This window comes from Scytonema sp. NUACC21 (genome assembly GCF_054684315.1).
In genome coordinates this window covers 1-115,343 of record NZ_BAAFZH010000089.1, presented here as the reverse complement: position 1 = coordinate 115,343, position 115,343 = coordinate 1, and the positions used below count along the sequence as shown (strand labels likewise).

Below are 115,343 nucleotides of genomic sequence, written 5' to 3'. Positions count from 1 at the left end.
AGAGTTGTGGGAATTTGCTTGTTGTGAAGGTACTAGCAGGGTTTGTGATGGGTTTGGTCAATTGTTGGTGGGCAGTGAGTGCCCTACCTACGTCTTTAGGTAATCTTCAGGTGGGAAGGGAATAGCAAAGTTTGGGATTGGCTCACCAGTTTAAAGTAAACCTTTGATTCTACGAAACTCAATCACAACCTCTTTAATATCGCGTAACTCGCCCTCAACTAGGTCATTTAATCGACGCATTTCATCAGCTGAGATTTGTCCGACAAGTTGAGCGATCGCTTTCCTTAACTCCGGATGCTTTTGCAGTGTTTCCTTCCGCACTATGGGAGTTGCTTCATAAGGTGGAAAATACAGCTTATCATCCTTGAGTACTGCCAAACCCAAGCGAGAAATTTGGCCATCAGTAGAATTGCCATTCACCATATCCACTTGCTTTTGCACTAGCGATCGATATATCAATCCCAAATCCATAATGCGAGGAGATTGGGCAAAGCGTAAACCATAGGTTTTAGCCAATCCAGGAAAACCATCTTCCCGTTCCATAAATTCATAACCAAAACCACCGCGCCATTGAGGTGTATATTGAGCGGCTTCAGAGAGCGTGTGAATATTGTAACGTTTGGCATCTTCACCGCGTATAGCCATCGCAAAAGTGTTTTCAAATCCCAAGGATTCCATCACTTCCAAATTGAACTGTTGACCATAAGCTTGTTTTAGTCGTTGAAAAAGAATTTTTGGATCGCTAATAGATTTTTGTTTCAAAATAGCAGTAAAAGCCACACCTGTATATTCAACATAAGCATCTATTTTGCCAGCAGTAATTGCTTGATGAGTGACAAAAGTACTGGTAAAGCGACGACGCTCAACTTTTAAATTAGTTTTTGCTTCGATTTGCTGTGCTAAAAGTTCGCTTAAAATATCTTGTTCGGTAAAACCTTTGGAAGCCACCACAATATCGGCTCCATTACCGCCACTACTGTTGTGATTACAACTAGCAATGCTCATTACCAAAACAAAAGTGACAAGGAGAAATGCAAAAAATCTTTTCATTTATCGCTTATGACTAAAAAAGAATAAAAGGATAAGAAATAGGTCGATATATGGGTATAATCCACCTAAATCTATTGATAAGCTTTACTTTATACTTTATCCTTCATACTTCATCCTTCATAATTTATCCTTCATACTTGTAATTGTTAATTTTTTTTCCAACCAACCAATAGCAGAATCAGCCAATAAAGCAATAATTGCAGCAGGAATAGCACCAGCTAGAATTAACTGATTATTGACCACTGCAATTCCACGAAAAATTAACTCTCCCAACCCACCAGCACCAATGGCTGCGGCAATTGTTGCAATTCCAATGGCTATCACTGTTGCCACGCGCACTCCTGCTAAAATCACACTTAATGCTAGGGGAATTTCTACTTGTAATAACAGTTCTCTATCCTTCATCCCCATTCCTCGCCCCGCCTCGATTATAGCTGGGTCGATATTAGTAATACCAGTGTAGGTGTTACGGATTATGGGTAATAGGGAATAAAAACTTAAGGCAACAATAGCAGGGTTTTGTCCTATTCCACCAATTACAGGTACAGGGATGAGCAACCCAAACAACGCTAGACTAGGAATGGTTTGTAAAATATTTGCGATGCCAAGAACTGGTTTGCGGAAATTTTTGTATCGGGTAATTAATATTCCAAGTGGAATACCCACAAGGGTAGCAATGCCAATAGAAATTCCTACTAATACCAAGTGTTGCAGAGTGCTTTCTAGAATCTCTGTTGCATATTTTATCAAAAAAAAGTCGCTGAAATTCATATAAAATTTGACCGCTCGCCCAAACTGTCTGATTATTTATACTGAGGGATACTTTAAAGTCTGCAAAAATGCAAGAGCTTCCGAGTGTTTAGATTGCAAAAATTCTTGAGGTGTACCCAAGACAACCAATTTTCCCCCATGCATTAACCCAATTCTCGATGCTAAAACAAATGCTTCTTGGATATCGTGAGTCACAAACACAACTGTTTTTCCTAATTCTTTCTGCAAACGCTTAAATTCTTGTTGTAATTCTAACCGCGTAATGGGATCTAACGCACCAAAGGGTTCATCCATCAATAACACTGGTGGGTCTGCTGCTAGCGCCCTTGCGACTCCAACTCGTTGCTTTTGTCCGCCAGAAAGTTGGTGTGGGTATCTTTGAGCAAATTGCTCGGGTTCTAATCCAACTAAATGCAATAATTCATAGACTCTTGTTTTTATTTGTTTTGGCTTCCAGCCTTCTAAAGTGGGAACTAAACCTATATTGCGTTCGACAGTAAAATGGGGAAACAAGCCAGTTTCTTGAATAACATAACCAATTTTTCTTCGGAGTTTAATTTCATCCCATCGTTCTGTAGAAATGCCATCGAATAACACCTCTCCTTGTGTAGGTGTTAAAAGACGATTAATTAATTTGATGGTGGTTGTTTTGCCACTGCCACTGCGCCCTAGCAATATCAGTGCTTCTCCCCAATTAATGGTAAGATTAAGGTCTGATACAAGAGATCGCTTGTTATGGCTGAGGGTGACATTGCGGAATTCGACAGCGATTTGTTTATCCTGCAGCATTTTGGGTGATTTGCAAGCTGGTTTCTAAGACATTATGCGCTGTTTTTGCCACAAGTGTTAGTTTTTCAACAAGGCATAAGGTATAAAATATACCGAAAGAAAGAACACGAGTTTATTAAATTTTGTAAAAATCATAAGCAAAGCATCACAATACTCAAATCATTCTCAGGTGTATCGTGTCTAACAGCAGTGGAGACCAAAAAACATCTATGAGTACAGATATCTGGAAGAGTGTAGACCCTGAAAAAATAAAGCAGAGAATTGACAAAATTACTGCCAAACTTGAGGCAGTTATACGTAAGTATACTTCTTAAGCAAGTTTTAACAGCAGCGATCGCCATTTGCTGTACAGTTACCAATGACTGAATAATTAGCAAATGTAAAAAATATGCTATGGATAAAACTGACCTTCCATACAAAAAACGAGGCTGTTGACTGGGTTTGTACATTGCTAACAGCAACTCGTTATATAGACGACATTTATGTCACAAATTATACAGATGTAGATATCAGTTCTTCAGACCGAAGCGATGTATCACAACCCCAATGGGCATTTACTATTCATCTATATGTAGCTCACGATACTAATGCATATGAACGTATAGAAGAAATTGCTAATTCCCTCTTATCCTTACAACGTGCTGGGCTATGCACCCCTATTGAGGAAACTGTAGTAGAGAACAAACCTCAACTAGGAGGGCTGAACCCTGTTGCAAACCGTATTGGGCAACGCTTCGTTATCCTGAATCCCGATATACCCTATGAATCTAAGGCAGTAGATGAAATTGTCTTAAGGCTCAAGTCCAGTCTTGCCTTTGGCAGTGGACTACATCCAACAACTATTCTTAGCCTGCGGTTACTTGAACGCCATGTAGCCCCCAGCATGAACGTTCTAGATCTCGGTTCTGGTTCGGGAATTTTAAGTGTTGCAATGGCGAAGCTTGGGGCACAAGTCTTAGCAGTAGATAATGACAGTATTGCCGTACAGTCAACCCAGGATGCTGTAAATCTTAATGGGGTGGAGCCACAGGTAACAGTTATGAGAGGGAGTCTGGGGCGTGGCAGTGACTTAGGGCATTGGATGGGCATAGGCACGATTGACAACGTGCCAACTATCAAAGATACAGAAACCTTTGACCTCATCGCTGCGAATATCCTAGGACGTATGCATATTACCCTTGCCCCTGATTTTCGGCAGGCTTTGCGTCGAGATGGTGTACACTCGGGTCTTCTCATTGCATCAGGTTTTGACACCGATTATGAAGACATCATTACTACAACCTTTACAGAAGCTGGATTTGAAGCTGTCGATCGCGAATCCTTCGATGAATGGGTTGCAGTTGCTTATCAGATAAAGGATGAAGGATGAAGGATGAAGGATAAAGGATGTCTAATTGTTTCGTCAGTCATGGTTAATGTTTTCCTACAATTATTGTGTTTTAAGACCTAACTCAAACATTGCTGATTGTTGTGACAGCATCCCATAAGTTGCTCAAACTTTAAGAGTGGTTACAGTACGAATTCAAGGGGACGCAGAGTTTTTCCCCAAACCATACAACCAACCAAAGTTGCAATCTACTAAGTTGTCAAGAAAACCACTATTCTCATTTTTCTGGCTTTATCTGTTCGCTACAAACAGATGGATCTCATAAAGTAGGTCTACCAGAACAAAAGAACTTTATTGAGCTTGTCTCAATTTTTTGTTAGTTTTTTGTGTCTTTACTTTTTTGATTCCTATAGCAAGACTAACATACATTTATTGCATTTACTAATTTTTAAAATTATTTACTTCTTTTTCAAAGTTTCGTCTTTAAAACTTAATTTACATCCTGAATTTCAGGGTCTTCAAAACTTTTAAGCACAAATAATGATTAATAAAATACTGGATAATTAATATTTTGAAGGAAAATTTTCAGAAGATTTTTTAAAGTTTTTGGTGAATATCATTCGCTACTACATAAATGAAGTTTACCTGCACGAACTTGTAGATTTTAACCATTTTCTTGCGGGTTTTGCTTGTATAGTTCCCAATTCTATTCGCCTTAGTTAAGTCAGAATTGATACTCTACAAGCATTCTCTAAAGGGGGTCACCGTTCCATTGTCCTTTTCTGGCACGGCGATGCCAACTATGGGAGATTTTGACTGTCACAACAGCAAATAACTTGTTCTGGGTAAACAGGAAACAATCGACCTGATACACAAAACCAGAGATGCGATTTGTTATTGGTTGGCATTTAGGGGGGGCTTGCTGGTTGCTTTGAGCCCTGCCATTTCTATATTGCTACTATTGGTATTTTTAGGCGCTCAAAAATCTTGGTGTCGAACAGCGCAAGATGCGGGGTTAAATAAATAACTATGAGCCGTGACACTAGGTTCAGCAGCAACTAATGTAATGTCACCCTTTGCATCCACTCTCCAACTTTGTGCTTCCACAATTTGAGGAGGGAGAGTGGGGGGAAAGGTGGACAAGGGAGCAACTTCTACCAAATCTTTCTCTTCTGTGCCCACTCCTCTGGCATTGTCTCCAGAAAGGCTTATCCAATTTGCAACTACCGCATCACCCGTGAGGGGTTCTGCAGGACTGGGTGATATTCCTCCACGCCCTGTCGCAACAAATGAACTCGTTGTTTGTCGTCCACCTGGGGTGCAACCTGTGGCAATAAGTTGTGAAGCATCAACTAAATTTGCAGGCAATGGTACCAATTCCCCATAAGGATCGACATCCGGTGTATTGACAGCCACAACACCATTTAAGGAAGGGTTTGTTTGGGAAATTGCAGTGATATCACTTGTCAGCAATCTTCCAGGATCTAATAGAGCTGGATTTGTCGTTTTCAATAGTCTTGAAAGTTCATTACGACTAACAGGTGCAAGCCCAAAGATGCTAGAAGCTCTAATATTGACTGTCCCTCCATTACCTGTAAAAGCGTTAGCAGTGATATCGCTATTTTCAAAAGGCAGAGCAACTATAAAGCCATTGGGAATATTAATAGTTATGTTGCCACCATTGCCGCCCGTAAGCGCAGTACCCGCACTGGCGGAAATTTGACTGTTCCGACGCATCAGTAATAATTTCCGCAGCCTTAGGTCTATATTGCCACCATTGACAGATCTTGCTTCACCTTTAATAGCACCTCGGTTGTCTAAAGAAATAGAACTAGCCTCCACATTTATACTACCTGCTCCACCTAATTCTGTACTGTTGGTGTTGCTAGGAGTTGAAGAGACAGAAATGGTAGAGCGATCGCGCACCGTCAAAGCTTCTTCTATTTGCAGATTAATATTACCACCTACACCAATTCCTCTGGTTTCACTGCTGAGTTGGCTGTTATTTTCCAACACAACTGAATTGGCAGACAACGCTATTTCTCCACCTTTACCACTGCCGGATGTAGCAGTTATAATAATACTATTGTTTAACGAAGCATTGTTCGCATCAATATTAATTTCGCCCGCATTGCCACTGCCCAAAGCCTCGCTACCAATTCCCGCATTTTCCATCACCAAAGAGTTGGCAGTCAAAAATAATTTTCCAGCATTCCCTTGAGCTTCCGTGTTTAAACCAATTCCTCCTGCATTTCTTAAAACAATGGAATCCACGTTGAGAATAATGGTTCCTGCATCTCCCGTGCCTCTGGTAACACTTCCCAAACCACTGATTGCACCAGGGATATTATTATCAAACACAACAGATTGAGCCGTGATATTAATTTGTCCGGCATTCCCCGAGGAATTTTGCACTGTACTGGTGCTGATACTGGTTTCATTTCTGAGTAAAAGGGAGTTGGCTTTTAGCGTAATTTCTCCAGATATCCCTCTACCACCAGTTTCGCTACTAACAAGGGAATTATTGATAAAAGAAACAGTATCTGCGGTGATATTAATGCGTCCGGCATTCCCCGTGTTGTTGATAGACTGCAGAGTTTCTCCTCTAAGCACGCCAGTATCACTAACTATGGAACTTCTTTCCATAACAAATGAGCCTGTTTCAATAGTAATGACTCCCGCATTACCGTCCCCCGTTGTCCTGCTATTGATGTTGCTGCCATTGTTTAATGTTAAAGAGCCAGCTTTGATATTAATTCGTCCTGCTTGTCCGCTGCTAGAGGTTCCCGTGTTAATACCGCTCCTCTGCAAAAATGCTCTGCCGGAAATATTAATGTTAATTTCTCCAGCATTACCAGATCCTTTGCTATCATTGCCAATTCCTGAATCTATCATTTCTAAAGAATTAGCAGTTAAGTTAAGTTGACCTGCATTTCCTTCTCCTTCTGTATTAATGCCCATTCCGGACTGGTTTCTTATTGCTACAGAATCAGCATTGATAGTGACTTGTCCGGCATTACCCTTGCCACGAGTCAAGCTACCCAAACCCGTACTGATATCGTTTCTAAAAAAAGGAATGTCATTTTCCAGCACCAAGGATTGGGTTGTGATATCAATACTTCCGGCGTTACCTGTATTGTTTGATAATGTATTCGTTGTGATGTTACTGTTATTTCTCAACGCCAGAGAATTACTAACCTTAAATGTCATTTCCCCTGCTTTTCCCTCACCACCTGTATCGCTGGTAATGGAACTGTTTTCCAGAGTAATATCATCAGCAGAAATCTGAATGCGTCCGGCATTTCCTCTGTTATTTATGGCATTCCCACTATTATTTCTATCGATTCCCGTATCATTACCCATTCCACTATTTTCCATACGGAATGAGCCTGTTTTGATAGTAATGTCTCCCCCATTACCACCTGTTACTGTACCGCTATTAAAACCACTATTTCTGATAAAGAGTTTGTCAGTTGTGATAGTAATTGCGCCTGCATTCCCTTTACTGTTGATATCACCTTGAGCACTTGTTAGGATTCCAGCTCTATCTAACGATAAAACTGATTTCGCGCTCATTGTGACCGCACCAGCGTTGCCATCACTATAAGTTCTGCTGCTGATATTTCCTTTTTCTAACTCAATTGAATCGGCATTTATTTTGACTTCTCCAGCATTACCTCTTGCAAAGGCATTACTGGAGATAGCACCCTCATTGACTAAAAGAGAATTGACGTTAATGTTAATACCTGTACCATTGCCATTTCCAAAGGAGTTGCTGTTAATGCCTCCTCCGTTTAAGGTTAATGAGTTAGCATTGATGGAAATTAATGCTGCATCGCCATTCCCAGAAGTCTCGCTGTTGATACCAGAATTGTTTGTTGATATAGAAGATGCTGCGATCGCGATAGGTTCTGCTGCGATCGCACTGACATTGTTGTTGTTAATGGCATAATTTTCCAATGAGACAGAACCTGTGGCTGTTAAGGTGAACCCTCCCCCTTGAGTGTCAATTTTGCCATTGGTCAGGTTCACATTCCCACTACTAGAAGTGTTGCTATTTGCACGCAATGACACATTCAAGCGGTCTTGGTTTGACGTAATGCTAAGATTTTTTAAGCTAATGTCGCTAGCACTCATGGTTATGGGTTCTGGAGCGATCGCACTGGTATTATTGCTGCTAATTGCAAGGTTTTCAATTGAGACAGAACCCCCTGCTGTTGCAGTGAAAGCTCCTCCACCTGTCTCAATTGAACCACCACTGAGGCTAACATTTCCAACACCAGAAGCATCACTATCTGCTTGCAGCACTAAGTTAAGACGACCATTATTCGATGCAATCCCAAAGCCTTTCAAAAGAATATCGTTAGCTGCTTGCAAAGTTAAAGTCGCCGTACCCGGAGTTGTCTTGGCAATGCCAAAACCCTCTGCCGTAATATTTCCAGATTGAGTTCCCGTGTTGCCTGTGGTGATGGTAACATTTGTTCCGGCATTGAGTTGCGCTTCAATATCTGGGATAAACACAACGGCACTATCACCATTGGGTGTGAAAACTCTAGGATCTCCATCACTCAATGAGCCGTTGGTGGTTGCACCGGAGTAGTTAAGAGTCACATCGCGGGGATCTAGCAACCAAGTGCCTCCTAAACCATTGGAAGCACTAGCATCAACGCGAATTCCCGCAACATCAAGAAAATAATTGCCTGATGTTTCAATTAAACCGCCATTACCTGCAAGTTGTCCCCCCTTAGCACTGAGGCTTCCATAAACACGAGAAGATTCCTTGCCCCAAATGGTAATTTGACCGCCATTACCTGTAGTTAAAGCATCCGCTGTTATAGAGGCTTGCGGGCTGATATATGCCGCACTGGCTTGAGGCACAGTTCCCAACCCTAAATAGTCACCTCCCACCAGCACCCGACCCCCACCTGCATCCCCAGATGCATCAAGGTTCGAGTTGTCAAACAGCCCCACTCTCGCACCCAAAATTTGCACTTTGCCGCCAATTTGCCCACTCTCAGTATTGGAAGCATCAATTTTACCCGTAATGATGGCAGTGTTATTTGTGTTTCCGCCAGTACCTGTTTGTTGGTATTCCAAGCTGAGAATTTCTCCTGCTTTCCCCAAAGAAGCCTGGGCATTTGATGCAGCGGCTACCGTTACTTGTCCCCCAGGAGCAAATATTTTTCCATTATGAGTCACACTGCTGCCAATCAAAGTCAAATTTTGACCCGATTTCACAGTTAAGTTACTAGCATTGTTCGTAATACTGGATTGATTGCTACCAAATTGTAAACCGATAGGAACGCTAATCGTCAGTAATGGAGAAGATTGGCTGGGGTTTGTACTAAAGAAATTACCATCAGCAAATTTTAAGAGGGGAGCTGTTGTAGCAATGAAGGAACCTCCAATATTCAGCGAAGCATTGGAACCAAAAATAATTCCGTTGGAATTGAGTAGAAACAGATTAGCATTCCCATTAGCGCGGATTAAGCCATCAATGTTTGAAATCGATCCACCTGTTATGCGGCTGATAATATTCTGAATATCCAGAGCATTATTAAAGTATGCTGTACTGCCAGTTGGTACAGAAAAGGCTTCAAAACTATGAAACAAGTTACTTCCTGCTGTCGTTCCACCTTCAATAATGCTGGTACTATCAACTGTTGTTACACGAGAATTATTGGGTAGTGTGGAATCGGGGATAATTTGAGCCAAACCTCGATTTGTACCAGACAGAGAGATATATACAAGACCTATTGCTACCCACAAGGTTTTTAAGTAGCTCCAATAAATGCTCATCACCCACTTTCACCCCCTCTTTCCTCAGCCATATTTTGCTGTACTTACTTGTAGTAATAGTAAACCACATTATTTCTTCTATCCAAAGGATGGTTTTAAGGTACATAACACTGTAAATATCTATACAAACTGTGTTTGCGATCGCGCAAGAAGTAGTTTTGACCTTTTTATCGTCAACTTTGATTTATTTTTAGCTCTCATTAGATAGATGTTCGTCAAAAACAAAGTTTGCTACTTTTCGGAAGACTAACATAGGTAAGTTATGCAGAAAACCTTTAATGATAACCCATACTTATCGCAAGAATATAGTCAGCTGATTGAAGAATATAAAAAGTATCGTCGGTACTACAACCAATGTTCGCGACTTTGTACAGTCATCAGAACCTGTGAAAGGCAAAATATGAAAGTAGCTTTGATGTATGAAAAAGCACTAAAAGCACACATAAATGCTAAAAAATCATACATCAAAGCAGTTGGGTTATATCGACAGTTACTTTTGAATTGGTTGAATGACGCAAAAAACTGATTTGTACTACTCCAAGAAATTTGGAGTACCACTGCCACCATTACGACCAACAGCAGGTACTTCTAGCAGGGTATCCGTTGCTTTTCCAGTACCGTCGTTGATAACAGAACTAGTATCACCAGGATGTCCATTAGAAACAAATAGTTGTGGGTGGTCGAAGGGCGCTTTGTCTAGAAGCACGCGTTCATCAGTGAGCGCTGTCAAGAAAGCTACTAACTCATCTTTTTCGGCTTCTGTTAGCCCTAAGGGGGCGAGAGCACTCTGCGGGCGAAAATCTCCACCGCGATTGTAGAATTCTACAACTTGCTTCAGAGTCAACTGACCGCCGTTGTGGAAGAAAGGAGCGGTGAGTGCCACATTACGCAGTCCGGGCGTTTTAAAGTTTCCGTCCGCACTGACTGAGCTATTTGAGGAAACAGTGAGATTCGGAGTTTCACCAAGAAGCGGCAGGAATTTACCTTGCTGAGCAAGTCGTGTCTCAGAAAGGGGGTTATCAAACGGGTCGTTACCACCTACACCCAAGTCTTCTAGAGTGGGTCGGACGCCAAGATTGAAGAACCCATTGTCAAAGAATATTTGGTTGTTTGATATGTTGATGGACGCAATTCGTTGTTTGCTCGTGTTGCTAACTGAAGCGTTAGTAAGTTCTGCTCCACTGTGGCAGCCGATACACCGAGCTTTGCCCTCGAATAGCGCTTTCCCCCGCTGCTGCTGTTCGGTGAGGGCAATTGTGTTTCCTTCCAAAAAGCGATCGAGGGGCGTATCGTTGGAAATGAGTGTAGATTCATACATCTGAACCGCTAGCCCGAAGAACAGCGGAAAGTTGTACTCCATCAACGTGTACTCGTTAGTTTCTAAAGAACGATCTGGCTTTTTAACAAAAGTCCGTTCACCCTTAGCATCAACTTGGATCGCACGATTGGACTTCCACCACTCTGACTTGAAAGCATCTTCAATCAACTGCTCGTAGGTAGCCGTCTTTAGACCGGTTTGAGGCCATCTGCTGTCGCTACCTAAAACACTGTCCTCTTGATGCACAAGCTGCTTACTAAGTGGACGAAGGGGAAGTAGCTTCTTACCAAGTTTTCTCGGAAGCTTTTTACCCTTAGAAACACTTTTAGATTTCTTCTCAACTTCCCCAAACTTATCGCCGATTTCCTCAAAAGTACGACCCTCAGCGGACATCTCAAAGGAACTGAGTGGCGGACCCACAGCTTGGGAAGCTAAAGACGAATTCTTGAGGCTAACTTTGACGAATTCTAATTTACTTGGGTTGTCTGCCTTGACAACAAAGGCATTGGGGTCTCTTAAGCCAAAAGGATTTACGCCGTTGAAAATATCCTGCGCCCTACCATCCCAGAAGTTGCGGAAGTTGAACACCGCATTAATTACGGTTGGCGTGTTACGCGGTTCGACTCGGCGAACTTCCGTACCTCCCACGTTAAATACCGGATCGTCTTTTAGATTGACTTTGTCTTGAGGATTGCCTGGTATGACATCAACGAATTCGGTATTGAACACCCCTTGGGAGGCGGTGACATCGTTACGGTCAGACACAACAGTTGTTGGGTCATCAGGATTTGATAACTTGTGGAATGGATAATCTTCTGGTTTGAGCTGGTAGTTTGGTGAACCACCGACTTGGAAAGTAGTATCGGGATTGGGATTCACCAAAAGACCGGGATTTATCTGATTTTTGGATCTGTTATCGGCTCCTGCATGGAAGTGACAGCTAGCACAGGACAGCAAACCATCGCTTCCGACCTGCATATCCCAGAAAAAGGCTTTTCCTAACTTAATTGCAGCTGTTTTGTTGTTAATGAAGTCTCCAAGGTTATCGGGTTCCGGAACTGACACGGTCTTGAGGGAAGCGAGAGGCGGCGGACCCGCAATCTGACCCGATACAGTATGTCCGCTTACGACTGCTGCAACAACTATGACAGCAATTGCTGTCCCTTTTGAATACCTTGACAACAGTCTGTTACGGTTGACAGGATTAACTTTCTGACCTGAGGAGGTAAGCAGTAAGTAAATCAGTATGCTTGTAAAAAGCAGTACTAGAATCGCAACTGGTAGTATGCCCATAATGGCAAATTTCTCCCAATGCAGTAAAAATACGATTACTAAGACCTTTTGCAGTTCAAAAAGCTCCTAAATCTAAACACTATGTAAAAACCCTTAAGACTTCTTTATGAAGTTATAATGTATTCTCCGTATTCTCCCATCTGTGTGGCACGGATTAGTAAAGCTTCCTTAAGGCAATCTCATCAAGTATGCCTCTATCCATGTTTGTGTTTTTATCTCACTCTTTCGGATGAATCTATAGGGTGAAGCGTTAACGCGATCGCTTCTTGTAGTATGCTTGTAGTTTGGATTTGCTAGATGGTGTATACTCATGATGGCAAAATTTGAGTACAGCAAAGTTACAAGTCAGGAGGACGCTCAAAAACTAGGTGATATCATTGCCCAGTGTTTTATAAGTCCTCGGGAAAACACCAGTTTTTACTTTGACCGTATTGGCTTAGAGAACTTCCGCCTGATTCGTCGCAATCACCACATTGCTGGTGGGCTTGCTGCTATCCCCATGAGTCAATGGTGGGGAGGTTCTCGCGTACCTATCATAGGACTGGCTGCTGTGGGTATTGCACCTGAACATCGCGGCGATGGGTCTGCGATCGCACTACTACAGCATACCCTAAAAGAACTCCATGCCAACGGAGTTCCCATTTCTGTCCTTTATCCTGCAACTCAGCGTCTTTATCGAAAAGCGGGGTATGAACAGGGGGGTACTTATTGTATTTGGGAAATTCCTACCCAGAGTATTCAAGTCAAAGAACAACCGCTTCCCGTATTATCAGTTTCACCGGATAGTGAAGCATTTGGTACACTTTATCAACAGAAGGCAAAACTCAACAACGGGCACTTAGACAGACATCCAGCCATTTGGCAGCAGCTCGTAAAACCTGAGGAACAAGAAGCTATTTACGCATATATTATCGGTTCGACAGAGCGACCCCAAGGCTACATCATCTTTAGCCAGCACCAAAACCAAGATGGTTCTTTCATAAGAGCCAGAGATTGGGCAATTCTCACACCCGCAGCAGGACAAAGTTTTTGGAGCTTGCTTGCCAATCACCGCTCTCAAATCAAATATATACGGTGGAGAGGAGCTGCGATCGACTCCCTCACCCTACCCTTACCAGAGCAAACAGCCAAGCAAAAGTCCTCCATGCTTTGGATGTTACGCATAGTAGATGTCGTTAAGGCGCTAGAAAAGCGGGGTTACTCAAGTGCAACTCAAGCAGAACTGCACCTCGAAATTAAAGATGATTTGATTCCAGAAAACAATGGTAAATTTGTTCTGTCTGTTGCCAACGGACGCGGTGAAGTGACAAGTGGCGGGAAAGGCGAGATGAAGCTAAACATCAGAGGATTAGCGCCCCTCTACACTGGCTTGTTTACATCCTATCAATTGCAACAAGCAGGACAATTGGATGCTACAGAAACAGCCTTGTTGTCTGCAACTCAAATCTTTGCCGGTGCATCCCCTTGGATGGCTGATTTCTTTTAATATTTTGTCCTTTGTCAATAGTCATTTGTCCTTTGATTAAGCTAAAGCAACCGCACAGAAGGTGTACATCCATATAATTCCCTGGAAGAGCTAATTATTTTCTACAGGGATTTGCTTTATCTACCTATTGTTTATTTGTGATGCGATCGCGCCACACAGACAAGGAGTACACGCGATCGCATATCGCTGAATGTTTTGAGTGCTCAGTCTATTGATGGTTTGGCGTTACCTTCGGTGTTTGCTGTTCAGTTGGTAGTTTTTGCTTAAGATTCAAACACTCTCGTGCATCTGGGGAAAATAGAGCGAGAGGTAAAAACAGTGCATTTGTAATACTTGATGTAGTATGCGGAGTTAGATTACTACCTCTTAACTAAAATGCATACTACCTCTGGTCGCTGGCGTTTGGGGCTAGCATTATCACTGTTGACGGTTTTCTTATGGGGAATTTTACCTGTTGCCTTAGCCCAAAAACAGTTGTTACAATCTTTATCTTCTCCTAGCATCATGCTGATTATTTACGGAGGATGTGCTTTATTATTCACTCCATTTGCTAACACAAAAACAATTTTTACACTCAATTTTTGGCATTTTGCTATTCTCCTGTTTTGTGCCCTCAATACTCTTATTGCTTATGGTGCTTTTGCTGAATCTCTAGAACATTGGGAAGCATCAAGAGTCAGTGCGGTATTGGCTTTGGCTCCCATTGTGACTTTAATAGCAGTTTGGGTTGTATCAGTCATAACACCAAAATCGATCGCTACAGAACATTTGACCTTTATAGGAATAGTAGGAGCAGTTTTAGTGGTATTAGGTTCGGTTACAATAGCTCTAGGAAAATCCCGATAAATAGCCATCAGTTATCAGTTATCTGGGGAGAAAAATGAAAATTGATAACTGGTAACTAAATAGGAATTATGTTATTTTTTATTTATTAAAAGGCATGGTTAGCGAACGCTATCCTACTGGTTTGTTGAAAGGTGGGTGTTTTTACCTACCTTTATTACTTTTTGTCGTGTGTCCTTTGTCCTTTGTGCTTAACAAATGACTCTTGACAATTGACTAAGTAAGGGTTCAATGCCTTGCACCCCTACCTATGTACTTCATTTACCTGAACAATGCTGTATTTACTTCCAGGGTGACCGCGTAACTACCACTGCATCACGCCTCGTCAAACACCATCTCCTTGCACAGTTAAAAAACAATGAACAACCTATTGGGTCATTGGACTAGCGCCCTGAGAAGAAATTCACTACCGCTGGTTCTGTCAGTTTTGCTACCAACACTTGGGTTAGGTAATTCTGCCTTTGGTGCTGAGCGAATTTATGGGTCTTATTCAGCTTTTGAGCGATCGGTGTCCGTCAAAGCATTAGAAGAGTACGCTAAAAAAGGTGTCATCGATCGAGACTTGGAAGTTTATACAAAGTATCTAAAAAAAGAACAACTCCAGCAGTTGCAGCGAGTTTTACTTAGTCGTATAAAAGTCAGTCATGTCGCCATTTCCCAATTTCTCTACACTTCACAAGGAGAATTTTTACTTTACCGTTTGGGAGAAATCATTAGAACTGAATCCCGACAACCAAAAGCAGGGCTGCACGCATTACGTTCGGCGTTGATTCTGGCGGCGGCTGAACCAGAAGGCTTAACTTTATTAAACATACTGCGTAAATATCCCAGTCCCACTATGCATATCAATTTGGGACGTACCTTGGCAATGGCAGCAGAGTTGGAAAAATTGGTCAATGAAACCAATCGCGCAGTCGCGGCTGTCAAGCAAAAATCAAATATAGAGGCTGCTAGCACAAGACCCTCTTTTGACATCTCTGTTGGACAAGATTTCAGACGAAAAGGACCCTATGGATGGCAAAAACAAACACTAAAGTTTTTCGACGCGGTTCGCAATCGATTCTTACTAACTGATGTTTACCTTCCTAAGAATCAAAGTCGGGTTCCTGTTATCGTTGTTTCTCACGGTTTGGGTTCAGACAGTAGTAACTTTGAATATTTAGCCACTCACCTTGCTTCTCACGGTTTTGCTGTTGCGGTTCCCATTCATCCCGGTAGTGATACCAAGCAATTGCGATCGCTTCTCAATGGTAGAACAAGTGAAGTTGCACAACCGGATGAATTTAGAAACCGACCTCTGGATGTGAAATACGTATTAGACCAACTTGAAGAACGCAACAGATTTGATTCACGTTACAAAGGGCGACTGAATTTGCAACAAGTTGGAGTTTTTGGTCACTCCTTTGGCGGCTACACAGCTTTAGCCTTGGCGGGTGCAAAGATTAACTTTGAGCAACTGGCAAAAGACTGTCAGGAAAATGCGTTGAAGGATACATGGAATTTATCTCTACTGCTTCAATGTCATGCACTTGAGTTGCGTGGTCCGAATCCGGAGGAGTATGATTTTCGAGACCCAAGAGTCAAAGCAGTCATCGCGGTTAATCCAATTACCAGCAGTGTTTTTGGAGAAGCGGGGTTAAGCCAAGTTCAAACTCCAGTTATGATTGCCGCTAGCAGTGATGATACGATCGCTCCTGCTTTATACGAACAAATACGACCTTTCTCCTGGATTGAAAATTCACAAAAGTATCTAGCAGTCATTTCACGCGCCACCCACTTTTCGGCTATTGGAGAAGGAAGCGGCAGTACAAATCAAGTTGCATTACCATCAGAAATTGTAGGGGAAGATCCCAGCCAAGCACGACGTTACTTGAATGTTTTGAGTTTGCCTTTCTTTGCCACTTATGTTGCAGGAATGCCAAAATATGAAGCGTACCTCAATGCTGCCTATGCCAAAGTGATATCCAATCAATCTGTTAGTTTGAGTTTTATTCAGTCTTTGACAACGAATGAATTAGCACGAAGTTTTAAGAAGTAAAAAGTTACTCCCTTCCGAACAAAAGATTACCATTAGGTGTAGGGTGGGCACCGCCCACCAACATCAAACGCCCTATCCGAACAAAAGTAGGGTGGGCACCGCCCACCAACATCGAACGCGCTATCTGAACAAAAGTAGGGTGGGCACCACCCACCAACATCAAACGAGTTGAAATTAAACAAAAGGAGTATCCACCCGTCCCGACCAAATCTTAGGCGATCGCATTTGTTCAATTGATTTACTTCCGAATTCAATCCACTCTCTTGTATCCCATAATTCTTGATAGCTAAAACGAAGATGTCATATTAGCTAACCTCTCTATTTCCAGGTTTTTATATTTAGATGTGCATTTAACCTCTACCTCTGTGACAGAAGCACGTTTGGCAAATGCCATCACAAAAATTACTCAACGAGCTTTGGCATCCAAAAAGCCAAGTTGTATTGAAAAAGAGACGAGTCATGAGTTATACTAAATAATCTTAAATATCTTCATTCCTTACTCCTCACTTTCTAGTGCAAGGCTTCCTCAATCTCAACAAACCATTTGGCTGGACTTCTCACGACTGTGTGGCGAAGACACGAAAACTTTTGCGTCTTAAACGGGTAGGACACGCTGGAACTCTAGATCCAGCAGCAACAGGAGTGTTACCTATCGCGTTGGGCAAAGCAACTCGGTTATTGCAATATCTTCCAGGGGAAAAAGCTTACAAAGCGACAATTCGGTTGGGGGTACGTACCACAACTGATGACTTGCAGGGAGAAATCATGGCTTCACAACCTTGTGTGGGGTTAAGTTTGGAGACAGTGAAAATTGCACTGCAACAATTTGTGGGTAAAATTGAACAGCTACCACCGATTTACAGTGCTATTCAAGTTCAAGGAAAACGCCTGTACGATTTGGCACGCAAGGGAGAGAATGTTGAGGTGCCAGCGCGAATAGTGGAGATTTTCTCTTTGGAAATTTTAGACTGGCGAGAAGGAGAGTTTCCAGAATTGGATGTGGCAATTCATTGTGGTGCTGGTACCTATATTCGGTCTATAGCCCGCGATTTAGGTACTGCTTTACAAACAGGTGGAACTCTCGCTGCTTTAGTACGTACCGAAAGTAGTGGGTTTGATTTGGAGGATAGCCTTACCCTAAGTGATTTAGAAGCACAATTGCAAAGTGGGGCTTTTCAACCCATGCGCCCTGATGCACCATTGCAGCATCTCGCTTCTGTTACTTTACAAGCAATTACCGCCCAAAAATGGTGCCAAGGTCAGCGCATTCCTGTCACTTTCGAGCTTTCGGGATTTTTACGGGTTTATCACGAAGATGAACGGTTTTTGGGTATTGGTCAATTGCTGGATTTAGACAACGAACGGTTGCTTATCCCGGAAATGGTGTTTGAGACCTATTTCTAAGTCTAACCGTTGCGCTACGCGAAGTGGTTGTGCCTTTTTAAGGCAAGTTGACAGCCAACCTAAAAAAAATAGTATTGACCAAGCTGACCGAGGCGAACTTTTGGATGGCGAAGAAGTGATAGCACGCCTACTCGCCCGTCATCAGGCTGCTTTGGGTAACAGTTGATAATGAGCCGTTACACCATTACCCCCTTAGCCGCCAAGGATCTTGATGAAATTTATGACTACATTGACCAAAATTAGTTCCCCAGAACGCAGATAGGGAAAAATGTTTGAGGGGAATTGCGGAATGATGGAATTTGATGTTGTAGTTCCTGATAGATAAATAAAACCGAGGTCAAGTAAGACCTCAAATAACTTTTAATTTATTAACTTAAACCTTCCTATACTAATCCAGACCGCACTGCTTAAGAAGTGGTACGGTCTTATAATTTGTGGTTATAAATGTTGCAGAGTGCGATAGCTTCGCTCCTGCCCGGAGGGCAGATCGCTTCGGCGCAAGCTGTACCCAGCTTATTGTCTGTCACGTTGTACTCCATCTCCATTGCTCCTTCCGTGCGGAGCGCACAATATAGAAGGCGAGCGATTTATATGATATCGAGTGGAGTAACTGCATAAGTTAACTCTATTTTCACCGATAAATATATGAAACCTCCTCTTAAGCAATATAAACCATTAGGTAAAACTACCCTGGATGTAAAAGCATTCACGGGTTTTTATTTTAGTATGAAGATCTCTATGAGCGAACAGCTCGCGTTTATATCCACTTGTTGTACACACACTGCCCAAAATCTAAATGTGCCCATATATGCCTAGCACCACCTTCTACAATACCTTGTGTAACTAACTCGTCATAGATTTGACGACACTGGCGATCTGCTGCTTCTTGCCCCATTTCTGACAATGTTCTTCCCACGCTATAAAAGGGGTGCTCGTAATATTGCCACTTTGCTTGTACATGAGGTCTAATTTTCAGTTGTGGAGTTTGGGATTCTGGAATCCCTTCTAAGCCTACTGAAGTACAGCCCATCTCAAAGCACTCCTTGTATGTTCTTCCTGCACCCAATGCGTCATAAAATCCCAGAGCAAATTTAATGGCTGCTGTATCTCCAATTGCTTCATTCATTCCAATCACATAGTTAATATACTGATGTATTTCTTCTGCTTGAACTTCTGAGTAGCAAGCGTTTAGTAAAACACACTCAATTGTTTTCTGAAAAAACTTAAATAACCTTGCCAGAGATTCCGTACTGACTAACTTTGCTTCTCCGAGACTGTTTTCCAAGACCAACCCACCCATCCCAGAGCCATGACCGCAGAAGTGAACAATATTGGGTTTGTAATCTAATAATGCATGGCGCAAGTCATCCACTCGAACTGCCCACTTAGTTGCTATTTCAAATTCCGAACGATTTTGAGAGCGTTTGATTGCATCTTCAATTTCTCGCACCTCTAGATCTAATCGCACCCTAGCTGCATCTTGTGGGTTAGCCGATAATATTAAGATTTTTTTTCTACTCATCTGCGTCTCCAACTATGTCTCCAACTATTATTCCCGTTTATTCCAAAACCTTATAGTAAGGTATGGGGTGTTGCACGGGTATAAAGAGATCCTCGCACGCTTGGTAAGTATACGAATTTCCTAACAGAACTGGGTTAGGAGTGGAAGTTCCTAAAAACCTATCATCCAAATGATAGGGCGCTAACTTTCTTAACCGTTATAGAGCTTCCACAGTGCTACCAGCCACAATTGCCCCACCACAATCGCTATAGAGTCATTGAGTACGAAGCGATCGCATTACTAGTACAAGTCGGCGTAAATAAGGCAACCATTGTAAATTGCTCCAAAGCTTACAGTGTAAGCCTTTTAATTTCATTGACAACACTTACGAGCAAAAAGTACAAAATAACATCCAATTGATTACTCACAACATTGTGAATAACAATGAGGAATTAAACCAGTACTTAGACCAGCGCGTACAGCACAGTGTCACCAACAACACGGAAATTAACAACGCGATTGTTAACCTCGTTGCCAACAGTACTGAAATCAACAACAAGATTCAGAACCTCCGCAACGAGTGGAATCAGACCTTCATCAATCTCGCTACACAGCACGTTGATGAACTCATCGGTACAATAGGCGGCAGAGAGACATTCAGCAGAGCAATTATCCAGAATATTGTCAATAACAACTCTGAAATCAATCAGTATGTCAGCCAGCAAATTGACAATACCTATGAGGAAAAAGTCCGGAATTACATCAAACTTATTACTCAGAACATTGTCAACAACAATGAGGAATTAAACCAGTACATTGACCAGCGCTTACAGCACGCTGTTACCAATAACACTGAAATCAACAACGAGATTGTCAACGTCGTTACCAACAGCACTGAAATCAACAACAAGATTCAGAACCTCCGCAATGAGTGGAATCAGACCTTCATCAATCTTGCTACACAGCATGTCGATGAACTGATTAACGTCATAGGCGGCAAAGAGACATTCAACAGAGTTATTACTCAGAACATTGTCAATAATGCTGAAATCAATCAGTACGTCAGCCAGCAAATTGACAACACTTACGAGCAAAAAGTACAAAATAACATCCAATTGATTACTCACAACATTGTGAATAACAATGAGGAACTCAACCAGTACTTTGACCAACGCTTGCAGCAAACTGTTATCAACAACACTGCAATTAATAACGAGATCGTGAACCTCGTTAGCAACAGCACTGAAATTAACAACAAGATTCAGAACCTCCGCAATGAGTGGAATCAGGCATTCATCACTCTGGCTACACAGCACGTTGATGAATTAATCAATGTGATAGGCGGTAGAGACATATTCAATAGACTCATTACTCAGAAGATTGTCAACAACAATACTGACATTAACCACTACGTCAGCCAGCAAATCGACAACACCTACGAGCAAAAGATACGCAATTACATTCAAGTCATTACCCAAAACATTGTCAACAACAATGAGGGATTGAACCAGTACTTCGACCAACGCTTGCAGCAAACTGTCATCAACAACACTGCAATTAACAACGACATTGTGAACTTGGTTGTCAACAGCTCTGAAATTAACAACAAGATTAATAATGTCTACAGAGATATTGACATCAAGATTGACAACATCCGTAACGAGTGGAATCAAACATTCATCTCCCTCGTGAGACAGTATGTTGATGAACTAATCAACATCATCGGCGACAGAGACTCCTTCAACGTCCGGATTGCGAATTCCATCAACGTCAAGGTAGACGAACTTGTCAACCAAATCTTGCGAACCAAGAATGAATTGACACTAATCATGAACAATGCTGACAGACAGCTCTATGAGTGGACACTTGGCGAAGTCATCGCAATCAAAGGTTGCTTAACCGACCGTCAGGCTCTTGTCGAACAGTTAATCACCTTCAGCACTGAACTTAGAACTAAGCTCGATTGTACCCCTTGCGTGGACATCAAAACCATCAAGCCATTCAAACCCCTCTCACCCGTTCAACCACAGCAATTACCAGGAAGCTAGTACAACAAGGATGAAGTATGAAGGCTAAAGGATGAAAGTAACATACATTCTTGTCTGAGCTTTGGGAATCAATTAATTGACAGCTACACAACCCGGTTTCGTCAGAAGCTGGGTTTTCTTCATTGTTAATCTTTGTAGGGTGGGCATTGCCCACCAGTTAATCTTTGTAGGGTATGCATTGCCCACCACTGAACTAACGTGCAGCATAGTTGTAAGGGCTCTCAACCGTTCGCCCCTACGATCCCTTATTTCTGTCCACTTACTTAACCGAACAACTAAAAAACCCGGTTTCTGGCAGATACCGGGTTTTCTGAATATTATTTGCGATCGCAAAATTAGCTTAAACCGCAAAAAGCCCCAAATTCTACCTACGGGTTGGTGTAGGTAATTCACTCCACTACTTAGAGGTCTTCACCTGACGTGCCATATCTAAGAAAGGATTCATGTTCGCGCCGGGACGACGACGACCATTGGCATTGTTAGGGACGGAAAGATACTTTGGTGCAAAAGTTGTGTCGGCTGGTTGTTGTTGTATTGCTTTTTTGGCTGCTTCAGCTTTTGCTGGTGAAACTGGTTCCGGTTTAACACCATTCGCCGTTTGTACTAACTCAACTTTAGCTGGTTTTGGTTCAGCAGGTGCTGCCGCACTTCTAGTTCCGTTTTGTGTTTCTGTGCCCGCAGGTTCGCTGGCTTTCTTCCCATTCGATGTCGCTGTTTTAGTAGCTTGCTTGATTGTCGATGTGGCTGTTTCAGTTGCTTCCTTAGTTTTCGTTGCTACTGATTGCGCTACTTCCTTCGTCTTCGATGCTGCTTGTTTTGCTACATCCTGTGCTACTTCAGCAGCTTCATCTAGTTCCAAATAGTAGCCACCTTTCTTACCACCGAAAAGCCCGATGAAAAAGTTCAGAATTCCCGCAATTAAATTTTTGATAAAGCCGAACATTACAATCTCTCCTGCCTCTTATACCTGGTTTCTGACCGCAACACTTAAAAAATTACGGAATATTGTTACGTTTTATCAAGATATACATCATTAACCTAGTTGTGTGTATAACCAATCTGGATAACAGCCTTCCGGAGGCTTATTTCTCACCAAGGTGGTTGTAGACAGTACAGGGCTAATGCTTTTAACTCTTGCTTTCAGGCACTCGTAACCTGTATACAGTCAGATTCAATTATTAAATTTTTCTGTAACTAGGAGCAACATTTTGAGAGTGCGCTTAACAAAACTTAACTATTACTTATAAAAATTACGTGTTTGAGTTAGAGAAACCGTATGACTCAATCCAGTGAGAGGAGTGTCATAGCTTTTTGTCAACCGCCAATGGTTGTTGATTAAATTAGAAAAAATAATTATACAAAACTGTGCAAATGAACGGTGTAAAAAAACAAAAGAATCCCGTGCTACTGATACACGGAATTTTTGATACGGGTCGAGTTTTCGATAGAACCATCTCCTTCCTACAACAGAAGGGTTTGACCGTACACGACCTAGATTTGGTGCCAAATACCGGTCGAATTGGTCTTGATAGTTTGGCACAGCAAGTTGCTGATTATATTGAGAAAACCTTTGAACCGCAACAAGCCATAGATTTAGTCGGCTTTAGCATGGGAGGTATTGTCAGTCGTTATTACGTCCAGCGGCTTGGGGGAATAAACCGCGTACAGCGGTTTATCACCATCTCCTCACCACACCACGGTACGTGGATAGCTTTTTGCAACCAAGGTGTTGGATGCATTCAAATGCGTCCTGATAGTCCTTTCTTACAGGATTTGAACCGGGATGTTGCAATGCTTGAACAGCTGGATTTTACTTCTATATGGACGCCATACGATCTGATGATTGTCCCTGCAAATAGTTCGGAAATGCCTGTAGGTCGAAATGTGATGGTGCCTGTTTTAACCCACGCTTGGATGCTGACAGATTCTAGAAGTTTAACAGCGATCGCAAAAGCATTAACGACCCCAGTTAAATCCGGTCACCAATTTGAGTATATTCAGGATTCCCAAAAATTGCCTCAGGGTAGCGGTAATACTTAAACTCCATTAAGTTATAAAAAGGATCTTCTAAAAAGAAAGTGCGATGCTCCAAGGGAGAACCGACAAAGCGATGTTTTGGTTCCTCTCGAAAAAGTAGTTGTCGTTGTTGCGCTCTTGCTAGTAAATCTTCCCAATCTCCTAATGAAGTAAAGATTATCCCAAAATGTCGTGGGTATATACCGCGCTGGGATGTCAAAGGGTCTTTTGTGACATGGGCTACCAGTTGATGACCGTAGAGATTGAGAATTAGGGCGTGGTGGTTTTCCCGTCCGGGGATACAACCCAAACCATCTACATAATACGCTTTTGCTTCGGTGATATTTGTGACGGGAAAGGCAAGATGAAATAAAGTTTGGTTCATAGTTTCGCTTTTGCTGGCATTTTTACGTAATTTTATTGTATTAATCGTTTTTCATATTTTGTATCAAAAATAACTTACAAACTCAATATATTCTTAAGCATTTAATTTTTTATTTCATATAAATTCATACCTTAACCTTGTGGATTATCCAGAACAGGGTATATACCTGAGTAAGAAAAAATACAAGCAAACTTGACCTTATAACTGTGCTTGCCAAGGAACAGAAACGGTGAAGTGCGACTTATCCATATACTCAGGTTATAACTAATGCCCGCTAACTTATTTAATGCCAACTACTATAGCTCTGTTAACCCCGATTTAAAAGCAGCAGGTCTTACTACACAAGAACAATTATTTTCACACTTTCAAAACTTTGGTCTCAATGAAGAACGTGCATTTTCACCGCTTGTCAATCTCAACTTTTACCGTGCTAGCAACATTGACTTAGCAAATTTTTCCAACCAGCAGTTGTTTGACCATTTACAAAGTTTTGGTATTTCTGAAGGACGGCAGTTCTCCCTGTTTTTCGACCTGAACTTTTATCGTACTGGTAATCCTGACCTAGGTAGCTTCAATAACCAGCAGTTGTTCGATCATTTACAAAGTTTTGGTATCTCTGAAGGACGGCAGTTCTCTAAGTTTTTTGACCTAAACTTTTATCGTGCTAGTAATCCTGACCTGACTAGCTTTAATAACCAGCAGTTGTTTGACCATTTACAAAGCTTTGGTATTTCTGAAGGACGGCAGTTCTCTAAGTTTTTTGACCTAAACTTTTATCGTGCTAGTAATCCTGACCTGGCTAACTTTAATAACCAGCAGTTGTTTGACCATTTACAAAGCTTTGGTATTTCTGAAGGACGGCAGTTCTCCCTGTTTTTTGGCCTGAACTTTTATCGTGATAGTAATCCTGACATAGGTAGCTTTAATAACCAGCAGTTGTTTAACCATTTACAAAACTTTGGTATTTCTGAAGGACGGCAGTTCTCCCTGTTTTTTGACCTGAATTTTTACCGAGAGAGCAACAAAGACTTGGCAGGTATGGACAATGACCAACTGCTAAAACATTTGCAAAACTACGGTTTAAGTGAAAATCGCAAATATTCTCAGTTTTTCGATGCTGATTACTACTTGAAGAATAACACTAACTTAATGGAAGCAGGTTTTAAGGGTAGGCAGTTGTTAGAACACTTTCAACTCTTTGGTTTGGATGAGGGACGCCAATTCAACATCGCCTTCAATCTCAACGACTATCGGAATGTTAATACTGACTTAAAAACAGCAAATCTCAGTAACAAGCAACTTTTAGAGCACTTCCAACTCTACGGTCTGTCAGAGGGAAAGGTATCTTCATCTAATTTCAATATCAAAGTTTACTTAGCCAACAATTCTGACTTAATGGCGGCTGGGTATAACAACCAACAGACATATTTGCACTTCCTTACTTATGGACTTAACGAAGGACGGCCCGGTAGTGATTATGCCGGAAATACTTTGACAAAGGCTCGTAATGTCTCTGTTGGTATGCAACAAATCAGTTTCACTGATTGGCTGGGAAACACTGATACCAACGACTTTTACACATTGGATTTGGTTGGTATCAATGACTTAACTGTCACTTTGAACGCCTTTTCAGACCTTAACATACAACTGATTCAAGATATTAATAATAATGGTGTAGTGGAGCTTGAGGAGGCGATCGCCAGTTCCACGAATACAAGTTTACCTTTAAAAGAAATAAAGCTGAATAATTTGGCAAGTGGCACTTATTTTGTGCAAGTCTCTTCAGAAACAGAACTAAACAGCCACTATGACGTTCAGTTTTTTGCTGCATCTAGACCCATGGTAGAGCCTATGGAGCTAACACTAGAGGAAAACACAGAGGCAATTATTTCTAGTAACCTGCTACAAGGGATTGATTTTGATAGCAATCCAAATCAACTGACTTACACCTTAAAAAGCTTACCGACTAATGGAACTTTAAAATTAAACAACGTTCCCCTGACTGTTAACCAAACTTTAACTCAGGATGATATCGACAACAACCGTTTCAGCTACGAACATCATGGTAGTGAAACGCCTACTGACAGTTTTAGCTTTATCCTACAAGATGAAAGTGAGAGTGTTCCCGATCTTAAAACCTTCACCATCATCATTACCCCAGCCAACGATGTACCGATTGAAAGCGTTAATTAAGAAAGAACAGTACGCTTAGGTGTTAGTGGAACTAACACTTACAGTCTCAACGAGCTAACTAACGTCGATGGTACGCTGTACTTTACCTTATCCTATTTGAATTCGGCATGGGAATCATTGCGTAAAAAGAGCGATCGCACAGTTAACAGGAAATAAATCAAAGTAAGTGTTTATATTTAAATTTATTGGTCAACACGTAACTAAAATCAGCACATTTACTATTCTCATTTCTCAGCCAGAACAAATAAACAAGTAGCATAGAATACCCTTTCCTTGGCTCCTATTCTGTGTTTTCATATTAACTGGGGATGGACTAGGAGCCGATTAATCGACTTATTACAAGGAATTAGTCTATGTCCATCTACTTCGATGCTAATTACTACCGTTCAGCTAACAAAGATTTAGCAAATTTTACAGAAGAGCAATTACGTTCCCACTTTCAAACTTTTGGTCTTAATGAAGGACGGGCATTCTCACCCCTAGTCGATCTCAACTTCTACCGTTCTAGCAATAGCGACTTAGGAGGGATGAACAATCAACAACTATTTGACCATTTGCAAAACAATGGTGTTGCTGAAGGACGTCGCTTTTCCCAATTTGTCGATCTTTCCTTTTACCGAGAGATGAACAAAGACCTCGCAGCCATGAACAACGTTCAACTGCTAGAACACCTGCAAAACTACGGTTTCAATGAAAATCGTCAATATTCCCAATTTTTTAATCCTGATTACTACCTGACAAACAATCCTGACTTGATGCAAGGTGGATTCAACGGCAAGCAGTTATTAGAACACTTTCAATTTTTTGGTTTGACAGAGGGGCGAAAATTCAATATTGCCTTAGATGTCAATTACTACCGCAGTGTCAATAGTGACTTACAAGCAGCTGGTTTGAGCAACAAGCAACTGTTAGAACACTTCCAATTGTTTGGATTGACACAGGGGCGACCATCTTCTGAGGCATTCAATGCCAAAGTTTACCTGGCGAATAATTCTGACTTGGTTGCTGGTGGTTTCAACAATCAACAGGCTTACATGCACTTCCTAGTGAACGGACAGAAAGAAGGGCGTCCTGGTAGCGATTATGCCGGGAATTCTCTAGACTCTGCTCGTATTGTTCCCCAAACCACAGGCACCTTCACCTATACTGACTTTGTTGGTCTGGGCGACACTAAGGACTACTATCGCCTTAACTTAACCAGCCTTACCAACGCAACTGTAGAATTGGGTAATTTAACTGCTAATGTCGATTTTAAGGTAACAGATGCTTTAGGTTCGGTCATTGCAACTTCATCGAATTCCAGTACAAACAAGGTTGGTGGTACTCTAGAAGCTGGTATTTACTATATAGAAGTTTCTTCAGTGGGTGATAGTAGCGCCCAATACAATATAACACTGACTGCTGCATCGCCATTAACTACGGCTGAAGATATTGGTACACTCGGCAATACTTCTACTGTTAAAATTGACTCTGTAGATCCCACAACATTTCATAAATTTTATAAATTCAAACTTAACAATGAACTGACTACCAACGCGATGTTGGGCGACTTGACAGCTAACGCTGATATGCAAGTCATTTGGGATGCCAATAAAAATGGTCTTGTTGATAGTAACGATGGTATTTACTCATCGATAAAATCGGACACAATCTCAGAGCAACTCAAAGGTTTATTGCCTGCAGGTGATAACTACTACATTCGGGTGATACCAGACGCGACTAAAGCAGATTACAAGCTGACTCTATCCACTGCTTTACCATCAGTAGTTAATTATTACGATAGTTCATCAGATCGTTCACCAGGCGAAAAATTTTTAGTATTTCAATCTTTTGGTGGTAGTACAGAAACTGTTGTGGGTGACCAAAGTAACATAACAACTAATTTAGTCACCACCACTTCAGGGATAGCTGGTTATGGCAAATATGACACTGCTGTGAAACTCGATCGCAATACTGGCTATACACTCCGCTTCCAAATCCAGCTAAAGAGTGAGAGCCATTTTGGAGATAATAACGGCGACAAGCTGGATGACAATGCTGGTTTTAACATTATTGCTTTAAGTAGCGATAATAAAGGAATTGAAATCGGTTTTTGGAATAATGAAATTTGGGCGAAAGAATTTGACAGTACTTCTTCTGGTGGCGCTAAGATAATTCACCACGATGACGTTGAACGAGCCATGTTTGATACAACTGTCTTAAGTAATTACCAATTAACAATTCTGGGCGATAGTTACCACCTATTTGCTAACAATTCTCTTGTACTTAAGGGAGATTTGCGAGACTACTCAACAATGGGTGGAAATTATAGTTTACAAAACCACTTATTCTTGGGTGACAGCAGTAGTTCAGCACAAGCAGATGTCAACATAAAATCCATCTTGTTGACAACGGCAACAATGGAACAAACGACGTAATGATTTGAATCGTAGGTTGGGTTAAGCGACAGCGAAACCCAACAAACAACCAATTGTGTTAGGTGATTTACAAATTGTGTTGGATGATTTACAAATTGTCAGTAGACCGAAAAGTTTTTTAGAAGTCTTGCCACATCCGCATTTTAGCAAGACGCTCCCATATTGGGAAAGCACGTTCTAATCAACATTTCAGCCAATCTCACTACCTTGAAAAGGCGATCGCTATTAAGCGAATGCTCTTTGCCTGCAAGAGTGGCGAGAGCTGAAACCCTGATTTTTACGTTAGTTTCCGAAAGTTTGCGATCTACTGATTGTGTTGGGTTTCGTTCCTCAAACGCCACTTGCTTGAATGGGGGGAACCCCCACAACGCAGTGGCTCCCCAACCTACTCTCTTGATTTACAGTTACGTGTAAAGTCTCTACGTTTGTATCCATATTTCGCATCTTCAACTGTCATACTTAAAGCATAATCCATGTGTAAAGACGCGCCATGGCGCGTCTCTACATGAGGCAATGATAAGGTTTTTGGTCTTATCATGAACCGAATTAAACTATATATTCGCTTGTTGCCTTTGATACAGCGACCAGTACAAACCCTTTTGCTGCAACAGTTCCGAGTGAGTACCGCGTTCAGCAAGCACACCCTTTTCCAACACCAAAATCAAATCGGCACGCTTGAGGGGGGCAAAACGGTGAGCAATCAGGAACACGGTGCGGTTAGCGGAGATTGCTTGCAGGTTTTGCAGCACCTGCTGTTCGGTTTCGCTATCCAATGCACTGGTTGCTTCATCTAAAATTAGAATTGGTGCTTGCGAGAGAAATAATCGCGCTAAAGCAATACGCTGACGTTGTCCCCCAGATAAAGCAGTACCTCGTTCTCCAACGTTGGTATCGTAGCCGTGAGGTAATTCACTGATAAAGTCATGAGCAGCAGCCAGTCGGGCAGCTTCTACAACTTGTTCTGCGCTAATATCCGGATTACCTAATGTGATGTTCTCTAAGATAGAACCATTAAATAAAAAGTCTTCTTGAAGCACAACACCAATTTGTTGGCGCAGTGAGGCTAAATCAGCACTTTTTATATCAAAACCGTCTATTAAGATACGTCCTGATTCATTTTGGTAAAGACGTTGCAAAAGTTTAGAAAGAGTGCTTTTTCCAGAACCACTGCGCCCGACAATACCGACAAATTGTCCTGGTTGTACGTTGAAGGAGATTCCTCTCAAAACGGGTTCAGTGTTTGGTCGGTAACGGAAGAAAACTTGGTCGAAGGAAACTTGTCCTTTGAGGGGGGGTAAAACTAAACCTGTTCCGGCTTCAGCTTCTGGGGCGACGTTAAGAATATCGCCAATGCGGTCTACGGACAGTAATACTTGTTGTAAATTTTGCCATAACTGTACGAGTCGCAGAAGCGGTGCTGTGACTCTGCCGGAAAGCATTTGGAAAGCAACAAGTTGACCGATAGTCAACTGCTGGTCAATAACTAACTTAGCTCCAAACCAAAGAATAAGTAAGCTGGAAAAATTGGTCAGGAAATCACCTATGTTGCTGCTGATGTTAGAGGTGGTAGAAGCTTTGAAACCTGTACGGATGAAGCGAGCAAACAAGCCTTCCCAACGAGTACGTGCTGCTGGTTCTGCCGCATGGGCTTTTACGGAGTGAATTCCTGTTATTGTCTCTACAAGGAATGATTGACTGTCAGCACTGCGATTAAAAGTTTCGTTCAACCAGTTGCGAAGAATAGGTGTTGCTATCAGTGTCAGCGTCGCAAATAAGGGGAGAACTGCCAATGCCACAAATGTTAGTGGGATGTTGTAGTAGAACATCAATCCCAAGTAAACCACGGCAAAGATGCTATCCAACACCACAGTTAACGCCGTACCCGTGAGAAACTGGCGGATTTGTTCCAATTCTTGGACTCTAGCTACCGTGTCACCTACCCGTCGTGACTCAAAATAAGCTAAAGGCAACCGCATTAGGTGGCGAAATAGCTGTGCGGATAAGCTTAAGTCCAGCCGGCGGGCAGTATGGGTAAAAATAAATAGCCTCAGGATACCAAGTAACGCCTCAAAGACCGATACTAGCAGAAGTGCGATCGCCATCACATCAAGAGTTGGCAAACTCTCCTGTACCATCACCTTATCTATCACAACTTGTGTAATCAGCGGTGTTGCCAATCCTAAAAGCTGTAATGTGAAAGATGCTAGCAGTACCTCTCCCAATAATCCCCGGTACTTCCATATAGCAGGTGTAAACCAACTCAGGTTAAACTTTTCTTGCTTTTGAAGAAGTTCTACTTGCCACAGCTGCCCGTCCCAAGTTTCTTCAACCATAGATCTTGGCAGGCTTTCACAAGTTTGCTCGGAATTGAGGGGATTGGCGATAATTAAGCGATTGCCCTTAACTGCATACGCCACAATCCATTGGGGAGTAGATCCAGAATCTGCATTCCACTGTAGTAAGGCGGGGAATGATAACTGTCGCAACTCATCCCAATTCACTTGTAACCGCCGCAGCACAAAGCCTAATTTTTCTGCTGCTTCTACAAGATTTCTTGGGCGCTGTCCCCGAAGTTGTCGCTGTACCCATTCCAATTGCACGGCGTTGTCTAGATGTTGCGCCACCATTGTTAAACAAGCTGCACCTGTATTCCAACTGGAAACAAAGGGGTAAGTTGATACAGGGGGGGACGGCACAGATGGGACGGAGACGGCAACATCTGAAGACACGGGGAGGCGAGGAGGCAAGGAGGCGGGGACATTTTCCCTCTGTGTGTCTCCTCCCGTGTGTGTCTCCGCTTCTGTGTGTCTCTTCCTCTGTGTGTCTTCTTCCCCACCTTGCCAAAATGCCTCTAGCTGGGGTGTGGAAATTTCTGCCCAAACTGTTGTGTTCCAGCGTACTACGACCACTTCTTTACTAGCAGCTACAGCTTTGCAGTCAAAAGAAAACTTTTGGAGGTCGCCAAACCAGTCTCCTCCCTCTAGGGTTGCCAAAGGCTGACTGACTCCTTCTTGCCGCAAGCGTACTTTACCGGAAACAACCAAAAACTGAAAATTTCCAGTTTCTGGTGACCAAATTTTTTCTCCTAGTTTGTAGCGCAGGGTTTCTGATAACTCTTGTAATCGGCTTTTTTGTTCGGGAGTTAACCAGCATAGCGGTGGTTGATTCCAAGGTAGAGAAGCTAGCACTTGATTTTGCGAAGATTCATTACCTATAAGTTTTAATTCACCTGGAGTTTTACCGTTAATTTTTGAATTTTCTCTGCTAGCCATTTCTCAAATAACTCATTTTGTAGTGCTTGCTTTAGTTGAGTATCTTCTAACGACGCTGGCAGAAATTGTTCTAAACGAAACAATCCATAGCGTTGTTCTAGTTCTATCGGTCCTACTACTTGTCCGGCACTTGCTACATCAATTGCTGCCCGGAGTATATCTGGCATTGTTCCACGGCTAACAGGTCCCATCATCCCGTTAACAATTTTGTCCTCTGCAAGAGAGTACTCTTTAGCTAATTGCTCAAAGCTTGCTCCTTCTTCAATTTGGATTTGTAGTTCTTCAGCTAATTCTCGGTTGTCAACAATGATTCGAGACAGGACAACTCTATCCAGAAATACTTTCCGCTCAATGAAGAATTCTTGTAGCTTTGGTTCTGTGACAACAGCTTTCAGTTTTTCTAATTTAAACCCAAAAGCTACTGACTTATGAAAAGTATCATATTCCGTACCATTCTTCTGCAGCCACTCTTGAAAACTTTTGGGTTCAGTTAGCTGATTTTTTATCCGAAAATCAATAATTGCCTGTTCTGTTAAAGCGGGGCTGATTGCTATATCTTCTCTGATTTCCAGTTCTTGTTCAATAATATATTGGCGAAGAATATCTCCTATGAATTGTCCTAATTTTCCAGAAGCTTGTAAATATTTTACTGCTTCTCTTATAGAAATTGGTTTGTCGTCTACGCTCAGAAATGATAGAGATTCCATAAACTTAATGGTAGAAAAAGTACACAAAATATACAGCTATCGATAAATTAATACTGAAGTTTAGCTGACACTTTGGGTAAATATAATATGGCAATTTTATGCAGTCTTAAGCTAAAGCGGCAACTAAACTTCAAAAAAATCACGGTGAATAGTTAAAATTCTCTAAAGAAAACAAATTAAGCAATTGTACTTGCCCATATCCAAGCAAATAAAATTGCGGCGATCGCACCTATTAATGTGTTAAGAATATTCACCAATTCGTTCGTTAGCCAACTAAACCGAGATTGCAGTGTTGCACCAATCACACTTTCTAAATTAGTCGCAATGAACGCCGCCAGCACACACCACACTACACCTAATAAATCTATCAAACCTACTCCCCAACCAAGGAGTGCCTGTGCCAGCGACGCAACTGCACCAGCTAAAGTTCCCTCCACACTAACTGCTCCTTCAGTCCCTCGCGGCACTGACTGGAAAGTAGTAATCAGAAAAGTACTTTTTCCATAAGCTTTACCTACTTCGCTGGCACTAGTGTCAGACAGCTTAGTACTAAAACTAGCCACGTAGCCCAGAAGCAAGAGGGATAAGAAGGGGGAGGAGAGGGGAACCGAGGGAACCAATCCCGATTGAATAAGACCCACGCCTACAGCACACAATGCTCCAGTTAAAGCGGAACCCCAAACATTTTCCGGTCCTCTAGCACCAGAACGTTTTTCTGCTATTCCTTCTGCTTCCTTTTGAGCCATACCCACACGGGTAACAAAAGAACCAACGAAAAAGTAGAACATAACTACTACATATCCCTGCCAACTTAGTGTTCCCCAAATAAGAACACCAAGTAACCAAGCGTGGAAATAACCTGCTTTTGTGAGTAGCTTTTTCGGAGCAATCCAAGCCACACCAAGCAACAGAGTGTTCAATCCCACTCCAACCAGCCAAGGATTTACAGAATTTAGTAAAGAGCTCATCAACGCCTAACTTTTCCCTAGTATTTTTACCAAAGTACCAATAGGATATCTAATTTAGTGCATTGAGGATTGCTTGCCACAACTCCTAATTCTAAGCAGTTGCTTCCTGTCTGGAAACCCCCTTTTGGATTTCTCTGCCGCTTCTAGCCCGGAACTCCCCCTGCAGTGCGGTTGCGCCACAACACACTGTTATATTAAGCGTGTTATATATAGTTAGTAAATTGACATAACAATTTAAAAGTTTATTTTTAAGTACATACGTTTATCAGTAAAAAATTGTACATGAACGTTGTTTTTGTGAAAAAGTCTTATTCCAACTCATGATATGTTTTAATCTACTTTGAAGATTAAGTAAATTTTTCATTTTATTTTGATAAATTTATACATGGATATATTTTTTTTTCGTAAAAGAAAGATTGTGATGTAAATATATCCCTCCCGTGTAGCGTAAAATATGACCGTGAATTCATCTCAAGCTTCTCTAGAGACCGCTCATAACTTAAACGTATTAGGTAATCACTTACGCATCAGCGATACAATAGATACTACTAGCCCAGACTTATACAGATTTATTTTGTCAGGTCATAGCAGCTTTAAACTCGACCAAGACGATCTCAGTGGTAATGCAGATGTAAAGTTGATTCAAGATAAAAACCGTAATTTTGAGATTGAAGAGGGCGAAGTTGTAAATGTCTTACAAATCGATGGTGTGAGCCGTGAATTAATTAATACCACGCTAGAAGCAGGGGAGTATTACCTCCAAATTTATCCCGGTATAGATAGTGAAGTAGAATACACGCTGATGCTCTCAGTAACATCAGCATCTGACAGTGCCGTATCTGTAATTCCTACTACTGCCAACACACCATTAAATCCTAATTCTGTTACTAACAGCCAACCAACGCCCACTTCTCCATTACCCCAAACCTCAAGCAATGGTACATATACTCTCTCAGGAGACCTGCGGGCAAACACCTTTACCTATCAACCCGGTTATAGGCGTACAGTGTTTCTTGGTAACGGTAATGTTGACTATGGAACTGGAAAACGAGACTTAATGGATTTGTCAAACATTAATTTCAGTACAGTTACTTTCAACTATGCCGATACCAAAAACGGGGGTGTGCTTTACAGCCTGGGGGGCAATAATAGTACTCAACTATTTGATGCTATAAAGTTAAGCGACAATAGTGAAATTCTGTTTACGGGCATTGAAACAATTCAATTCAAGGACAAGACGGTAGATTTATCAGTAGTACCCAATGACCCTCTCTTTAAAAACCAATCGAATCTACATATGATGGGCGTTCATAATGCATGGCGTTTTACTCAGGGTTCTGACAATGTCGTTATTGGGATTGAAGATACAGGCTTGGCAATTGATGCCGGTGGCAAAGTTCATCCCGACATGCGATCTACCATCTACTTTGGAAACAATTATATAGATGAATTAACTGTTCCCCAAGATCGCGCTCATGGTACTGAAGTTCAAGGGGTGATTGCTGCTGCTAGCAATAATGGCATCGGTATGAGTGGCATTAACTGGTCTTCTCCAGTGATTCATGTCGATGTTATGGGTACAAATGACCTTGGAGATTACAGCTTGGTTGACGCTACACAAGCAATCATTAATCAGGCAAAAGGCAAAAAAGTCGTTATCAACCTCAGCTTGACTGCTGCTTCCACACCTGAATTTGAGACCCTCGTTTCTCAAAACAAAGATAATGTTTTATTCGTGATTGCATCTGGTAATAGCGGCCAAAGCAGCGTTGAAGCGCCTGCGAATTTAGCCCAAACGCACAAAAACGTTATGGCAGTCGGTGCTTCTTGGACAAGTAAAGATTATTATGGCAATCTCAAAGAACCCGGACAACGTATTACATACGGAAATTGGTGGAGTTCAAGCTATGGAGCGGGTTTGACATTAATGGCACCATCAGAAATCATTAGCACTAATGTTTCTAACCTCAAGTCATCTTCTCAATTTAAATTTGATTACGAACAGTATTTCAATGGAACTTCGGCTTCAGTACCGAATGTAACCGGAATTGCTTCATTAGTATGGAGTGTAAATAACAATCTCACTGCCGGTGATATCAAGAATATTCTGTCTGATACGGCTTATAGTTTGAGTCACCTCGGTTCCACAATAGAATACGGTTCTGGTTTAGTAAATGCTGATGCTGCTGTACGAAGAGCGATCGCTCTTGCTAGAGGTGCAGCATAATCAAAAAGCGGTTTTTCACAGCACTTCTCAACTGTGTCCAATACCCCGATTTTAGGAGCGCGGCGATCGCCAGTAATACCGCGTAGGTTGGGTTGAGGAACGAAACCAGACTAATTCTTGTTCTTGGTCTTTTGGGTTTGGTTGTTGCTCATCATTGTTAACGGATGACGAAGGACTAATGAGAATAACCGCAATCCCGTTTGATTGACGCAAACAGGTGGAAAGGGAATCGAAAAGGCGCTCTTGCAAACCTGGTTTTTTTACAAGTCTGTCAATAACAACTTCTATGGTGTGGCTGACATTTTTATCTAATTCTATAGCGTCAGATAGTTCTCGTACTTCGCCATCTACTCGGACGCGGACAAATCCTTGGGAAGCAAGACTTGATAAGAGTTTGCTGTGTGTTCCTTTTTTGCCCCTAACTACGGGGGCAAGAATTTGAAAGCGGGTGCGATCTGGTAGTTCCATAATGCGATCGCACATCTCATCTATGGTTTGGGGGGCAATACTGCGATCGCATATGGGACAATGGGGTTCACCTGCCCGTCCAAATAACAGTCGCAGATAGTCGTAAATTTCTGTTACCGTGCCCACTGTGGAACGGGGGTTATGAGATGTTGACTTTTGGTCAATGGAAATAGCTGGGCTCAATCCCTCTATCGCTTCAACATCAGGTTTATCCACCTGTCCCAAGAATTGCCGAGCATAGGCGCTGAGGGATTCCACATAGCGGCGCTGTCCCTCTGCAAAAATTGTGTCGAATGCTAGGGAAGATTTACCAGAACCAGATACGCCAGTGAAGACAATCAGGCGATCGCGAGGTAGTTCCAGATCGATATTTTTGAGGTTATGCTGTCTGGCACCGCGAATACGGATTGTGTTTTGGCTGGGGTTTGTGTGAGGAAGGTGCCCATTTAAGGATGCAGATAACTGGGTTTTTGACATATCGACAGGCTGAGAGCAACTGGCAGGCGCGAAACAGTTCTTAATACTATCATTGTCACCGATCTCATGATAGAACAGAAGTACTGCTTAGGTGGTGATTCTACCCCTTTAATTAAAATTAAGCTAAGTGTATCAATGGCGTTGATGAGGCACTTTGACCATGCTAGCTAGTGCAGCCACTTACGAAATTACCTGGGAAAAGTTACCTGATGATTTTGTTTTAGATGACGCTCCTGTGGATAACATTAATCAACCTCTGTTAGCTGCGGCTTTAACGGAAAGTTTAGAAGCGAACGGAAGATTGCCCGCTAACGCTCTAACTATAACCAACTACGGCATCTGTGCCACTGTAAATAATCGAATTGTAGTTAAAGCGCCTGATTGGGGATTTGTCCCTTCTATTAAGGTATCGCGAGAGGAGATCGAGCGCAGTTATACCCCACAACTCCAAGGAGATTTTCCTATGATTGTGATGGAATTCCTTTCGGATACCGAAGGTGGTGAGTACTCAAGCAAACCCACTTATCCACCCGGTAAATGGTTTTATTACGAGCAAGTTTTAAAAGTTCCTCACTATGCTATTTTTCAACCGGATACGGGAGAACTGGAACTATATCGCCTGGATGATACGGGGCGTTATCAGTTGCGATCGCCAGAAGTAGCGCTGGGTTCCGCGCCATCGCCAGATGAAAATAACCGTTACTGGATTGCGGAGATGAGCCTGTTTTTAGGGATATGGCAGGGAAGCCGTGAAAACCGCACTGGGCATTGGTTGCGTTGGTGGAATGAACAAGGAGAACTCTTGCTATGGGGTTCGGAGTTGGCACAGCAAGAACGCCAACGGGCGGAGCGATTGGCAGCACAATTGCGTGCATTAGGGATAGAACCAGAAGCTTGAGATGTAGGCTAGCGGTAGTGGAAAGCTGTGATAATGAGGAGCAATTACGATGGTTCAAGCAGCACCGAAGTTTATAACTGTTGATGAGTTTATTAACCAGTACGGTGACAATGAACGCTATGAGCTAATTGATGGGGAAATAATTGACATGGAGCCTAGCGGACCGCATGAACAAGTAGCAGCCTTTATTGGACGAAAGCTGAATGTGGAGATTGACCAAAAGTACCCAGATTATTTCATTCCCTACCGATGCCCGATCAAACTGTTAGGAACGGAAACTGCTTTTCGTCCCGATGTCATTGTACTGGATAAAACCGGGCTCGCGAGCGAACCGCTGTGGCAACAGGAGCCTGTAATTACCTTGGGAGGTTCAATCAAACTTGTTATTGAAGTTGTCAGTACAAACTGGCAAAACGATTACGCTCGCAAGGTTGAGGATTACGCGATGCTAGGTGTACGTGAATATTGGATTGTTGACTATCTCGGTATTGGGGGCAGGGAATATACTGGCAAACCCAAACAGCCAACAATTGTGGTTTGTACTCTGGTTGAGGATGAGTATCAAAAACAATTTTTCCGAAATGACGATGTACTGGTTTCCAATATCTTTCCAGACTTTCGGTTAACTGCAAACCAGATTTTCGCAGCACATCAGTAAAATCTGGCTCGTTTGTAAGCCTGCACCGACTCGGTACTCCGAGCGGTGTAGGTAGTTTACTTTACAACGACGTTAACCAATTGGCAATTTCTTGATTAACAACATCTGGCACCTCATCATGAGGACAATGACCAGCACCGGGAATGGGAACAATTTTGACATTTTTGCCATTTTCCCGAGCCTTTTCGTAAATTTTTGCCCCAGTCATTGGTGTCCAAGGATCGTCAGCACCCCAAATGACCAACAATGGGCAATCAACTTTCGGTAATAATTCCGTTGGAGAAGGACCGGGAGGTGCTGTGAGGATGGAGGCGAAAACTTGTTGTGCGCCTGGATCGCAAGAGGGCTCATAGAGTAGGTCTACCAGTTCATCGGTGACAGCTTCCCGATTGCGGTAAACCTGATACAAGGTACGGCGAATTTGTGCTTTCTGACGAACGCGATTGAAGACGAATGCCCCCGTAATCCGGGAACGCACAAATGTGTTAAAAGCTGACATTACAATGCGTAATGGTGGGTTCAGTTCGTGGGGACGATGGCTTAACCCACCCGCACTGTTAATCAACACAGCACCTGCGGCTATTTCCGGATGTTCTGCTACCACCATCAAGCTTAAAAGCCCACCAATGGAGTTGCCAATAAATACGGTAGGTTCTTGTATGTGTTCCGTCCAAAAATCCTTAAGTAATTCCACCCACACTTCCACTGTGTAGTTTAACGGTGGCTTATCGGAAGCACCAAACCCCAAAAGGTCTACTGCAAAAACCCGGTAACCTGCGGCTGCCAAAACGGGTATATTTTTCCGCCAATGTCCAATGGAAGCACCAAAGCCGTGAACCAGCACGAGGGGGCGTCCAGTTCCCATAACGGTGTACTGAATTTTGTGCCCCTGCCATGTCCAAAAGTGTTTATCAAAGGTAGATTGTGGTATCTGTTGCGGAGTGACTGCCATTATTAAGATTCGTAAAGCGTTTTTCTACATAGTAATTTTTTTTGATGCCTGATTCCACTACCTAAGCGGGTCGGTATGAAAAAGGTAACTGGGAATGGTCGTCTTTAGTCATTTGTCACCTTTGAACAATTTATCGAGTGGTATCCCTCAAACGGGTTGCGCTACTGTCCCTTTAGCCGTTGAAGTGGTTAGCACCAACTGGCGAGACGACTACTACGACAAGTTCAGGGATTACGAAGATCTGGGAATCCCTGAGTATTGGATTGTGGACTATGGGGCATTTGGTGGCAAAAGATTTACGGGTAATCCCAAACAACAAACGATTACAATTTGCGTAGTAGATGGAGATTATCAAATAACTGCGTTTAGGGGAAATGATTTAATTGCATCGCCTTTATTCCCCCAACTCAAGCTGACAGCACAACAAATTTTTGATTCAGCTTTGTAAGTTTCGATTTGAATGCCTGGTTTAGGTAAAAATTCGCCAGTTGGGTAAGGGCGCTAAATGCATTCCTTATGGGAAGGCAGATTTCAATTCTGGACTTGTTAGATGGTTTTCATATCAGTATAAATAGGTGAACGTTGATGGGCTCTTTATCGTAAATATTTGTTAAGCAAGACAAACAGAGCCTTTTTAAAAGGGAACAACTTAATATAAGAGCTTGCTGCTCACTCAAACATTGAACACAGGAGTTAATTAGCGTGAAAGATTATATTTGTCACCTGTTTGCACAAAACGTTCAATTACCTTATGCCGACATTTTTGAGCAAGACTTGACACTTTCAGAAATTATTGCCCGTTCTGAACAACTTCAGAACAGTATCGATCTGATGGAGGCGTTTGCCAAGATGAGTAACACTATCAAAAAGCAGTATGGAACTGATATCCGCTTACCTGCTTTCTCATTAGATACAAAAATTTCAATGGTATTAGAAGTCTTCTTACAAGAAGTAAACAAGGTACAGATCATACCTTAATTAGCTACAAAGACCAAACACAACCTACAAAATTGAAAAACAGAGTTTTCAAAAGCTAGCTATGGTGAATGTAATTTCCAGGTTCAATATTGTCAGCGAATTGTATAAAAGTCTAGCTGAACAGCGCAGTTGCTTAATAGATTTAATTTGGGAACAACATAGTTTCCACGAAAAGCGCCGATGGAGCGCCGTGGAAATGATCGATGGAATTAACTTCGAGAAATTAAGTGAATTGGATAAAGCGAATATTTGGAATGCTGGACGAGCAGAATTAACCACCAAACCAGGAGCCGATCGCCTTGCAAGATTGGCAGATGCTGAATGTCGTCGATGGCAAGCGTCTAATCCAGTTGTAGCGAGTGTCATGCAAGCTTGCAGTACCTGGAGCCGTTACTGGAATGAGGAAGAAAGCTTTCATGAGAGTACACTGAATCGCTTATCTCACCTGCTTGGTTTAGAAACAATAAACGATCGCGATCTCATTGAGTTTCGGAAGATTTTTCCCGACGATGATATGCTCAGAACCCTGGTTTTACTGGCGATTTCCGAGATTACAGCTACAGTTAACTACTCATATTGTGCCAGTGTTGCTCAAGATCCTGGCTTGAAGAAATTATTTAAGCAAATTGCTGCTGATGAAGCTCAGCATATGACCTACTTCATTAGTTTTGCCAAAGCTCTAGTTGATAGTCAAGAGTACTCCCCCAAAGGAGCATTTGCTGTGACTCATTTGTTTGTTCGGGAAGGTGGCGAACTTTATGGTAGCAAGCGGCAGCATTTAGAAAAGCGAAATTCCCATGTTAACTGGTGGGATACACTCAAGTACGAGATGACAATTCCTGACAATATTGAACGCAAGCAAGGAATGATTTTTTCTGCCCTCAGACAAATTACAGGAATTGAGGTACGCTCAGCGGCGGAAGTTGAACAAAAGTGGTTGGAATTGGTGGGATGTTGATTGGGCTAGGACACGATATTCAACTGATAGACGAGCTAGAAAAAGTGGAAGCACTCAAAATTCCAGGTATCTTCTTTACAGAAGCAGAGTATTTATACTTCAGTCAAAGTAAAACCCCTTTGCAAAGTATGACGGCTCAATTTTCTGCTAAAGAAGCCCTATTTAAAGCACTGAAAATAGCCCCTCAATTCTATTGGACAGACGTAGAAATACAACACAACTCCAGCAAAGCTCCATATTTCCAGTTTTACGGCTCCCTAGCAGAGTATTTTACTCGTCAAAATTGGACTGCTCACATTTCCATTTCTCATAGTGGGAATTATGTATCTACTGTTGCAATGATTGTTCTTAATACATAAGTGTGGCAACTGTTAAGTTATCCAATATTGTTGATATGAAATTTGAACCAATCAGTCTCACATTGCAAGTGCGACCAAATGACCTTGATAGTTTAGGTCACGTCAATAATGCTACGGTTTTGGAATACTTAGAAGCAGGACGATGGTTATGGCTTGACCACCACAATTTACGTCATGGTCAGCGCATTTTACCTGTAGTAGCGCGGATTGAGATTAATTATCGCCGGGAAATTTTACCAGGAGAAGTTAGAGTTATTACCAAAATAGAGGATACGGAAAAAGAGTATTGCTATCAAGCAGTATTTTGCCAAACTGTAGAAATATTCACTAATGGAGCTGCTATTATAGCAGCTGATGCTCGCGTGAAAATTGGATTTATTGATGCTGTTGAACGCAAACTCAAAAGTTTGCAGGATTTTCTTGAAGAAAATATTGTAACTAAGGCACTGGAAGGTGTGTCATGACATTACCTGAAGTAGCATTCACGCCAAAATTACAACCCTCAGTGCAAGTTTCAATCACCATGCTGGAGATGATACAGGCACTCAAAAACACTGATGCTCATATCGGTTTGTTCCTTCAGGAAGATCGCAAAGATACTAAGTTCTTACCCTACTGCAATTTTTATCAGCAGATTACTACATACATGGCGTATTTTCGCTCTCAAGGTGTGACAGTGGGTACAAGGATAGTGTTTCCTTTTGAAACTACAGAAGGTGTGCTTATTTCCTTTTTTGCTTTGATTGGACTGGGTGCAATTCCCTTATCAGTCAAACCTTATGGTATGGGTGTAGTGAAGGATAGCTATTTGGCTTTTGTCAACAGAATTGCCAATTTATACAATGCTCACTTGATTTTAGAAGCTCCTAGTATCAAATCTCTGGCTTTTAGTCTCCAGCGATTGACCTTCCCAATCACAGATTTTCAGCTCCAAGCATCACCTGATTTTGCCGCTATTACCTCTGATGATATAGCTTTTGTACAGTTTTCTTCTGGCTCAACTGCTTTTCCCAAGGGAATTCCTGTTACCCACGGCAAAATTATGGCACAAATGCAGATTATTGCTAACTATGCTCAAAGCAGACAGGGTGAAGAAGCAGCAAGTTGGTTGCCTCTGTATCATGATATGGGATTAGTAGGTGGATTTCTCACTCCGTTGTATCGAAGATTGAATCTGCATTTGGATACACCGATGAAGTTCTTGATTAATCCTGTAGGTTGGTTGAGGGAACTTTCCAAAAAACAAATTGCCATCACTGTTATTCCTGATTTTGCTATTAGTTACTGTCTGCGCCAACTGGAAAATAGCGAAGCCACGGACATCGCTGATGTAAACTTAGAAAATTTACGAATAGTTTTTAATGGTAGTGAGCCAATTAATGTTAAAAGGCTATATCAATTTATAGAGATGTTGGCTCCCTATGGATTGCAATCTAGAGCTATTAAGCCTTGCTATGGTATGGCAGAAGCCGTTTTAATGGTTTCTTGTTGCCAGCTAGAAGATGTTCCGAGAGTGCTGACACTGGCGAATGGTTGTCAAGCTATTTCTTTAGGTAAACCGTTGAGTGATTTTAGCGTGCGTTTAATATCTGAAGATGGAACTTTATGTCGTGAGGGCGAAATAGGAGAAATTGAAATCAGGGGCGGTTCTTTGGTTGATGGTTATTGGGAAAGCAATCGCCAGTTTTATAATCCTCACGGTTTCTTTCCTACTGGTGACTTAGGTGTCATGAGTGAGGGTGAGCTTTTTATTACTGGCAGAATCAGCGATCGTTTTAAAATTAACGGTCAAAGTTATTTTGCTACTGATTTTGAACACAACTTAGAGTTCTTACCCTTTGTGCAATCAGGCAAAGTTGCTGCTATTCAAGTAGATGAAAAGATCGTTATCTTAATAGAAACCAAGCCAACTAGTGTACACAAACAAGCAATTGAGTACAAACAGCAAGCAAGTGAGGTAATTTTCAACCACATTGGTGTGAAAGTTCCAGTAGAACAGATATTTTTTATTTGTCCGGGGCAATTGCAAAAAACTAGTAGCGGTAAATTGCAACGAAAAATAATTGCTGAAGCTTATATTAAAGGGAAAATTGCTTTTGCTGTTTAATACAAGTGACTGGTGAAATTCTCGCACTACTCTCCTCAGCAATCGTATCGAGTCACCAAAATTTCTTGTGGTGCGGGCTTCTAGAAATCTCTCACGCAAAACTGGCATCTTCGCCCGTCCCACAAGATGGGTAAAAATCGGTTACGTTTTTCATCCCTTAGGCAGATCGCTTTCTTTAAGTGTAAGAAAGTTGACATAGTAATGAAATTACAGTAATAGTTTTTACAGGCTTTTTTCCGTTGTATTAAGAAACCCAGTTTCTTAGAGAAAGCGGATTTCCCCGAAAATATTAACTTTTGCAAATTTTTCGTATCAGTGTTAGTTTTCACTGCACCACGGGATTAATAGACTGGACAGGCGTTAGGGCGCATTTACCGCTAATGCTGTTTTTAATGGTGTGGGACACATGAATCAATCCTATTTAACGAACTTCGGCAAAATTTTTTTGGCGGCTGCTTATCTGGCGATAGTTTCTCCAGCGTCTTCAGCACTTGCCGCTTCTGTATCCAAGACCGCCGAGGCACAAACCGCTGAAACTTCCGCACAGCAACAGTTAATAATTGCGGATGATAACGACGGTAAAGATGATGACGATGATGACGATGATGACAAAGAGGGTAATGGCGGTGCAAAGGTGAGCGCCGAATTACCAGAAGCTGTTAAAACAGCAGTTCTCACTGATATTTCCCAGCGTGCAAGTTTAGAAGCTTCTACCTTACGGGTTGTTAAAGCAGAAAGGATTATTTGGCCCAATGGCTGTTTGGGGTTAAAAGAAGAAGACAATTGTACTAAAGCTTTAGTTCCTGGTTGGCAAATCGTTATTGCAGGCGAAGGCCAAATGTGGGTTTACCGTACTAATGAGTCTGGTGCGGTCGCGAAGCTTGATGAAGGGTCAACTCAAGCGATTACTGCAACAATCATGAAAGTGCGTAGCACTAATGAACAAATCAGCAGTCGCACGACTACCATCCAACGCCGCGAAACCTTGGTGGTACAACGCAGAACTCAAACAACTGCAGCGGCTGCTGCACAGAGTTCTCAGTATAGCGGTGCAAGTACTGTTTCTGCACAAAGCAATCAGATAAGTACTGCAAATATTGCTGTAAGGAGCAAAGCAGGTTTTACCCTTTCTATCCTGCAACCATCTGGAAGTTTTTCCGACGTCATTGCTCGTGTTTCTGTTAAAGGTAAGCGTGGCAAAGGCTATTTCAAAGAGCGCTTTTTAGGTGATTACAAATACAAGGTTAAGCATAAGGCTAAGTTTGTGAAGGGGTTAAAAGCAGGCGACAGGATAATTGTCCGCTTGTTTGATACTCAAAACCGCTTTATTGGCTATAGCGAATTTGAATGTTTGTCAGCAAATACGGTAGTAAACCTGATTTTGTCAGCAAGCCCAACACAATATAAAGTTGTCCGTACTGTTTACGGTTTGGATGCTGACCTTGATGGCACTATTGATGAAGATTCTACCACCTATGACTATTTCTCTGAAGTCAGCGGTCAAAGTGTTAGCTTCTTCAAGAGTTCCCAACAGGTGAAAGTTAGCCAGTTCCAAGTTCAAAGTTTGTCAGCAGTTGCCAAGACAAGTGTTTATCCTGCTTCCTTCACTCAAGGTGAGTTTGCAGTCCTTCGTCAGTCTCTCAACGTCTTCAGTTCTAACTTAGCAGCAGCTTTGAAGGCTAAACCCGGTCAATTGGTTCAAGTCAAGGAAGTGAACGCTAACGGTAGCTCTACCTACGATGTTGCCCAGATGATGATGGATTATCGGGAACTCGGTACAGCTTCCGGTGTTCGGGTGCAGTTTTCTGATGTTTCAGTAAACCACTGGGCTAAAAATTTTATTGCTGAGTTGGCTGCGTTGGAAATTATCGAAGGTTTCCCCGATGGAACTTTCCGTCCAGATCAATATGTGACTCGCGCTCAATTTGCGGCAATGTTGAGCCAAGCTTTTGATAAGGTCACAATCCGTAGTCCTATCAATTTCAAGGATGTTACAACTGCGTACTGGGCTTACAGTGCTATTCGGGAAGCTTATCAAATGGGCTTTTTAGAATCTGCAGGCAATATGTTCAACCCAACTGTCAACCTTTCTCGCTTGGAAATTTTGTTTGCGTTGGCACAAGGTCTTAACTACACTGTCAGCGGTTCCACAGAGGCAATTCTAGAAGCTTATACTGATGCCAGTACCATTCGCAGCGACGTTCGCAATGCGATCGCAGCTCTTACACAGCGGGGTGTTGTTGTCAACTATCCTGATGTACAGTCTCTTAATGCTGATAAGGTAGCAACTAGGGCTGAAGTCACTGCTTTGATTTATAAAGCATTGGTTAGCACTGGTGAAGTTGTAGATATATCCTCACAGTACGCTGTAGGACAATCGCAAGTCCAAGTTGGACAGCAGCAAAGAGAAGTTGAGGACATCAATATTGACCAGGTAGAAGGCAAAAAACCCATCAAGCAACATTGTAACCAAGGAATTGGTAACGGTGGTGAGGGATGCGATCCTGGAAATTCCCATCCTCATGGTGGTAGTAATGATGAAGGTGGACGTACTCCTGGTGGAAAGAAGTGACCTAGCGTTTGCTTGAATTAGTTAAGAAAGTTTTACCCCTCCCTAGCCCTCCCCTTTATAAGGGGAGGGAACTGGAGATGCTCTACAGTAGACGTAAATCTACCTGTAACCCTTACTAATGACAGATGACAAATGACAAATGACGGTCATAGCCGTAAATCTACCTGTAACCCTTACTAATGACAGATGACAAATGACAAAGGGCGGTCATAGCCGTAAATCTACCTGCAACCCTTACTAATGACAGATGACAAATGACAAAGGGCGGTCATAGCTGTAAATCTACCTGCAACCCTGACTAATGACAGATGACATATGACAAAGGACGACCCAAACTAGTTAACTTTAATTTGTGCCGAGCTACTGAAAAATTTACTTCAACTTGAGTACACCATTTCCATTTCCTTGCACGTAAACATCTCTAACGGGAAAGGGAATTTTGATTCCTTCTTTCTGATAGCGTTTGTGCAATTTCTTAATAAATAAATGTCGTGCAATTCGTTGGTCAAAGAATTCACTGACACGCATATAGAGCGTAAAATTGATGCTAAAGTCAGCAAAATTTTCAAATCTTATATAAGGCTCATTCCCAATTAATTCTGGTGCAACTTCTTGCATCACTTCCTTAGCCACTTCCACAGTAACTTTTTCAACTTGTTCTAAATCACTATCGTAGGAAACTCCGACACTCATTGTTAGTGTGATTTCTTTGACTGGAAGATGATAGTTGATAAAAATAGCAGTGGCTAGTTTAGAGTTGGGTACTATGATAACGTTGTTGGAAAGTTCTTTAATAGTTGTGTTTCGCCATGTAATGTCTGTAACATAACCCTCATGATTTCCACCATCTAATTTTACGTAATCTCCCGTTCTCACTTGCTTAGAAATAATGAGGTAAAAGCCTGAAAATAAATTGGCTAGGGTGTCTTGAAGTGCTAAACCAACTGCGATACCTGTAATTCCTAAAGTTGTGACAAGGGGTGTAATTTCAATACCCAGTGTCTGTAGTAGGATTAATATCCCCAAGACTATAACAGCGGTTTTTGCAACATTAGAAATTAACGACGCTGAAAGTCTTTCTGTTCTGCGTAGGTAAATATTTATAATGCCTGCAGTTAGTCTGGCAAGCACTAAAGTGACAGAGTATAAAAAAGCGATAGTAATAGCCTTTTTCAGAACTTCTGCTACTTCTGGCTCTGCACGATAAAAACTAATTACTGCACCATAAAATCCAGCCAGGGCACACCAAATGAGAGGCATCCGGTTTAGGGAGTTAAATAGTGTTTTGCCAACTGGGGATTGTCGGCTAGAAACCATTTTGCTCAGTTTCCTGAAAATGACTTTTTCGCAGATAACTCCACCAACTAAGCCAGCCAGAATAAATACAATTGGTACAATCCATTGCATCATCATGATTTGAGATTCAGGGAACATAACTACAAATGCTATACGCGATCGCATCATAGCTTATAAAAACTTTACTTTGTTTGGTTGTAATTAGACAAATTTTCCGCTGAAAGTTCTCTGAGTAATTGCTTGAATTTTCTAGATTTAGAGTAATTTTGCGTTTAAAATTCCAAAAATACCTCTGCGGGTGAGGACGTAGTTCTGCCCCTAGATGGAAAAAAATGGTTTCCTTATCTATAATCAGTGTAAACAAGACTTAGGGAAAGCAAAATGTTTTTGTGGCTTTAACACTGTTTTTGAAAAAAAGGGGTTTTTCAAACCACACAACAGACGTAAAAAACGACTGACTGGTTCCTGCTAGATATAGAATTCAGAAAATCTTGGCGGATTGGGGGTCTTGGGGGTTAAATATATAACATGGACTTACCTATTGTTTACCACCCCGACTACGTTGCCCCATTACCGGAAGGTCATCGTTTCCCGATGCCGAAGTTTAGGTTACTTTACGAAATTCTGTTAAATGATGGCGTGGCACGCCAAGAACAATGTCACCTACCGTCACGACCACCACAAGATTTGCTTGAGTTGGTTCATACGAAGGAGTACGTTCAAGCTTATTGTGAAGGAACCCTTGATTCTAAAGCACACCGGCGCATTGGATTACCCTGGAGTTCTGCATTAGTTAATCGTACCTGTGTAGCAGTAGGTGGTACTATTCTCACCGCTCAATTAGCGCTTGAGCATGGTTTAGCTTGCAATACTGCAGGCGGTACCCATCACGCTTTTCCCAGCTATGGATCTGGTTTTTGTATTTTCAATGACTTGGCTATTGCTTCTCGCGTATTGCAAAAACTCGGTCTTGTTCGGAAAATTTTGATTGTAGATCTTGATGTGCATCAAGGAGATGGCACTGCTTTTATCTTTCAGGGAGATGACAGTGTTTTTACTTTCTCAATGCACTGCGAAGTTAATTTTCCCGGTACCAAGCAAAAAAGCGATTTGGATATTCCTTTGCCAGTGGGAATGGAGGATGATGCTTACCTGCAAACTCTTGCAGAATATCTACCAGATTTGTTATCAAATGTCAAGCCAGATTTGGTTTTGTACGATGCTGGTGTTGACCCTCATGTAGGAGATAAACTGGGAAAATTGGCGTTAACAGATACAGGTATCTTTCGGCGGGAAATGCAAGTGTTAAGTACCTGTGCTGCGGCTGGCTATCCTGTCGCCTGTGTTATCGGTGGTGGTTATGCTGATGACCTAAAGTCGCTCGTATGGCGTCATTCACTCGTGCATCGTGCTGCTAGCGAGGTGTATAGATTTATAAGTTAGTGGTTAGTAGTTAGTAGCATAAATAACCATTAACCACTAACGTTAATCTATTTCTTGTTAAGTAACTCAAATGTCAGATGCAGAAGTTAGGTGATTCCAGATACAATTTAAAGAAATGGAGAGCCGAGGGGAATAAATAAAGTGCTGTCGAAAGGCTTTGAAGTTGAGATGTACACTGGTACAGCCAATGGTGATATCGTCGGTCTCTCCGACAAGATTGTCACTTCTTTGGACGGATTTGTCCGAGAGCCAGATAACCGGAATGTGGAATACACAACAGAGCCAGCAAGGAATTACGAGCAGTTGTTGTGTGCGTTGTTGCATCCTCGTATCAAACTGCGAAATTACATTAAGCAATTGGGAGATTATACCATAATCCCAGGAAGTACTTTGTCGCTAGGTGATAGTCACCGTTTCTTTCGTTCTGACCCAGCAAATGCTTATCACGACTACATTGAGCAAAGCTACGGCACCAAGGTTGTTACTGCTAGCGTTCATATCAATATAGGTATAAACGACCCAGAATTATTGATGCGGGCTAACCGGATTATTAGGGTGGAAGCTCCATTATTCCTGGCTTTGAGTGCTTCGTCTCCTTTCCTAGATGGCAAAGCAACGGGCTATCATTCCACACGATGGGGTATTTTTCCACAAACCCCTGCTTATGTGCCTTTATTTGAAAGCCATGCCCACCATATCCAATGGGTAGAAAGTCAATTGGCAGCGGGGACTATGCAAAATGTTCGTCATTTATGGGTGTCGGTAAGACCAAATGGCAATCAGCGCCCCTATGACTTGAATCGTTTGGAATTACGAATTTGCGATTTAGTCACAGACCCAATTGCACTGCTTGCGATTACTGCTTTCCTGGAAGCGCGTTTGTTACAAGTTATTGAAAATCCACAGATCGATCCCCTCACTCAGAGTACTTTCTCACCCGAAGAACTCGTTTATCTTACGGCGGCAAATGAATCCGCTGTGTCTATTGCCAGTCTTGATGCTCAACTTCAGCATTGGCAAGATGGCAGAACTATATCAGCCAGAGATTGGGTGAATGAAATTTATCAGGATGTGTGGGCGAGTGCGAAACAACACGGTTTTGCTTGTTTTCTTTCACCATTACAAAAAATTCTTCGCGAAGGCAATCAAGCCCAACAATGGCTGCAACTTCATACTCTAGGTATCAGTCCCAGACACATTATTTCTCAAGCAATTGCTGCAACAAGAGAACGCGAAATCGAATTAGAAGACAAATTGTGTTCTTCTGTTGTTGCGTAATCTTGTTCCAAATTACAACGAGGGTAGTACTGCTGTCAGCGCTGTCTGTTAAGCAGTACTCATGTATTATATAATTTTTTTATTATTGAATTTGGCTATACATTTCTTAAGAAATCGTGATGTACTTTAGATAAAGTCTCAAATATTGTGGCAAAAAGTATCTTTAGTCAGTTTTAAATTTCTAATCATTACGAAGAGAAGGCGATTATTAAAAAAAACTATAGATGACGTCTATCCATAGATAGATTTGAAATAAATGATACAATGTCTAGTTTGATATACATAACCCTCTGTAAATGCCGCAGGTTGTTTTAGTTAACCCACTGATCCCCCCGAATACAGGTAACATTGCGCGGACTTGTGCCGCTACCGGTACGGAATTGCATTTGGTAGGACCACTAGGGTTTGAAATTAGCGATCGCTACTTGAAAAGAGCAGGCTTAGATTACTGGCCTTATGTAAAATTGCACTATCATGAATCGCTCGAAGCCTTCAAAACAGCACATCAGGTGCGTGGAGGAAGATTGCTGGGCTTTAGCGTTAGGGGTCGTTGCAATTATGTCAATTTTCAGTTTCAACCAAATGACTGGTTGCTATTTGGTAGCGAAACTTCTGGGCTTCCATCGGAGGCGATTTCAGCTTGTGATGCTACTCTCTACATTCCTATGAACGAACCCAATGTTCGTAGCTTAAATCTTTCTGTAAGTGTGGCAGTGGGTTTGTTTGAAGCTCGCCGTCAGTTGGGTTATTTGCAATAGGGGTTGGCGGAAGTTTCCCAGGACTCGGAAACACCTGGTTTTCAGAAAGCGCAAACCCTCTTTGCCCCATACCTTTGGTTTTCGTAAAATTGCTGATATTGGGTGAAATAATATTATCTCCTAAAATAAATTACTTAAGAAAATATCTCAGTTGCTTGTAGAGTAACAATGCTGTAAATTATACAATTAATGGCTATTTCAGTGGAAAAGTAGAGAGAATTACTTAGGGCTATGGAGAAAGATATATAAGAAATTTGTATAGGAAACGTGAGGTCACGCCAGAGTGGAACGATAGATTTTTATGAATTAGAACAACCCACCGATAAGGGAACAAAAACCTGGAAAGCAAGTCGAAACATGCATTTAAGAGAATTTGACCGGGGTGTAATTTGAGTCCAAAAAAAAAGAGCATGCGAGTTAATACGGTTGTTTTTTGGGGAATAATCAACGTAAAGTCGCGTGTGAGGTAGACGGATTCGAGAGAAAAAGTTTGAAGATATCTACAGCAGGGTGTATGGTTAATTGATTAAGTTGCAGCATCTAAATTGCAAGAGACCACTGGGGCTATAAAAACAGTCCGGGTAACTCAAGCAAGAAAAGCTAAAGACAACTGTAAAAAGTAAAACTTATATGGTGTGTATTTAAGGTGTAGAGGATGGGACAGACAAGTCAACTCATAAATTTAAATTTTTGATGTACAGTGTGAGCTTGTCTAAATCAGAGAAGCAGGGTAATCTTGCGTAAGTATCTCTGATGGATGTGATATCGATCTATTTTTCGTAGTGATCTAAATCATTGACTAGTATCCGACTGAACCCAACATTGAAAGATAAACGTAGGTTAGGTTGAGGAACGAAACCCAACATTGAAAGATAAACGTAGGTTAGGTTGAGGAACGAAACCCAACATTGAATCATTGTTACGTATTACAAGATAAAAATACGGAATTTGAAAGAACCACGAAGGCACAAAGGTCACGAAGCATGAGAAGAGAAAAAGAGACTATTTGCGGCGAGAGAAAAGAAGGAGGCGAGGCAGATTAAGGATTAGCCAAAGGGAGAGACTGCTGTTTAAGACGAAACGGTAGCTCTGCGCCGTAAAACTTCTAGTAAAGTTGTAAACGTTTGGGGAGGAGGTGCAGTAACCTCTATCCATTCTCCAGACACTGGATGTTGCAACTTAAGTCGCCAAGCGTGGAGTGCTTGACCGGGTAAATTAACTCCTATGGAACGACCAGAACTATATACGGGATCGCCGACAATGGGATGACCTATTTGGGCGCTGTGAACTCGAATCTGATGGGTACGCCCAGTTTCTAATTGAAATTCCATTAGAGTATAATTACCCAAACGTTCTCTCACTTTCCAATGTGTAATCGCAGGTCTTCCCCCTTTTTCTACAGCCACAACTGCCATTTTTTTGCGGTCAATTGGGTGACGACCAATGGGTAAATTAACGGTACCGCTTTCTGTTTTAGGTGCGCCATAGACGATTCCTAAATATTCTCGTCCTGCAGTTTTTGCTTTCAGTTGAGCTTGCAAATGCTGATGGGCTTGTTCGGTTTTGGCGATCGCGATCGCCCCAGTTGTATCCTTATCTAATCGGTGGACAATTCCCGGTCTTTGAACTCCCCCAATTCCTGGTAAGTTGGGACAATGAGCCAAGATAGCGTTAACAAGGGTACCATCTTGATGACCGGGTGCGGGATGAACAACTAAGTCAGCAGGTTTGTTGATAATAAGTAGGGAGCTATCTTCGTAAAGAATATCTAGGGGGATCTCTTCTGGTTTGAGTTCTAAAGGTTCTGCTGCTGGTATTTCTAGGATGATACTATCTGCTGCTTTTACAGGTGTCTTTTTAGATATACAGACTTTACCGTTAATCCGGACTTTACCTTGTTCGATTAACTGCTGAATTCTGGAACGAGATATATCTGGTAATTCTTGTGAGAGGTAACGGTCTAAACGCTCTCCTTCTGTTGAAACTTGTAAATTAATTTCGGTCAATTGATGAGACACAGTTGTTGGTTTTGGAGATATTAATATTACTGATTGTAACGAATCACAAAGACACGTTCTGCTATTCGCACTATGTCTACTTTTAGCTCCACAGTTTTTATGCAACTGTTCTGTAAAGATTCTGTAAAGCTATTGTGTAATATCTTTTATTTGCGTAGTCTTGTCATAAACGTAACAAAAATGACATACTTTTGATAAGTATTATTTTCATTGAAAAAATATTTATTTGACGTTTGAATATATACTTTTATTGTAGACTTAGCCTTTTTCTTGATGAATTGCTCAAAACCAAAAACATTTTTGTATAAAAAATAACATATTTTCTAAATAAAAAATTCAATTTAAAGTATAATATTTTACAATAAATTTTTGAATCTAAATTCTTCTGATAAAATTTATACTTGTAAGGGAGCAGTCAAAACTTTCATCACGGTTACTTCCCTGAATTTATGGACTTAATCTTGAGAAATTGTGATGGGACTTGTGATGTCATCCAAAAATTCCGATGCAAATTATACATTTTATTTTTAAGTGTGTTGATAGTATAAAAATTTCGCTAGGTTTTATTGTAAAAAATATTACATTAAAAGCAGTAATCTTTTGCAAGCAGTTATTTTTCTTTTTTAAAATTATAAAAAGAAAAATTGTAAAAAATTTCTATAATTTTCCGGGCTTAAGTATATACACCGAAAAAAAGCCTAGATAGTATACACGTTTATAAAATATTTATGGTGCGACGCTAATTGTTTTTTATAGTTTCTTTATTCACTAATATTACTCTTTACACATCCTTTAACTTTTTTTTGAAAATTATAGTAACCTAAATGTTAGTGAGTAAGTTACTTACCATCTACCCAAGTGTTAGAGAGTGAGTTATTTATCATCTACCAGTTAACTAAAGGTCTCTATTTTTCGGGTATGCACTGTACTTCTTGAGTTTTGCTAGAACATCTTAAAGTTGGTATCCTATGCCCCAGGGTGACTGCCTATCATAAAACAACGTTAGAGTGTTTTCTCAATATGTGTGAAGAAGTTTCTCGCTTGTTCACTGATTATCATTGCGTCTTACCACACTGTTGTTATATGACCTAACTATCCCAGTCACCTTTGGAGTAAGTTTGCCATGAATCACACTCAAAGCAGTATTCTACATTTACTAGATACAGGTCTATTAAGCGGACAGCTCTTTCATAGTTATGGTGGACAGCATGAAAAACTGTCCATTCACTCAAGACATACAAGTAGACGAGACAGTCTTAGTATGCAACTATGCCAAATAATAGACTTTTTTAAGAAGAGTTATCCACCTGATGACACTTCTGTAGTAATCCAAGCTTTGCTGCTAAATGTGCTCCCAAGCCTATAATTAAGTAGAAGCTTGAACTCTCTACACAAGCCATTTGCGATTCTACCCTTGCTCCAGTCAAGACCAGCATACTCGAAACAACACTAAGTTTACAGACCTACCAACTTACCAGGTATTAAGCATCTCCAAACATGGCTTCCCTAGAGGGAGCACAGTCAGTTTTGGTAGATGAGGTTAGCCTCACGTCCTCCATTTACGTGACTTGGGCTTTATTCAGAACAAGTGCGAAAATGAGAGTAAAGCACAGCTTCATACCGAGGTAGGACAATTTGCTATCTGCAAGTTGCATTTCTCCTTACATATTTTGTCATTAAAAATTTGTTGACAACCTTACTTTGGTTGCAAATCCTGATTTGAACTTAGAGCCATGAATATGACGACACTTCCCATTGGTAGATACAGGTTTTTTCAGAAAATACAGCCGCTCTTTCTACTAAATAAAATGGCTAGTAACCCTAATACTGGTTGTTGGCAAGTTTACAGTCCGTCGGCTTCTTGGTCAATTTATATGGAGGAAGGAAAGGTAATTTATATCTCCCATACAGATAAAATGTTTGACATTCTGTATAGAATATTGCATCGCTTGAGCGAGCAAATTCCTACTCTTAGTAGCGCAATTAATAAACAAGTACAAGAACTTTTTGAGAATAAACTTGATAATTCATCAATACAAAATCCTGAATATTTAGCTATTTGCTGGTTAGTTAATCAAAAGTACATCACTTCTGCAGAAGCAGGAATTTTGATAGAACAATTAGCACTAGAAATTTTGGAACCTTTGCTAAGTATTGAAGAAGGAAGCTACGAATTTATCCCTGAAAATTTTTTAGGCGAAATGCCAAGATTCTGCCATTTAGATTTACGCTTGCTGTTTCAAGAATGCCAGAATCGATTGGAACAGCAAAGGAACGTTAAACCCTCAAGTGCTCCACAGCAGTGTATCCAGTTTTTGAAGGCAAAGGCGCGAAAATATCAAGCAAAAATTGAACAGAAAATTCACAGAGATGAGCAAAAATTTACCAAACAAGAAAGCCGCGATTTAGAGAATAATTCTAAATACACATTAATTTCTGATTTGAATGAAATCGAACATGAAAATCAGTCAGTATCCCAACAATCAGCCGACAAAAAAGTTTATAAAGTTGTCTGCATTGATGATAGTCCAGTTATTATAAATGCTGTTAAAAGCTTTTTAGATGAACAAATTTTCTCTGTTATAGGAGTGAACGATCCTCTAAAGGCTTTGATGCAAATTATCCGTATCAAGCCGGATATAATTTTACTTGATATTGAAATGCCAAATTTAGATGGATATGAAATTTGTTCTTTGTTAAGAAAACATTCATACTTTCAAAATACTCCTGTAATTATGGTTACAGGCAGAACCGGTTTTATAGACAAAGCTAAGGCAAAAATAGTGAAGTCAACAGGATATTTAACCAAGCCTTTTACACAAGTAGATTTACTAAAAATTATTTTCCAACATATTAAGTAATCTACAAGTAATATCATGTCCGGTTGATTACTTACGATATCCTGATTTTACTCCTCCCCAACCCTCTACATGAATTGGGGGCTACGGTGGTGTACAAGTTGAATTTACCCCCCTTAATCCCCTCTTATAAAAAGGGGAAGCAAGTCGATGTAATTCCCTCCCTTGATAAGGGGAGGGCTAGTACAGAAAGGCTGAAGTATGAAGGATAAAGGATGAAATTAAAAGGCTTACACTATAAGCTATGGAGCGATTGACAACAGTCGCCTTATTTACGCCGACTTGTACTAGGGTGGGGTATTTTTTATAAGTGTTTAACCGGACACAATATCAGGGTCTTCCGAATATAAAAGTATTTAATAAGCTCTTGTGGGACATAATCTCTTGTGGTGTGGGCGTCTCGCCCGCCACCTATATGGGACGGGAGAGGACGGCTGTCCCACATTCCGGGATAATTTATTTCTACGATTGTGTTGGGTTTCGTTCCTCAACCCAACCTACGTATCGCTGCACATTCCTAACAAAGTCGGCTAGCGCCTGTACATCGCGCACAAAATCCAAATTTTAATAGTTATTGCTGGCATAATGCTCACCATGAGCAGTTTTAAATTGTTCTGTTGCTGCAAAATATATCATGATTTTGAGAAAGTAAGCTACTTGTTCAATTTGCAATTATCTACTTATGATTGATGGTTAGTATTCAAGAGTTAACCGTAACAATTGAGGATTGTGAGTAGTTAGTGGATAGAGGTTAGTAGTGGAAGCTCTGTTCGACAAATGTTTTAACTACTACCTGCTAACTACTAGTATGTAACAGGTTAGTTAGAATATGCAATTTTTATTGACACAATAGTTTACCGATAAAGTACACCCAAGAGGTTATTGTCGTTCAAATGCAGTCTGTAACGTCAATGACTCATGATGCATCATAAACATTATGTTACGAGACAAACAACTAGAAATCCAGATGCAGTTTCTGGAAAAAGCTACCGATCACCTCAATACTCTGGAATCTGTCGTATTTGAAATTAAACTTAACCGTCAAATTAACCCACAAAAAATAAATGCTGGATTGAGATCTGCTCATTCCATCAAAGGCGGTGCTGGTATCATGGGGTTTCAGACTCTCAGCAATTTAGCACATCTTTTGGAAGATTCTTTAAAATTTTTTAAAAACCAAAAGAATGGCTTAGAAGTTGATACAGATTTGCACAGCTTACTATTATCTAGTATAGATTGGTTACGTCAAATTGTAAAACTATATTCGGAAGGTCACGTTGTTGATGAGCAGTGGCTCACAACCTTTTGCTATCCAGTTTTTCAAGAACTTCAAGAACGTTGTAGTAATGAAAATTATGAGGATGATGTAACCACAGTGTTTACACATAATAGATTGCAGGACTTTATTTCGCTACTTTTCCAAACAGAAATAGAAGATTGTTTGCAACGTCTAGAATCCTTAATAGGACAAGGTAAACAGTCTGTTTTGCGTAACGAAGTGGCTGTAATGGCTTCTGAACTAGCGGATTTGGGGCAAATGCTACAAATACAGGCTTTTACCCAACTTTGCCAGTCAATTTTGAAACAATTAGAATCTACTACAAAAGTTGAAGATGTTGCTCGTTTGGCGTTGGAAGCTTGGCGGCGATCGCAAAACCTCATAATAAATCATCAACTTGATTGTTTGCCTACAGATATCATTTCCAGCGAATCTTTATTAATTCAGCAGAAAAACAAAGCTGAAATCCAGTTTTCTGGCGATCGCACTTCTAAAGATTCTCCAGCTAAAGTCGTTAATTTAGTGCCGTTATTAGAAGAACAAATTTCCTCCAACCATACAAATAAAAATCCTACTATGTCCTTTCCAACAAAACAACTTGAGACTAACAATAATTTTTTGGGGAATGCGGCAATACAACAGCAGAGTTTTTTGATGCAAATAGAACGTTTGCATAAACTGATTCGGAATATGAGTATCCGTGTGAAAAACCTTGAGCGCAAACATCATGAATTACGCTTGAACTATGATAAAGCGACCTCTCAACTGTCGGATGCTGTTTTGTTACCCTATGCCATAGAAAATGATATGGAAATAGACGGTTATAACAAACTGCATATCATTTCATCAACAGTGAGAGAAACTGTTGTTAATATTCAGAAGATTACGAATGAAATTAAACTCAGTCTTGATGATACCAACCTAATCAATCACTTGCTTAATAAAACGGCTCAGCAATTGCAGAAGTCTTTAGCTCAAATTAAAATGCGTCCGCTGTCCGATATTGTTGAAAATTTTCCTGTTGCTCTACGCGAACTATGTATTGAATACGGCAAAAATGTTCAATTAAAAATTGAAGGTGGCAACACCCTGATTGAAAGCAATATCTTAGAAGCTTTGAGAGAACCCTTGATACACCTGATGCGAAATGCTTTCGATCATGGTATTGAAGATCCAGCGACTCGCCGTGCCTGTGGTAAGCCGGAACAGGGAATCATAGAAATCAAAGCCTCTAATGAAGGTAATCGTACAATCATTACTGTCAGAGATGACGGACGTGGCATTTCACTGAACAAAATTCGTGCCCGTGCTTTGACGATGGGGTTAGAGTCGAGTTTGTTGGCACAAGCTACTGATGAAGAATTGTTGTCACTGATTTTTGAGCCTGGGTTTAGTACCTCTGAGCAAGTGACAATGCTTTCTGGTCGAGGGATCGGCATGGATGTGGTTCGCAACAACCTCAAACAATTGCGCGGAGATATTAAAGTGGATACCATGCCGGGATTGGGAACTACCTTTACGTTATCCGTACCACTACTTAGATAATTTTCTGTGTTAAGTAGATCGGTAAGAAAAAAGTAACTGGTGAAGGTCGTCCTTAGTCATTTGTAATTGGTCATTAGTAAGGGTTTTCAATGCATCTACATTTTGTAACATATTTGTGTTTATTTACGCCGACTTACTTAACTCTTGAGCAAGTGTTGCATACAAATTCACAACTGTGCCAATGACAACAATTGCTGGCGCTCCAAATCCAGCAGTTTCTACTTGCTCTACAATTGTCTCTAACACACCAATCAATTCTTCTTGCTCCGGTCGCGTCCCCCAACGCACCAAAGCAATAGGTGTTTCTAAACTTAACCCACCGGCTTTTAACTGTTCCACAATATAAGCCAGATTGTGAATCCCCATATAGATCACTATGGTTTCTGAACCGTGAGCGATCGCATTCCAATTAACTGCAGGACGATACTTACCTGCCGCCTCATGCCCGGTTACAAAAGTGACGGAGGAACTATACAACCTGTGGGTTAAAGGAATACCCGCATAGGCAGGAGCAGCAATTCCCGATGTAATACCGGGCACAACTTCTACTGCGACACCAGCCTTTACCAACTCCTCCATTTCCTCGCCACCGCGACCAAATATAAACGGATCGCCCCCCTTCAAGCGCACTACGACAGCATTATCTCGTGCTTTCTCAATTAATAACTGTGTCGTCTCCTCCTGCAACAAAGAATGACGCCCCCGCCGTTTGCCAGCATCAATTTTCTCAGCTTTAGGATTAATCATTGCTAAAATTGCCGGAGCAATCAAAGCGTCATAAATCACGACATCCGCACACTCTAGCAACCCTTTCCCCTTGAGAGTCATTAACCCCGGATCTCCCGGTCCCGCACCAACCAAATAGACCTTTCCCACAGATTTGTTCTTCGTTTCCTCAGCACCCTTTGCGTCCTGATGGTTCATTTCTCCATCAACTCCCAAATTACATCAGCTAATTCTGCACTTGCTCCCAAAGGCTCAGCTAATTGAAAACTGACCCCCGGAAACAGTAATTTTAGCTCCTCTTGCTGAAGTGCGATCGCATCAGTTATTCCACCTGTAAATAAGAAATATGGCAAAATGGCAATTTGGCAGTAACCCGCAATCACTAACTCTTGTACCCGTGACTTGAGACTAGAGGGATGTGTCCAATAAGCAGCTACTGCTCCCAAAGATGCTGCTATTGCTTCCACCGCTTGTTGAGAACCGGGACGACGGCTACCGTGAGCCAGAAGAATCTTTGCTCCTGCATAGGAAGGAGCTAACTGCTTAGCTAGTAGGGCACCCAAACCCGGATGGCTACCTAAATATGGTTGTATGTGAATCTTGATATTTTCATCAAGAGACTGTTCTGCCTGGGAAATTTCAGCCGGAATATCTTCCATCACATGAACTCCTGGCAGAAGAAACAACGGTAGGATTTTTAAACTACGACATCCTAAAGCGACTGCATTGTTACCAAATCTTTTTACTTGCTCGTGTAGCGGTTCGGAATTCAATTCTAAATACGCTGTACCTATCAAAGATTTCTCATAGGAACATCCTGCAAAACTGTTTGCCATACCGGACAAATAGCTTTGTACTTTACGAGATAACAGCCCCGCCAGATGCTGCATAGCAATTTCCGGACGTGGATCGTGACTTCCGTGAGACACTAGCAGATATGCAGATAACATTGGCAAGGATATAGCTAAGAAACACTGGGTAGTTAGTAGTTAGTGTTAGTAGCTTTTTTGCTAACTACTATCCACTAACTAATAATATATTATTTTGCTTGAGGGTCAGCAATGTATCGGAAAGTGGGTTCCGAATTCCAAGGGCCCCGTTCGTCCGTTCCGTTATTAGACAAGTTGTAGTAAATATCCACGGTGCTATCAGGCTGGATATTACCGAAGAACGGGTCTGTTAACTTACCCAAAGATTCCAGAGCCTTCATAAACATTTGGGTATGGGAAACTTCCCGTGTCAGAAGATGGACAAGTGCCTGTTTTGTACCTTCTTCAGGAGCTAACTTAATTAACTCCTCATAGGTTTGACGCGCACCCGCTTCAGCAGCAATGTTAGCTCGCAAATCGCGGACTACATCACCACCTTCATTAACATAAGCTGCTGTCCAAGCTTGTCCTTGACTATCTAATAAGTGCGGTCCCATCCCCCGAACAGCAAACAGTGTACTTTTGTAAGCTTCTGTTTGGTCTACATTTTTAGTATGGGCTTCGATGAGTCTGCCAACCATTTCCAAATGGCTAAACTCTTCGATCGCAATATCCTGTAGCATATCGCGAATACCCGCATTTTCACAGTGGAAGGACTGGGTCCAGTATTGTAGAGCTGCTGTTAGCTCACCGGTAGCACCACCAAACTGCTCTAAAAGGAGTTGAGCAAAACGTGGATTTGGTTCATCAACTCTAACAGGTTGAATTGTTTCTTTTTTATGAAAGAACAAAATGCACGCTCCTTATTTTTATTTACTTTATTCCAGTCAGTTACGAAGATTCATTGCTCACAATCTGCTTATCCTCGAAACCAGGAATTTGTTTGCACCCAATAAAAATAGTAAGGAGAATAATGATTTCCAACCTGCTTCTAGGGAAAGAGTTGTGCTTTCAACCAGTTCTATCCCAGTGCAGTCTTTTGCCTTTACTTTTGATAGCTGACCGAAAGCATAGCTAACTGTTCACCACAAAGGTCAACACAAAGCTATTGCTTTTGGGCGCTGTAAGTGTAAAAGTTGTCAAACGCTCCCACCGTCTCAAATTTGTAGGAAGGTATCCAATTGTTTATTGTTAAATCCGTGCGGTAAACGCTGAAAATGAGAAAGTCTTGCCTTTCTGTTCTGATAGAAATGATTTCCCGTATTTGCGGCGTTGCCGATTCTAGGAGTTCACTGCAGTTCAGCTTGATGATATTCTCAAAGATATTCTGGCTCTTCTTGCACACGTTGCCTTTCAAATAATCTGATAGCTGCTGTACTGCATAGTCTTCATACTTCTGTTGGCTGGGATTTGTCTTTGCCATCGCTAGCCCTATCGTTCCCAATCCCAAAGCTCCCACACATATAATAATAGGTAAGACTCTCATTTTCCTAATTACTAGTCGCTGTGATTCTTAGACTTTAGATTAACTGAGCCCGTTCCTTCAAAAAAAGGACTGGATCATTTAACAGAGTCGTGCTATTATAGGTAACGTGATGGCGAGCGTAGCCAAGTGGTTAAGGCAGAGGATTGTGGTTCCTCCATCCGTGGGTTCGAGTCCCATCGTTCGCCCTGAGAGATGAAACTGGTTTAGCAAACCCCAAAACTAGATTCCAGAGAACCGTTTGTATGAGACGGGCGTCCCCGCCCGTTCCACAAGGTGGAGAATATATTTCTTGCCAATCCCAGCAGCAAGGGAGCGAGTAAAAGTAGGGTGGGCGCTAGTCACCTGCAACCAACTACCTCTTCAGGTTATCTTCTTCTGGAAAGATAAAAGTTTTCCCTCACCAAGGCAGAGTAAAGAACATATTAATGACTTGATATTAACAGTTTTGATGAGTGATAGTAAAAAAGACTAAGCCTTTAGTTAGAGTCTAAAATACGCATTTATAAGATAAGCATAAAAATGTAACCTAGTCGAAGGCTAATGCTTTATTACTAATTGTAAATTTCTAAAAAGATTTGCAATGAGAAGGTAACTGTTAGCTATTAGTCATGACAGATAAAACGTTCAAGTTGAAATATCCAATTATCTCAAGAATTGCCATGTCAGAATTACTTCAAGCCATTTTGGATAGTGAAGAGAAAAATGATTTGCGTTCTTTGATAAGCGACTTACGCCAGCAAGAAAAAAAATATTTGCTGCGAAACGACATACTCAGTTTATATCGTGAATTCTGCTCAAAGTACCAAAAAACAGAGCAGTTTTATAGCGCCTCCCACTTAAGCAAGTTAATTTACTACACTCAGGAAATTATTCAAGAGGAATCTAGCCTCTGTTTGATTATTCGCCCCAAAATAGCCAGTCAGGAAGTTTACAGACTGACACCCAATTTAAATATTGAGCCAATGACAGTGCAAGAACTATTGGATTTGCGCGATCGCTTAGTCAACAAATACAACCCCAATGAAGGGGACTTACTAGAGTTGGATTTCGGTCCATTTTATGACTACTCCCCAATCATCCGCGACCCGAAAAATATTGGTAAAGGGGTGCAATTTCTCAACCGCTACCTATCCAGTAAGTTATTTGTTGACCCCAGGCAGGGGCAAGAGTCCTTATTCAATTTCTTGCGCCTGCACCAATACAATGGTGTTCAACTGCTAATCAACGAAAGAATTCAGTCACAACAGCAACTCTCAGATCGAGTTAAAAAAGCATTGACTTTTGTTAGCGAGATCCCCAACGAACAACCCTATGAAGAATTTCGGTTTGACCTTCAAATGATGGGCTTTGAACCGGGTTGGGGAAACACCGCCATGCGAGTTCGGGACACTTTAGGCATTTTAGACGAATTGTTAGACTCTCCCGACCCTCAGACTCTAGAAGCCTTCATTTCTAGAGTTCCAATGATCTTTAGAATCGTATTAGTGTCTGCTCACGGTTGGTTTGGACAAGAGGGCGTTTTGGGTCGTCCGGACACTGGGGGTCAAGTGGTTTACGTCCTTGACCAAGCGAAGAATTTAGAAAAGCAACTGCAAGAAGATGCAACGTTGGCTGGTTTGGGAGGATTAAATGTTGAACCCAAAGTTATTATTCTCAGTCGTTTGATTCCCAACAGTGATGGCACCCTTTGTAACCAACGCCTAGAAAAGGTCTACGATACAGAGAATGCGTGGATTTTACGAGTGCCTTTGCGGGAATATAATCCCAACATGACTCAAAACTGGATTTCACGGTTTGAGTTTTGGCCTTACCTGGAAACTTTTGCTATTGATGCAGAAAAAGAACTGCTTGCAGAATTTCAAGGCAGACCCGATTTAATTGTCGGTAATTATACTGATGGAAATTTAGTAGCATTTTTACTTGCGCGTCGTTTGGGTGTCACTCAGTGTAACATTGCCCATGCGTTGGAAAAATCTAAGTACCTGTTCAGTAATCTCTACTGGCAAGATTTAGAGGATAAGTATCATTTTTCATTGCAATTCACTGCTGATTTATTGGCAATGAATGCTGCGAATTTCATTATCAGCAGCACCTACCAAGAGATCGTGGGAACTCCAGATAGTGTAGGACAGTATGAATCTCTCAAGTGCTTCACAATGCCAGAACTGTACCACGTCGTTAATGGCATAGAACTGTTTAGCCCCAAGTTTAACGTCGTACCACCAGGAGTCAACGAAAGTTGCTATTTCCCCTACACAAGTACTGAAGACCGAATTGAGAGCGATCGCGCCAGAATAGAAGAAATGCTTTTTACACTGGAAGATCCAACCCAAATTTTTGGTACTTTAGACGACCCTAAAAAGCGCCCACTGTTCTCAATGGCGCGTCTTGACCGTATTAAGAACTTAACTGGTTTAGCTGAGTGTTTTGGACAGAATAAAGAATTACAAGAACATTGTAATTTAATCTTAATTGCGGGTAAATTGCGAGTTGAAGAATCAGGTGACAACGAAGAACGCGACGAGATTGTCAAGCTTTACCACACTATCGAAGAATACAACCTCCAAGGTAAAATCCGCTGGCTGGGAGTGCGTTTGACCAAAGCTGACTCAGGGGAAGTGTACCGAGTGATTGCCGACCGCAAGGGGATCTTTGTACAACCTGCCTTGTTTGAAGCGTTTGGTTTGACAATTTTAGAAGCGATGATTTCAGGATTACCCACGTTTGCAACACAATTTGGTGGTCCTCTAGAGATTATTCAAGATAAAGTCAATGGCTTTTACATCAACCCTACCAATTTAGAAGAAACAGGTGAAAAAATTCTGAATTTTATCAAGCTTTGCGAACAAAATTCCAACTATTGGAACGAAATTTCACAACGAGCTATTGAACGGGTATACAGCACCTATACCTGGAAAATTCACACTACCAAGCTGTTAAGTTTAGCTAGAATTTATGGCTTCTGGAACTTTACTTCAAAAGAAAATCGAGAAGATTTGCTGCGTTACATAGAGGCTTTGTTTTATTTAATTTACAAGCCAAGAGCGCAACAACTATTAGAGCAACATAAGTATCGTTAATGAGTCAAGAGTCATTTGTCATGAGTCATTAGTCGTTTGTAAAGGGCAAAGGACAAATGACATTGGACAAATGACTATTTCGTCAATTCCACCCAAGTTTTTTGACCAACAATCCCATCTACCGCTATGCTTCGCTGGTTTTGAAAAGATTTAACAGCCGTTTCCGTCAACGCACCAAAAACCCCATCAATTTGTACAGTGTAGCCATTGTATGATAACAATTGTTGTAAAGCCCTAACAGCAACACCCGAATTTCCAAAACTTAAAGTTGGCAAAGATGGATTAGTATATTCATAAGATATAGAAGTTACCACTTGGTAACCGCCTTGTTTACCACTTGACCTTCGCCTATAGCGACGAGAATTGAACTCCAGGGAGCTTTCCGACGCTACCAACGAATTTATGGGAATCGTCTCAGTTGGATTCTTTAAATTTTCATTTTCTGTAGTTAGACCTGACGGAGAGACGCGTATTGTCTCATCTAACTGCATAAATTCAGGTGGTGTAATTTGAGCAGATGGAACTATCGGAGATAGCTGGTCTTGAGTTGACTCTTCCACACTGTTCTCCAGCTGAACAAATAGCAGATTCGCTAAACTCAGCAGAGATATTTGTCCTGTTTGCAATACGCCCGTCATCAGCAGGGCAATATCAGTCATTGTGTCACATTTTACTAGGGCTCATGCTTATTTTGACAAACAATATAGCTCTTGTTCCGGAATAAACAGTAATTACAAAATAAAAAATGTAATAATTTTTTCCAAAGAATCCGTAAAATAGTATTTAATCTGCTTTAAACAGAAGTAAGTAAGGAGCCTTGTTTACGACTTCTCCTTACCCTTCTACTGGCATAATTATTGTACTGTAGTGGTTTTTACTTACTTGCAATACACAGCACTAGCACACATCGGCAGAAATAAGGCTGCCATTGTAGATCGTTATAAAGCTTTTTTCAGTGGAAGCTTGTTACTTTCATCCCTCAGCCTTCATACTTCATCCTTCATGTACTAGCCTGTTAGTTCCGCCCAAGTTCTAGGACCTACTATCCCGTCAGGATTAAGACCTCGTCCACTTTGAAAAGCTCTCACAGCAGCTTCTGTCAGTGCGCCGAAAGATCCATCAATTCTGACAAAATAGCCGTTAGAAACTAAAAGCCGCTGTAAGACTCGAACAGAATTACCTGAGGAACCAAACCTCAAAGTTGGTAAACCCGAACCTGCTGCTCCTATTGACATAGACCTCGCTTCTGGTTGTTCCTCAAATGCATCAAGTTGTTCTTGTTCCTCAAGTTCTTGCTCAAATTGTTCCTGTGATAGTTCTTGAGGTTGTACCTCATTCCTAGATTCTACCATACAAGTTGATTTAGAAAATCCATTTCTTTAAATTGTATTTAGCTCAGTAGGTTGGGTTGAGCGACAGCGAAACCCAACAAAACCCGAATTTCCATGCCCCAACCCAAGAAAACCCGAAATTTCGTGCCTCAACCCAACAAAACCCGAAATTTCGTGCCCCAACCCAACAAAACCCGAAATTTCGTGGATCAACCCAACAAAACCCGAAATTTCGTGCCCCAACCCAACAAAACCCGAAATTTCGTGGATCAACCGAGGAAAGTTGGGTTTCGTGGCTCAACCCAACAAAACCTGAAATTTCGTGGCTCAACCCAACAAAACCCGAATTTCGTGGTTCAACCGAGGAAAGTTGGGTTTCGTGGTTTAACGGAGGAAAGTTGGGTTTCGTGCCTCAACCCAACCTACGGAGAAACTTGTTGACAAAAGTTGCCAGCCCAGGCAGCTAAAGCAGACCAAGTGTTGGGTCCAACAACACCATCATCTTTCAGGTTGCGATCGCGTTGGAACTGTTGTACGGCAGCCTCTGTTACAGAACCAAATTGTGCATCAAAGTTATCATTACCCAGATAGCCAAAAGTAATCAGTTGTTGTTGTAGCAATCTTACAGCTTCACCACTTGTGCCTTTCTGTAATTGAGGCATTTTTTTCTCAGCCATGATTTACCTTCCTATTTTTCCAATGATGTTGATTTGACTCGTCTTTACTAATGGTTCACTGTTAACTGATTAAACGGAGCACTTACGTAAACCAAAATCGCCCAAAGCACGCCAAGTTATGGGACCCACTTTACCATCCACAGGAAAAGTAGGATCGCTGATAATGCCTTTGTATGCTCTTTGAAATCGGACGACAGCTTCAAAAGTTTTTTGACCGAATACTCCATCAACTTGAACGGCGGCTGCACTTCCATCCCCAATCTTGCTTCTGTAAGCGTTCAGTAATTGTTGTATGTATTTCACTGCGTCACCAGTGTCACCCTGTACTACGATTGGCAGACTGACAGAGCGAGCTGCAGCCTCAAGTGTTGTATTGAAATCACTAGCTTGTGTCATTATTCACCCTCCGTGAATTGTACGCTCTATATAATTGCTTTTCTATAAGTCCAAGGTAGTCTTGCAAGATTCACTCTCGCATTACCCACGTAGGGTGATTTCTGCAGATTTGCCAGCTTTCCCGTGAAAATTTATTTTTTATTAAAATTCCTTTCAAAGTTCACATAGCACTCCTAAATCATTTTTGAAAAATCTCCAAGTCGTAGGGTGGGCAGTGCCCACCATTGTTCAATGTGTGCGGCACAGCCCTACCTACTACCTATGTTTCAAAAATCAAATAGGATTCGTGAACTACCCACACTACCGAAAAGCGCGGTAAGTGATGGGCTTCGAGCTTCATAGACCGTTGCCTTTAAATCTGGCGATTTGCAGGTCTTACACAGGCTCCACTCGCGGTAAAGGGGTTCCCTCCTCCAGTGACTCCAGCAAGCTGGGCGTATTTGCTCAATCTTTCAAAACTTCAATGTCCCTTATTTCCAATTTTCTTCTGCCTAGAGTGACAAAAGAGGGTTAATGAGCGGTATAAACTAGTTCGATTGCTGCACAAACCGCGCCAAGAAAACTATACTGAAACCTTTGAGATGGATGATAGAGGAACACCAAGAGTTCTAAAGGTGCTCAAAGAAGATGGACCCAGGTGGGTGGAAATGCTGAAACGCGAAGCCACCGTTTTAAGAAATTTGCAGAATCCAGGAATTCCCAGAGTTGAGCCAGATGGGTACTTTACTTTAACTGTATCGCTCCCCAACAAATCCAAGACATTGCACTGCTTGGTCATGGAGAAAATAGAGGGGCAAAACTGCAAGTAAAGGAAGCTAATATTCGTGATTGCGTTATGGCGAGAGTCGCCGAGTATAAAAGTCTGAGTTCAATTTATCTTCATGTTTGTACGTTATGGAGTGAGTATGAAGATAAACGATACAACATTGAAGAACTTGCTCTACGGATATATAGCTGTATTTCTGACGAAGCTGCTAAACAGGGCTTTGGAAGAGCAACCGCTGCCACCAGACTCAAGAAAGCTTTAGCTATGGACTATACGTTTGTTGCCGCGTGTTTGGCATTTCTTGCTGGTTGGGTTCTTTTTGGTCGTTCAAAACTGGTGTTGTCTATCCGAAATCGCTTAGTCAATATGATTGCCCAAGTTGCTACTAACGCAGACCAAAGTATTGAAGCCGAAAAATTCTTGGAACAATTGGGTGTTGAACAAACTGATACCAAATCAGATCTGTCCATAACTTTTGCAATTGGTGAAGCAGCGATTCGTTACTTTATTGAGCAAGACGGCACTATGGAACAGGCCCAGCAGATTTTTGCTGAGGAAGAAAAGCGTCGGGAACCAGAATTCAAAGAAGCATTAAAGGGAGGTCCAAACAAGGTAGTGGACAAACTGCGAGAGATAGATCGAGAGCTACATGAGCGTTATGGCTTGCCGCCTATGTATGACGATGATAAGGGTGATGTATGAAACTAATGTTTAAACCAAAGCTCAAAAAATTAAAGCGCCAAAAAAGCTGGTTGTCATCAACTTGGTCATCCTGCTTGTTCTTGGCAGTGATAATTTTAGTGATTTGGAGTTGCGCCGCAGTTGCACAGACTTCTCCATCTACATCAAGCACCCCTTCAAAGTTGGAAACTGCTGTGGATACTATATGGGTTTTGTTCACTGCTTGCTTAGTGTTCTTTATGAACGCTGGTTTTGCAATGTTGGAAGCAGGTTTATGCCGCCATAAAAATGCCGTTAATATTCTAGCTCAAAACTTCATTGTATTTGCATTAGCGACGGTGGCTTTTTGGGGAATTGGCTGTGGTCTCATGTTTGGTGATAACACAAACCCACTCTTTGGAACAAATGGTTGGTTTTTTAATGGAACTGGCTGTAGGCTTATTTAGCGTCGCTCAACAAGATAATCTTCGTGGGAATACTGCCCTGTTTAACCCTGGTCCAAAACCAGGATTATTTTATGGTGGGGGTTTGGATCAATTATTAATTCAGCTACTTGGTATTTTCTGTGTAGGTATATTCACAGTTGTGTTTAGCTGGTTTGTTTGGTCAGCAATTAAAGTTACAGTGGGTTTGCGAGTTTCACCTGAAGCAGAGCTGAATGGTTTAGATATTAGCTTGCATTAACCGTCTGCACTTTTAACATCAATCTGCTCCACTACCTCCCATCCCAATTCCCTATGGGTACGCTCAGTCAAATAAATCATCATGCTAGCCATACTGAGTGTAGCGTTCTCATCCATGCCAATTGATGTGATTAGCTGACCTTGGGCATTTACCAGTGCTACACCCTGAAAACCTAGCGTATGACTAGCAAATTTTTGTAAAATTCTTTCGATTTTGTCAATCTTCATGATTTTACCCGTGCCTTCTACGGTAGAGAAAGCTTTTCTTCAATAATAACCTAGCAATTCTACGAAGCTTGTTTGCCGCTACTGTAGGTAATAAAGACACTTTGTCTTGATTCTCTATAAGAATGCTATGGTGTTAATGAGTGCGATCGCTCACTTCATCTTAGCCGATCTCCTACATTGATAGAGCTAAAACCTACTCCATCAAGCTTTTACTTTTGAGGATTTTTATATATCAAAAATATTGAACCAATTGGTCCTAAGTTCTCCACATATATTTTGTTGTTGTAGTACAAACCTGGAGACATACCACCATCAAACAACATTCCTTCTTGGATTTTTCCCAAGCAATTATTTCGAGCAATTCCTTCAAGAACATTGTCAAACATATCTGGCAAAAGTTCTTGATTTATCTGAGATAACTCAATTTCTGAATTGGCTTTAGCATCGTTAACTAACAAAATCACATAACCGCGATCGCTAACAGCTACCATAGAGCGATTTGTGGCTTGTTTGCAGGCAAGTTCTCCCAAATCTTTACAAATATCTTTAAATTTGCCGTTCCGATAAAATCTCCCATTCCCTCCCACTAAGTTATAATTCAAAATATTGTTCGTTCTCCTTCCTACCTGGATTGTAGCCTGACGTTGACTTGGTGTACCTCCTGAAATTCCAAAAGAAGAACGTTTGTTTTTAAACGCTCCTGAATATTCTACTCCACGAGAAATATTCAATCCTTGAGGTTTATCATCCGTACCTATGTAATCAGCGTTAATTGCTACTATTGGTTTTTGTCCGTTTAATTGTGAATTTTGTTCGGCAATAATTTCACGGAAAACTTTTGGTACATAGTCCCGGCGTATATTACCCCTACTATCTCTTGCATACAGGTTATGCGATAGACCAACATTGACTTTAAAATCTAACTCCTTTGCTTTTGGATTAAAAACAATAACATGATTTATTCCTTTCTCATATCTCTTGCCTTGATTATTAGTCTTGAAAAAACTTATGCTAAAATTCCTATCTCGACCGATACAGTTTGTAGCTGCTTTTAATGAAGATTGATTTAAAATTTTACAGTGGGATAAAAGAATAACTGGTACGGAAAATATCAAGATTTTTTTGATTAACTTTGTATATAATATCATAAAAAACACTATTTTAATTTACAGTTTTGTTCAAATCAATTTTTGATGTAACCGCTATTTTGTCCGAGCTTTGTATACTCAAAATCATCCAATCTCCAAAGCTGGTATTTGATATTATTTGCCTCAAGTTCAACTTGGCTAGGTTGTTTGATTTGTTTAACGACTTTCTACATACACTTCACCGTAATTAACTAAAACCCTTACAATATAAGAGTGTAATTCCCTTATTTGTCAAGTGCTTTGGGTAATTTATCCTGTGAATTCTTATTATCATTATTTGGATTGGTAAGGCTTATAAAGCTACTGTGGTGGCGTACTTCGGGGGGACTACAGGGAAGTTTTATAAGGCGAACCTTTATACATAATTGGTATGAATATTAACCCATAAGTGTAGAAATTAAGCGTGAAATCGTGATTTTTATTAAATTAATAATTGATATAAAACTTTATATCTAATTTGTTAGAGAGTAGCTAGATTTGGGAACGCTAAAAAAGCAGCAATCTAAAAAATTAGATTCTGGATTGTGCTAATACTTAAGGAACGGTGCTGTCTTTATGAAAAGAAGAAAATTTCTCATGTTAGCTAGCTCAAGTACTGTCTTACCTCTAGGCTTAAATAGTTGTAACACACAACAGGTAAAATCAGTAGCTTTGACTGTTTCTGCTGCTGCTGTATTTCGAGATGCAATGGAAGATATTGCTAGATTATACACAAAAGAGCAACCCAATATTATTGTAAATTACAACATAACTGGTGGAGGTGTTTTAAAAAAGCAGATTGAATTAGGAGCACCTGTTGATGTTTATATTCCAGCGTCTGCTCAACCCATGAACGAGTTGCAGCAAAAAGGGCTGGTTTTGGAAAAAAGTCGCCAAGAATTGATAGAGAATGAAATAGTGTTAATTGGATTAAAAGATTTTACAGGGGTTTCAAATTTTCAAGATATAGTTAATAGTAGGGTGAAACGAGTTGGATTAGGCTCAGAAAACATTGATGCGGGAATTTATGCCAAACAAATTCTAGATTTTTTAAAAATTTATGAAAAAATTAAACAAAAAGGGATTTTTGAAGAACAAGATGTGCAGCAAATTCTTAAATATGTAGAAACAGGTCATGTAGATGTTGGTATAACTTTTTTGACTGAAGCCAAACGTTCAAAGAAAGTTAAGATATTAGCAATCTCACCTAAAGGTTCTCATTCTCCCGCGATCGCTAACATAGCAGTCATGAAAAATAGCAACCATATTTCTGAAGCTCAAGAATTTATTAATTTTCTGAAAAGCGATCGAGCTATATCTATCTTTGAAAGGTTTGGATTTCTCAGACTTAAACAGACATGATAAAAATCAGCCCATAGTTATAAACCAAGTACAGTTTTGGAAATTTCTAAAACATTTTTAGGTCGAAAAGGTTTTGTCATGTAAAAATCTGCACCAACATCGCTGCCTTTTTGCTTATCAAACTCCTGCCCTTTAGCGGTTAACATAACAATATAAACATCCTGTATTCCTAGTTGGTGTTTAACAGTATGGCAAACTTCTAATCCATTCATCTTTGGCATCATTACATCCATAAACACAAGGTTAGGCTTTTCTGTCTTAATAATTTCCAATGCTTCTTCACCATTAACAGCAGTGAAAAACTCGATTTCCTCATCTTCTAAACTCTCCAAAGCCTGCTCCATAAGGATTAAAATATTCGGTTCATCATCTACAATTAATACTTTTTTAGCCATACTCACTCCTAGGGTTGTTTGTCTGTTAGTAAAATAAAAAAGACATTTTCCATTCCCTTTTCAAAACGCAATGTTTTCACTAAACGATTCTGTTCTTGAAAATGTAAGTCCACAATAATCATATCAGGTTGTATTGCTAACGCCTTCTCAATACATTCCTGGCTATCAGAAGCCTCTGCCACATGATATCCCTGTGCCTGTAGTACATCAGACAATGTTTGTAAGGTAGAAGCATTAGTATCAACAATTAATACTTTTTTATTTGAGGCTCCTTGGGAGAGCAATACACTAATGTCTTTGAGTAGTTCTTCTTTATAAATTGGCTTTGTTAAGCAACGGTCGATACCCAGTCGATAACCTCTTTCCTTATCTTCAATAATTGACAAAATAATAATGGGAATATCTATGGTTTGGGGATTATTTTTGAGAACTGCAGCTACATCGAAACCATTAATTTGAGGCATCATCACATCTAAAATAATGAGATCGGGTTTAACGGTTTTTACTTGAGCGATCGCGTCCATACCATCTTTGGCTTCTCGAACGTTGTAGCCTTCAGCTTCCAAAGACTGTCTTAACAATTCACGGATGTGAGCGTCATCGTCAACAACAAGAATTGTTTTGTATCTCTGTATAAAATTGGGAGTAGCAGTGACAACATGCTCTTTTAATTGCTTAACTAAAGTATTAATAGAGATTTTTTCCACCTCAAGGTTCTTATTTAGCAGAGGCAAAGTGAAGAAAAAAGTACTGCCCACACCAGGCTCACTTTCAACCCAAATGCGACCGTTATGATGTTCTACAATTTGTTTGCAGATAGGTAATCCCAAACCCGTACCTTTGGGTTTTTCCGTCAAGGTATTACCTACTTGCTTAAATCTCTCAAACACTTTTAGCAGTTCGTTTGTAGCAATACCAATACCAGTATCCTTAACGCTTACAAGCATTTCTCCATGATGAATTTGTGCTTGGCAAGTGATGTGACCTCGCTCAGTAAATTTCACAGCATTGGAAACTAAATTAATCATGACTTGAATCAGGCGATCGGGATCGCCTAGAATAAGAGGTAGGTTGGGGTCAAAAACTTTAACTAATTCCAATCCTTTCTTTTCAAACAGAGAAGATGTAGCTGCTATTGCTCGGTCAATCACATCTCCTATATAAATTGGCTGCATATACCATTCAACTTTGCCAGCCTCCATTTTGGCAACATCCAAAACATCATTAATGAGAGTTGTGAGTCGCTCTGCCTCAGACACGATAATACTGATATTTGTTTGAATTTGTTTGAGATTGCGTTGAGCTTTGCGATGTTCTGGATCGATTTGTGGGGCAAGTTCTTCCAACTTATCTTGAATAATCGATGCAAAACCCAATACTGAAGTGAGGGGCGTTCGCAGTTCATGAGAAACTGTAGAGATAAAATCTGTTTTCATGCGATCCACTTCTTTGTCGGCAGTAATATCTCGAATCAAAATAATAGAACCCAGAAAAGTATTCCCATCTACCGTTTCAGAATCTTTGACAATTGCTCTTGCTACAGCCTGACCAACACGCCCACCTGTTAATTCGAGTTCTGCTGTAAAAACTTCTCCAAATCTCTGCCGTGTCTGTTCTATAAGTTCACCTACCTTAGAATTTCCTAAAGCATTACAATCTTGAGCCGCTAAATCCCCATTTTTCAGAGCGAACATTGTCAGTAATGCTGGATTATACCGCTTAATTTGGCATTCTGTATCTGTCACTAAAAGACCATCTACCAAATTATCAATGATGTTACTTAAATAAATCAGAGCATTTTCCAGTTCCTGACTGTGTATTTTCAGCCCTCCCAGCAAATCGCCAATTTGCTCAGCCATTGTATTAAGTGTAGAAGCAAGTATACCCACTTCATCCCCTGAAGTGACTTTAGCTCTCACATTCAACTCACCCTTTGCCATTTGGTTAGCGGTTGTGGTTACTTGAGTAAGAGCGTAGATAATTTGAGAGACCATGATGAATGATACAGGTATTGACAATAAGGTCAGTACCAATGCTGTCAACAGTAAGTTTTGACTTTGAGTTGCTGTATCAGCAGTCTGTATCTCCAAATTTTTTGTTGTCACATCCATCAAATTTGTTAAGAAACTAGTCAAGTTGTTGATTTGCTCGAGATACTCATCTTCTTTTTGGGGAGAAGCCATTAGGTAATTCTCGATTTTTTGGCGGTAAACTTGCCATGTGTCTGCAATTTTTTCCAGTTGAGCAAGTATTTTTGGTTCGGAAACTGGCATGAGTCCCTGTGCCGTTGAACCTTTTTCCATAACAGTCAGTAAGTTCTCAAACTGCTGAATGTCATCCCTAATACTGACATCAATAGTCACTTTATGCCGAGCATTGGTTTTCCGCGCTCGGATATTTGCTAGATAAGCTAACCTGTAAGTCAACATCTGCTCTGAACCGATTGCATTCAGTAGTGGACCACTATTGCGGACGCGATTTAAACCTATTGCTCCAATACCAACAGAAACTAAATTGATAACAACAAGGCTGCAAAATAACAAAATCAAACGATCGCGAATACTTAATTTAAAATAGAGGCGAGTCGGTTTACGATCTGAGTTTGTAGTATTTGTATAATTTATCATTGTTGTAATTTTCCTTAATAAATTGGCTAAAATACTATAGCAGTTGTATCCAAGGAATTGAGGTGAGCTTGGCTGACTGGAATTTCAATCCAGAAAGTTGTTCCCTGTCCGGGCTGGGATACACATTGCAGTATTCCGCCATGCCTTGCAATAATTTGCGAGCTGATTGATAACCCCAATCCAGTACCCTTACCAGTTGGTTTAGTGGTAAAGAAAGGCTCAAACAAATGTGTCTGAATGGTTTCATCCATACCGGAGCCGTTATCACTAATTAAAATAACAATGCTAGGAAATTGTTGAAAGTTAAAGTCTAAAGAATAACTTTTGACTGTGTCTTTTAATTGAGAACTTGCACCCGTTGCTTGCCAGTCTATAGAATTTAAATCCGATCTAAGTAACGTAAAAATATTGATTTGACCTAACTTTTTCTGTCCTTCAATAGCATCAATGGCATTAGCAATAACATTCATAAATACCTGATTTATCTGATTGGCATAACCTTCAATTGGGGGAATATTGCCGTAATTTTTAATAATCTCTATATCTTGATGCCTTTGGTTTGCCTTAAGGCGACTTTCTAGAATGAGCAGTGTGCTATCTATTCCTTCATGGATATTTACAGGGTTCATTTCTTCCCGATCCAATCGGGAAAAATTTCGCAAGGACATTGCCAATTGACGAATGCGTTCAACACCTAAATGCATCGAAGCAAGCAGATTTGTGAAATCCTGCTTTAAAAATTCTAAATCTAGATTTTCAAGTAAAACCTCAATCTCTGAAACTGGTTCGGGATAGTAGTTTTGGTAAAGATGCAACAAGTTAAGCAGTTCTTGGCTATACTGTTTTGCATAATTGAGGTTACCTGCAACATAATTAACTGGGTTATTAATTTCATGAGCAACTCCAGCAACTAGTTGTCCCAAGCTAGACATTTTCTCACTTTGAATTAGCTTTGTTTGTGTCTCCTGCAGTTCGTAAAGGGTGCGTTGGAGTTGTTGTGTCTGTTCCTGAGCTACTTGAAGAGCGTTACAACTTTGTTTGTATAGCAGAGCTTTCTCAATTGCCACGGCAGTTTGCAGGGCTAGTATAGTCAGTATTTTTTGGTCTTTGCTTGAGTAGTTCACGGGATTTTCACTACTGATTATAATTGCTCCTATTACCTGTTTCTTAGTTATCAAAGGTAAACAAATGAAAGAATGAAAATTTACGTCGCTATTAACAAATCTAGAATCTGACAAGACATCATTAACAATTTCACCTTGACCCGAACTCAGAATTGTGCCAATAATTCCTTGACCAAGTATTAAAGGTTCTTCCAGCCAGTTGATTGAACCATCTTTCCAAAGAATTTCTAACTGACCCGTATTATGGTGTAGCAAAAGAATAGAAGCACCAGTAGATTGAATCAAATTTCTGGCTTCCTCAAGCATCATCCGAGCAACCTCTTTGGGCTCTAAACTTGCCGATACCCGTGTAAAAATGTCATGAAATAAGTCAATTTCTTGATATTTTTCTAACAATTCATTGGCTAGTAACTTCTTTTCATACTGTTGTTGTGCTAAATGGGAAAGTAAAAAGGCAACGGTAGCCGCTTTACAATCACCAATGACCCAACCAATATCTTCATCCAATAGCTTTACGGAATGTCTAGTAGCCAAACCATTGTTGTTTGTGCCGATTAGTGATTTGCCGTTTGTATCTTGTATACAGAAAGCCGTGCTCATTTCATGGGAAAGAGAAGTGAGTATATTTACAACTTCTTTTTGAGTTACAAGTTTCCTAAAATTGATATGAGTCATCTAATTTCGGCACCATCTGTTCAACATTGCGATCTCCAAACAGAAACAAAGCTTAGAGTATGACCGACGGACTTGCTCATGCTGAAAGCAACAGCACGACCTGTAGGTATTATTCCGTATCCCGTTTCTTGAGGTTCGTCTCTATAGTTCCCATTAAGCATGGGTTAAATAACAGAAAAATTGCTATGGGAATCCCGTGTGATTTTTGAACAAAAACTGCCGTGCATTCAGAGTCCATGCTTGCACGGGCGGAGTTAACGGCGGTTAGGATCTAGTTCACTTACTGCTACTGACTCTTGGGCAAGCTTGGTCTAAGAGACGAGAAACCCCGTCCATGTCTTAACACGGGCGGGGTAGTTCTTTAAACGTAACAACAGACGAAAGACCAGAGGATAAGTATTCGCTTGACAGCTGACGTGCTAATAAGTGACTGCTCCATCAGGCTCGTTGTTGCACCCTGTTACTTCTTGTTGAACATTAGTACTATTATTTTCGTTAGCTTGTTGCATCCGTCTTGAAGCAGTAGCCTGAAAAGTCGATGTCAGCCCTGTCGCAACAAACACAAATATGACAAAGGTAAACAGCTTTGTGAATCCGTCTTTGTTTTTACTTTCTTCTAACCATGAGCTATAGGCTAATAGGAAAAAGCCCACGATAAAAGGAACAACTACAAAGTCCATCTTTGTTAACCTCTATCTTTTGTTTACTGGCAGATACACCCCGCTTGAAGTATGAAGTATGAAGGATGAAGTATGAAGTAGATATCCATTTATCAACCTATTTTTCATCCTTTATCCTTTCCCATTCTTCTTTCTGCCAGAAACACTGATACAGATTGGTCAAAAGTTGTTATATTTATTACTATTGCATAAAAAAGGCTACGAGGAAAGCTTTATACTACTCTGCATCATTTTTACGCTGATTCAGCATAGATATATTAATATTACCTAGAAAATTTTCATGCACCCGAGCCAAGCCTTGAGAAAAAGCTTCGACAAAGGCAAGTGCAGCGACAGGATTCCCCACACTGTCCAAAGCAGGGCTGTAGCAGGCGATCGCCCCCCGAGCGGGAACTACTGCTAAAAGTGCGCCACTGACACCTGATTTCATAGGTAGACCAATGTGTAAACCATAGTGGTGGGAAGATTCATACAAGCCGCAGCTTAACATTAGATTATTAACAGTTTGACAATGCGATAGCTCAACTTGTCCATTTCCACAAGCTAACAGCAAACCCAGACGGGCTAAATCTGCCACGGTTCCAGATAAACAGCATATTTGCTCGTAAGTGTCAAGAGCCATTTCCATATTCTCAACATATCCTGCTTGAGCAAGGTAACGGGTAATGTCTTGATTCACCTGAGAACCTACCGAACGTACAGAAGCAAGCATTATCTCATCTAATCTGAGTTGACATCCCGCTTGTTGATTCAACCACTGACACAACCCTTCTGCGCGATCGCGAGCACTTTTTCCTGGTAACTGATCGGCAAGGGTAATTGCTCCACTATTAATCATGGGATTGCGGGGTCTTCCACCATCGCTCTTCAATTGCTCTAGGGAATTAAATGGCGCATCCGATGGCTCAACCCCAACCCACTGAAAAACTGTTTCTGCTCCCAAAAGTTCTAGCAAATACAGCAGCGAAAACGGCTTAATTGTGCTCATGAGCGGAAAAACAAGCGATGTGTCCCCCTCGCTATAAATATGCCCCGTGACCGAATAAATATAAACTGCGAACCAATCAGCATTAGCCAAAGCCAGCTTTGGAATGCGATCGAGAACTTGTCCTTGATGTGACACGGTTCTCGCTTGTCGTACCCAAGCTGACAATTCGGTAGTGGTTAACTTGAACAGTCCAATCATTCTATTTGCCTATTCCTTGTCTTCCGGAGGAGCGTTCTTGTGGTAAACATAAAGCAATAGTCGGCACTAAGTCTAAAGAAAACTTTATGGCTCCTCGTGTTAGAGCGCCCGAACTCCCGCAAAATTACCCCTGGCTAAACACGGACAAACCATTGTCTCTGAAACAACTTAGGGGTCGAGTGATTATTTTAGATTTTTGGACATACTGTTGTATCAACTGCCTCCACATCCTCCCAGACTTAAAATATCTCGAACAGAAATATAAAGATAGCCTGACAGTTATTGGCGTACACAGTGCCAAATTTGACAATGAAAAGGAAAGCGACAACATTCGTCAAGCAATCCTGCGTTACGAGTAGTCGATAAAACGTAGTAAAACGTAGTAATTACCCGTTTTTCATCGTTCACTTTCATGTACTCCTCTGTAGTCGTCATGAGTAGCAAGCGGATTCTAGACCCAACCACCTAGATGACGTAGTTTAGTAGGAATAGTTAGGCAGCCTACCCTGGCCTAATGTGTTGATCGTGGTCGAAGCTGACCTTTCTTTGGATGAACACACACCTCTCAAATGACTTTGTCTGAGGCTTTGGGCAGTACGAATACTGCTTGAGTTCTGTGACGTAATATTGCTTTTAATCCGATATTTCTCGCCGCGTTCAAACCGGAGTGAGCCGAATAGGAAGTCTTGACATTAACTACGAAATTAGCCCCTTTTTGGTAAATATTTTCAAGCTGACCCTGCTGAATTAAATGAATGGCTAATTTCCCACTATAATTGTCGAGGCGTGCTAACTCCTGTCCCCAAGGATCGAGTCTGGAAGTATCTCTGGGATTGACGCGAGTTGTAAGAATTCCATAATCTTGGAATGCAACGCGATTGACCTCATGAAACACTTTCGACTTTAACCAGTATGCTCGTTTCTGGTTTGAGAGCTTGGAATACTTACCTTTGCATGGTTTCAAGTTGAGAAGATGTTCAAAACAAATCACACTACATTGCCAGTGCTGAGCAAATTCCACGATTTGTCTTGCGATAGCTCTTCCTACTTCTTTCTCTTTTTGAGAGATTTTCGCCCATCTCTTGCTACAGAAACCTTTGTGTACTATTCCGGTTTTTTTCATTCGGATTGCTATGAGTCCTAAATCTCTCTTCCTAAGCTGTGTATGATGGGTTTGTTTGATGAAGCGACGTGCAACTTCAACAACCTTATCATTAGCTGCGATTTCTAGAACAGATAGAATAGCAATATAACGATCTAAATCTATATCGACTCCCAGAACGCGAACAGAGCCCTTGGCTAATAATTTCTGACATCCTCCCGTAGCTGGTATATATTTCTGTAACGTAAAGGTAATAAAAGCATTGCTAGCTTTAATTACAAGACTTGACGATGCTTTGTGCCAACCGTTTAATCCATTATCATCATGCTGATAGTTAGGTGAAAGGTAGTGAAACTTAATCCATTTCCACTGACCTTTTACCAAAATTTTCAGCACAATCGAATTGCCTGTATCTTCCTTCCACATCCCGGCATCATAGCCGGGAGAGAAATTAAATTGGCGTGGTTGAACGGGGGGTTTATGATGTTTGTGTTTTCGAGGTCTGGCTAACCATTTCTGATAATTACTATTCCACGAGCACCAAGCACCTATGGCTTTGCGGATAGCTGAACGCCTTAAAACTGCTGGAATATCAATTCTGAATTCGTATTGACTTCCTTTGCAGGTAAGAGCTTCATAAGCATACCACCCTGATAATTCACAATCATCTGATAGTACGTGTTCTGGGAAAGTATTAACCAATGCAAAATAAAAAGCTACGGCTTCATTATAACGGGCTTTAGTTGCCGTTAAATCAAATCCTTCTCGAAGTAATTTACACTGCAAGGATTTCTGAACTTTATTAAAACCTTTTTTCTTTTTTAGCAAGGGTTCATCACCTCCCAGAAATTATTATCACATATTGACCGCCCTTCGGGAAGTCAAAACTTAAAACTCAAAAAAATCAAAGGGGTTCTTACTTTTGATTTTTGACTTTTTATTTTTGAAAGGCGAGCGCAGCGACTTGAGCGCATTCTATTTTTCCTCTCCTATGCCAATCTACAAGAGTGTACCTCATGAAATCCAGATCTTTTTTGTACATATTCACTTTGTAAACATAAATGCTAGCCGATACACTTACCATTTGCTAGCATATCCCCACAAATTTGTTACGTTTCATCAAGAAAAACTACGTTATACCGCTTTTAGATTCCATGACATCGAACACCCGGTTTTAGTTGACATCGGTTTCCATGTTTGGCAACAATATGCCGTGCGTGCTTGGCCCACAATAATGGTGATAGATCCACAAGGTTATGCAATTGGTTCCGTCTCTGGTGAAGGAAATCGTGACGTTTTAGATGAACTCATAGAAAAGCTAATTCTCCAACATCAAGAAAAAGGCACCATTAATTTTCAAGAACTCAGCCTAAGTTTGGAAAAACAGCGCCAACCACTTATCACTCCCCTAGCTTTTCCTGGGAAAGTTCTGGCGACACAAGCAGGTTTATTTATCGCTGATTCCGGACATCACCGCATTGTCATGAGTAGGGACAGGTTGATTGAGCAGCCAGCAACTTTACTGAATGGAAAGACAACATCAAACCCGTCTTCACAAGATGGGCAAATTTTACACTTGATTGGAACTGGGCAACCTGGATTTGCTGATGGGAACTTCAACGAATGTCAATTTTATGCACCTCAAGGAATGGCATTTGACGGAGAACATCATCTTTTATACGTTGCTGATACAGAAAATCACGCAATCCGACGAGTTGACCTCAAACGCCAAGTCGTAGAAACTATTGCTGGAACAGGTAAGCAAAGCCGTAATATTCGCCCTCATGGTGGCGCTGCAAAAGAAACAGCTTTGAATTCCCCTTGGGATTTAGAAAAAGTTGAAAATAGCTTGTTTATCGCGATGGCTGGTTCTCACCAAATTTGGGAAATGGATTTAGAAACTGCCATTGTGAAAACCTATGCCGGTACGGGTGCAGAAGCTTGTATTGATGGTAAATTAGCGGAGTCTGCCTTTGCCCAACCAAGCGGTACTACCACCGATGGGCAAGAATTATACATTGCCGATAGTGAGGGAAGTTCTATTCGCGCTGTGGGATTGGTTGAACCACGAACAGTTAGAACTGTTTGCGGTAGTGGTGATTTGTTCGGCTTTGGTGATGTTGACGGACAAGGTTTCGATGTGAGGTTACAGCATTGCTTGGGGGTGGAATCTTTACAGAATTTCTTGTGGGTAGCAGATACCTACAACCATAAGATTAAAATCGTGAACCCCCAGACAGGGAGTTGCCAAACCGTGCTTGGCGATGGTTCAGCGGGTTTGCAGGACGGTCAAGGTAAAAATACTCGTTTTTTTGAACCTTCGGGGTTGAGTGCAATCGGTTCTTATTTATATATTGCTGATACAAATAACCATGCTATTCGCCGCGTAGATTTAAATATGCTCACAGTAACAACGCTGCAATTTCCCAATCTGTGTGCTCCAAATATTTGTATTCCAAGTTAAGTTTTGGTCGTCTTTTGTCATTTGTAATAATTGTAGCCATTTTTACATTTTTTCACACGAGTGCTTTTACTTCTACCGATATACTTAACATGGAATACAAACAAATTATTTATCTTTTTTTATCATTTTTTTATTAAGTTGATGTTAATGAATTGGCAGAATATCTAGTAAAGCAAGTTTAAATTATGAGGTAGGCGATCGCTATCTACCTCAATTAACTTATACTGGTATTGCTATGAACGATAAATTTATACCTCTTGATTGTGATGATGATGTTGTACTTTTGGGTAAAGATTCTTTCACAGTTAATAGATTAAAAGAATTGATTGAAGAAGAAATTAGAAACAAATTGCAACAGAATATCTATGAATACACCAGCTTATATCCTGGAGTTTCCATGCTTGAGTTTTTCAGCAAACTCTCTATCGGACAAAAAAAAATAAATTTAATGGAGATTCAACATCACTATGTGACAAATTGTCAAATTCTCAGAGTAGGTGGATATGGTTGGCAAAAAGGAAAACTTAAAATTCAGATGGGTATATCAATGTTCAACCAGCATCAAAGCCAAGTAGCTTTGGCCTTTAGTTCTGATGAACCAAATGACCAAGAACAACTCATGGATGAAATTTATAAAATTGTACAGTCAGATAATTGATAATGATGGTGGGAACTCCCCCACCCAGAAGTTGTGAAAAACCTATTATGAACATTATTTTACATATCACTCAAAAAGAACAATGGGAACAAGCAAAACTTCAATCAGTTTATCGCGGAGATACGTTAGACACTGAGGGTTTTATCCACTGCTCTACACCAGCACAAATTGTCAAAGTGGCAAATACCTTCTTTTACAATCAAAAAGGATTAGTACTTCTTTACATCGATCCCAGCCAAGTTCAGGCAGAAATTCGTTATGAAGGGGTTGAAGAAGGTGAAAAATTTCCTCATATTTATGGTGCTTTGAACGTTGATGCTGTTACACGGGTTATTGATTACGTTCCAGGAGAGGATGGTTTTTTCGAGTTACCGCCAACATAATTTCGTAGGGTGGGCACTGCCCACCCTACGAAATTACTGTTACTTAATTCATGAATTTTGAATTATGAATTATTCGGTTACCACCAACATAATGACATGAGAGGAAAAATGGAAGGGAAAGAGTTGGATGTGAGGGAGTATGTGGAGTTGATGGCTGATTTGTTGGATTTGCAATTGAGGGCCTGTATCCCAAACTGTAAAGGCAATCCAACCTTCCCATCGATTGACCGACAACCCAATTTCACCACCTGTTTCGGTAAATTTAAAAGCATTGGAAAGCAGGTGAACCAGCATCTGACGCAAGCGCAATTCATCTGCCACAATCTGGTCTAATCCCGGTTCTATAGATAGGGTGAATTGATGTTCTGTTGTAGATGTGGTTTGAGATTGGGTATTGAGTGTGGTTTTGCTACTTTGAGCATGGATAACTTTTGCCTCCGAGACAGCGCGATCGCACACTGCTTGAATTGTCGCATTAGACAGCGTCAGTTCCATCTGTCCTGTTTCCATGCGAGTCAAATCTAAAATATCATTGACCACACTCATCAGATGGCGTCCGCTTTGATGAATGAGTCCTGCATAACGGGCTTGACGTTCGTTGAGTTCTCCTAAGTGGCGATCTACAAGCAAGCGTGATAACCCCAAAACAGCAGTCAGGGGCGTCTTGAGTTCATGACTGATACAAGCTAAAAACTCATCCTTTAAGCGATTGAGTTGAATTAAATCGGCATTTTTTGCTGCGAGTTCTTTACAGAGTTGCTGTTGCTCGGTGACATCAGTGGCTAACATCAGCCATAAATCATTGCTGAGTGTTGTTTCTAACTCAGCACTCAAAGCTCTTAACTCAGGGCTATCCAAAGGAATTTTGGCAAATTGCCAGACTCGTTCCTGACCATTTTGCACTTCAACAACGCAGGTACACGTTCCCGGTTGCCGATCCAAAAAGCATCGTAAAGCAGAATTTTCTGATAATGATTGCTGTTGAAGGTTAACAGGTAGAGAGGGTAATTTTTTGCAGTGCGAAACTCCATTTGCTGCAATAGTTTGGCTGACGGCAGGCGCAATCTTTTCCTCTAACTCCTGCTTGCTGCTAAAGGGATAAACTTTCACAGCTGTTTGGGTTGAGTAGTTGGATGGAGTACTTGCCAGAACTATTTCTACTTGTCGCCTCACGCCTTCTGGGTCTTTCAATGCTCCTAACTGCTGCCACCAAGCTGGGTTTTGAGTGACCACTTCGCCACTAGTTGTTTGCAACATCAGGGGCCAAGGCAATCGTTCTAATAACTGTATTAGAGGCTTATTAACCAGTTGCTTGTATTCTCTTTGCTTTGAATTGCCGACCGAAGTTTTGTCAGTTCCACCTGTTGCGACGTATTTTTGAGAAGCCCTCACAGAAGACTGAACAACCGAGTGAGAACTTTGATAATTATTTTCCTCCTCCTTAGAGCCAATTTTTTGAAAAACCAAAAATTTCAACAGGCGCGATTTATCTACAAGCCCCAAAAATTTGCTGTCTGAGTCAATGAGTGCCCAATCCAAATTGATATTTGCTGGAATTTGCCGGGAACGCAAAAATGTGCCCAATTGCTCCACTCCAAATGAGACTGGTATTGCGTCTATTGGTTGAAGTAAGCTTTGCCCCAGCACCGAGATTGGTTGCTTTAGGTTTAAATACTTTGAATGACTTTTTTCTGAATCTGCTACCAGTAATTGTGGGAGTAGACTGGCAGAGTAAAGCAATCCCAGTAATTGTTGCTGCTTATTCAAGACAGCAACAGCGTTACACTGTTCTTTCTCAAAAACATCCAGTACATCTGCCAGAGTTGCTGTTTCTATGCAGATGGGTACGGTTGCGATAAATTCATAGAGAGGGTACTTTAGCATTGACATATAGCTACGGGGTCTGTCGTCTAGGGGAGTATGCGCCTGTCTGCATCACTAGGTAGCTGCCAAGATAAGCTTAAGTGTTTGCGTTTGAAGCAGTATCCTCTAGAAAAACATCAACAAAGTGAGTCTTTTCATAAGTTAACTCCTAATCTACAAAAAGCTTTGCTATCCCTAACAAATCTTTTTGTAGGAGTTAAAAGGAGTTCAAATAGCTGTGGTTAGTTGAAAATTTTCATCCTAGTCCGCGTAGGACATCGAGTGGTCGGGTAACGGTGTTTGTTTGTGCCCCTTGGTTTTAAAATTTAGGTTGTGGTTTAACACGAGAGAGTTCCTGACCATTGATAGCGACAGCTAGGACAATTATGGCTCCAAATACTCGTTTTAGAACCTTTAGGAATTATAATGATTTAGATTGCGATATTCGTTTATTTTCGTTTAAGTATCTTATTGTGGTTCAAAATCGAGAAATCTGTATTTAGATAGATGCTAATAACCCATTATTTAAAAGTCGGTCAATTTGCTATGCGTCTTCCCAAGGCCGTAGTCTTGGGCTACCAAACTGGCAGGAGAGTGTATAAAATAGAACACGATCGCGGAGACAGTATGTGTAGGTTGACTAAAGGCGAAATCCGGCGGTCATCCAAATCTTACCTAGCTTACTTTATCCCAAAAGTAGAGCCCTGACACTTGTTTTTTGGAAAGCTGCGCCATGTAGTTGCTCCAAACAAGTGATTTATTTCTCTAAGTGCAATGTAACTGCTTTGTAATGACCGACTCAGCTTACATTTCCATGACTACAACAGTTGGTTGAATATCTGGGAATCGGTGTTGCTATAAAGCAAGCCCTTCTACCTAGAAGTCTAGGATGCACAGACAAAGTCGCTTACACTAGTCTGGCGCGATTCCATCAATTTTCCGTTGTAGCAACGTCCAATAAACAATTCACTATTTACTTAGGTGGCTACTACAAAATCTTAATGAACTGCTAGACTCAAATTTTTATGTAGTTAAATGCCCCAAGCTAGAACTCCACCAGGTTTTTCAACAAATGACAAGAGCCGAACAGCAGGCATTGTTGCAACAAGTCAAATCAGACTACCGTCAAATTCTTATAAACTACTTTACCACAGACAAAACACTGGCAGAAAAAATTGATAAATTTATCAAGGTAGTATTTTATGCTAATATTCCTGTGCCCCAAATCATAGAAATTCATATGGAGCTTATTGATGAATTTTCCAAACAGTTAAAATTGGAAGGAAGGAGCGATGAAGCGTTGCTTGATTACCGCCTGACCCTAATTGATGTACTGGCTCACTTGTGCGAGCTTTATCGTTGTTCGATGCCGAAATCGCTGCATGAAACAAAGTGAGAGAGTCACCGCAGGCGGCAAGTCCTCTAAATGTTGGGAATACAGCCGAGAGTCCATTGTGCAGTTCCATATTCACTTAGAGCCTGTGCTAAGCAAATGACAAAGCAAAGAAAAACATACGTTCTGAAACTTTATGTAGCAGGGAACACTCCCAATTCAGTAAGGGCATTAAAAATACTCAAAAACATTCTAGAGCAAGAGTTTCAAGGCGTTTATGCTCTGAAGGTGATTGATGTCTTAAAGAACCCGCAACTGGCAGAAGAGGATAAAATATTAGCGACTCCTACACTATCTAAAATTTTGCCTCCACCAGTTCGCAAAATTATTGGAGACTTATCGGATAGAGAAAGAGTGCTGATTGGGTTGGATTTACTTTATGAAGAATTAACTGAAGATGAAGAACAATTTGAAGAGTGAGTGTCAATAATTTAAAAATTAGGATATGGAAGCACCGCACTGTAGCAGTGGTCTAGCTTCTAGCTATATGCAAATAAAAGTATGATAGCTTATAACAAGAAAATACCAACAGATACTTTATCTATAAAATAGCTGGGATTCATCCCTATTGATAAGCGTTAACAATGAGTGAAAAAGGGTATACAGAACAAAACAGGACACCGTCACTTGGAGGTGTAGAAAAAATTCGTACAATGATAGAGGGGTTCGATGACGTGAGCCATGGTGGGTTACCCGTAGGTAGAACTACTTTAGTCAGCGGCACTTCTGGAACAGGTAAAACTTTATTTTCTCTTCAATTTCTCTATAACGGTATTACTTACTTTGATGAACCGGGAGTTTTTGTTACTTTTGAGGAATCTCCAACTGATATTATTAAGAATGCTTGTATTTTTGGTTGGGATTTGCAACGCTTAATCAATGAGGGGAAGTTATTTATACTTGATGCTTCTCCAGATCCAGAAGGACAAGATGTCGTTGGCAACTTCGATCTATCTGCACTTATTGAGCGCCTGCAATACGCAATTCGCAAATACAAAGCAAAACGGGTATCGATTGATTCCATAACAGCAGTGTTCCAGCAGTATGAAGCTGTAGGAGTAGTGCGGCGGGAAATATTTCGCCTAGTAGCGCGTCTGAAGCAACTTAGCGTTACTACCATCATTACCACTGAAAGAACAGAGGAGTACGGACCAGTTGCTTGTTTTGGAGTAGAAGAATTTGTTTCTGATAATGTGGCAATTGTACGTAATGTTTTAGAAGGAGAACGTCGTCGCCGCACAATTGAAATCCTCAAATTGCGCGGTACAACACATATGAAAGGAGAATATCCTTTTACAATTACCAATGAAGGAGTCAACATCTTCCCATTAGGAGCAATGCGTCTGACCCAACGTTCTTCTAATGTCCGAGTCTCTTCTGGTGTCAAAACCTTAGACAATATGTGTGGAGGTGGTTTCTTTAAAGATTCAATTATTTTAGCGACAGGCGCGACAGGTACGGGGAAAACGCTGTTGGTTAGCAAATTTTTGCAAAATGGCTGTATCAATGGCGAACGGTCTATTTTGTTTGCTTATGAAGAATCTCGTGCTCAATTGTCTCGCAATGCCTCTTCATGGGGGATCGATTTTGAAGATTTAGAACGTCAAGGTTTACTAAAAATAATTTGTACTTATCCTGAATCAACTGGTTTAGAAGACCATTTGCAAATTATAAAGTCAGAAATTGCTGAATTTAAACCGTCTCGTATTGCCATTGACTCTCTCTCAGCTTTGGCACGCGGGGTAAGCAACAATGCGTTCCGACAATTCGTCATTGGTGTTACGGGTTATGCAAAGCAAGAAGAAATCACGGGTTTCTTCACTAATACCACTGACCAATTTATGGGGTCGCATTCAATTACGGACTCTCATATTTCTACAATTACTGACACAATTTTGATGTTGCAGTACGTAGAAATTCGTGGAGAAATGGCGCGGGCAATTAACGTATTTAAAATGAGGGGATCTTGGCATGATAAAGGTATCCGTGAGTACAATATTACGGCTGGCGGTCCAGAAATTAAAGATTCCTTCCGTAACTACGAACGGATTGTCAGTGGTGCTCCAACCCGCGTTACGATCGATGAAAAAGCAGAGCTTTCTCGCATTGTCAAGAGTTTTCAAGACAATCAGAGTTCCGAACCCTAAAGCTGGCATCGCGATCTTCTGATTCCTAAATTTAGCATCGTGATATATTGTTCTGTGCTGAGAAAGCGTTTCTGCCGCTATATTTTTGTGTGAGGGGATGCGGTGAAAGGACAAAAAATTTTTCATAGTTTCTTGCCCGGTGTGACAGTAGCAGTGTTATCCACTCAACCTGTCTTTGCTCATACTATAAAGATAACCGGGATAAAGCTTATTGCTTCTCCCAGTGTCTTAAGTTCTAACCATGATGATGCTGGAACTCCAATCAATACCAATCAGCAATCGGCAACGACTGCTGTAGGTAACACTGTGACAGCCCCAGTTACGTCTTCTGGTGGCAGCACTACAGCTATCTTAAAATCTGGAAATAATGGTAATGCCAGAATTATACTTACAGGAAAAACTGGTGTGCCAGTTAAGCAAGCTGTAGGGAAGGTTCAAAGTGTACTTTTAAGCTTTAAACCTACCTCAAAGCAAACCGATTTGGTCGCCAAGATTCGTTCTGCTTCTTCTCATCAAAGACAGAGCAATCCAATCATTAATGCTGAGCAAAAACCCAAGGAGAAGACAACTGTAACTTCAGTTGTGACTTCCGACTCGAACTCAAAGCCAACCTCCTCTGTCCCAGAGAAATCTATACCGCCGTCTCAGCAGCCGACTATAGAAAAGAAAAATTCTGACTCTCAAATACCGAGACACAGAGAAACAACTCAGAGCGGTACAGTGGTGAAATTATCACAAATGCTGGAGCAGCTGAAGATTTGCCCGCAACAAGACAGCGAAGGCAAAATGGCGCATTCCGCTTCTCTTCTTTTAAAGTCTTTTAGCTGTTTGCAAGAAAATACGGCTCCAAATCAGGTGGCTCAAGCGGGTTCTACAAGCTCAACGCCCAATGCGCCAGTAAATGTGACGCAAAATGGTTCTTCTACACAAAGTACGCCAGCAACTCCGATCCCATCTGGTTCCGTGCCAGTCCCCGAGTATCTCAACCCCAGTCCAAATCCCTTGCAGTTTCCAACAAGACCAGAGGATGTCAGGGTTCGCGGTACTCAGCCGATTACACTGCCTCAAGCTCTAGAACTGGCGCGGCGCAATAATCGAGATTTGCAACAAGCTTTACTAACTTTAGAACGAAATCGATTTTTGGTGCGCGAAGCCCAAGCTGCTTTGCTTCCCTCTGCGACTGTTAACTCCGATGTCACTCGCAGTGGACCTGGTTTTGCAGACCGACCAGAACAAACGGAATTCCAAAGGCAATTAAACATAAGTAACAACCAAAGCTCCAGTACATCTTTTAATGCAGGCGCACAAATACAATACGATCTCTACACCTCTGGAAGGCGACAATCCAGCATTAGAGCGGCTGAAGAACAATTACGCTCGGCAGAACTGGAAGTTGAGCTTCAGTCCGAGCTCATTCGCCTGAATGTCACCACTCAGTACTACGATTTGCAACAAGCAGATGAAAACGTGCGTATTGCCCAGTCTGCTGTCACCAATGCTCAGGCTAGCTTGCGAGATGCACAAGCTCTGGAACGGGCTGGTGTAAGTACCCGTTTTGATGTTCTGCGATCGCAAGTCAACCTAGCAAATGCCCAACAACAGCTCACTAATTCTCTCTCGCAGCAGAGAATTGCTCGCCGTCAATTAGCCCAAACATTAAGTTTGGCTCAGGCGGTTGATATCAGTGCGGCAGAACCTGTAAGATTGGCAGGGCTTTGGAATCTTCCACTAGATCAAACCATTGTCATAGCTTTTCAAAATCGTCCTGAACTACAACAAAGGTTGACCGATCGTAACGTTGCCGAACAACGGCGACGGCAGGCACTTTCCGATCTCGGTCCTCAATTGAGTTTAGTTGCTAGCTACAACGCCCAAGACGAGTTTGACGACGGTCAAAGCATTCAAGATAATTACTCCGTAGGGGTCAGGGCGTCTCTAAACCTGTTTGATGGAGGAGCGGCAAGAGCAAGGGCAAATCAGGAGAGGGTTAATATCCGAATTGCGGAAAACCAATTCGCCAGCCAACGCGATCAAATTCGATTTGAAGTCGAACAAGCATATTCAGATTTGCAAGCTAACTTGGAAAACGTTCAAACAGCTACTACAGCAGTAGACCAATCAAGGGAAGCTCTTCGTTTAGCACGTTTGCGATTCCAAGCTGGTGTAGGTACTCAAACTGAAGTTATTGATGCAGAAAACGACTTAACCAGATCGGAAGGTCAACGAATTCAAGCAATTTTGGAATACAACCGCGCTTTGGCTCGTTTACAAAGAGCAATCACTGCAAGAGCACCTAGGTAACCGAGTTATTGTCATACGATGACGGGTTATGGGCTGCAAACTGTAGATTCTTTACCGCCTATCTAACTTAAGATGCAATACAGTTCAGTTAAGGCTGATGTGTAAATAATTACGTTGTAGAGACGCGCCATGGCGCGTCTCTATGTTGTGTTCTCAATCAGGGTTCTGGTCTTATCTGAACCTTATTGACCTAAGATGTACTCTGCAGGTTCAAGTATCGTTGCAGGGTACGTCTTTAATTGAAAAACTATGAAAGCTTGTCTAAATAATTGATACTTTAAATTCAGATTAGAATAGCATAACAGAATAGTGTCATTTTCAGCTAGGTAGAAATTGTTCTGATGACAAAAGTTACGGCAAAAGAAATCGCACAATTACGCTCACAAGTGGGAGACGATCCCATAGCTATGGAAGCACTGGACTTAATTGAGGACTGTGAGGGTGATTTAGAAGATGCCGCCATGACCTTGGCAATTCGCTCCGGGCAAGAACCAGAAACAGCCAATTCAGAGTGGTTAGATGCTTTAGCCAAGAGATGGCGTGCCGTGGTTTGTCAACAGGAATTTCGCGATGACTTACTCAATGGCTCTGTTTCAAGTGTGCTAAAACATCTCAAAACAATGCCAACATTTCCATCAGGGTTGGCAACACCAGTGATTATGTACGTTTTAAAACAAGGTGTAAAGAATTTTTGCGAACCACTTGACTCATTGACTGAAATATCCAGTCAAAAAACTGCAGAAAATTAAGGCAAGCGAGCTTTCTGCTAACAGTACTCTTTGAGTTCGGCAGGCACTGCTAAGCTGTGTATAGGACTAAAACTCTTATTAAATCTAACTTTTAAGCCATGAATTACCTTGTTGCTGTTTTACCAGACCGCATCCAGGCAGAAGCGGCTTTTGTAGCCTTAGAGAAAGAGGATATAAAAGCTACAATCTTAGGAAAGGGTTACAAAAGTGCTGATGAGTTCGGCTTGATCGATCCCAACGAACAAGCCCGAAAGCAAGCCATATTCATGGCATATTGGTTGGTACCATTTGGTTTTTTTGCCGGTACCTGTTTTAGCGTTATCACTGGTTTGGATACCTTTGCTTGGGCAGGTGAAATCGGCAATCACGTCGTTGGCGGACTCTCAGGCGCTGTTGCTGGTGCTATGGGTAGTGTATTCGTTGGTGGAGGAGCAGGCTTAGTGTTTGGCAGTGGTGATGCCTTGCCTTACCGCAACCGCTTAAATGCTGGCAAATACCTAGTTGTAGTTCAAGGTTCTGAAAGTCTCACCCGTCAAGCAACCCGTGTATTACGTCCTTTAAAACCAGAAAATATCCAAGGTTACGCTGATACAACAATTCGTTAGTTAGTGGTTAGAGGAAATAAGTAGGTCGTCGTAGGGTGGGCACTGCCCACCAATACTTATGATTTCGTAAGCACTGCCCACTTATAATTTCGTAGGGTGGGCACTGCCCACCAATACTTATGATTTCGTAAGCACTGCCTACCAATCCTTATTGAGAAAGTGCAAGATGTCAAATAACTCACAACTAACCGCCAAACCCTCACTAAAATCTGATAACTGATTATTGATAACTATAAAGAATGCTGCCCAGGGAAGAACTATTAAAAGGTGTTGAAAATCGAGATACTGTAGCTCGTGTCATCGATCTAGCTGAACAAGCTATTAAGACATGGGAAGTTGTTTGTAGTGATTTTCTCTCTCCACCAGAGTTGGCTGAAATTCAACAGAGTTTTAGCCGTTTAACAGAGGTACATTTGGTGGCGGGAGGCGGATATCCACAAGCTGAACGTCAAAGAGTAGCAATTGCTCGTTCGGAAATTCCTCTCGATTCCTCTCAAGTCGCCGTTACCGCCCTAGACATAGCTGGCAATTTTCTCTTTGATACTGCAACTCACCGCGACTTCTTAGGTGCAATGTTGGGCACAGGTATCATACGTGAAAAAACGGGGGACATTATTGTTCTGGGGGAACGTGGAGCACAAGCGATCGTCGTTCCAGAATTGGTAGAATTTCTACAGACCCATCTCAAGCAAGTGCGATCGGTTCCTGTAAAAGTTGAACCTATCGATATAAGCGAACTGAAAGTCAGGGAACCAAAGAAAAAAGAATTGACTACAGTAGAAGCTTCTTTGCGGTTGGATGCGATCGCATCTGCTGGTTTTGGGATGTCGCGCAGTAAAATGGTTGAGCTAATTGACGGAGGAGATGTTCGCGTCAATTGGAAAGAAGTGACTCAAGCAAGTTCCCAGGTGAAAACAGGAGATTTAATTGCTATTCGTAGCAAGGGACGATTGGAAGTTGGCGAAATTGCTGTCACGAAAAAAGAGCGCTATCGCGTCCAGTTAACGAGGTACATGTAATGCGTAGGCGTCGCTTGTACAGAACGGGCGGGGACGCCCGTACCACATTCCTTACCACATTCCGGGAGAATTTATTTCTTGGAAATCCCTAAATATTGGGATAATGTTGGGTTTCGTACCTCAACCCAAACTACGTCGCCTTAAACTGCTTTTCCAAGGATAATGTTGGGTTTCGTACCTCAACCCAACCTACGTCGCCTTAAACTGCTTTTCCAAGAAAAAGAGCAAAGTTTTACGAGGAACAAACCGAGATAACTTGCTGATAAAGTGAGTGGTAAAACCACCAATAACCGCAGTAGAATCGCCCCTTTCCAAAGCTTTTAAAGATAGGCGTACCACTTCTTCGGAAGTTGACATCCCACTGGTTTGGGCTGCAAGGGCTTGGGGAAACTTAGCTTCCACAAAAAAGTTGGTTTCAACAGGTCCCGGACAAACAACCAGCACCCGCACACCATAAGGTTTATTTTCTGCCCACAGTGCCTGACTAAAATTGAGAATAAATGCTTTGCTGGCAGAGTAAACAGAAATATAAGGTATTGGTTGAAATGCGGAAAGGGAAGATACGTTAATAATGCTTCCGGAACGTCGTTGCCGCATTCCTTGCAAAAATTTATGAGTTAAGTCAACTAATGCTATAATGTTCAATTGCACTATTTTGACTTGCCTTGCACCATCCCGTTCGGCAAAGTCCCCATAGTCGCCAAAACCTGCATTGTTGATTAACATATCAATTGTTAATCCCTTTTGTTTAACCGTGTTAAACACAGTATCGGTAGCACCTGACTCTGTAAGGTCGGCAACAATAATATCTACTTGAATGTTGTGCTTTTCTTGCAGGTGCGCGGCTAAATGTTTCAGCTTTTCTTCTGAACGAGCGACTAAAACAAGATTTGTATTCCGTGCAGCTAGTTCCTCGGCAAAGGCTTTACCAATACCACCAGAGGCACCAGTGATTAAAGCAGTTGGCATTTTACCAGATACTATAATTATTTTATCAATGCACAGATAGTAACAACAATTTGAAAAACTTGCCCCCCACTCTAAGAAGGATCTCAATCTGTGCCGATTGATATGCGTATGGGTATATTGAGTATAGGTTAATGTTTATACTCTTAACTTTATGTCTTTTTTTCAGCATCTGCCCTGGAACACCCAGCATAAAAAACCACAGAATAGCTCTGGAATTGACCCGTCACTAAAAAGCCAACAGCCTGTCATTCTGAAGCCTTCAGCATCAATGGCACCTCAACCTAAAAACCTTGCTGAAATCGAAAAAGAAATAGAGGCACAAACACGGGTTTACCAAACCCACCCTTACCAGCACGGTCATAAAAAAAAGGGCAGTATACTGAGCAAAATTATCTGGGCTGCAATACTGCTTGGTGTTCCTACAGGTATAGGTATAGTTTGGGTAGCCAACCTACCTTACCCAATCGTTCGTCGTCCTGTGGCACGAAATGCTCCTATTTTACTGGTACCCAGTTATATGAGTTTGGATAATCATTATAAGCAAGCGATTATAACCGTTGAACAAGCAGAACAATTGATTGAGAAAGCCAGCAGTCCGGCAGACTTAGAATTAGGTGAGGAGAAGGTCAAACTCGCACAAAAACACCTTGATGCATTGCCCCTTTGGTTTCTCAAAGATTGGTCAGAATATCACTATAGTTATTGGTGGTATAGTTCGCGATTTAGCATTTATGGCTTTAATGAGGCTCGTACCAAGGTTGGGCAGCTAGAAGCTAAAGTTTTTCAAGAAAAGAATGCTCAAATCTTGCTGACTGATGGCGATCGCAATCTCAACAAAGCCAAACAGCAGTATCAACAAGCTTCTACACTTAGTGATAAAAAAGCCGCGATCGCTTCTTGGCGATCGGCACTTGACACATTAGAGCAAATTCCCACTCAAACCTTAGCAGGGCAAACAGCGCAAAAGAAACTGGAAACTTACCAGCAAGAGTTCAAAGAAGAAGTTGGACTTGCTGCGGATAACGAGCGAATTAGCGCCTTGATTGCAGCCGCCCAGCAGTTTTCTTGGCAAGCTGCAAAAGCAGCACAAAATCCACCCCACACAGTGATTGAGTGGAAACAAATAGAAGATATGTGGGAACAGGCAATCCAACGCCTCGAACAAATTCCCACACAAGACTTAAAAGGCTATGCTCAAGCCCAAAAATTACTAGCTAACTATCAAGCCAACTTATCAGAAATCCGTGTGAGACGGCAAGCAGAGCAGGATGCCGTTGAAGCCTTAGAAGAGGCACAGCGTCAAATTCAAAGTTTAATAGCTACGACTCCGACAAATCCCCAAGATGTGGATAAAAACCGCACCATCAGCCAAATACAAGGAATTATCAATCTGCTGAGAAAAGTACAACCAGGCACCACAGCTTATCTTGAAGCCCAACATCTGCTGTTATCAGCAAACAATAAACTCAAGCAAATCCAATAAAGCCAGGTCAGCGTCCCGACTTCTTTCAGAATAGAGCTGGTCAATCGGGCGTGAAACCGCTTCTAACCAGAACCAGGAAAAGAGGTCAGAGGTCAGACGCATATTCGCCAACAGCACTCTTTAAGAAATTGGGGCGCTTAGCCCTCATCAAGCCAAGGAATGCATTATCTTTCTCTACTGAGGAAAACTTATACTTTTTCAATCCTAAGTGGGAATTATAAAAGTAAAAACGTAATGTATTGAGAACCTTTATGTATCGTCTTAACAGTCAAGCCTTTGAAATTTTGCGTGCAGAAGTGCAAAATTGCAGTGGCGAAGATGACGTTAGCAAAATTGAGCAAGAAATAGTGTTAAAGCCTTTAGAAAGATTGCTATCTCAGGAAGGTTCGCCACTGTCTTTGGATGAGTTACGTGAGAGAGTTATAAATACGTATCCACAATTTAGCGAAGAAGCACTAATAGCGGCGGCTGAAGCTAATACTCCACCTGGTTGTTTAAGTCTATTTATAGGGGGGGTAGTTATGCTTCTTCTTATTGGTGCTACGAGTTTGGGTGGATTGTGGTTACTAATAGCGTATCTTCCGAGTTTGTTGTCAGGGTTAACCACTTCTGTGTCCTCAGAATCTACTACCCTTAGCGTAGACGAACATTACAATCAAGCAACTGCATTGCTCAAACAGGCAGAGTATGCGATCGAGAAAGGGACTACAGGAGCAGATTTAGCATTAGGCGAAGAAAAATTAAAGTCAGCTCAAGCACATATTGAGCAGTTACCAACTTCTTACACCGTTTATTCTTATAGTTCTTCCAGACGGCGACGTTCCCGGAGAGTTGCAAGGCAGTACAGTAGCCAAACAGTCTATGACGACCAATATGCTGACATTCGTTCAAAAGCTGAAGAACTAGAGACGCAGCTTACGGAAAGGAAGCAGTCCCAAAGCCGCAGCGAAAGTTTTATTAAGGCTGCTAAGGAATTTGCTTTCAAGGCGGCTATTGCTTCTCAAAATCCACCTCATCCGTCAAATACTTGGAAACAAATTGAAAGCCAGTGGCAAGAAGCGATCGCTCAATTGCAAAACATTGAAGTTGAAGAGATAGGTTACCCAGAAGCCCAAAAATTGCTGGCTACTTACCAAACTAACTTGAAGATTGTACAAACCCGATTGCAAGCACAAAATGAGGCACAAGCAACCCTCACACAAGTGAATGCACAAATTCAAAAGCTGATTGATTCTCCTCCCCCTACAGTTGAGCAGCTACAAGTAGAAATCAAGAAAATTATCAACCAGTTGAAAACCGTCAAACCAGGAACAACAGCTTATCCAGAAGCTCAACACCTGCTGCGATCGGCAAACAATAAACTCAAACAGCTGTAGATAAGATAGACTACTTACAACTCATATAATTTACATAACTTCAAGAAATTGAACTTGGCAAGTCAGTTAAACCCGTGTTATACTCGTTCAAGTGCTTGAGGACGTATAGCTCAGTTGGTTAGAGCGCTACGTTGACATCGTAGAGGTCACTGGTTCGAGTCCAGTTACGTCCATTTAATAATGTCCTTACCAGTGCTCGCTACGATGTCAACGTAGCCCCCTAACCAACTTGTTTTCTCTCAATTTTCTCTCACTTCAATCCAATGTATCCCGAAAACAGTAAATAGGGGTACTGACTTGGCTTGAGAGAAAGTTATCACTTCTCACTACTTATATAAGATATTTATATATTGAATTGACTAAACTATTTGATAACTTGATATGCTCAATTTAGATATATACTCGCGCTACATCAGCCTGTAACCTCTCTGTTTTGAGTTTTAGGTATCAAATTACGAGTATCAAACACCAAGTCATTTGATGCCATCATGACCATACCATCAAATCTAAATTGAAACGGTTGTTCATATTTTTTTTCTGCTTGAAGCTCATCTTGTCCTGTGAGTGACTTAAATTTTTGCACATCTCTCGTATATTTACTTTGATCTGGAAATACTGCCAATCGCTTTTGGTGAAGATTCGCAACTCCAAAAGTTTTACCACAAAAATCGTTCAGAGTAGTGCTACATACATTATTACTACCTATCAAAGATATTGCAAGTTTAACAAATGTACTTTTACCCGTGCCACCAGAACCAACTAGATGCAAGAACTGTTGGAGATCGGCACGACCTTTTAGAATTGCAGCCAAATAGCATAATAGAATTTCTTTGATTGACTGATTATTGTTCGTGACTTCATTCAACCACGTATCAATCGATGGAAACTCATTACTAGAGTTATCGAATTCACGTGGCAAACACCAAGTAAACCGATTGTCTGGTGAATGCTGAAGAGTTTTTCCTGTAGCTATTTCTAGAACGCAATTCTGAAATGGTAGTAACTCTGTAGGAGATTTTTCTCCCCAATTTCTCTCCATCAATTCAAGTCGCATTTTATGGATTATGTTACTTATGTAGCTAGAAGAACCATAACCACTAATGCTTCTTTGTTCTAGCTCTTGATTGACTATTTTCTCAATATCATCATCACTGAGTTTAGTCCAAATACCAGAGTTTTCTAATTCATATTGCATCCAACAGTGAGCCTTGCTGTTAAATATCAATTGCTCTCTGTATTGTTCAGCTATGTTTTTACCAAGAACATCGGCTGGTGGAAACCCGCCTGATTGCTGCTGAGAGGTATTGGCAATTCCAGCATTATATTTTTGTGGATAGTGAACTGGCTCACTCTCTGGCAATAATAGCGGTGTTGGAACGTAATTGTCCTGTAAACAATCCATAATTTCAGAGTTTTGTTTATCATCAAAGCTGTCTAAATTTTTGTTAATCATGGGTATTTTTTCCTGAATTTACAAATTAGATAGTCTCAAATAATCAAAACAATAAAGAATGCAAAGTACCAATAGTTCTACAGCTTTAGTATTTCTTCCCTATATATTTTGATACACTTTGTAACCGAACCAATCAAACGTAACACGGTAAAAATGAAATGACTAGAGCATTTTTACATTCACAAGAATTGCTAATGAATCATGTCACCAAAATTGGAAATCGACTTATATGTTCACGAGTAGCCATTTCATGAATACGAATCATATTGTTTCTATGTTCTATATGATGTAGCGTTATCAAACCCTATGTTGATTGTGAATAATGAATATGTAATTCGTCGTTATATAAATCAACCATGTGTTCGCTAATAGCGTTATGAATTATCAGTTGCGATCGCACTCATAAGAACAAGGGATAGTATTGTATGTTTCTATCCCTTGTAACTGTATGTTTGATGAGTGTTGTTCGTACCAATATGATGAATGCAGTTATAACTCGGTTACTTTTACCTGTGTTATCGCTATGGTTCTAAATCTCTGGTAATTGAACATTGTTGTTGTTGATGTCATCATTTGGACTCCAGTAATGTTGCATAGTTGTTGCATAATCCAACTATGCAACTCGCTGAAAGCCTGGGTAATTAGTCATTTTGCACACCCTTGGTAAGGGTGAGGTCTGACCGTGTTTTGTCTGAACTGAGGTTGGGTAAGCAAGCATCTGGGTATAAAATTGCTCAGAAGGCTCTTAATCGTTTCATCACTGAACTAACCAGCGAACCAACCAGCTAGTATGCTGCTTTTCCGAATTCGCCAACAGTATCCGTATCTGGCTCGACCTCTAATATTTTGGCAATGGTGAGGAATAGCTAAGCCGAGTAGGAAGATGCTACTTTTTTCAAAAAGAGTAACCCGCTTAAACATAACGTAGCCAGCCCCAAAACTGCGTTTGGTTCTGAAACTGGCTGAGCCTTAACTGTAGAGTTGTTCAAGAGGATACGGTATTTTCCGGTAGCTCTTGGGCTGCTGCCATTTGGTCCAATTGTCCAATTATTTATGAGAGTCGCGCTACCTCCAGGTCCTGTTGGTTGCAAAAGTTTTGTTTTTTGAGAGCCACTGGTGTAATCGAAAATAAATCCCATTGCACTTGTGGGCTCAATATCGTAATTGCTGATTCCCAAATAATAAGTTCCTCCACTCAAGTTGGCTCTAATTGTAGATTGACTGGTATTGGATGAGTCGTCGTTGCCAACAATTCCCTTACCTTTTGAGTCGAACAGCCACAACATGGTGTCTAAATTATTAGTCACATTGCGTACTGTTGTGGCAATGAATAACCCATCAGCCAAATTCAATTGGTAAAGATCTACATCAGTTGTGGTATCTATCGTTCCCACAATTGCGTTAATATCTACTCCCACATTAATAGCATTTGACAGTGATTGACCGGAATCCCCTACCTCAGTGAATGTGGCAGCATATGTAGGAGATTCTGGCATTGCGGTCAATGAAAGGGTAACGCCAGCCGCCGCAACTGCTATAAATTGAGTCAGTTTCATTGAAGAAATTCCTTGTGATGAGTTTGTCAGCTAATTAAGTAGAAAACTGCCTTGAGAGCGGGCAGACTTTTTAGTAGATAGATTTGGAAACGTAAAGCCTGGTGTGGAAAAGCCTTGAGTCATCATGCTTTAAAAACGGGTAAAACGTGGCGGCGACCGAGTAAATCCTGATTGAAAATTGGTTGTTAAACTCTGTTGTATTCACTATTTCTAGTTCATACAATTACAAATTTATAAAAATCCGTTAATTAAGGCAACTATTTATACAGTATTTTACTAAAACATCACTTCTGACTTTCTACTTTCCCAGATATTCTCTTGACCAAAAGCTTTATATAATAGGATTTTTTTCCAGCGCTCTGCTAGAAATCCATTCAAAAGCTTTCTATAAAGGTGACCCGAATATTACTAGGAATTAAGAAATTATTTTATACACAGATTTTGTGAGAAAACAAGAATAAAACTTCCGTAAAAGCCGAAAGTCCATAGCACATTCCTAAAGACTTTTGGGATGTTTTAGCTTGCCGATTCTTACTGTGGCTGTTCTACACACATTGCCTAGCGTATATGACTGCCGTGCTTGTTCAGCGCATCCCGAGCCTCCCAACACGCTATTCCCTGTGAGGTGAGATTGAACAACCGTCTGGCTTCTACGGAGCGCTCTGAGTCATCGCTTAATAAAAATTTACGCAGTCAGGGAAGTAAGTGTCACAATTAGCGCGAAATTTACCTTAATTGAAACGATGATTTAAGTACCGCGCTTAAGGCGTGCTATTTATGCCATCTAACTTTGACCATCCGCTTAAAATAGAACTTTGGCTGTCATCTTCTCACCCTGAGTTGTTGCACGGGCTTGATATATGGCTGCACTTGGGTTTAATATCTCATGCCCAGGTGAGGCAAATTTGTCAGGAGCATTTCGTGTGCGCTGTGGCGTTGCAACCTCAAACAACACCGAAACCACAACGGGTGTTGACGAATTCTGTTGCAAATGATGTAAAAACCTTACGCCCAACACCTCTACCTCAAAAGAATTCACCACAAACACCCCCAAAACCCAACGTTCTCACCAGAATGTTGCAATCACTTGGAGAAGAATTGAGCGTCCGGTGGCTGTTGTTTCTGGGAATGTTTTTAGTTGTAGTGTCTTCTGGAGTCTTAGCTGCGAGTCAGTGGGATAAGTTTCCACCCTCTGGACAATATGGAATTTTGCTTGCTTACACCTTGAGTTTTTGGGGAGTCAGCTTTTGGGCTGGTAAACAATCTAATTTAAACTTGACGGCGCGATCGCTACTCATCGTTACCCTTTTGTTAGTGCCTGTCAACTTTTGGGCAATAGACAACTTCCAATTGTGGCAAAACCCTCTCAACTGGATTGTCATTGCCATAGCCTCTGTTATCCTCACATCTCTTACTGTTTTTTCTTGCAAGACTCAGTTGTTTGCAACCAACAACCACGTCAGGAACTCAATTTTATTTAATATTTTGGGGCTATCTTACTTACATTGGGGTTGGCAATTACCGGGCTTTCCCCTCATAGCTGTTTATTTGGCAACAGTAGGAACAGCCATTGCAACTGTTTATCGCATTCGTTTCCAGCAACCGATATCCCCAACCTCTTCTGAAGGTGACAAGCCCCCTTTGCCAAGGGAAGTCAAGGTGAATCGAGCCGTGTTGCCTTTGATTATCATTATTTATGCCTTAGTCGTACTGTTAGTACGGGCGATTTTTATTGTCCAAGTTGATATTCAACAACTAGGGTTGGCAATTGGCATTTGCGGCGCTCTTTTAACTTGGTTGGCAACGGATGATATAACGAAAGTAACGGATAAGTTATCTGTAAAATCAACAAACCAACCTCTACCCACATCCCCTTCTCGACTCTGGGAAATCTTGGGCGGTGTTCTATTATTCCTAGGATGGTTAGTATCAGTTGGCACAACCTTTCCTTGGCAAGCGAGCATTGTCAGTCTCTTGGGTTTGTGGTTTTTCAACCGTCGCTTGCAACGCAATGGGGTGCGGGCGGATGTGGGAGCAATTTTTGTCATTGGGTTGGAGACAATTTGGCTGGGTTGGCGATTATTGCCTGCAAATATCCAGCAATGGATTGTGACTGTTGCAACTCAATTGACCTATTCTCACAATGCACCTTGGGAATTATTAAGTGTGGGGTTATTTCCCTATGTCCTTGTTATGTTGGCATTGGCGAATAAACTATATCGTGCTGACAAGGTGCCATTGGCTGTTTTTGCAGAACGTTTAACACTCATGTTTGGGATTTTACTGACTTTGCTTAGTGTGGAAAATCCCTCATTACGCTCAATAAATTTACTTTTGTCTACAGTGACTTTGTGGAGTGTTAGCCAAAGACGTTCTTTGACAAAAAGCCCTTTGGTTTACATGACTCAAATTGCTCTTGTGCTGACAATTTGCTCGGTCGTTGACCGTTTATTGCCTTCTTTAAGTCAGGAAGTTTGGGCAAGTCTTTTGTTGGTCATGGCGATCGCACAGTTGTTATTTAGTGTAGGTTCTGGAATATGGCGGCGCAGTGCGTGGCATATGGGTTTGGCCTTAGCAGTACTCAGCTACACTCTACTGTGGGGAAATGCAAATTTAGCTTGGGTTGGTGCTGCTAATGGTAATGAGAATTGGGGTCTGATTTGGTTAGCAATTCCAATGACACTCACGGGGCTGGGTAGTTGGGGGTATAAAACCCAAACAACTGCTGTCCCTCGTTCCAGTCTTAACATTTGGTTGAGTGTTGCTGCTTCGGGGCTTTCTTTGTCATTCACTTTACCTTTGACTGGAGGTCGGTTAATCGGTTTAATTGTTGCAACGGCTTTGATGTTTGTTAATACATATTATTTGCGACAAAAGTCATGCGCGGTTGTGACCGTAGGTTTTGGGCTGGGTGCTTTCGCTGCTTTGTTATGGGAAGGTATACCCGGTTTACCACGACTCTCAGGACAAGGTTGGTTTTTAGTAGGGGCAGTTGCCATCACCTGTTTTTGGTTAATGCGATCGTGGCTTGAAGACAAACAGACAAGGGCACAAGGGAACACGGGGAATGAAGAAGTCTCCGCGTCTTCCTCAACCCTGTTACAAATTTACGCAATTGCATTTGATAGGTGGGCGATCGCGTTATGCAGTGCCGAGTTGTTGTGCTTGAGTGGCCATTCCCTATTAGTTTACCAAAACCTCATTAATCCGGGATTCTTATCTTTAATTTCCTGTGCGATCGCTTTAGGAGCTATTGCTTATCGCAGTTGGCAGCAACCTACCAATTGGGGTTTTTACGGTATTGGTTGGTGTCTGGAATTACTGATAGCCGAGTTACTTGGTTTTAGCAACCATTCTCTTATCCAGATTGCAATTGCCAATATTGCTTTGGGTTTGATGGCACAGCTTTTAGGAGAGTGGTGGCAAAGGCGACACCGTCTGGAACAACTGCCGAACCGCTGGCACATTCTGCCCTTAATGTATGGGATTTTTGGTGTCATGCTGCGCTGGCAAACCTTTAGCAACTGGACGGGTTTATCGACCCTTGCTGTGGCTTTGATTGCTATTGGTGTGGGACGACGCCGCCAAGAATGTAAACCATTGGTTTACATCGGATTGGTTGGAGTATCGGTTTCAGCATACGAACTTTTGTTATATCAACTCCTACAATTACCAGGAGGGGCATATGGTGATGGATTAATTGCCATGTCCGTTCTTGGAACTGGCATTATGTATGTTTATCGCATTCTCTCACCCTGGCTTTTAGGCTACTTGCGCTTAAGTAGCAAAGAGCTAAAAGTGGTTGCTCATATTCACTGGGCTTTGAGTAGCGGCTTGTTAATTGCTGCTAGTTTCAGTCCGGTAGAAGCAAAGATGCTCGGTTTGGGGACTGGATTATTTTTAATTCGGTATGCCATCTTTCAAGGAAGAATCCAACAGGAAAACACTTCAAGGAAAGAAATTGACTCCTCCGCCTGGGTGTACCTTGGGTTACTACAGATGCCTTTCTTGAGGGTTTATTTACCAGAAGTTCCAATAGTAGGATTGCTAGAGAAACAGTTGCTTCCCTGGCAAGGTGCGATCGCATCTGTAATTGCCTACTTTGTTTACATTATGCCCTGGGAGACTTGGGGCTGGTCTAAAAAACCTTGGCAAAAAGCCGCATACATCCTACCACTTCTATTTTTATGGCAAACCAGAGTAGAAGTTTACTCAATTAGCTTACTGATTGCTGCAGCCTTCTATACTCTTGTTGCCAAAACTGCTCGTAAATTTCGCTTTACATACCTGAGTTTGGCACTGGTAAATTGGGCGCTGTTCCGGTGGTTGTTTGTCTTCAATTTCACAGATGCATTATGGTATGTAACGCTAATTGGTTTATCACTACTATATATTGCTCAGTTTGACCCCGAACTGAAATTACCAAAAATGAAAGGAAGCCGTCACTCTCTGAGGCTTCTGGGTAGCAGCATCATTTGTGGTTGGGCAATTCTTTTTCATCAGGATGCAGCACTTCTACCGGGGATTTTCAGTCTCATTGCTATCTTTGCGGGGTTGGCATTGAGGGTCAGGGCTTTTCTTTACATTGGAGTTGCTGCCTTTTTCATCACAAGTTTCTATCAGCTTGTTCTTTTCAGTTTGCAATATCCCTTTTTCAAATGGGTTGTTGGCTTGCTTGTCGGCATCTTACTCCTGACCATTGCTGCCAATTTTGAAAATCGTCGCGAACAACTCAATTCTTTACTTCGTAATGCTAGCGAGCAATTGCAAGAGTGGGAATAAATCCTGCATAATGTAGATAATTGTGCAATTTAATTGCACGATTTAGTTCTTTGTTTGCCAAGTAGCAACTACTAAGTACAATTGAGTTAGCAAGTGCAGGAAGCAGTAAGAAATGAAAATCTGTAGCACTCCAGCAACATTAGAATGGCTCTCTGTAGAGTCAGTTCGGTATATCGCTCAGTGTTTGGAAGCGTGTGAGAATGCCGATATGCTGGCAGATTTACGCGCTATTTTCCCACGAGAGGCATTGAAGCAAGGAAGCCGATTTGTCAGTATGGAACAAAGGGAGAGGTTAAAAATCTGGTTGGATTATTTAAATCAACAGGTTGCATGATAAGTAGGTAGTTAAGGTTGTCCAAAGTCATTTGTAAAGGTTACAGCCATTTTTAAATTTCTTAACATATATCCTTTTATTCCCACCCACCTACTTAGTTGCGTTTGCCATTGACTCTTGGCTCTTGTCTGTATCTATATATAGATGCCATAGTTGTTTTTATCTCCCTTGCTTAATTCTGGTTACTGCGAGGTGCTAGCAAATGGAGTAAGCTCGCCTTGCTCGGAGACTACTCTAAGTAGTTGCGGAATATAGCCTGTGGACATGGTAACCATCCGTGATGCTATTTAAACATATATTGGATAAAAATACAATTTCAACTAGTAAAAAAATCCCAAATAAAAAACAGACTATGTTTGGGAAATATCAATATAGTGAGGTTGAGATTTCACTCTTTCTATCCATGCTTGGATAGCAGAAAATTCGGATATATTATAACCGCTTTCATGAGCTATATGAGTATAAGCAAATAAGCAAATATCGGCAATAGTATAGCGGTTACCTACAAAAAAATCCTGCGAGTGTAAATGTTGTTCCATAACAGATAAAGCAGCATAACCAGACTTTTGTTTTTCAGCAATTACATCATGAAATTCGTTAGCTTTATTGAGGATAGTCATCCAGTATCGACAAGAACCAATATAAGGCATCAAGCTATATTGCTCAAAAAATAACCATTGCATAACCTTTGACTGCTCAAGACGATCGTCTGGAAATAATTGAGTACCCTTGCTTAAATAAAACATGATTGCGTTTGATTCTAATAAAAACTCTCCTGATTCAAGCTCTAAAACTGGAACTCGACTTTGAGGATTCTTGTTCAGAAATTCAATATTGCGATTTTCTTTTTTGATAAAATCAAGCTCTACCCTTTCAAAAGCAATTTCTAATTGCTTCATTAAAAGGCGAACTTTATAACAATTACCCGATAAATTAAATTCATACAAACGTAACATAACTTTTTGAGCCAGTTGTAAAACAAATAGTCGAATGGAAATATTAACTAAACTTACTTAAGATTTTCTATTAATTAATTTTAAAAAGTTTTCACCATAAATCTTTTTACGGTCTGCTTCGGGAATAAGTAAACTTGCAATACTTCTGTCGGTTTCTGGAGTGAAAATATCGCCTGCTTTTGTATCCATTGGAGTATCACTACCAAACAGAATATGTTCCACATCAAAAAAGTTGTAAGCCATTTCAAGTAGCAAAGGTTCAAAACCTAAAGTAGCAGTGTCACAGTAAAAATGTTTAAAGTGGTCGATATATGGTTGACTAATATTCGTATTCAATTTGAAATCACTATTGCATTCAAAATAAGTATATGACTCTTGCATCCGTTTAGCAAAAAGAGGGATTAATGCTCCGTGATGATGGGTAATAAGTTTTAGCTGGGGATATCGCTGGAAAACACCGCTAAATACCAACCTGACCATCACACTGCTAGTATCCATAAGCCAACCCAGAGTTTGCCATAATAAATATTCAGATTTACTTTCATCTATATAATCTGGATAGTTGGCGGGACGGCAAGGGTGGAGCCACAAGGGTACACCAAGTTCAGTTGCTCTTTGATATAAAGGTTCGTAACTTTGATCGTCACCTCTGGTCACTGTAGGTCCAACAAAAATTACTGCTCCCACAAATCCTAATTCATGAATTGCCCGTTCAAACTCAGCCATCATTATTTCAGGGTTAGTTGTGGGAAGAATTGCCACTCCCAGAAAACGGTCAGAATGAGCAGACACTATCTGATACAGCCCATCATTGCACAACTTAGCTGCTTGTTCTGCAAGTTTAGGATTTGCATGAATAGTAGGAGTGCCTTCGAGCCAGGGAAGAGGAACCAAAACATGCATATCAATACCATGTTTATCCATCAGTTGCAAGCGCACATTTGGATGAGTTAAAGTAGGTGTTGTAGAAAAAAGCTGACGGAAAAAATGAGCTTGCTTTCCTAATGAAGATTCTAAAAATTCTATAAAATTTAAAGGGCAAAAATGGGTATAAGCATCTATTTTTTTGATCGTGAGTTAGGCTCTCTATTGTTGAATAGATAAATCAGTTGTTCATATTTCGATCCAGTCTGGAAGCGGGTTCGGACCTTCATCTTAGTAGTTCTTTTGTTCGCGTTGAAAGGGCTGGGTGGGCACTGCCCTCGACCCCTCCCACTTCTGGGCGTGCAAGATGTCAGTCTTGCAGGTATGCTTCGCTTTACTCCATTTATTCATCTATTCATTCAATATTTTCTTGTTGACGTACTGCAATCACTCTACCCGCTGCTCCTCCAGTGTAAGTATTGGTTTGGAGGACACAAGCCTTATAAAGTTCTAGAAGTATTTTAAAATCAGTAATACTTAAACCATTAATAATACTCTCAGCTAGATAACGATAAGGAGTGACATCTTCAATAAAAGGTTTGACAATTTGAGGAACAATCTTCTTCATCCAAAAAGTATATATGCTACGCCAAAGCGGGTTCTGAGGATAAAAATGATCGAGTATCAGTAAGCGACCACCAGGACGCAATACTCTTAACATTTCTGCGATCGCAACATTGCGGTTAGGAAAATTACGGAATGTGAAAGTCGTCAGTACAAAATCATAAGTTGAATTAGCGCAAGGAATAGCACACACATCACCTTCAAAATAAGTTAATTTTGGACTTAGACGACGTGCTTCATTCAACATACCAGAAGAAATATCCATGCCTTCAACATTTATTCCTGGATAACGGTTAATTAAATATCGCGTTGATTCTCCAGTGCCACAGCCTACATCTAAGACTTTATCTCCTGCTTTCAATCCTAAATCCGAAAGTGATTGGCGATACCATAGGCTAGTATGACCAAGAAAAACTAGAGCCCTAATAAAATCGTAACGACTAGAAATTTTATCAAATAACGTGCGGATATAAGTTATTTTGTCATCTCCAGTTAATTTTGTTGCCATTTCTGGAGAAACTATAGGTGAATTAGAATTAAATGAGTTAGTTTCAATCATATATTATCCATTCTGCAAAGATAGAAAAGATGTTTGGCAATTTTCAAAACTAGCGTTTACTACGCTTTTTGTTGCATGGCTGAATCACGAAATGATTTTGCACAACATAAAAACAAGTTTTAATATTACTATCAAATTCATAAAGCCGCCATGCAAAATATTTTATAGATTCTTCCGAACTGCAATTAATTTTACTGCTGCTCCTCCCGTATATGAGTTAATTTGGCTAACACTTGCACCATGGTCTTCTAAAAGAAGTTTAAAATCGCTGACATTTAAGCCATTAATAATACTTTCTCCTAAATAGCTATAGGGAGTCGGATCTTCAATAAAAGGGATGACAATTGCAGGAATAATTTTCTTAATCCAGAAAGTATAAACTTTTTGCCACCATAGAGGCTCTTGTGGGTAAAAAAGATCGAGTATCAACAATTTTCCCCCTGGACGTAAAACTCGAAGCATTTCATTAATTGGGGTTTGATGGTTAGGAAAGTTGCGAAAGGTAAATATTGTAGTGACGAGATCGTATGTTGCGTCAGGACGAGGTATAGCGCAAACATCGCCTTCAAAGAAGTTGAGATGAGGATGTAAACGACGTGCTTCAGATAGCATTCCAGGAGACAGATCCATGCCCTCTATATTTAAACCAGGATAACGATAATGCAAATACTGTGTAGAATGTCCAGTACCACAGCCAATATCAAGTATGTTAGTTCCTGGCTTTAGCTCCAAATCAGAGAGAGCCCATTGATGCCATAATTTGATGTGTCCTAAAAAAATCAAATTATTAATAAAATCATAACGCGTGGAAATATTATTAAATAGCTGACGAATATAGTTACGCTTATTATCTCCAGTTAATTTTGTTGCGCTCAAGGGAGTAATGTTCAATGAATTTGTATTGCTTAGTTGGTTTTTGTTCATTAATTTTCTCCAGTATCAAAAATGGTTTTTACGTTAATAAAACAGCAATAATCCTCTTCTCTATCTACGGCAACCAAGGATAATTACGAAAATTAGGTTGACGTTTTTCTAAAAATGCTATGAAGAAGATACAACTGTTTTTTTCACGGTAACTAAATAGTTAATGATATCAATAAAACCTCCAATCTTGTTTTCTATTTCTTGCAATTCATCTTCAGGTTGAGAACCTTGGACAATACCTGCTCCAGAAAATAGAGAAAGCTGATTATTATTAACTAAGCCTGAACGGATGGCTACAACAAATTCAGCAGCATTATGTCCTATCCAACCTACAGGGGCTGAATACCAACCTCTGTCAAATGGCTCTAATTCATTTATTGCCATTAATGCTTGTTCTCTGGGATAACCTGCTACTGCTGGTGTAGGATTTAACTCTGCTAGTATGTTTGCATCAGAAAACTTATCTAATAAAATGCCAGCGCAAGGTGTATATAAATGTTGAACTTTATTCAACTTTAATAGTACTGGCTTTCTCTGTTTTTCTATAGAATGGCACAGATGTTGAAGCCCATTTCTTAAATATTGAGCAACAAGTTGATGTTCTCGAATATCTTTTTCTGATGTAAGTAGTTCTTGTCCCAAATTTTGGTCTTCTTCAATAGAGTTACTACGAGGACGAGTACCAGCCACTGCCTCGGTCTGTAACGATCTTCCTACACGCTTATATAAGCGCTCTGGTGACCCACCAATAAAAGCGTTACCCAAACTAGGTTGAAAACAGAAATGGAACAGGTGAGGATTATTTTTTTTGAGCAATAACAATAAATTCAGAGGTTCTATTTCTTCACTAAATTCAAACATAGATTTACGAGATAGAACAATTTTTTTTAAATCTTCTCGATTGAAATAAGTCAATGCTGTTTTAACATTTTTATGCCAAACAATTTCATTGGGTAAATCTTTTCTACAAAGAAGTGTGGAAAAAATAGTATGAACGGGTTGATTGAAAGCTAAACTATTCAGTTCAAATAAAATCTGATTCAGATGTAATTGATAATTTTGTGAGTCTTTGAGCAGAAAATTACAAGCTAAATAAGCTTCCTTATTTTCGACATAAATCTCAAATTTAGGTACGACAAATCGATAATTACCAAAACAATGCCAATTTCGATCTCTTTCCGAGCTTTGATTAAAACTAATACCTCCATAATATCGTAAATGTTTATATGATGAAGAAAGGCGTCTATTTAATCTATCAAAAAGTTTAGAATATTCAATTAAGCTTTGAGAAAATTCAATATCTGCTTCTCCTACACCAGCCATTTCAAATCGATGTTCTCTATCTGACCAATAAGTCTTACTATTGTTTTTCTGTTGCAGCAGCCATTGGAGAGGTTCTATATTATTATCTATTTGAACTTCAATACGAACAATTTCATTAACTATTGATGATTTGATTTGTTTTTGAAAGGTTTTTTGAATTTTTTCAGATAATTCAATTTGGTATTTACTAATACTTTTATTGTCCGGGTCTGTCATTGCTAACTTTTAATAGACTACTTACTTTTACCAGGTAACTCTTAAGCTACTTAATATCTAAGTACATAAAATAACAGTGCTTTACTTTTTACTATTTGCAAGCTTGATAGCTTTAACCTACTAAATTTCTTATGAAAATGCAGCGTTATAATGATTACCAAAATACTAAACTCCTCCAATGTGATTGTCAAGCAATTTTGAAAACGACAATGTTTTACGTACTAACCGTGAAATTCGTGTGCTGCTACACGAGGATCTGCTTCCATACTGGTAAGCGCATCCAGCAAGAGCGATCGCGTGCGTCGCGCTAAGACATCCTCTACCGTGCGTGCGAGTTCGTAGCGAGCAGTAGGGCACTCTCTACCTATGCCGTGTCTGGGCGATCGCCTGTCGCCACGAGTTTATGAGTGTTAAACGGCGATCGGCGCTCATTGTTGGCTCAAACCGTTTCTCAACCTGCCACTGCTGCACAATTTCCGCTTCGTCCCAGTAGCCAACAGCTAGCCCTGCCAAATAAGCAGCTCCCAAGGCAGTCGTTTCAGTGATTTTTGGACGAACAACGGGCACACCCAAAATATCAGCCTGGAACTGCATCAGCAGATCGTTGCGGGAGGCACCACCATCTACCCGCAGTTCTGAAAGATAAAGCTGAGAATCCTGACGCATCGCATCAATCACGTCAAATGTCTGATAGGCAATACTTTCTAAAGCTGCACGGGCGATATGGGCAACCGTTGAGCCGCGAGTTAAACCCACAATCGTGCCGCGAGCGTAGCTGTCCCAATAAGGTGCGCCCAAACCAACGAAGGCAGGTACAAAATACACACCATCATTATCAGGAACGCTGCAAGCAAATGCTTCCACATCTGCGCTGTGCTTAATAATTCCGAGTCCGTCGCGTAACCATTGCACAACTGCCCCGGCAATGAATACGCTGCCTTCTAGGGCATAATTAGTTCGTCCATTGATGCTCCAGGCAATGGTGGTCAGCAGCTTGTGATGAGATTGCATCGGCCGCTCGCCTGTATTCAGCAGCATAAAACAGCCTGTACCGTAAGTATTTTTTGCCATGCCACATTGCAACGATGCCTGCCCAAAGGTTGCAGCCTGTTGGTCTCCAGCAATTCCAGCAATGGGAATGCGGCTACCTAAAAGACCTTCAGATGTATACCCATAGACTTCTGACGAACTATGCACTTTGGGGAGAAGAGAAGGGGGAATATCGAGAATTGACAATAATTCCGAGTCCCACTCCTGAGTGTGAATATTGAACAATAACGTCCTGCTAGCATTCGTCACGTCTGTGATGTGAAGTTCCCCCTGAGTGAGTTTCCAAATCAACCAGCTATCGACGGTTCCAAATGCCAGTTCTCCTCCCTCGGCTTTTTCACGAACGTCAGGCACATTATCGAGCAACCACTTGAGTTTAGTGCCACTAAAGTAAGCATCGATCACCAGTCCCGTTTTTTTCTGAAATGTTGTCTCATGTCCAGCAGCTTTAAGTTCATCGCAGTACACAGCCGTGCGGCGGTCTTGCCAAACGATCGCATTATGAATTGGCTTGCCTGTTTTTCGCTCCCAGACTATCGTGGTTTCTCGTTGATTGGTAATGCCAATAGCAGCAATATCACTAGCCTTGATACCAATGCGAGCTAAAGCTTCATTCGCAACACCAATTTGGGAAGACCAAATTTCCTGAGGATCGTGCTCTACCCAACCGGGCTGCGGAAAGATTTGTTGAAATTCTTTCTGAGCAATGGTTAGGATTTCGCCATTGCGGTCAAATATAATACTCCGCGAACTGGTGGTGCCTTGGTCGAATGCCAGAATATATTTAGTCATGAGATATATCTCGAATTTGTTTGTAATCAGAACGAGGTAAAAATTTTGATTGAGTATTAGAGAACTCCAACTTAATCGGCGTTGTAAATATTACAGCATTTTTCAGGTAAATGAAGTATATTGGTAGGGGCGCGGTGACCTTGCGCCCTTACAACAGTCTGTACCTCCTCCGCGTTGCAATCTGCTGTAAGTATGAAATTCAAAAATTCAATTATTGGGCTGAACATTTACTCCTTTTGTGCTGTAAAACTACCGCTTTTTGTAGATAGGGCTATGCCGCACGTTCGCTGGTGGGCAGTGCCCACCCTACATCCTATCTTTATAAGCAGAGAATGGAAAAATCAAAGCCTCTCTCCTTGTAGGAAAGAGGTTTGGAGAGAGGTTAAAAATGTGGTTGTAAATTGTCCAACTCAACGGCTCGCGATCGCCCTTCAAAACCAATATTATTCTGTTAACAAATCTTAATAAAAACTTTGTGTAAGTAATTCATAATTCTCTTAATTTCTCAGGGTATGGAGCGGATTTGAACTGATATATTCTTATAGCATCTATAGTAAAAACAAATGGATAGAGAACAGAGCCGTGCATATTGGCGTGCCAATACTGCTTTAATTCGGAATCTTTTAATAATCTGGGCGCTAGTGTCCCTTGGTTTTAGTATTTTGCTGGTACAACCATTGAATACCATTCGTTTCTTTGGTGTCCCATTTGGCTTTTGGATGGCACAACAGGGTTCAATCCTGATTTTTGTGGCATTGATTTTCATTTACGCCTTTCAGATGGATAAGCTGGACCGCAAGCATAATATAAAAAGGTGAGGAAAAACCGTGTCAGTTGAAATTTGGACTATTTTGATAGTTGGGCTTTCGTTTCTGCTCTACCTTTACATTGGTTGGCAATCACGAGTCAATGATAGTAAGGGCTTTTTTGTAGCAGATCAAGGTGTTCCTTCCGTCGCCAATGGTGCAGCCACAGCTGCTGACTGGATGTCGGCCGCTTCGTTTATTTCAATGGCAGGGCTGATCAGTTTTATGGGCTATGACGGCTCTATCTACTTAATGGGTTGGACTGGAGGTTATGTCTTACTGGCATTGCTGCTAGCTCCTTATCTCAGGAAATTTGGTAAGTACACTGTGCCAGATTTTGTTGGCGATCGCTACTACTCCAATATTGCTCGTCTGGTGGCTGTAGTTGCAGCCATTTTCGTTTCCCTCACCTATGTTGCCGGACAAATGCGGGGGGTAGGCATTGTTTTCAGCCGCTTTCTGCAAGTAGACATCAATACGGGCGTCATTATCGGTATGGTGATTGTTGGCTTTTTCTCCGTACTGGGCGGCATGAAAGGCATCACTTGGACGCAGGTTGCCCAGTACGGTATCTTGATTGTTGCTTACCTGATTCCGGCAATTGCAATTGCCATGTTGCTCACAGGTAACCCCATTCCCCAATTAGCGTTTACCTTCAGTGACATTGCTAGCAACCTCAATAAAATCCAGGTTGACCTTGGGTTTGCAGAGTACACCCAGGCATTTACGAACAAATCCATGCTCGACGTGCTGTTTGTTACCATTGCCTTGATGGTAGGAACCGCCGGTCTTCCCCACGTGATAGTAAGATTTTACACAGTGCCTGATGTGCGTTCAGCCCGTTTTTCCGCAGGTTGGGCACTGTTATTTATAGCCATTCTTTATACCACGGCTCCAGCCCTCTCCATGTTTGCCCGCTACAACCTCATCACTACCCTGCACAATCAAACAGTTGAGCAAGTACGGCAGCTAGATTGGGTCAACAAGTGGGAAAATACCAAACTCCTGGCTTTTGAGGATAAAAACGGTGATGGGCGTCTCCAGCTAACACCAAAAAAAGAATCTAACGAAATTACCATTGACCGAGACATCATCGTACTAGCAACCCCAGAAGTTGCAAAACTTGCTCCTTGGGTGATTGCTCTTGTAGCAGCTGGTGGTTTAGCAGCAGCTTTGTCTACAGCTTCAGGGCTACTGCTGGTTATTTCCAGTTCCATCGCCCACGATGTCTACTACCGTATCATCGATCCGGGAGCGTCAGAACAAAAACGGCTATTTGTCGGACGCGTAATGGTGGGCTTATCTCTCGTTCTTGCTGGATACTTTGGGGTCAACCCACCTGGGTTTGTTGGTGAGGTCGTTGCTTTTGCCTTTGGTTTAGCCGCCTCTAGCTTCTTCCCAGTCATTATCCTCGGGATTTTCGACAAGCGCACTAACAAAGAAGGGGCAATTGCAGGTATGCTGATAGGTCTAATTTTTACTATAGCATACATTGTGGGTGTCAAGTTTGCAGGTATGCCAACTTGGTTCTTTGGAGTTTCTGCAGAAGGCATTGGCACTTTGGGTATGGTTATCAACTTGCTTGTCACTGTTGTGGTTTCTCGTTTGACACCACCTCCCCCCGCTGATATTCAAGCAATGGTGGAGGATTTACGCAGCCCGGATATTGGAGAGGAACAATCGGTGAGAACTGTGCATTAATTATTCCTTGGTCATTTGTCATTGGTCATTGGTCATTT

General features: G+C 41.1%; 88 protein-coding genes, 2 tRNA genes and 6 pseudogenes. 52 read left to right on the top strand and 44 right to left on the bottom strand.

The annotated features are described in order from the left end of the window. Nucleotides 1-150: 150 nt before the first annotated feature. The 3 genes from ACYRY3_RS23530 to ACYRY3_RS23520 all read right to left on the bottom strand — a co-directional run bounded on the left by ACYRY3_RS23530 (nt 151) and on the right by ACYRY3_RS23520 (nt 2,610). Nucleotides 151-1,050, bottom strand: coding sequence for a glycine betaine ABC transporter substrate-binding protein (locus ACYRY3_RS23530; protein ID WP_460204059.1), 900 nt, complete (start codon nt 1,048-1,050; stop codon nt 151-153). A gap of 117 nt (nt 1,051-1,167) precedes the next feature. After that, nucleotides 1,168-1,821, bottom strand: a complete 654-nt coding sequence (locus tag ACYRY3_RS23525) for an ABC transporter permease (protein WP_460204058.1) — start codon at nt 1,819-1,821, stop codon at nt 1,168-1,170. 36 nt (nt 1,822-1,857) lie between these two features. Beyond that, entirely contained in the window at nt 1,858-2,610 is a 753-nt protein-coding gene (locus ACYRY3_RS23520; protein WP_460204057.1) for an ATP-binding cassette domain-containing protein, read from the bottom strand. A 388-nt stretch (nt 2,611-2,998) separates the two neighbouring features. Here ACYRY3_RS23520 and ACYRY3_RS23515 point away from each other — a divergent pair, with 388 nt between their 5' ends. Next, entirely contained in the window at nt 2,999-3,979 is a 981-nt protein-coding gene (locus tag ACYRY3_RS23515) for a 50S ribosomal protein L11 methyltransferase (RefSeq protein WP_460204056.1), read from the top strand. Nucleotides 3,980-4,915: 936 nt separating this feature from the next. Here ACYRY3_RS23515 and ACYRY3_RS23510 read toward each other — a convergent pair. Beyond that, nucleotides 4,916-9,736 (bottom strand): two-partner secretion domain-containing protein, encoded by a 4,821-nt coding sequence (locus ACYRY3_RS23510; RefSeq protein ID WP_460204055.1) that lies wholly within the window; start codon nt 9,734-9,736, stop codon nt 4,916-4,918. A gap of 262 nt (nt 9,737-9,998) precedes the next feature. Between ACYRY3_RS23510 and ACYRY3_RS23505 the strand changes: the two genes are divergently transcribed. After that, nucleotides 9,999-10,262, top strand: a complete 264-nt coding sequence (locus tag ACYRY3_RS23505) for a hypothetical protein (protein WP_460204054.1) — start codon at nt 9,999-10,001, stop codon at nt 10,260-10,262. Nucleotides 10,263-10,268: 6 nt separating this feature from the next. On the opposite strand, the gene ACYRY3_RS23500 is transcribed toward ACYRY3_RS23505, so the two are convergent. Beyond that, nucleotides 10,269-12,347 carry a cytochrome-c peroxidase gene (locus ACYRY3_RS23500; RefSeq protein ID WP_460204053.1) on the bottom strand — a complete coding sequence of 693 codons (2,079 nt, stop codon included), beginning with the start codon at nt 12,345-12,347 and terminating at the stop codon, nt 10,269-10,271. Nucleotides 12,348-12,657: 310 nt separating this feature from the next. Between ACYRY3_RS23500 and ACYRY3_RS23495 the strand changes: the two genes are divergently transcribed. The 5 genes and pseudogenes from ACYRY3_RS23495 to ACYRY3_RS23475 all read left to right on the top strand — a co-directional run bounded on the left by ACYRY3_RS23495 (nt 12,658) and on the right by ACYRY3_RS23475 (nt 18,284). Beyond that, complete coding sequence (locus tag ACYRY3_RS23495) at nt 12,658-13,833, top strand: GNAT family N-acetyltransferase (protein ID WP_460204052.1); 1,176 nt, start codon at nt 12,658-12,660, stop codon at nt 13,831-13,833. A 366-nt stretch (nt 13,834-14,199) separates the two neighbouring features. Beyond that, nucleotides 14,200-14,679 (top strand): annotated as a pseudogene (locus tag ACYRY3_RS23490) (EamA family transporter); the annotation flags it as partial. A 355-nt stretch (nt 14,680-15,034) separates the two neighbouring features. Beyond that, complete coding sequence (locus ACYRY3_RS23485) at nt 15,035-16,714, top strand: alpha/beta hydrolase (RefSeq protein ID WP_460204051.1); 1,680 nt, start codon at nt 15,035-15,037, stop codon at nt 16,712-16,714. A gap of 513 nt (nt 16,715-17,227) precedes the next feature. Continuing rightward, complete coding sequence (gene truB / locus ACYRY3_RS23480) at nt 17,228-18,118, top strand: tRNA pseudouridine(55) synthase TruB (protein WP_460204050.1); 891 nt, start codon at nt 17,228-17,230, stop codon at nt 18,116-18,118. Next, nucleotides 18,102-18,284: a hypothetical protein gene (locus ACYRY3_RS23475; protein WP_460204049.1), complete on the top strand. Its 183-nt coding sequence runs from the start codon at nt 18,102-18,104 to the stop codon at nt 18,282-18,284. The genes truB and ACYRY3_RS23475 overlap by 17 nt, the downstream gene beginning before the upstream one ends. 591 nt (nt 18,285-18,875) lie before the next feature. Here the strand turns inward: ACYRY3_RS23475 and ACYRY3_RS23470 are convergent. After that, nucleotides 18,876-19,640 (bottom strand): CHAT domain-containing protein, encoded by a 765-nt coding sequence (locus ACYRY3_RS23470; protein ID WP_460204048.1) that lies wholly within the window; start codon nt 19,638-19,640, stop codon nt 18,876-18,878. Nucleotides 19,641-20,053: 413 nt separating this feature from the next. Here ACYRY3_RS23470 and ACYRY3_RS23465 point away from each other — a divergent pair, with 413 nt between their 5' ends. After that, complete coding sequence (locus ACYRY3_RS23465) at nt 20,054-21,667, top strand: hypothetical protein (RefSeq protein WP_460204047.1); 1,614 nt, start codon at nt 20,054-20,056, stop codon at nt 21,665-21,667. 72 nt (nt 21,668-21,739) lie between these two features. On the opposite strand, the gene ACYRY3_RS23460 is transcribed toward ACYRY3_RS23465, so the two are convergent. Further along, nucleotides 21,740-22,060, bottom strand: coding sequence for a hypothetical protein (locus tag ACYRY3_RS23460; RefSeq protein ID WP_460204046.1), 321 nt, complete (start codon nt 22,058-22,060; stop codon nt 21,740-21,742). A 4-nt stretch (nt 22,061-22,064) separates the two neighbouring features. After that, nucleotides 22,065-22,610, bottom strand: a complete 546-nt coding sequence (locus tag ACYRY3_RS23455; RefSeq protein WP_460204045.1) for a hypothetical protein — start codon at nt 22,608-22,610, stop codon at nt 22,065-22,067. A gap of 428 nt (nt 22,611-23,038) precedes the next feature. Here ACYRY3_RS23455 and ACYRY3_RS23450 point away from each other — a divergent pair, with 428 nt between their 5' ends. Then, nucleotides 23,039-23,707, top strand: a complete 669-nt coding sequence (locus ACYRY3_RS23450; RefSeq protein ID WP_460204044.1) for an esterase/lipase family protein — start codon at nt 23,039-23,041, stop codon at nt 23,705-23,707. Here the strand turns inward: ACYRY3_RS23450 and ACYRY3_RS23445 are convergent. Then, nucleotides 23,637-24,068, bottom strand: a complete 432-nt coding sequence (locus tag ACYRY3_RS23445; protein ID WP_460204043.1) for a VOC family protein — start codon at nt 24,066-24,068, stop codon at nt 23,637-23,639. The two genes, ACYRY3_RS23450 and ACYRY3_RS23445, sit on opposite strands and share 71 nt — an antisense overlap. A 267-nt stretch (nt 24,069-24,335) precedes the next feature. Between ACYRY3_RS23445 and ACYRY3_RS23440 the strand changes: the two genes are divergently transcribed. After that, nucleotides 24,336-26,261: a cadherin-like domain-containing protein gene (locus ACYRY3_RS23440; protein WP_460204042.1), complete on the top strand. Its 1,926-nt coding sequence runs from the start codon at nt 24,336-24,338 to the stop codon at nt 26,259-26,261. Nucleotides 26,262-26,614: 353 nt separating this feature from the next. Further along, nucleotides 26,615-28,678, top strand: a complete 2,064-nt coding sequence (locus ACYRY3_RS23435) for a choice-of-anchor Y domain-containing protein (protein ID WP_460204041.1) — start codon at nt 26,615-26,617, stop codon at nt 28,676-28,678. 551 nt (nt 28,679-29,229) lie between these two features. Here the strand turns inward: ACYRY3_RS23435 and ACYRY3_RS23430 are convergent. The 3 genes from ACYRY3_RS23430 to ACYRY3_RS23420 form a co-directional block, all read right to left on the bottom strand. After that, on the bottom strand, nt 29,230-31,950 hold the full coding sequence (locus ACYRY3_RS23430; protein WP_460204040.1) for a type I secretion system permease/ATPase: 2,721 nt from the start codon (nt 31,948-31,950) through the stop codon (nt 29,230-29,232). After that, on the bottom strand, nt 31,899-32,657 hold the full coding sequence (locus ACYRY3_RS23425; protein ID WP_460204039.1) for a peptidylprolyl isomerase: 759 nt from the start codon (nt 32,655-32,657) through the stop codon (nt 31,899-31,901). The genes ACYRY3_RS23430 and ACYRY3_RS23425 overlap by 52 nt, the downstream gene beginning before the upstream one ends. 176 nt (nt 32,658-32,833) lie before the next feature. Next, a complete protein-coding gene (locus tag ACYRY3_RS23420) occupies nt 32,834-33,625 on the bottom strand; it encodes a TIGR00297 family protein (RefSeq protein WP_460204038.1) in 792 nt (263 codons plus the stop codon). Between the two features lie 454 nt (nt 33,626-34,079). On the opposite strand from ACYRY3_RS23420, the gene ACYRY3_RS23415 reads away from it, so the two are divergent. Continuing rightward, the gene (locus ACYRY3_RS23415; RefSeq protein WP_460204037.1) at nt 34,080-35,852 is read left to right on the top strand and encodes a S8 family serine peptidase; all 1,773 of its coding nucleotides are present in this window, start codon (nt 34,080-34,082) and stop codon (nt 35,850-35,852) included. Nucleotides 35,853-35,936: 84 nt separating this feature from the next. Here the strand turns inward: ACYRY3_RS23415 and ACYRY3_RS23410 are convergent. Then, nucleotides 35,937-36,797: pseudogene (locus ACYRY3_RS23410) on the bottom strand (excinuclease ABC subunit UvrA); the annotation flags it as partial. Nucleotides 36,798-36,957: 160 nt separating this feature from the next. On the opposite strand from ACYRY3_RS23410, the gene ACYRY3_RS23405 reads away from it, so the two are divergent. Both ACYRY3_RS23405 and ACYRY3_RS23400 read left to right on the top strand, forming a co-directional pair. Continuing rightward, complete coding sequence (locus ACYRY3_RS23405) at nt 36,958-37,695, top strand: Uma2 family endonuclease (RefSeq protein ID WP_460204036.1); 738 nt, start codon at nt 36,958-36,960, stop codon at nt 37,693-37,695. 49 nt (nt 37,696-37,744) lie between these two features. After that, on the top strand, nt 37,745-38,353 hold the full coding sequence (locus ACYRY3_RS23400; protein ID WP_460204035.1) for a Uma2 family endonuclease: 609 nt from the start codon (nt 37,745-37,747) through the stop codon (nt 38,351-38,353). A 61-nt stretch (nt 38,354-38,414) separates the two neighbouring features. On the opposite strand, the gene ACYRY3_RS23395 is transcribed toward ACYRY3_RS23400, so the two are convergent. Beyond that, nucleotides 38,415-39,305 (bottom strand): alpha/beta fold hydrolase, encoded by an 891-nt coding sequence (locus ACYRY3_RS23395; RefSeq protein ID WP_460204034.1) that lies wholly within the window; start codon nt 39,303-39,305, stop codon nt 38,415-38,417. A 160-nt stretch (nt 39,306-39,465) separates the two neighbouring features. Between ACYRY3_RS23395 and ACYRY3_RS23390 the strand changes: the two are divergent. The 7 genes and pseudogenes from ACYRY3_RS23390 to ACYRY3_RS23360 form a co-directional block, all read left to right on the top strand. Further along, nucleotides 39,466-39,753 (top strand): annotated as a pseudogene (locus ACYRY3_RS23390) (Uma2 family endonuclease); the annotation flags it as partial. Nucleotides 39,754-40,007: 254 nt separating this feature from the next. Then, nucleotides 40,008-40,283, top strand: coding sequence for a hypothetical protein (locus ACYRY3_RS23385; RefSeq protein WP_460204033.1), 276 nt, complete (start codon nt 40,008-40,010; stop codon nt 40,281-40,283). A 61-nt stretch (nt 40,284-40,344) separates the two neighbouring features. Then, entirely contained in the window at nt 40,345-41,241 is an 897-nt protein-coding gene (locus ACYRY3_RS23380) for an acyl-ACP desaturase (RefSeq protein ID WP_460204032.1), read from the top strand. After that, complete coding sequence (locus ACYRY3_RS23375; protein WP_460204031.1) at nt 41,235-41,600, top strand: holo-ACP synthase; 366 nt, start codon at nt 41,235-41,237, stop codon at nt 41,598-41,600. Before ACYRY3_RS23380 ends, ACYRY3_RS23375 begins: the two co-directional genes overlap by 7 nt. A gap of 35 nt (nt 41,601-41,635) precedes the next feature. After that, on the top strand, nt 41,636-42,064 hold the full coding sequence (locus ACYRY3_RS23370; protein ID WP_460204030.1) for an acyl-CoA thioesterase: 429 nt from the start codon (nt 41,636-41,638) through the stop codon (nt 42,062-42,064). After that, nucleotides 42,061-43,707, top strand: coding sequence for an AMP-binding protein (locus ACYRY3_RS23365; RefSeq protein ID WP_460204029.1), 1,647 nt, complete (start codon nt 42,061-42,063; stop codon nt 43,705-43,707). Before ACYRY3_RS23370 ends, ACYRY3_RS23365 begins: the two co-directional genes overlap by 4 nt. A gap of 406 nt (nt 43,708-44,113) precedes the next feature. Beyond that, the gene (locus ACYRY3_RS23360) at nt 44,114-46,279 is read left to right on the top strand and encodes an S-layer homology domain-containing protein (RefSeq protein ID WP_460204028.1); all 2,166 of its coding nucleotides are present in this window, start codon (nt 44,114-44,116) and stop codon (nt 46,277-46,279) included. Between the two features lie 372 nt (nt 46,280-46,651). Here the strand turns inward: ACYRY3_RS23360 and ACYRY3_RS23355 are convergent, their stop codons facing one another. Next, entirely contained in the window at nt 46,652-47,689 is a 1,038-nt protein-coding gene (locus tag ACYRY3_RS23355) for a mechanosensitive ion channel family protein (RefSeq protein ID WP_460204093.1), read from the bottom strand. 414 nt (nt 47,690-48,103) lie between these two features. Between ACYRY3_RS23355 and ACYRY3_RS23350 the strand changes: the two genes are divergently transcribed. From ACYRY3_RS23350 to ACYRY3_RS23340, 3 genes are all read left to right on the top strand, one after another. Beyond that, nucleotides 48,104-49,018: a histone deacetylase family protein gene (locus ACYRY3_RS23350; protein WP_460204027.1), complete on the top strand. Its 915-nt coding sequence runs from the start codon at nt 48,104-48,106 to the stop codon at nt 49,016-49,018. A 141-nt stretch (nt 49,019-49,159) separates the two neighbouring features. After that, entirely contained in the window at nt 49,160-50,296 is a 1,137-nt protein-coding gene (gene gshA, locus ACYRY3_RS23345) for a glutamate--cysteine ligase (protein ID WP_460204026.1), read from the top strand. Nucleotides 50,297-50,592: 296 nt separating this feature from the next. Beyond that, nucleotides 50,593-51,054 (top strand): tRNA (cytidine(34)-2'-O)-methyltransferase, encoded by a 462-nt coding sequence (locus tag ACYRY3_RS23340; RefSeq protein ID WP_460204025.1) that lies wholly within the window; start codon nt 50,593-50,595, stop codon nt 51,052-51,054. Nucleotides 51,055-52,124: 1,070 nt separating this feature from the next. Here the strand turns inward: ACYRY3_RS23340 and ACYRY3_RS23335 are convergent. Further along, complete coding sequence (locus ACYRY3_RS23335; RefSeq protein ID WP_460204092.1) at nt 52,125-53,060, bottom strand: RluA family pseudouridine synthase; 936 nt, start codon at nt 53,058-53,060, stop codon at nt 52,125-52,127. A gap of 1,751 nt (nt 53,061-54,811) precedes the next feature. On the opposite strand from ACYRY3_RS23335, the gene ACYRY3_RS23330 reads away from it, so the two are divergent. The 3 genes and pseudogenes from ACYRY3_RS23330 to ACYRY3_RS23320 all read left to right on the top strand — a co-directional run. Further along, the gene (locus tag ACYRY3_RS23330) at nt 54,812-55,933 is read left to right on the top strand and encodes a response regulator (protein WP_460204024.1); all 1,122 of its coding nucleotides are present in this window, start codon (nt 54,812-54,814) and stop codon (nt 55,931-55,933) included. A 934-nt stretch (nt 55,934-56,867) separates the two neighbouring features. Further along, nucleotides 56,868-57,152, top strand: a pseudogene (locus ACYRY3_RS23325) (Hpt domain-containing protein); the annotation flags it as partial. Between the two features lie 714 nt (nt 57,153-57,866). After that, nucleotides 57,867-58,742: pseudogene (locus ACYRY3_RS23320) on the top strand (chemotaxis protein CheA); the annotation flags it as partial. Between the two features lie 135 nt (nt 58,743-58,877). Here the strand turns inward: ACYRY3_RS23320 and cobA are convergent. From cobA to ACYRY3_RS23300, 4 genes are all read right to left on the bottom strand, one after another. Then, nucleotides 58,878-59,678, bottom strand: a complete 801-nt coding sequence (cobA, locus tag ACYRY3_RS23315; protein WP_460204023.1) for a uroporphyrinogen-III C-methyltransferase — start codon at nt 59,676-59,678, stop codon at nt 58,878-58,880. Then, nucleotides 59,675-60,430, bottom strand: coding sequence for a sirohydrochlorin chelatase (locus ACYRY3_RS23310; protein WP_460204022.1), 756 nt, complete (start codon nt 60,428-60,430; stop codon nt 59,675-59,677). Before ACYRY3_RS23310 ends, cobA begins: the two co-directional genes overlap by 4 nt. 89 nt (nt 60,431-60,519) lie before the next feature. Continuing rightward, complete coding sequence (locus ACYRY3_RS23305; RefSeq protein WP_460204021.1) at nt 60,520-61,200, bottom strand: manganese catalase family protein; 681 nt, start codon at nt 61,198-61,200, stop codon at nt 60,520-60,522. Between the two features lie 254 nt (nt 61,201-61,454). Beyond that, entirely contained in the window at nt 61,455-61,835 is a 381-nt protein-coding gene (locus ACYRY3_RS23300) for a DUF4359 domain-containing protein (protein ID WP_460204020.1), read from the bottom strand. A 112-nt stretch (nt 61,836-61,947) separates the two neighbouring features. On the opposite strand from ACYRY3_RS23300, the gene ACYRY3_RS23295 reads away from it, so the two are divergent. After that, nucleotides 61,948-62,020, top strand: a tRNA-His gene (locus tag ACYRY3_RS23295). Between the two features lie 474 nt (nt 62,021-62,494). Next, nucleotides 62,495-64,915 (top strand): sucrose synthase, encoded by a 2,421-nt coding sequence (locus ACYRY3_RS23290; RefSeq protein ID WP_460204091.1) that lies wholly within the window; start codon nt 62,495-62,497, stop codon nt 64,913-64,915. A 74-nt stretch (nt 64,916-64,989) separates the two neighbouring features. Here the strand turns inward: ACYRY3_RS23290 and ACYRY3_RS23285 are convergent, their stop codons facing one another. The 4 genes from ACYRY3_RS23285 to ACYRY3_RS23270 all read right to left on the bottom strand — a co-directional run bounded on the left by ACYRY3_RS23285 (nt 64,990) and on the right by ACYRY3_RS23270 (nt 67,319). Continuing rightward, nucleotides 64,990-65,574 (bottom strand): peptidoglycan-binding domain-containing protein, encoded by a 585-nt coding sequence (locus ACYRY3_RS23285; RefSeq protein WP_460204019.1) that lies wholly within the window; start codon nt 65,572-65,574, stop codon nt 64,990-64,992. A 348-nt stretch (nt 65,575-65,922) separates the two neighbouring features. Continuing rightward, nucleotides 65,923-66,267 carry a peptidoglycan-binding domain-containing protein gene (locus ACYRY3_RS23280; RefSeq protein ID WP_460204018.1) on the bottom strand — a complete coding sequence of 115 codons (345 nt, stop codon included), beginning with the start codon at nt 66,265-66,267 and terminating at the stop codon, nt 65,923-65,925. A gap of 401 nt (nt 66,268-66,668) precedes the next feature. Beyond that, complete coding sequence (locus ACYRY3_RS23275) at nt 66,669-66,923, bottom strand: peptidoglycan-binding domain-containing protein (RefSeq protein ID WP_460204017.1); 255 nt, start codon at nt 66,921-66,923, stop codon at nt 66,669-66,671. A gap of 69 nt (nt 66,924-66,992) precedes the next feature. Further along, nucleotides 66,993-67,319 (bottom strand): peptidoglycan-binding domain-containing protein, encoded by a 327-nt coding sequence (locus ACYRY3_RS23270; protein WP_460204016.1) that lies wholly within the window; start codon nt 67,317-67,319, stop codon nt 66,993-66,995. Nucleotides 67,320-67,855: 536 nt separating this feature from the next. Here ACYRY3_RS23270 and ACYRY3_RS23265 point away from each other — a divergent pair. Then, nucleotides 67,856-68,128 (top strand): hypothetical protein, encoded by a 273-nt coding sequence (locus tag ACYRY3_RS23265; RefSeq protein WP_460204015.1) that lies wholly within the window; start codon nt 67,856-67,858, stop codon nt 68,126-68,128. A gap of 26 nt (nt 68,129-68,154) precedes the next feature. After that, the gene (locus ACYRY3_RS23260) at nt 68,155-68,787 is read left to right on the top strand and encodes a hypothetical protein (RefSeq protein WP_460204014.1); all 633 of its coding nucleotides are present in this window, start codon (nt 68,155-68,157) and stop codon (nt 68,785-68,787) included. Here ACYRY3_RS23260 and ACYRY3_RS23255 read toward each other — a convergent pair. Next, nucleotides 68,756-68,986 (bottom strand): hypothetical protein, encoded by a 231-nt coding sequence (locus ACYRY3_RS23255; protein WP_460204013.1) that lies wholly within the window; start codon nt 68,984-68,986, stop codon nt 68,756-68,758. The genes ACYRY3_RS23260 and ACYRY3_RS23255 overlap by 32 nt on opposite strands. Before the next feature lie 19 nt (nt 68,987-69,005). Here ACYRY3_RS23255 and ACYRY3_RS23250 point away from each other — a divergent pair, with 19 nt between their 5' ends. Together ACYRY3_RS23250 and ACYRY3_RS23245 are read left to right on the top strand one after the other, a co-directional pair. After that, nucleotides 69,006-69,212 carry a hypothetical protein gene (locus ACYRY3_RS23250; RefSeq protein WP_460204012.1) on the top strand — a complete coding sequence of 69 codons (207 nt, stop codon included), beginning with the start codon at nt 69,006-69,008 and terminating at the stop codon, nt 69,210-69,212. Beyond that, on the top strand, nt 69,172-69,450 hold the full coding sequence (locus ACYRY3_RS23245; protein WP_460204011.1) for a hypothetical protein: 279 nt from the start codon (nt 69,172-69,174) through the stop codon (nt 69,448-69,450). The genes ACYRY3_RS23250 and ACYRY3_RS23245 overlap by 41 nt, the downstream gene beginning before the upstream one ends. On the opposite strand, the gene ACYRY3_RS23240 is transcribed toward ACYRY3_RS23245, so the two are convergent. Both ACYRY3_RS23240 and ACYRY3_RS23235 read right to left on the bottom strand, forming a co-directional pair. After that, complete coding sequence (locus tag ACYRY3_RS23240; RefSeq protein WP_460204010.1) at nt 69,447-69,677, bottom strand: roadblock/LC7 domain-containing protein; 231 nt, start codon at nt 69,675-69,677, stop codon at nt 69,447-69,449. The genes ACYRY3_RS23245 and ACYRY3_RS23240 overlap by 4 nt on opposite strands. A 209-nt stretch (nt 69,678-69,886) precedes the next feature. Next, nucleotides 69,887-70,825, bottom strand: coding sequence for a phosphodiester glycosidase family protein (locus ACYRY3_RS23235; RefSeq protein ID WP_460204090.1), 939 nt, complete (start codon nt 70,823-70,825; stop codon nt 69,887-69,889). 555 nt (nt 70,826-71,380) lie between these two features. On the opposite strand from ACYRY3_RS23235, the gene modA reads away from it, so the two are divergent. Continuing rightward, entirely contained in the window at nt 71,381-72,166 is a 786-nt protein-coding gene (gene modA, locus ACYRY3_RS23230) for a molybdate ABC transporter substrate-binding protein (protein ID WP_460204009.1), read from the top strand. A gap of 17 nt (nt 72,167-72,183) precedes the next feature. On the opposite strand, the gene ACYRY3_RS23225 is transcribed toward modA, so the two are convergent. From ACYRY3_RS23225 to ACYRY3_RS23200, 6 genes are all read right to left on the bottom strand, one after another. Further along, nucleotides 72,184-72,561: a response regulator transcription factor gene (locus ACYRY3_RS23225; RefSeq protein ID WP_460204008.1), complete on the bottom strand. Its 378-nt coding sequence runs from the start codon at nt 72,559-72,561 to the stop codon at nt 72,184-72,186. 8 nt (nt 72,562-72,569) lie between these two features. Next, nucleotides 72,570-75,188, bottom strand: coding sequence for a response regulator (locus tag ACYRY3_RS23220; RefSeq protein WP_460204007.1), 2,619 nt, complete (start codon nt 75,186-75,188; stop codon nt 72,570-72,572). Nucleotides 75,189-75,214: 26 nt separating this feature from the next. Then, nucleotides 75,215-76,987 (bottom strand): GAF domain-containing sensor histidine kinase, encoded by a 1,773-nt coding sequence (locus tag ACYRY3_RS23215; RefSeq protein WP_460204006.1) that lies wholly within the window; start codon nt 76,985-76,987, stop codon nt 75,215-75,217. 20 nt (nt 76,988-77,007) lie between these two features. Then, a complete protein-coding gene (locus tag ACYRY3_RS23210) occupies nt 77,008-77,148 on the bottom strand; it encodes a hypothetical protein (RefSeq protein WP_460204005.1) in 141 nt (46 codons plus the stop codon). A 258-nt stretch (nt 77,149-77,406) separates the two neighbouring features. Then, a complete protein-coding gene (locus ACYRY3_RS23205; protein ID WP_460204004.1) occupies nt 77,407-77,667 on the bottom strand; it encodes a hypothetical protein in 261 nt (86 codons plus the stop codon). Nucleotides 77,668-77,884: 217 nt separating this feature from the next. Beyond that, the gene (locus tag ACYRY3_RS23200) at nt 77,885-78,853 is read right to left on the bottom strand and encodes a glutaminase (protein ID WP_460204003.1); all 969 of its coding nucleotides are present in this window, start codon (nt 78,851-78,853) and stop codon (nt 77,885-77,887) included. A gap of 86 nt (nt 78,854-78,939) precedes the next feature. Between ACYRY3_RS23200 and ACYRY3_RS23195 the strand changes: the two are divergent. Next, nucleotides 78,940-79,209 (top strand): annotated as a pseudogene (locus ACYRY3_RS23195) (thioredoxin-like domain-containing protein); the annotation flags it as partial. 209 nt (nt 79,210-79,418) lie between these two features. Here the strand turns inward: ACYRY3_RS23195 and ACYRY3_RS23190 are convergent. Then, on the bottom strand, nt 79,419-80,783 hold the full coding sequence (locus tag ACYRY3_RS23190; RefSeq protein WP_460204002.1) for a nuclease/transposase family protein: 1,365 nt from the start codon (nt 80,781-80,783) through the stop codon (nt 79,419-79,421). Between the two features lie 115 nt (nt 80,784-80,898). Between ACYRY3_RS23190 and ACYRY3_RS23185 the strand changes: the two genes are divergently transcribed. The 3 genes from ACYRY3_RS23185 (at nt 80,899) to ACYRY3_RS23175 (ending at nt 83,460) form a co-directional block, all read left to right on the top strand. Next, nucleotides 80,899-82,419: an NHL repeat-containing protein gene (locus ACYRY3_RS23185; RefSeq protein ID WP_460204001.1), complete on the top strand. Its 1,521-nt coding sequence runs from the start codon at nt 80,899-80,901 to the stop codon at nt 82,417-82,419. A 235-nt stretch (nt 82,420-82,654) separates the two neighbouring features. Then, nucleotides 82,655-83,077 carry a KGK domain-containing protein gene (locus ACYRY3_RS23180; protein ID WP_460204000.1) on the top strand — a complete coding sequence of 141 codons (423 nt, stop codon included), beginning with the start codon at nt 82,655-82,657 and terminating at the stop codon, nt 83,075-83,077. A 47-nt stretch (nt 83,078-83,124) separates the two neighbouring features. Further along, complete coding sequence (locus ACYRY3_RS23175; protein ID WP_460203999.1) at nt 83,125-83,460, top strand: DUF952 domain-containing protein; 336 nt, start codon at nt 83,125-83,127, stop codon at nt 83,458-83,460. A 69-nt stretch (nt 83,461-83,529) separates the two neighbouring features. Here the strand turns inward: ACYRY3_RS23175 and ACYRY3_RS23170 are convergent, their stop codons facing one another. Further along, nucleotides 83,530-85,344, bottom strand: coding sequence for a sensor histidine kinase (locus ACYRY3_RS23170; RefSeq protein WP_460203998.1), 1,815 nt, complete (start codon nt 85,342-85,344; stop codon nt 83,530-83,532). Nucleotides 85,345-86,395: 1,051 nt separating this feature from the next. Between ACYRY3_RS23170 and ACYRY3_RS23165 the strand changes: the two genes are divergently transcribed. The 7 genes from ACYRY3_RS23165 to ACYRY3_RS23135 all read left to right on the top strand — a co-directional run bounded on the left by ACYRY3_RS23165 (nt 86,396) and on the right by ACYRY3_RS23135 (nt 93,537). Continuing rightward, on the top strand, nt 86,396-86,719 hold the full coding sequence (locus ACYRY3_RS23165) for a circadian clock protein KaiA (RefSeq protein ID WP_460203997.1): 324 nt from the start codon (nt 86,396-86,398) through the stop codon (nt 86,717-86,719). A 96-nt stretch (nt 86,720-86,815) separates the two neighbouring features. Beyond that, nucleotides 86,816-87,136, top strand: coding sequence for a circadian clock protein KaiB (gene kaiB / locus ACYRY3_RS23160; protein WP_460203996.1), 321 nt, complete (start codon nt 86,816-86,818; stop codon nt 87,134-87,136). A 164-nt stretch (nt 87,137-87,300) separates the two neighbouring features. Further along, nucleotides 87,301-88,863, top strand: a complete 1,563-nt coding sequence (kaiC, locus tag ACYRY3_RS23155; RefSeq protein ID WP_460203995.1) for a circadian clock protein KaiC — start codon at nt 87,301-87,303, stop codon at nt 88,861-88,863. A gap of 102 nt (nt 88,864-88,965) precedes the next feature. Next, nucleotides 88,966-91,164, top strand: coding sequence for a TolC family protein (locus ACYRY3_RS23150; RefSeq protein ID WP_460203994.1), 2,199 nt, complete (start codon nt 88,966-88,968; stop codon nt 91,162-91,164). 341 nt (nt 91,165-91,505) lie between these two features. Next, a complete protein-coding gene (locus tag ACYRY3_RS23145) occupies nt 91,506-91,913 on the top strand; it encodes a hypothetical protein (RefSeq protein ID WP_460203993.1) in 408 nt (135 codons plus the stop codon). A gap of 98 nt (nt 91,914-92,011) precedes the next feature. Further along, the gene (locus ACYRY3_RS23140) at nt 92,012-92,518 is read left to right on the top strand and encodes a hypothetical protein (protein WP_460203992.1); all 507 of its coding nucleotides are present in this window, start codon (nt 92,012-92,014) and stop codon (nt 92,516-92,518) included. 239 nt (nt 92,519-92,757) lie between these two features. Beyond that, nucleotides 92,758-93,537: a photosystem II S4 domain protein gene (locus ACYRY3_RS23135; protein WP_460203991.1), complete on the top strand. Its 780-nt coding sequence runs from the start codon at nt 92,758-92,760 to the stop codon at nt 93,535-93,537. Nucleotides 93,538-93,726: 189 nt separating this feature from the next. On the opposite strand, the gene ACYRY3_RS23130 is transcribed toward ACYRY3_RS23135, so the two are convergent. Then, nucleotides 93,727-94,506: an SDR family NAD(P)-dependent oxidoreductase gene (locus ACYRY3_RS23130; protein ID WP_460203990.1), complete on the bottom strand. Its 780-nt coding sequence runs from the start codon at nt 94,504-94,506 to the stop codon at nt 93,727-93,729. A 151-nt stretch (nt 94,507-94,657) separates the two neighbouring features. On the opposite strand from ACYRY3_RS23130, the gene ACYRY3_RS23125 reads away from it, so the two are divergent. From ACYRY3_RS23125 to ACYRY3_RS23115, 3 genes are all read left to right on the top strand, one after another. Then, on the top strand, nt 94,658-95,989 hold the full coding sequence (locus ACYRY3_RS23125; protein WP_460203989.1) for a hypothetical protein: 1,332 nt from the start codon (nt 94,658-94,660) through the stop codon (nt 95,987-95,989). A 251-nt stretch (nt 95,990-96,240) separates the two neighbouring features. Continuing rightward, nucleotides 96,241-97,365, top strand: a complete 1,125-nt coding sequence (locus tag ACYRY3_RS23120; RefSeq protein WP_460203988.1) for a hypothetical protein — start codon at nt 96,241-96,243, stop codon at nt 97,363-97,365. A 99-nt stretch (nt 97,366-97,464) separates the two neighbouring features. Beyond that, nucleotides 97,465-97,538: transfer RNA gene (locus ACYRY3_RS23115), tRNA-Val, on the top strand. A 239-nt stretch (nt 97,539-97,777) separates the two neighbouring features. Here the strand turns inward: ACYRY3_RS23115 and ACYRY3_RS23110 are convergent. After that, nucleotides 97,778-98,818, bottom strand: a complete 1,041-nt coding sequence (locus tag ACYRY3_RS23110; RefSeq protein WP_460203987.1) for a DNA primase family protein — start codon at nt 98,816-98,818, stop codon at nt 97,778-97,780. An 866-nt stretch (nt 98,819-99,684) separates the two neighbouring features. Next, complete coding sequence (locus ACYRY3_RS23105; protein ID WP_460203986.1) at nt 99,685-100,374, bottom strand: DVUA0089 family protein; 690 nt, start codon at nt 100,372-100,374, stop codon at nt 99,685-99,687. A gap of 777 nt (nt 100,375-101,151) precedes the next feature. Between ACYRY3_RS23105 and ACYRY3_RS23100 the strand changes: the two genes are divergently transcribed. Beyond that, complete coding sequence (locus ACYRY3_RS23100) at nt 101,152-105,156, top strand: DUF2157 domain-containing protein (protein WP_460203985.1); 4,005 nt, start codon at nt 101,152-101,154, stop codon at nt 105,154-105,156. 112 nt (nt 105,157-105,268) lie between these two features. After that, nucleotides 105,269-105,490 (top strand): hypothetical protein, encoded by a 222-nt coding sequence (locus ACYRY3_RS23095; protein WP_460203984.1) that lies wholly within the window; start codon nt 105,269-105,271, stop codon nt 105,488-105,490. Between the two features lie 350 nt (nt 105,491-105,840). Here the strand turns inward: ACYRY3_RS23095 and ACYRY3_RS23090 are convergent, their stop codons facing one another. From ACYRY3_RS23090 to glpK, 6 genes are all read right to left on the bottom strand, one after another. Further along, a complete protein-coding gene (locus tag ACYRY3_RS23090; protein WP_460203983.1) occupies nt 105,841-106,446 on the bottom strand; it encodes a glutathione S-transferase family protein in 606 nt (201 codons plus the stop codon). Nucleotides 106,447-106,503: 57 nt separating this feature from the next. Further along, on the bottom strand, nt 106,504-107,508 hold the full coding sequence (locus tag ACYRY3_RS23085; RefSeq protein WP_460204089.1) for an amidohydrolase family protein: 1,005 nt from the start codon (nt 107,506-107,508) through the stop codon (nt 106,504-106,506). A 217-nt stretch (nt 107,509-107,725) separates the two neighbouring features. After that, complete coding sequence (locus ACYRY3_RS23080; RefSeq protein WP_460203982.1) at nt 107,726-108,493, bottom strand: class I SAM-dependent methyltransferase; 768 nt, start codon at nt 108,491-108,493, stop codon at nt 107,726-107,728. Nucleotides 108,494-108,655: 162 nt separating this feature from the next. Continuing rightward, complete coding sequence (locus ACYRY3_RS23075) at nt 108,656-109,417, bottom strand: class I SAM-dependent methyltransferase (protein ID WP_460203981.1); 762 nt, start codon at nt 109,415-109,417, stop codon at nt 108,656-108,658. Between the two features lie 117 nt (nt 109,418-109,534). Continuing rightward, nucleotides 109,535-110,956, bottom strand: coding sequence for an isochorismate synthase (locus ACYRY3_RS23070; protein ID WP_460203980.1), 1,422 nt, complete (start codon nt 110,954-110,956; stop codon nt 109,535-109,537). Nucleotides 110,957-111,316: 360 nt separating this feature from the next. Further along, nucleotides 111,317-112,798 (bottom strand): glycerol kinase GlpK, encoded by a 1,482-nt coding sequence (gene glpK, locus ACYRY3_RS23065; protein ID WP_460203979.1) that lies wholly within the window; start codon nt 112,796-112,798, stop codon nt 111,317-111,319. A gap of 563 nt (nt 112,799-113,361) precedes the next feature. On the opposite strand from glpK, the gene ACYRY3_RS23060 reads away from it, so the two are divergent. Both ACYRY3_RS23060 and ACYRY3_RS23055 read left to right on the top strand, forming a co-directional pair. Beyond that, nucleotides 113,362-113,616 carry a DUF4212 domain-containing protein gene (locus ACYRY3_RS23060; RefSeq protein WP_460203978.1) on the top strand — a complete coding sequence of 85 codons (255 nt, stop codon included), beginning with the start codon at nt 113,362-113,364 and terminating at the stop codon, nt 113,614-113,616. Between the two features lie 9 nt (nt 113,617-113,625). Next, on the top strand, nt 113,626-115,305 hold the full coding sequence (locus tag ACYRY3_RS23055) for a sodium:solute symporter family protein (protein ID WP_460203977.1): 1,680 nt from the start codon (nt 113,626-113,628) through the stop codon (nt 115,303-115,305). Nucleotides 115,306-115,343 lie beyond the last annotated feature (38 nt).

Excerpts from the sequence above, each read along its gene's own strand:
- glpK (WP_460203979.1), bottom strand. The coding sequence starts at position 112,798 with ATGACTAAATATATTCTGGCATTCGACCAAGGCACCACCAGTTCGCGG.
- ACYRY3_RS23140 (WP_460203992.1), top strand. The coding sequence starts at position 92,012 with ATGAATTACCTTGTTGCTGTTTTACCAGACCGCATCCAGGCAGAAGCG.
- ACYRY3_RS23245 (WP_460204011.1), top strand. The coding sequence starts at position 69,172 with ATGGTTGGTTTTTTAATGGAACTGGCTGTAGGCTTATTTAGCGTCGCT.
- ACYRY3_RS23200 (WP_460204003.1), bottom strand. The coding sequence starts at position 78,853 with ATGATTGGACTGTTCAAGTTAACCACTACCGAATTGTCAGCTTGGGTA.
- ACYRY3_RS23180 (WP_460204000.1), top strand. The coding sequence starts at position 82,655 with ATGAACGATAAATTTATACCTCTTGATTGTGATGATGATGTTGTACTT.
- ACYRY3_RS23455 (WP_460204045.1), bottom strand. The coding sequence starts at position 22,610 with ATGTTCGGCTTTATCAAAAATTTAATTGCGGGAATTCTGAACTTTTTC.
- ACYRY3_RS23310 (WP_460204022.1), bottom strand. The coding sequence starts at position 60,430 with ATGTTATCTGCATATCTGCTAGTGTCTCACGGAAGTCACGATCCACGT.
- ACYRY3_RS23205 (WP_460204004.1), bottom strand. The coding sequence starts at position 77,667 with ATGGACTTTGTAGTTGTTCCTTTTATCGTGGGCTTTTTCCTATTAGCC.
- ACYRY3_RS23125 (WP_460203989.1), top strand. The coding sequence starts at position 94,658 with ATGTCTTTTTTTCAGCATCTGCCCTGGAACACCCAGCATAAAAAACCA.
- ACYRY3_RS23100 (WP_460203985.1), top strand. The coding sequence starts at position 101,152 with ATGCCATCTAACTTTGACCATCCGCTTAAAATAGAACTTTGGCTGTCA.
- ACYRY3_RS23350 (WP_460204027.1), top strand. The coding sequence starts at position 48,104 with ATGGACTTACCTATTGTTTACCACCCCGACTACGTTGCCCCATTACCG.
- ACYRY3_RS23165 (WP_460203997.1), top strand. The coding sequence starts at position 86,396 with ATGACAAGAGCCGAACAGCAGGCATTGTTGCAACAAGTCAAATCAGAC.
- ACYRY3_RS23375 (WP_460204031.1), top strand. The coding sequence starts at position 41,235 with ATGTTGATTGGGCTAGGACACGATATTCAACTGATAGACGAGCTAGAA.
- ACYRY3_RS23290 (WP_460204091.1), top strand. The coding sequence starts at position 62,495 with ATGTCAGAATTACTTCAAGCCATTTTGGATAGTGAAGAGAAAAATGAT.
- ACYRY3_RS23285 (WP_460204019.1), bottom strand. The coding sequence starts at position 65,574 with ATGACTGATATTGCCCTGCTGATGACGGGCGTATTGCAAACAGGACAA.
- ACYRY3_RS23095 (WP_460203984.1), top strand. The coding sequence starts at position 105,269 with ATGAAAATCTGTAGCACTCCAGCAACATTAGAATGGCTCTCTGTAGAG.
- ACYRY3_RS23235 (WP_460204090.1), bottom strand. The coding sequence starts at position 70,825 with ATGATATTATATACAAAGTTAATCAAAAAAATCTTGATATTTTCCGTA.
- ACYRY3_RS23510 (WP_460204055.1), bottom strand. The coding sequence starts at position 9,736 with ATGAGCATTTATTGGAGCTACTTAAAAACCTTGTGGGTAGCAATAGGT.
- ACYRY3_RS23515 (WP_460204056.1), top strand. The coding sequence starts at position 2,999 with ATGCTATGGATAAAACTGACCTTCCATACAAAAAACGAGGCTGTTGAC.
- ACYRY3_RS23435 (WP_460204041.1), top strand. The coding sequence starts at position 26,615 with ATGTCCATCTACTTCGATGCTAATTACTACCGTTCAGCTAACAAAGAT.
- ACYRY3_RS23090 (WP_460203983.1), bottom strand. The coding sequence starts at position 106,446 with ATGTTACGTTTGTATGAATTTAATTTATCGGGTAATTGTTATAAAGTT.
- ACYRY3_RS23070 (WP_460203980.1), bottom strand. The coding sequence starts at position 110,956 with ATGACAGACCCGGACAATAAAAGTATTAGTAAATACCAAATTGAATTA.
- kaiB (WP_460203996.1), top strand. The coding sequence starts at position 86,816 with ATGACAAAGCAAAGAAAAACATACGTTCTGAAACTTTATGTAGCAGGG.
- ACYRY3_RS23425 (WP_460204039.1), bottom strand. The coding sequence starts at position 32,657 with ATGGAATCTCTATCATTTCTGAGCGTAGACGACAAACCAATTTCTATA.
- ACYRY3_RS23415 (WP_460204037.1), top strand. The coding sequence starts at position 34,080 with ATGACCGTGAATTCATCTCAAGCTTCTCTAGAGACCGCTCATAACTTA.
- ACYRY3_RS23500 (WP_460204053.1), bottom strand. The coding sequence starts at position 12,347 with ATGGGCATACTACCAGTTGCGATTCTAGTACTGCTTTTTACAAGCATA.
- ACYRY3_RS23250 (WP_460204012.1), top strand. The coding sequence starts at position 69,006 with ATGAACGCTGGTTTTGCAATGTTGGAAGCAGGTTTATGCCGCCATAAA.
- ACYRY3_RS23485 (WP_460204051.1), top strand. The coding sequence starts at position 15,035 with ATGAACAACCTATTGGGTCATTGGACTAGCGCCCTGAGAAGAAATTCA.
- ACYRY3_RS23280 (WP_460204018.1), bottom strand. The coding sequence starts at position 66,267 with ATGGTAGAATCTAGGAATGAGGTACAACCTCAAGAACTATCACAGGAA.
- ACYRY3_RS23075 (WP_460203981.1), bottom strand. The coding sequence starts at position 109,417 with ATGAACAAAAACCAACTAAGCAATACAAATTCATTGAACATTACTCCC.
- ACYRY3_RS23420 (WP_460204038.1), bottom strand. The coding sequence starts at position 33,625 with ATGAGCTCTTTACTAAATTCTGTAAATCCTTGGCTGGTTGGAGTGGGA.
- ACYRY3_RS23080 (WP_460203982.1), bottom strand. The coding sequence starts at position 108,493 with ATGATTGAAACTAACTCATTTAATTCTAATTCACCTATAGTTTCTCCA.
- ACYRY3_RS23430 (WP_460204040.1), bottom strand. The coding sequence starts at position 31,950 with ATGGCTAGCAGAGAAAATTCAAAAATTAACGGTAAAACTCCAGGTGAA.
- modA (WP_460204009.1), top strand. The coding sequence starts at position 71,381 with ATGAAAAGAAGAAAATTTCTCATGTTAGCTAGCTCAAGTACTGTCTTA.
- ACYRY3_RS23400 (WP_460204035.1), top strand. The coding sequence starts at position 37,745 with ATGGTTCAAGCAGCACCGAAGTTTATAACTGTTGATGAGTTTATTAAC.
- ACYRY3_RS23440 (WP_460204042.1), top strand. The coding sequence starts at position 24,336 with ATGCCCGCTAACTTATTTAATGCCAACTACTATAGCTCTGTTAACCCC.
- ACYRY3_RS23225 (WP_460204008.1), bottom strand. The coding sequence starts at position 72,561 with ATGGCTAAAAAAGTATTAATTGTAGATGATGAACCGAATATTTTAATC.
- ACYRY3_RS23105 (WP_460203986.1), bottom strand. The coding sequence starts at position 100,374 with ATGAAACTGACTCAATTTATAGCAGTTGCGGCGGCTGGCGTTACCCTT.
- ACYRY3_RS23505 (WP_460204054.1), top strand. The coding sequence starts at position 9,999 with ATGCAGAAAACCTTTAATGATAACCCATACTTATCGCAAGAATATAGT.
- ACYRY3_RS23380 (WP_460204032.1), top strand. The coding sequence starts at position 40,345 with ATGGTGAATGTAATTTCCAGGTTCAATATTGTCAGCGAATTGTATAAA.
- ACYRY3_RS23370 (WP_460204030.1), top strand. The coding sequence starts at position 41,636 with ATGAAATTTGAACCAATCAGTCTCACATTGCAAGTGCGACCAAATGAC.
- ACYRY3_RS23405 (WP_460204036.1), top strand. The coding sequence starts at position 36,958 with ATGCTAGCTAGTGCAGCCACTTACGAAATTACCTGGGAAAAGTTACCT.
- ACYRY3_RS23330 (WP_460204024.1), top strand. The coding sequence starts at position 54,812 with ATGACGACACTTCCCATTGGTAGATACAGGTTTTTTCAGAAAATACAG.
- ACYRY3_RS23525 (WP_460204058.1), bottom strand. The coding sequence starts at position 1,821 with ATGAATTTCAGCGACTTTTTTTTGATAAAATATGCAACAGAGATTCTA.
- ACYRY3_RS23395 (WP_460204034.1), bottom strand. The coding sequence starts at position 39,305 with ATGGCAGTCACTCCGCAACAGATACCACAATCTACCTTTGATAAACAC.
- ACYRY3_RS23530 (WP_460204059.1), bottom strand. The coding sequence starts at position 1,050 with ATGAAAAGATTTTTTGCATTTCTCCTTGTCACTTTTGTTTTGGTAATG.
- ACYRY3_RS23215 (WP_460204006.1), bottom strand. The coding sequence starts at position 76,987 with ATGACTCATATCAATTTTAGGAAACTTGTAACTCAAAAAGAAGTTGTA.
- ACYRY3_RS23470 (WP_460204048.1), bottom strand. The coding sequence starts at position 19,640 with ATGAGTAGAAAAAAAATCTTAATATTATCGGCTAACCCACAAGATGCA.
- ACYRY3_RS23120 (WP_460203988.1), top strand. The coding sequence starts at position 96,241 with ATGTATCGTCTTAACAGTCAAGCCTTTGAAATTTTGCGTGCAGAAGTG.
- ACYRY3_RS23270 (WP_460204016.1), bottom strand. The coding sequence starts at position 67,319 with ATGACACAAGCTAGTGATTTCAATACAACACTTGAGGCTGCAGCTCGC.
- ACYRY3_RS23260 (WP_460204014.1), top strand. The coding sequence starts at position 68,155 with ATGGCGAGAGTCGCCGAGTATAAAAGTCTGAGTTCAATTTATCTTCAT.
- ACYRY3_RS23355 (WP_460204093.1), bottom strand. The coding sequence starts at position 47,689 with ATGATGCAATGGATTGTACCAATTGTATTTATTCTGGCTGGCTTAGTT.
- ACYRY3_RS23340 (WP_460204025.1), top strand. The coding sequence starts at position 50,593 with ATGCCGCAGGTTGTTTTAGTTAACCCACTGATCCCCCCGAATACAGGT.
- cobA (WP_460204023.1), bottom strand. The coding sequence starts at position 59,678 with ATGAACCATCAGGACGCAAAGGGTGCTGAGGAAACGAAGAACAAATCT.
- ACYRY3_RS23060 (WP_460203978.1), top strand. The coding sequence starts at position 113,362 with ATGGATAGAGAACAGAGCCGTGCATATTGGCGTGCCAATACTGCTTTA.
- ACYRY3_RS23445 (WP_460204043.1), bottom strand. The coding sequence starts at position 24,068 with ATGAACCAAACTTTATTTCATCTTGCCTTTCCCGTCACAAATATCACC.
- ACYRY3_RS23220 (WP_460204007.1), bottom strand. The coding sequence starts at position 75,188 with ATGATAAATTATACAAATACTACAAACTCAGATCGTAAACCGACTCGC.
- ACYRY3_RS23130 (WP_460203990.1), bottom strand. The coding sequence starts at position 94,506 with ATGCCAACTGCTTTAATCACTGGTGCCTCTGGTGGTATTGGTAAAGCC.
- ACYRY3_RS23450 (WP_460204044.1), top strand. The coding sequence starts at position 23,039 with ATGAACGGTGTAAAAAAACAAAAGAATCCCGTGCTACTGATACACGGA.
- ACYRY3_RS23135 (WP_460203991.1), top strand. The coding sequence starts at position 92,758 with ATGCTGCCCAGGGAAGAACTATTAAAAGGTGTTGAAAATCGAGATACT.
- ACYRY3_RS23175 (WP_460203999.1), top strand. The coding sequence starts at position 83,125 with ATGAACATTATTTTACATATCACTCAAAAAGAACAATGGGAACAAGCA.
- ACYRY3_RS23240 (WP_460204010.1), bottom strand. The coding sequence starts at position 69,677 with ATGAAGATTGACAAAATCGAAAGAATTTTACAAAAATTTGCTAGTCAT.
- ACYRY3_RS23520 (WP_460204057.1), bottom strand. The coding sequence starts at position 2,610 with ATGCTGCAGGATAAACAAATCGCTGTCGAATTCCGCAATGTCACCCTC.
- ACYRY3_RS23360 (WP_460204028.1), top strand. The coding sequence starts at position 44,114 with ATGAATCAATCCTATTTAACGAACTTCGGCAAAATTTTTTTGGCGGCT.
- ACYRY3_RS23365 (WP_460204029.1), top strand. The coding sequence starts at position 42,061 with ATGACATTACCTGAAGTAGCATTCACGCCAAAATTACAACCCTCAGTG.
- ACYRY3_RS23275 (WP_460204017.1), bottom strand. The coding sequence starts at position 66,923 with ATGGCTGAGAAAAAAATGCCTCAATTACAGAAAGGCACAAGTGGTGAA.
- ACYRY3_RS23495 (WP_460204052.1), top strand. The coding sequence starts at position 12,658 with ATGATGGCAAAATTTGAGTACAGCAAAGTTACAAGTCAGGAGGACGCT.
- ACYRY3_RS23170 (WP_460203998.1), bottom strand. The coding sequence starts at position 85,344 with ATGCTAAAGTACCCTCTCTATGAATTTATCGCAACCGTACCCATCTGC.
- ACYRY3_RS23300 (WP_460204020.1), bottom strand. The coding sequence starts at position 61,835 with ATGAGAGTCTTACCTATTATTATATGTGTGGGAGCTTTGGGATTGGGA.
- ACYRY3_RS23210 (WP_460204005.1), bottom strand. The coding sequence starts at position 77,148 with ATGCTTAATGGGAACTATAGAGACGAACCTCAAGAAACGGGATACGGA.
- kaiC (WP_460203995.1), top strand. The coding sequence starts at position 87,301 with ATGAGTGAAAAAGGGTATACAGAACAAAACAGGACACCGTCACTTGGA.
- ACYRY3_RS23110 (WP_460203987.1), bottom strand. The coding sequence starts at position 98,818 with ATGATTAACAAAAATTTAGACAGCTTTGATGATAAACAAAACTCTGAA.
- ACYRY3_RS23145 (WP_460203993.1), top strand. The coding sequence starts at position 91,506 with ATGACAAAAGTTACGGCAAAAGAAATCGCACAATTACGCTCACAAGTG.